94 protein-coding genes, 11 tRNA genes, 3 rRNA genes, 2 other RNA genes and 1 pseudogene (2 of these 111 running past the window's edge) are annotated in these 115,343 nt (G+C 35.4%); 60 read left to right on the top strand and 51 right to left on the bottom strand.

The features are described 5' to 3' along the window. The 8 genes from tamL to NPX36_RS09690 all read left to right on the top strand — a co-directional run. Positions 1 to 176 carry the end of a translocation and assembly module lipoprotein TamL gene (gene tamL, locus NPX36_RS09725; RefSeq protein WP_450091404.1) on the top strand. The gene continues 2,383 nt to the left of window position 1, outside the view, so only the last 176 of its 2,559 coding nucleotides appear in the window; the start codon falls outside the window, past its left edge; it ends in the stop codon at positions 174 to 176. 60 nt (positions 177 to 236) lie between these two features. Beyond that, positions 237 to 1,304 (top strand): class II fructose-bisphosphate aldolase, encoded by a 1,068-nt coding sequence (gene fbaA / locus NPX36_RS09720; RefSeq protein WP_257498524.1) that lies wholly within the window; start codon positions 237 to 239, stop codon positions 1,302 to 1,304. A gap of 67 nt (positions 1,305 to 1,371) precedes the next feature. Next, positions 1,372 to 2,226 (top strand): acetyl-CoA carboxylase, carboxyltransferase subunit beta, encoded by an 855-nt coding sequence (accD, locus tag NPX36_RS09715; protein ID WP_257498523.1) that lies wholly within the window; start codon positions 1,372 to 1,374, stop codon positions 2,224 to 2,226. Positions 2,227 to 2,449: 223 nt separating this feature from the next. Then, positions 2,450 to 2,535, top strand: a tRNA-Leu gene (locus tag NPX36_RS09710). 71 nt (positions 2,536 to 2,606) lie between these two features. Beyond that, positions 2,607 to 2,679 (top strand) — tRNA-Gly (locus NPX36_RS09705). A 16-nt stretch (positions 2,680 to 2,695) separates the two neighbouring features. Beyond that, a tRNA-Leu gene (locus NPX36_RS09700) sits at positions 2,696 to 2,781 on the top strand. 20 nt (positions 2,782 to 2,801) lie between these two features. Then, a tRNA-Gly gene (locus tag NPX36_RS09695) sits at positions 2,802 to 2,874 on the top strand. A gap of 16 nt (positions 2,875 to 2,890) precedes the next feature. Further along, positions 2,891 to 2,976: transfer RNA gene (locus NPX36_RS09690), tRNA-Leu, on the top strand. A 90-nt stretch (positions 2,977 to 3,066) separates the two neighbouring features. Here the strand turns inward: NPX36_RS09690 and rnpB are convergent. Further along, positions 3,067 to 3,369: RNase P RNA component class A (rnpB, locus tag NPX36_RS09685), an RNA gene on the bottom strand. Between the two features lie 88 nt (positions 3,370 to 3,457). Between rnpB and murQ the strand changes: the two genes are divergently transcribed. The 4 genes from murQ to NPX36_RS09665 all read left to right on the top strand — a co-directional run bounded on the left by murQ (position 3,458) and on the right by NPX36_RS09665 (position 5,347). Beyond that, on the top strand, positions 3,458 to 4,270 hold the full coding sequence (gene murQ, locus NPX36_RS09680; RefSeq protein ID WP_257498522.1) for an N-acetylmuramic acid 6-phosphate etherase: 813 nt from the start codon (positions 3,458 to 3,460) through the stop codon (positions 4,268 to 4,270). Continuing rightward, the gene (locus NPX36_RS09675; protein ID WP_257498521.1) at positions 4,270 to 4,500 is read left to right on the top strand and encodes a DUF6095 family protein; all 231 of its coding nucleotides are present in this window, start codon (positions 4,270 to 4,272) and stop codon (positions 4,498 to 4,500) included. Before murQ ends, NPX36_RS09675 begins: the two co-directional genes overlap by 1 nt. Before the next feature lie 2 nt (positions 4,501 to 4,502). After that, positions 4,503 to 4,877, top strand: a complete 375-nt coding sequence (locus NPX36_RS09670; protein ID WP_257498520.1) for a DNA topoisomerase IV — start codon at positions 4,503 to 4,505, stop codon at positions 4,875 to 4,877. Between the two features lie 86 nt (positions 4,878 to 4,963). After that, positions 4,964 to 5,347: a hypothetical protein gene (locus NPX36_RS09665; RefSeq protein WP_257498519.1), complete on the top strand. Its 384-nt coding sequence runs from the start codon at positions 4,964 to 4,966 to the stop codon at positions 5,345 to 5,347. Between the two features lie 66 nt (positions 5,348 to 5,413). On the opposite strand, the gene NPX36_RS09660 is transcribed toward NPX36_RS09665, so the two are convergent. After that, on the bottom strand, positions 5,414 to 5,848 hold the full coding sequence (locus NPX36_RS09660) for an FKBP-type peptidyl-prolyl cis-trans isomerase (RefSeq protein WP_257498518.1): 435 nt from the start codon (positions 5,846 to 5,848) through the stop codon (positions 5,414 to 5,416). Positions 5,849 to 5,851: 3 nt separating this feature from the next. After that, positions 5,852 to 6,142, bottom strand: a complete 291-nt coding sequence (locus NPX36_RS09655; protein ID WP_257498517.1) for a DUF202 domain-containing protein — start codon at positions 6,140 to 6,142, stop codon at positions 5,852 to 5,854. A gap of 118 nt (positions 6,143 to 6,260) precedes the next feature. Between NPX36_RS09655 and NPX36_RS09650 the strand changes: the two genes are divergently transcribed. Continuing rightward, positions 6,261 to 6,797: a lipocalin family protein gene (locus NPX36_RS09650; protein WP_257498516.1), complete on the top strand. Its 537-nt coding sequence runs from the start codon at positions 6,261 to 6,263 to the stop codon at positions 6,795 to 6,797. A gap of 34 nt (positions 6,798 to 6,831) precedes the next feature. Here the strand turns inward: NPX36_RS09650 and NPX36_RS09645 are convergent, their stop codons facing one another. The 5 genes from NPX36_RS09645 to NPX36_RS09625 all read right to left on the bottom strand — a co-directional run bounded on the left by NPX36_RS09645 (position 6,832) and on the right by NPX36_RS09625 (position 12,939). Continuing rightward, on the bottom strand, positions 6,832 to 7,635 hold the full coding sequence (locus NPX36_RS09645) for an ABC transporter substrate-binding protein (RefSeq protein ID WP_257498515.1): 804 nt from the start codon (positions 7,633 to 7,635) through the stop codon (positions 6,832 to 6,834). A 1-nt stretch (position 7,636) separates the two neighbouring features. Then, positions 7,637 to 8,455: an orotidine-5'-phosphate decarboxylase gene (gene pyrF, locus NPX36_RS09640; RefSeq protein ID WP_257498514.1), complete on the bottom strand. Its 819-nt coding sequence runs from the start codon at positions 8,453 to 8,455 to the stop codon at positions 7,637 to 7,639. 174 nt (positions 8,456 to 8,629) lie between these two features. Continuing rightward, entirely contained in the window at positions 8,630 to 9,703 is a 1,074-nt protein-coding gene (gene prfA / locus NPX36_RS09635) for a peptide chain release factor 1 (RefSeq protein WP_257500739.1), read from the bottom strand. 88 nt (positions 9,704 to 9,791) lie between these two features. Then, the gene (locus tag NPX36_RS09630) at positions 9,792 to 10,310 is read right to left on the bottom strand and encodes a transposase (protein ID WP_257498513.1); all 519 of its coding nucleotides are present in this window, start codon (positions 10,308 to 10,310) and stop codon (positions 9,792 to 9,794) included. A 61-nt stretch (positions 10,311 to 10,371) separates the two neighbouring features. Beyond that, positions 10,372 to 12,939: an adenosylcobalamin-dependent ribonucleoside-diphosphate reductase gene (locus NPX36_RS09625; RefSeq protein WP_257498512.1), complete on the bottom strand. Its 2,568-nt coding sequence runs from the start codon at positions 12,937 to 12,939 to the stop codon at positions 10,372 to 10,374. Positions 12,940 to 13,540: 601 nt separating this feature from the next. Here NPX36_RS09625 and NPX36_RS09620 point away from each other — a divergent pair. Genes NPX36_RS09620 through NPX36_RS09610 form a run of 3 tightly spaced genes read left to right on the top strand, consistent with a single transcriptional unit; the run spans position 13,541 to position 16,663 of the window. Then, positions 13,541 to 14,515: a ribonucleotide-diphosphate reductase subunit beta gene (locus NPX36_RS09620; protein WP_257498511.1), complete on the top strand. Its 975-nt coding sequence runs from the start codon at positions 13,541 to 13,543 to the stop codon at positions 14,513 to 14,515. A gap of 51 nt (positions 14,516 to 14,566) precedes the next feature. Then, entirely contained in the window at positions 14,567 to 16,258 is a 1,692-nt protein-coding gene (locus tag NPX36_RS09615) for a ribonucleoside-diphosphate reductase subunit alpha (protein ID WP_257498510.1), read from the top strand. A gap of 15 nt (positions 16,259 to 16,273) precedes the next feature. After that, a complete protein-coding gene (locus tag NPX36_RS09610; protein WP_257498509.1) occupies positions 16,274 to 16,663 on the top strand; it encodes an acyl-CoA thioesterase in 390 nt (129 codons plus the stop codon). Positions 16,664 to 16,735: 72 nt separating this feature from the next. On the opposite strand, the gene NPX36_RS09605 is transcribed toward NPX36_RS09610, so the two are convergent. Beyond that, on the bottom strand, positions 16,736 to 17,806 hold the full coding sequence (locus tag NPX36_RS09605) for a glutaminyl-peptide cyclotransferase (RefSeq protein ID WP_257498508.1): 1,071 nt from the start codon (positions 17,804 to 17,806) through the stop codon (positions 16,736 to 16,738). Positions 17,807 to 17,895: 89 nt separating this feature from the next. Between NPX36_RS09605 and ffs the strand changes: the two genes are divergently transcribed. Further along, positions 17,896 to 17,994: signal recognition particle sRNA small type (ffs, locus tag NPX36_RS09600), an RNA gene on the top strand. Positions 17,995 to 18,042: 48 nt separating this feature from the next. After that, positions 18,043 to 18,456 (top strand): hypothetical protein, encoded by a 414-nt coding sequence (locus NPX36_RS09595; protein WP_257498507.1) that lies wholly within the window; start codon positions 18,043 to 18,045, stop codon positions 18,454 to 18,456. Positions 18,457 to 18,493: 37 nt separating this feature from the next. Here NPX36_RS09595 and NPX36_RS09590 read toward each other — a convergent pair whose 3' ends face one another. Next, positions 18,494 to 20,869: a heavy metal translocating P-type ATPase metal-binding domain-containing protein gene (locus NPX36_RS09590; RefSeq protein WP_257498506.1), complete on the bottom strand. Its 2,376-nt coding sequence runs from the start codon at positions 20,867 to 20,869 to the stop codon at positions 18,494 to 18,496. Between the two features lie 97 nt (positions 20,870 to 20,966). Here NPX36_RS09590 and NPX36_RS09585 point away from each other — a divergent pair, with 97 nt between their 5' ends. From NPX36_RS09585 to NPX36_RS09545, 8 genes are all read left to right on the top strand, one after another. After that, positions 20,967 to 21,647 carry a Crp/Fnr family transcriptional regulator gene (locus NPX36_RS09585; RefSeq protein WP_257498505.1) on the top strand — a complete coding sequence of 227 codons (681 nt, stop codon included), beginning with the start codon at positions 20,967 to 20,969 and terminating at the stop codon, positions 21,645 to 21,647. Between the two features lie 48 nt (positions 21,648 to 21,695). Next, a complete protein-coding gene (locus tag NPX36_RS09580) occupies positions 21,696 to 22,709 on the top strand; it encodes a DHH family phosphoesterase (protein ID WP_257498504.1) in 1,014 nt (337 codons plus the stop codon). 1 nt (position 22,710) lies between these two features. Next, on the top strand, positions 22,711 to 23,247 hold the full coding sequence (gene gldI / locus NPX36_RS09575) for a gliding motility-associated peptidyl-prolyl isomerase GldI (RefSeq protein WP_257498503.1): 537 nt from the start codon (positions 22,711 to 22,713) through the stop codon (positions 23,245 to 23,247). Positions 23,248 to 23,249: 2 nt separating this feature from the next. After that, the gene (locus NPX36_RS14345; RefSeq protein ID WP_317618256.1) at positions 23,250 to 24,311 is read left to right on the top strand and encodes a peptidylprolyl isomerase; all 1,062 of its coding nucleotides are present in this window, start codon (positions 23,250 to 23,252) and stop codon (positions 24,309 to 24,311) included. 10 nt (positions 24,312 to 24,321) lie between these two features. After that, complete coding sequence (locus NPX36_RS09560) at positions 24,322 to 25,422, top strand: peptidylprolyl isomerase (RefSeq protein WP_257498502.1); 1,101 nt, start codon at positions 24,322 to 24,324, stop codon at positions 25,420 to 25,422. Positions 25,423 to 25,484: 62 nt separating this feature from the next. Then, positions 25,485 to 27,038 carry a M28 family peptidase gene (locus tag NPX36_RS09555; RefSeq protein ID WP_257498501.1) on the top strand — a complete coding sequence of 518 codons (1,554 nt, stop codon included), beginning with the start codon at positions 25,485 to 25,487 and terminating at the stop codon, positions 27,036 to 27,038. Positions 27,039 to 27,131: 93 nt separating this feature from the next. After that, positions 27,132 to 28,754 (top strand): T9SS type A sorting domain-containing protein, encoded by a 1,623-nt coding sequence (locus NPX36_RS09550; protein WP_257498500.1) that lies wholly within the window; start codon positions 27,132 to 27,134, stop codon positions 28,752 to 28,754. A gap of 14 nt (positions 28,755 to 28,768) precedes the next feature. Next, positions 28,769 to 30,334, top strand: coding sequence for a T9SS type A sorting domain-containing protein (locus tag NPX36_RS09545; protein ID WP_257498499.1), 1,566 nt, complete (start codon positions 28,769 to 28,771; stop codon positions 30,332 to 30,334). A gap of 30 nt (positions 30,335 to 30,364) precedes the next feature. Here the strand turns inward: NPX36_RS09545 and bshA are convergent, their stop codons facing one another. Together bshA and NPX36_RS09535 are read right to left on the bottom strand one after the other, a co-directional pair. Next, positions 30,365 to 31,498, bottom strand: a complete 1,134-nt coding sequence (gene bshA, locus NPX36_RS09540; RefSeq protein ID WP_257498498.1) for an N-acetyl-alpha-D-glucosaminyl L-malate synthase BshA — start codon at positions 31,496 to 31,498, stop codon at positions 30,365 to 30,367. 21 nt (positions 31,499 to 31,519) lie between these two features. Continuing rightward, positions 31,520 to 34,399 (bottom strand): glycoside hydrolase family 3 N-terminal domain-containing protein, encoded by a 2,880-nt coding sequence (locus tag NPX36_RS09535; RefSeq protein WP_257498497.1) that lies wholly within the window; start codon positions 34,397 to 34,399, stop codon positions 31,520 to 31,522. Positions 34,400 to 34,664: 265 nt separating this feature from the next. Here NPX36_RS09535 and NPX36_RS09530 point away from each other — a divergent pair, with 265 nt between their 5' ends. From NPX36_RS09530 to NPX36_RS09515, 4 genes are all read left to right on the top strand, one after another. Continuing rightward, positions 34,665 to 36,005, top strand: a complete 1,341-nt coding sequence (locus NPX36_RS09530; protein ID WP_257498496.1) for a serine hydrolase domain-containing protein — start codon at positions 34,665 to 34,667, stop codon at positions 36,003 to 36,005. Positions 36,006 to 36,086: 81 nt separating this feature from the next. Beyond that, positions 36,087 to 36,308: a hypothetical protein gene (locus NPX36_RS09525; RefSeq protein WP_257498495.1), complete on the top strand. Its 222-nt coding sequence runs from the start codon at positions 36,087 to 36,089 to the stop codon at positions 36,306 to 36,308. Positions 36,309 to 36,414: 106 nt separating this feature from the next. Beyond that, positions 36,415 to 36,978 (top strand): ATP-binding cassette domain-containing protein, encoded by a 564-nt coding sequence (locus NPX36_RS09520; RefSeq protein WP_317618274.1) that lies wholly within the window; start codon positions 36,415 to 36,417, stop codon positions 36,976 to 36,978. A 194-nt stretch (positions 36,979 to 37,172) separates the two neighbouring features. Then, complete coding sequence (locus tag NPX36_RS09515) at positions 37,173 to 38,237, top strand: hypothetical protein (RefSeq protein ID WP_257498494.1); 1,065 nt, start codon at positions 37,173 to 37,175, stop codon at positions 38,235 to 38,237. An 83-nt stretch (positions 38,238 to 38,320) separates the two neighbouring features. Here NPX36_RS09515 and NPX36_RS09510 read toward each other — a convergent pair whose 3' ends face one another. The 7 genes from NPX36_RS09510 to NPX36_RS09480 form a co-directional block, all read right to left on the bottom strand. Continuing rightward, entirely contained in the window at positions 38,321 to 38,803 is a 483-nt protein-coding gene (locus NPX36_RS09510) for an ABC transporter ATPase (RefSeq protein WP_257498493.1), read from the bottom strand. Between the two features lies 1 nt (position 38,804). Next, the gene (locus NPX36_RS09505) at positions 38,805 to 39,401 is read right to left on the bottom strand and encodes a hypothetical protein (protein ID WP_257498491.1); all 597 of its coding nucleotides are present in this window, start codon (positions 39,399 to 39,401) and stop codon (positions 38,805 to 38,807) included. Positions 39,402 to 39,403: 2 nt separating this feature from the next. Continuing rightward, positions 39,404 to 40,195 carry a (Fe-S)-binding protein gene (locus NPX36_RS09500; protein WP_257498490.1) on the bottom strand — a complete coding sequence of 264 codons (792 nt, stop codon included), beginning with the start codon at positions 40,193 to 40,195 and terminating at the stop codon, positions 39,404 to 39,406. A 35-nt stretch (positions 40,196 to 40,230) separates the two neighbouring features. Beyond that, positions 40,231 to 41,571 carry a (Fe-S)-binding protein gene (locus NPX36_RS09495; RefSeq protein WP_257498489.1) on the bottom strand — a complete coding sequence of 447 codons (1,341 nt, stop codon included), beginning with the start codon at positions 41,569 to 41,571 and terminating at the stop codon, positions 40,231 to 40,233. Positions 41,572 to 41,615: 44 nt separating this feature from the next. Beyond that, complete coding sequence (locus NPX36_RS09490; RefSeq protein ID WP_257498488.1) at positions 41,616 to 42,569, bottom strand: MlaD family protein; 954 nt, start codon at positions 42,567 to 42,569, stop codon at positions 41,616 to 41,618. Positions 42,570 to 42,587: 18 nt separating this feature from the next. Next, on the bottom strand, positions 42,588 to 43,757 hold the full coding sequence (locus tag NPX36_RS09485) for an N-acetylmuramoyl-L-alanine amidase family protein (protein WP_257498487.1): 1,170 nt from the start codon (positions 43,755 to 43,757) through the stop codon (positions 42,588 to 42,590). A gap of 213 nt (positions 43,758 to 43,970) precedes the next feature. Further along, positions 43,971 to 44,732: an N-acetylmuramoyl-L-alanine amidase family protein gene (locus NPX36_RS09480; protein WP_257498486.1), complete on the bottom strand. Its 762-nt coding sequence runs from the start codon at positions 44,730 to 44,732 to the stop codon at positions 43,971 to 43,973. Between the two features lie 114 nt (positions 44,733 to 44,846). Between NPX36_RS09480 and NPX36_RS09475 the strand changes: the two genes are divergently transcribed. From NPX36_RS09475 to NPX36_RS09465, 3 genes are all read left to right on the top strand, one after another. Beyond that, entirely contained in the window at positions 44,847 to 47,534 is a 2,688-nt protein-coding gene (locus NPX36_RS09475; RefSeq protein ID WP_257498485.1) for a putative LPS assembly protein LptD, read from the top strand. 23 nt (positions 47,535 to 47,557) lie between these two features. Continuing rightward, the gene (locus tag NPX36_RS09470; RefSeq protein ID WP_257498484.1) at positions 47,558 to 47,938 is read left to right on the top strand and encodes a Rid family detoxifying hydrolase; all 381 of its coding nucleotides are present in this window, start codon (positions 47,558 to 47,560) and stop codon (positions 47,936 to 47,938) included. A 135-nt stretch (positions 47,939 to 48,073) separates the two neighbouring features. Further along, positions 48,074 to 49,057: a DNA topoisomerase IB gene (locus NPX36_RS09465; RefSeq protein WP_257498483.1), complete on the top strand. Its 984-nt coding sequence runs from the start codon at positions 48,074 to 48,076 to the stop codon at positions 49,055 to 49,057. Between the two features lie 115 nt (positions 49,058 to 49,172). Here the strand turns inward: NPX36_RS09465 and NPX36_RS09460 are convergent, their stop codons facing one another. The 3 genes from NPX36_RS09460 to NPX36_RS09450 all read right to left on the bottom strand — a co-directional run bounded on the left by NPX36_RS09460 (position 49,173) and on the right by NPX36_RS09450 (position 53,651). Further along, positions 49,173 to 50,204 carry a threonine aldolase family protein gene (locus tag NPX36_RS09460; RefSeq protein WP_257498482.1) on the bottom strand — a complete coding sequence of 344 codons (1,032 nt, stop codon included), beginning with the start codon at positions 50,202 to 50,204 and terminating at the stop codon, positions 49,173 to 49,175. Positions 50,205 to 50,319: 115 nt separating this feature from the next. Beyond that, positions 50,320 to 51,084, bottom strand: a complete 765-nt coding sequence (locus tag NPX36_RS09455) for a zinc-dependent peptidase (RefSeq protein WP_257498481.1) — start codon at positions 51,082 to 51,084, stop codon at positions 50,320 to 50,322. Positions 51,085 to 51,737: 653 nt separating this feature from the next. Further along, complete coding sequence (locus NPX36_RS09450; protein WP_257498480.1) at positions 51,738 to 53,651, bottom strand: amino acid permease; 1,914 nt, start codon at positions 53,649 to 53,651, stop codon at positions 51,738 to 51,740. A gap of 222 nt (positions 53,652 to 53,873) precedes the next feature. Here NPX36_RS09450 and NPX36_RS09445 point away from each other — a divergent pair, with 222 nt between their 5' ends. From NPX36_RS09445 to NPX36_RS09405, 9 genes are all read left to right on the top strand, one after another. Next, entirely contained in the window at positions 53,874 to 54,512 is a 639-nt protein-coding gene (locus NPX36_RS09445; RefSeq protein WP_257498479.1) for a peroxiredoxin, read from the top strand. A gap of 75 nt (positions 54,513 to 54,587) precedes the next feature. After that, positions 54,588 to 54,896 (top strand): thioredoxin family protein, encoded by a 309-nt coding sequence (locus NPX36_RS09440; protein ID WP_257498478.1) that lies wholly within the window; start codon positions 54,588 to 54,590, stop codon positions 54,894 to 54,896. Positions 54,897 to 54,900: 4 nt separating this feature from the next. After that, positions 54,901 to 55,158: a DUF6952 family protein gene (locus tag NPX36_RS09435; protein ID WP_257498477.1), complete on the top strand. Its 258-nt coding sequence runs from the start codon at positions 54,901 to 54,903 to the stop codon at positions 55,156 to 55,158. Positions 55,159 to 55,309: 151 nt separating this feature from the next. Beyond that, on the top strand, positions 55,310 to 55,681 hold the full coding sequence (locus NPX36_RS09430) for a diacylglycerol kinase family protein (RefSeq protein WP_257498476.1): 372 nt from the start codon (positions 55,310 to 55,312) through the stop codon (positions 55,679 to 55,681). 1 nt (position 55,682) lies between these two features. Then, positions 55,683 to 58,121, top strand: coding sequence for a DNA translocase FtsK (locus NPX36_RS09425; protein WP_257498475.1), 2,439 nt, complete (start codon positions 55,683 to 55,685; stop codon positions 58,119 to 58,121). Between the two features lie 8 nt (positions 58,122 to 58,129). Next, entirely contained in the window at positions 58,130 to 58,753 is a 624-nt protein-coding gene (locus NPX36_RS09420; RefSeq protein ID WP_257498474.1) for a LolA family protein, read from the top strand. An 8-nt stretch (positions 58,754 to 58,761) separates the two neighbouring features. Beyond that, positions 58,762 to 60,213, top strand: coding sequence for an LptF/LptG family permease (locus NPX36_RS09415; protein ID WP_257498473.1), 1,452 nt, complete (start codon positions 58,762 to 58,764; stop codon positions 60,211 to 60,213). Then, a complete protein-coding gene (gene ribB, locus NPX36_RS09410) occupies positions 60,206 to 61,339 on the top strand; it encodes a 3,4-dihydroxy-2-butanone-4-phosphate synthase (protein WP_257498472.1) in 1,134 nt (377 codons plus the stop codon). Before NPX36_RS09415 ends, ribB begins: the two co-directional genes overlap by 8 nt. Positions 61,340 to 61,416: 77 nt before the next feature. After that, positions 61,417 to 61,501 (top strand) — tRNA-Ser (locus NPX36_RS09405). Positions 61,502 to 61,553: 52 nt separating this feature from the next. On the opposite strand, the gene dgt is transcribed toward NPX36_RS09405, so the two are convergent. From dgt to NPX36_RS09390, 3 genes are read right to left on the bottom strand one after another with little or no spacing between them, the layout of a single operon-like run. Further along, on the bottom strand, positions 61,554 to 62,885 hold the full coding sequence (gene dgt, locus NPX36_RS09400) for a dGTP triphosphohydrolase (protein WP_257500736.1): 1,332 nt from the start codon (positions 62,883 to 62,885) through the stop codon (positions 61,554 to 61,556). A gap of 19 nt (positions 62,886 to 62,904) precedes the next feature. Further along, entirely contained in the window at positions 62,905 to 63,600 is a 696-nt protein-coding gene (locus tag NPX36_RS09395) for an AAA family ATPase (protein WP_257498471.1), read from the bottom strand. Continuing rightward, a complete protein-coding gene (locus tag NPX36_RS09390; protein ID WP_257498470.1) occupies positions 63,601 to 64,818 on the bottom strand; it encodes a TCR/Tet family MFS transporter in 1,218 nt (405 codons plus the stop codon). It abuts the gene before it with no gap. A gap of 80 nt (positions 64,819 to 64,898) precedes the next feature. Here NPX36_RS09390 and NPX36_RS09385 point away from each other — a divergent pair, with 80 nt between their 5' ends. Next, positions 64,899 to 65,258 (top strand): ExbD/TolR family protein, encoded by a 360-nt coding sequence (locus tag NPX36_RS09385; RefSeq protein ID WP_257498469.1) that lies wholly within the window; start codon positions 64,899 to 64,901, stop codon positions 65,256 to 65,258. A 48-nt stretch (positions 65,259 to 65,306) separates the two neighbouring features. Here NPX36_RS09385 and NPX36_RS09380 read toward each other — a convergent pair whose 3' ends face one another. The 4 genes from NPX36_RS09380 to NPX36_RS09365 form a co-directional block, all read right to left on the bottom strand. Further along, entirely contained in the window at positions 65,307 to 66,290 is a 984-nt protein-coding gene (locus NPX36_RS09380; RefSeq protein WP_257498468.1) for a hypothetical protein, read from the bottom strand. 92 nt (positions 66,291 to 66,382) lie between these two features. Continuing rightward, positions 66,383 to 67,258, bottom strand: a complete 876-nt coding sequence (locus NPX36_RS09375; RefSeq protein ID WP_257498467.1) for an energy transducer TonB — start codon at positions 67,256 to 67,258, stop codon at positions 66,383 to 66,385. Between the two features lie 123 nt (positions 67,259 to 67,381). Next, the gene (locus NPX36_RS09370) at positions 67,382 to 68,608 is read right to left on the bottom strand and encodes a Glu/Leu/Phe/Val dehydrogenase dimerization domain-containing protein (RefSeq protein WP_257498466.1); all 1,227 of its coding nucleotides are present in this window, start codon (positions 68,606 to 68,608) and stop codon (positions 67,382 to 67,384) included. 52 nt (positions 68,609 to 68,660) lie between these two features. Next, positions 68,661 to 69,749 carry an anhydro-N-acetylmuramic acid kinase gene (locus NPX36_RS09365; protein WP_257498465.1) on the bottom strand — a complete coding sequence of 363 codons (1,089 nt, stop codon included), beginning with the start codon at positions 69,747 to 69,749 and terminating at the stop codon, positions 68,661 to 68,663. A gap of 92 nt (positions 69,750 to 69,841) precedes the next feature. On the opposite strand from NPX36_RS09365, the gene NPX36_RS09360 reads away from it, so the two are divergent. Together NPX36_RS09360 and NPX36_RS09355 are read left to right on the top strand one after the other, a co-directional pair. Next, positions 69,842 to 70,981, top strand: a complete 1,140-nt coding sequence (locus tag NPX36_RS09360; protein ID WP_257498464.1) for an acyl-CoA dehydrogenase — start codon at positions 69,842 to 69,844, stop codon at positions 70,979 to 70,981. Between the two features lie 72 nt (positions 70,982 to 71,053). Next, entirely contained in the window at positions 71,054 to 73,516 is a 2,463-nt protein-coding gene (locus NPX36_RS09355) for a hybrid sensor histidine kinase/response regulator (protein ID WP_257498463.1), read from the top strand. A gap of 458 nt (positions 73,517 to 73,974) precedes the next feature. On the opposite strand, the gene NPX36_RS09350 is transcribed toward NPX36_RS09355, so the two are convergent. From NPX36_RS09350 to NPX36_RS09340, 3 genes are all read right to left on the bottom strand, one after another. Beyond that, the gene (locus tag NPX36_RS09350; protein ID WP_257498462.1) at positions 73,975 to 74,592 is read right to left on the bottom strand and encodes a porin family protein; all 618 of its coding nucleotides are present in this window, start codon (positions 74,590 to 74,592) and stop codon (positions 73,975 to 73,977) included. Positions 74,593 to 74,762: 170 nt separating this feature from the next. Next, the gene (locus NPX36_RS09345; protein WP_257498461.1) at positions 74,763 to 77,042 is read right to left on the bottom strand and encodes a M56 family metallopeptidase; all 2,280 of its coding nucleotides are present in this window, start codon (positions 77,040 to 77,042) and stop codon (positions 74,763 to 74,765) included. A 3-nt stretch (positions 77,043 to 77,045) separates the two neighbouring features. Then, positions 77,046 to 77,411 carry a BlaI/MecI/CopY family transcriptional regulator gene (locus NPX36_RS09340; protein WP_257498460.1) on the bottom strand — a complete coding sequence of 122 codons (366 nt, stop codon included), beginning with the start codon at positions 77,409 to 77,411 and terminating at the stop codon, positions 77,046 to 77,048. A gap of 132 nt (positions 77,412 to 77,543) precedes the next feature. On the opposite strand from NPX36_RS09340, the gene NPX36_RS09335 reads away from it, so the two are divergent. Next, entirely contained in the window at positions 77,544 to 79,934 is a 2,391-nt protein-coding gene (locus NPX36_RS09335) for a GAF domain-containing protein (RefSeq protein ID WP_257498459.1), read from the top strand. Here NPX36_RS09335 and NPX36_RS09330 read toward each other — a convergent pair. After that, entirely contained in the window at positions 79,921 to 81,102 is a 1,182-nt protein-coding gene (locus NPX36_RS09330; RefSeq protein WP_257498458.1) for a Pycsar system effector family protein, read from the bottom strand. The two genes, NPX36_RS09335 and NPX36_RS09330, sit on opposite strands and share 14 nt — an antisense overlap. Before the next feature lie 26 nt (positions 81,103 to 81,128). Here NPX36_RS09330 and NPX36_RS09325 point away from each other — a divergent pair, with 26 nt between their 5' ends. After that, the gene (locus NPX36_RS09325) at positions 81,129 to 84,821 is read left to right on the top strand and encodes a metallophosphoesterase (RefSeq protein WP_257498457.1); all 3,693 of its coding nucleotides are present in this window, start codon (positions 81,129 to 81,131) and stop codon (positions 84,819 to 84,821) included. Here the strand turns inward: NPX36_RS09325 and NPX36_RS09320 are convergent. The 3 genes from NPX36_RS09320 to NPX36_RS09310 are packed head-to-tail and all read right to left on the bottom strand — an operon-like array spanning position 84,818 to position 86,854. Continuing rightward, complete coding sequence (locus tag NPX36_RS09320) at positions 84,818 to 85,684, bottom strand: hypothetical protein (protein ID WP_257498456.1); 867 nt, start codon at positions 85,682 to 85,684, stop codon at positions 84,818 to 84,820. The genes NPX36_RS09325 and NPX36_RS09320 overlap by 4 nt on opposite strands. Before the next feature lie 44 nt (positions 85,685 to 85,728). After that, complete coding sequence (locus NPX36_RS09315; protein WP_257498455.1) at positions 85,729 to 86,190, bottom strand: hypothetical protein; 462 nt, start codon at positions 86,188 to 86,190, stop codon at positions 85,729 to 85,731. Positions 86,191 to 86,230: 40 nt separating this feature from the next. Then, entirely contained in the window at positions 86,231 to 86,854 is a 624-nt protein-coding gene (locus NPX36_RS09310; RefSeq protein WP_257498454.1) for a hypothetical protein, read from the bottom strand. 59 nt (positions 86,855 to 86,913) lie between these two features. Between NPX36_RS09310 and NPX36_RS09305 the strand changes: the two genes are divergently transcribed. The 3 genes from NPX36_RS09305 to NPX36_RS09295 are packed head-to-tail and all read left to right on the top strand — an operon-like array spanning position 86,914 to position 88,915. Next, a complete protein-coding gene (locus NPX36_RS09305) occupies positions 86,914 to 87,498 on the top strand; it encodes a DUF1684 domain-containing protein (RefSeq protein WP_257498453.1) in 585 nt (194 codons plus the stop codon). Between the two features lie 3 nt (positions 87,499 to 87,501). Further along, positions 87,502 to 88,137 carry a TatD family hydrolase gene (locus NPX36_RS09300; protein WP_257498452.1) on the top strand — a complete coding sequence of 212 codons (636 nt, stop codon included), beginning with the start codon at positions 87,502 to 87,504 and terminating at the stop codon, positions 88,135 to 88,137. A 49-nt stretch (positions 88,138 to 88,186) separates the two neighbouring features. Further along, complete coding sequence (locus tag NPX36_RS09295; RefSeq protein WP_257498451.1) at positions 88,187 to 88,915, top strand: tRNA threonylcarbamoyladenosine dehydratase; 729 nt, start codon at positions 88,187 to 88,189, stop codon at positions 88,913 to 88,915. Between the two features lie 64 nt (positions 88,916 to 88,979). Here the strand turns inward: NPX36_RS09295 and NPX36_RS09290 are convergent, their stop codons facing one another. After that, the gene (locus NPX36_RS09290) at positions 88,980 to 89,888 is read right to left on the bottom strand and encodes a pseudouridine synthase (RefSeq protein ID WP_257498450.1); all 909 of its coding nucleotides are present in this window, start codon (positions 89,886 to 89,888) and stop codon (positions 88,980 to 88,982) included. Between the two features lie 70 nt (positions 89,889 to 89,958). On the opposite strand from NPX36_RS09290, the gene NPX36_RS09285 reads away from it, so the two are divergent. Further along, on the top strand, positions 89,959 to 90,429 hold the full coding sequence (locus NPX36_RS09285) for a hypothetical protein (protein ID WP_257498449.1): 471 nt from the start codon (positions 89,959 to 89,961) through the stop codon (positions 90,427 to 90,429). Between the two features lie 52 nt (positions 90,430 to 90,481). Further along, entirely contained in the window at positions 90,482 to 90,853 is a 372-nt protein-coding gene (locus NPX36_RS09280) for a hypothetical protein (RefSeq protein WP_257498448.1), read from the top strand. Here NPX36_RS09280 and NPX36_RS09275 read toward each other — a convergent pair. The 5 genes from NPX36_RS09275 to NPX36_RS09255 all read right to left on the bottom strand — a co-directional run bounded on the left by NPX36_RS09275 (position 90,844) and on the right by NPX36_RS09255 (position 95,557). Next, positions 90,844 to 91,767 (bottom strand): geranylgeranylglycerol-phosphate geranylgeranyltransferase, encoded by a 924-nt coding sequence (locus NPX36_RS09275; protein ID WP_397376469.1) that lies wholly within the window; start codon positions 91,765 to 91,767, stop codon positions 90,844 to 90,846. The genes NPX36_RS09280 and NPX36_RS09275 overlap by 10 nt on opposite strands. Positions 91,768 to 91,772: 5 nt before the next feature. Beyond that, entirely contained in the window at positions 91,773 to 92,711 is a 939-nt protein-coding gene (locus NPX36_RS09270; protein ID WP_257498446.1) for a mevalonate kinase family protein, read from the bottom strand. Positions 92,712 to 92,764: 53 nt separating this feature from the next. After that, the gene (locus NPX36_RS09265; RefSeq protein WP_257498445.1) at positions 92,765 to 93,109 is read right to left on the bottom strand and encodes a cysteine-rich CWC family protein; all 345 of its coding nucleotides are present in this window, start codon (positions 93,107 to 93,109) and stop codon (positions 92,765 to 92,767) included. Positions 93,110 to 93,181: 72 nt separating this feature from the next. Next, positions 93,182 to 94,261, bottom strand: a complete 1,080-nt coding sequence (locus tag NPX36_RS09260; RefSeq protein ID WP_257498444.1) for a diphosphomevalonate/mevalonate 3,5-bisphosphate decarboxylase family protein — start codon at positions 94,259 to 94,261, stop codon at positions 93,182 to 93,184. Between the two features lie 75 nt (positions 94,262 to 94,336). After that, positions 94,337 to 95,557 (bottom strand): BaiN/RdsA family NAD(P)/FAD-dependent oxidoreductase, encoded by a 1,221-nt coding sequence (locus NPX36_RS09255; protein ID WP_257498443.1) that lies wholly within the window; start codon positions 95,555 to 95,557, stop codon positions 94,337 to 94,339. A 161-nt stretch (positions 95,558 to 95,718) separates the two neighbouring features. Here NPX36_RS09255 and NPX36_RS09250 point away from each other — a divergent pair, with 161 nt between their 5' ends. Then, entirely contained in the window at positions 95,719 to 96,243 is a 525-nt protein-coding gene (locus tag NPX36_RS09250; protein WP_257498442.1) for a hypothetical protein, read from the top strand. A 55-nt stretch (positions 96,244 to 96,298) separates the two neighbouring features. Here NPX36_RS09250 and NPX36_RS09245 read toward each other — a convergent pair whose 3' ends face one another. Then, on the bottom strand, positions 96,299 to 96,703 hold the full coding sequence (locus tag NPX36_RS09245; RefSeq protein WP_257498441.1) for a hypothetical protein: 405 nt from the start codon (positions 96,701 to 96,703) through the stop codon (positions 96,299 to 96,301). Positions 96,704 to 96,742: 39 nt separating this feature from the next. Beyond that, the gene (locus NPX36_RS09240; protein ID WP_257498440.1) at positions 96,743 to 97,567 is read right to left on the bottom strand and encodes an IS5 family transposase; all 825 of its coding nucleotides are present in this window, start codon (positions 97,565 to 97,567) and stop codon (positions 96,743 to 96,745) included. A gap of 162 nt (positions 97,568 to 97,729) precedes the next feature. On the opposite strand from NPX36_RS09240, the gene NPX36_RS09235 reads away from it, so the two are divergent. The 6 genes from NPX36_RS09235 (at position 97,730) to NPX36_RS09210 (ending at position 107,187) form a co-directional block, all read left to right on the top strand. Continuing rightward, complete coding sequence (locus NPX36_RS09235; protein ID WP_257498439.1) at positions 97,730 to 104,419, top strand: alpha-2-macroglobulin family protein; 6,690 nt, start codon at positions 97,730 to 97,732, stop codon at positions 104,417 to 104,419. Between the two features lie 27 nt (positions 104,420 to 104,446). Further along, positions 104,447 to 105,049 (top strand): hypothetical protein, encoded by a 603-nt coding sequence (locus tag NPX36_RS09230; RefSeq protein WP_257498438.1) that lies wholly within the window; start codon positions 104,447 to 104,449, stop codon positions 105,047 to 105,049. 79 nt (positions 105,050 to 105,128) lie between these two features. Beyond that, entirely contained in the window at positions 105,129 to 106,181 is a 1,053-nt protein-coding gene (locus tag NPX36_RS09225; protein WP_257498437.1) for a chorismate-binding protein, read from the top strand. Positions 106,182 to 106,214: 33 nt separating this feature from the next. Continuing rightward, positions 106,215 to 106,931, top strand: coding sequence for a bacillithiol biosynthesis deacetylase BshB1 (gene bshB1, locus NPX36_RS09220; RefSeq protein ID WP_257498436.1), 717 nt, complete (start codon positions 106,215 to 106,217; stop codon positions 106,929 to 106,931). A 65-nt stretch (positions 106,932 to 106,996) separates the two neighbouring features. After that, positions 106,997 to 107,072: transfer RNA gene (locus tag NPX36_RS09215), tRNA-His, on the top strand. Positions 107,073 to 107,111: 39 nt separating this feature from the next. Further along, positions 107,112 to 107,187 (top strand) — tRNA-His (locus NPX36_RS09210). 123 nt (positions 107,188 to 107,310) lie between these two features. Here the strand turns inward: NPX36_RS09210 and NPX36_RS09205 are convergent. From NPX36_RS09205 to NPX36_RS09170, 7 genes and pseudogenes are all read right to left on the bottom strand, one after another. After that, a pseudogene (locus NPX36_RS09205) lies at positions 107,311 to 108,617 on the bottom strand (ISAon1 family transposase). A 302-nt stretch (positions 108,618 to 108,919) separates the two neighbouring features. Continuing rightward, positions 108,920 to 109,031, bottom strand: a 5S ribosomal RNA gene (gene rrf, locus NPX36_RS09195). A gap of 200 nt (positions 109,032 to 109,231) precedes the next feature. Further along, positions 109,232 to 112,099: ribosomal RNA gene (locus NPX36_RS09190) — 23S ribosomal RNA — on the bottom strand. A 215-nt stretch (positions 112,100 to 112,314) separates the two neighbouring features. Further along, positions 112,315 to 112,388: transfer RNA gene (locus tag NPX36_RS09185), tRNA-Tyr, on the bottom strand. Positions 112,389 to 112,391: 3 nt separating this feature from the next. Continuing rightward, a tRNA-Ala gene (locus NPX36_RS09180) sits at positions 112,392 to 112,468 on the bottom strand. An 88-nt stretch (positions 112,469 to 112,556) separates the two neighbouring features. Continuing rightward, positions 112,557 to 112,630: transfer RNA gene (locus tag NPX36_RS09175), tRNA-Ile, on the bottom strand. A 70-nt stretch (positions 112,631 to 112,700) separates the two neighbouring features. Then, a 16S ribosomal RNA gene (locus tag NPX36_RS09170) occupies positions 112,701 to 114,218 on the bottom strand. Together the 16S, 23S and 5S rRNA genes with 3 tRNA genes alongside form the textbook arrangement of a ribosomal RNA operon. A 447-nt stretch (positions 114,219 to 114,665) precedes the next feature. On the opposite strand from NPX36_RS09170, the gene NPX36_RS09165 reads away from it, so the two are divergent. Continuing rightward, a protein-coding gene (locus NPX36_RS09165) for an SDR family oxidoreductase (protein WP_257498435.1) crosses the window boundary here: on the top strand, positions 114,666 to 115,343 show its 5' portion. The gene runs 204 nt beyond the window's last position; the window shows 678 of its 882 coding nt (coding positions 1-678); the start codon lies at positions 114,666 to 114,668; its stop codon lies off the right edge, out of view.

Raw genomic sequence — 115,343 nt, 5'->3', positions numbered from 1 at the left:
AAGACATTGCCTTGGGAACAGGGTTGGGAATTCGCTATGATTTTTCTTTTTTTGTGGTTCGATGCGATTTGGGTTTCAAAACCTACAACCCCGCAAACGAGCCTGGAAACAAATGGTTTAAAGAATGGAATTTAAGTAAAACCGTTTTAAATGTAGGAATTAATTATCCGTTTTAATAAAATTACTATTTTTGTAAGCTAATACACACAAATTTTAAAAACACACAACCTATAAATATGGCACACAATATTAAGCCAGGCGTAGCAACCGGCGATCAAGTACAAGAAATATTCAATTATGCAAAGGAAAAAGGGTTTGCATTACCCGCAGTAAACGTAACATCGTCTAGCACAATAAACGGTGTATTAGAAACTGCTGCAAAATTAAAAGCACCCGTAATCATTCAGTTTTCAAATGGGGGTGGTTTGTATATGGCAGGAAAAGGATTAAGCAATGAAAACGAACGTGCTGCCATAGCTGGATCTATTGCCGGAGCAAAACAAATTCACGAATTAGCAGAATTATACGGTGCAACGGTAATTATACACACAGACCATTGTGCAAAGAAATTATTGCCTTGGATTGATGGATTGCTAGAAGCCAGCGAAGCATTTTATGCCGAAAAAGGAAAACCTTTATTTTCATCGCACATGATTGATTTATCGGAAGAACCAATCGAAGAAAATATTGAAATATCTAAAAAATACCTAGAGCGCATGAGCAAAATTGGTATGACTTTAGAAATTGAATTAGGCATAACAGGCGGTGAAGAAGACGGCGTTGACAACACTAATGTGGATTCATCAAAACTATACACGCAACCAGAAGAAGTGGCTTATGCCTACGAAGAATTAATGAAAATATCGCCACGTTTCACCATCGCTGCAGCATTTGGTAATGTGCACGGTGTTTACAAACCAGGAAACGTGAAATTGACCCCGAAAATTTTAGATAATTCACAAAAATTCGTTCAAGAAAAATTCAACACCAAAAACAATCCGGTTGACTTTGTATTCCACGGTGGTTCTGGATCAACTTTAGAAGAAATTCGCGAAGCAATATCATACGGAGTTATTAAAATGAATATCGATACCGATTTGCAATTTGCATTCACCGAAGGAGCGCGTGATTATATCCTTTCTAAAAAAGAATATTTAATGACACAAATTGGAAATCCTGAAGGCGACGACGTTCCCAACAAAAAATATTACGATCCACGCAAATGGATGCGCGAAGCAGAGTTAACATTCAATAAACGTTTAGAACAAGCTTTTGCCGATCTAAACAATGTAAACACATTATAATTAATTGCGAATTGCGAATTACAATAAAGTTCACAATTCATAATTTATAATTCATAATTTATAGACTATGGCTTGGTTTAAAAGAAAAGAAAAAGGAATTACAACACCTACCGAAGATAAAAAAGACACACCCAAAGGCTTGTGGTATAAATCACCTACGGGAAAAATCATAGAATCAGACGAATTAGCACGAAACTTGTGGATTTCGCCAGAAGATGATTACCATGTGCGAATTGGTAGCAAAGAATATTTCGAAATTTTATTTGATGACAATCAATACAAAGAATTGTTTGGATCAATTACTGCAAAAGACCCTTTAAAGTTTGTTGATACAAAAAAATACAGCGACCGTCTAAAAGAAGCAAAAGACAAAACCAAATTGAAAGATGCTGTTCGGGTAGCCGTAGGAAAATCAAAAGGCGCAGATTTAGTTGTAGCCTGTATGGATTTTGCTTTTATCGGTGGCTCAATGGGTTCGGTGGTAGGAGAAAAAATTGCACGCGGAATTGATCATTCCATCAAACACAATATTCCTTTTATGATGATTTCAAAATCAGGAGGTGCACGTATGATGGAAGCTGCATATTCGTTGATGCAAATGGCAAAAACATCGGCAAAATTGGCACTTTTGGCAGATGCTAAAATTCCATATATTTCTTTATGTACCGATCCAACAACCGGCGGAACCACTGCTTCCTATGCCATGTTGGGCGATATAAACATTGCCGAACCAGGTGCATTGATTGGTTTCGCAGGACCAAGAATCGTTAAAGACACTACTGGAAAAGACCTTCCTGATGGCTTTCAAACATCTGAATTTTTATTAGAACACGGTTTCTTAGACTTTGTAGTGCACAGAAAACAATTAAAAGACAAAGTGAATCAATACATCGATTTGGTTTTAAATCAACCTTTGCGATAAATAACAAAGCATTGCCTAAACGCAATGCTTTTTTTTAAATTCATTACTATATTATATCTAGCAACCTCTTTCGAATCAAAAAAAAGCAAAAGTTAGATTAAAGAGTATCAAACCATTAAAAAATAATTACAAATAAGTTATTTAAAAGCCTTGCAAAATAAAATAAACCTATTATATTTGCACTCGCAATACAGCACATAAAAATGCTCTTTGTAAGTTCTTTGCTCGAGTGGTGGAATTGGTAGACACGCTGGACTTAAAATCCAGTGAACAGTAATGTTCGTGCGGGTTCAAGTCCCGCCTTGAGTACTTTTTTTTGCAGATAATAAAATTATTTATAAATTTGCAATCCAAGTTCTTTATAAACTAAAAATACAGACGCGAAAATAGCTCAGTTGGTAGAGCGCAACCTTGCCAAGGTTGAGGTCGCGGGTTCGAACCCCGTTTTTCGCTCAACGTTGATACAATTGCTCGAGTGGTGGAATTGGTAGACACGCTGGACTTAAAATCCAGTGAACAGTAATGTTCGTGCGGGTTCAAGTCCCGCCTTGAGTACTAACGTTTTTTTAATGTATGCGAAAATAGCTCAGTTGGTAGAGCGCAACCTTGCCAAGGTTGAGGTCGCGGGTTCGAACCCCGTTTTTCGCTCAAAATCTATTTATCTGCTCGAGTGGTGGAATTGGTAGACACGCTGGACTTAAAATCCAGTGAACAGTAATGTTCGTGCGGGTTCAAGTCCCGCCTTGAGTACAAAACGAAAATTACGGCAATAAATAGATAAACAAAAAATCTGAAGTGTTCGCTTCAGATTTTTTGTTTATATAAAATAGTAAATATCTAAAATAAAGTAGACCTATAAGCCGGGTTCTGTACATCGCTCAAAGCATGTCCTTATCATTTATCTACACTTTCAATTACTCAAAAGTTCTATCTGCCTACCCTCCAACTTGCGCGAGCAGCACTTAATGTTGGTTTACATGGCATTTCACCGAATAGAGTTTACCTGGTTTCACTACAGCCGAACTGTACATACTTTCTGTTGCACTTGTCCTCACCTCACGGCGGACGGGCGTTACCCGCTATTCTGCTCTATGGTGCCCAGACTTTCCTCTGACCAAAGCCAGCGATAAGGTGGTCTACTTGTTTGCAAAAATACTACGAATATTTGTTTTATCCTTATAAATACCCACGCTTATTAAATTTTTGTAAATTTGTATAAAATACGTGCATTATGCTTTTTGAAAAAATCACCGAATCCGAATCGAATTACAACCATTTAGAGCAAATGAGTGTTGCAGATTTGCTTTCAAACATCAATAAAGAAGACCAAACCGTTCCGCTTGCTGTTCAAAAAGCTATTCCCCAAATCGAAAAAACGGTTCATGCCATTGTTTCGCAATTAAAAAAAGGCGGTCGTTTGTTTTATATTGGTGCAGGAACATCGGGCAGATTGGGTGTAGTTGATGCATCAGAATGTCCGCCTACTTTTGGAGTGGCTTACGACAAAGTGATCGGTTTAATTGCCGGAGGCGATGATGCGATAAGAAAAGCAGTTGAAAACGCAGAAGACAATATCCACCAAGCCGAAATCGACCTAAAATCATACCAAATCAATAGCAACGATTTTGTTATTGGTATTGCGGCATCAGGAACAACTCCGTATGTGTTAGGTGGTTTAAAATTTTGTATCGAAAATAAAATTCCTACAGGAGGCATCACATGCAATGAAGGCAGTCCGTTGGCTTTATTAGCTCATTTTCCGATTGTGGTAACAGTAGGACCGGAATTTGTAACCGGAAGTTCCCGCATGAAAGCCGGTACTGCTCAAAAGTTGGTGTTGAACATGATTTCTACTGCAACAATGATCCAACTAGGGCATGTGAAAGGCAACAAAATGGTTGATATGAAATTATCAAACGATAAACTAGTAAACAGAGCCATACAAATGGTAATGAATGAGCTGCATGTTTCAAAAGAACAAGCAACAGAGCTTATTTCTTTGCACGGAAATGTGCGCAATGCAATTGTTAATTATACAAAATAATGGAAACACCAAAAGCTGATAAAACGCGTATTTACAAAGGTCTGCAAAAAGTTTTTATTGCCATTCCACTCATGTTTGTTGGTCCAATTATTATCTATTCGTCTTTCAAAAATAAAGAACACCTGCTTTACTATCCTGTATTAATCTTGGGGTGTTTGATTTGTTTATATGCGATGTATTTATTTTTTAAAGGATTAAGAACTATTGTTAACGGTCTATTCAACGATTAGTTATGAAGAAATTATGTATATTAATATGTTCGGTTTTTCTGGCAAGTTGCTACAATCAAGAAAGAAAGTGCACCGACTTTAAAACCGGAACTTTTTTGTTTGAACAAGAAATCAATGGTGAAAAACACACTTCTACTTTTGTTCGCACAGATATGTATGAAATTGAAACATATAACGGAAGAACCGATACGGCAAGTATTCGTTGGGTTAATGATTGCGAATATGTATTGCAAAAAATCAATCCAAGAAATATGTCTGAACAAAAAGCTGTTCAAATGAAAATTTTGACGACAACTGTTAACGGCTATACCTTTGAATATAGTATTGTGGGCGATGTTAACAAACAAAAAGGAACAATTACAAAGATTCAACAATAAATTTTGTTATTGGATTATTAACACTAGCATATTTATGCGGTTTTTTCATCTTTTTTTTATACCTTTAATAAAAAAAGAATTGAATCATGAAAAAATTAATAGTATTGGCACTTTTTTTAGCAGGAATTCCTGCTGTTCATGCACAAGAGGTTAAAACCGAAATTGAGATTGTTGACAAAGTAAAAACGGTTTTTATGACCATAAATGCGGATCGCTTTCAAGATTTAAAGGGTTTTGATTGGCGAACCAATTTAACCAATGTTTTCAAAGATGTTCCCGAAGATGCAATTGTGGGTATTAGAGTAAATATCATGGCAAAACAACTTACGAATGACATTGCCACCTTACCAAATAAACTGTCTATTCAGGAAATTGGAACAGCAAACAAACGAGAAGAAATCCTGCGCAGCATTGTTAGCAAAGTGCAACTTTTTATAGAAGATGAACAACAAGGTAGCAATGTGGATTGATCGTTTTTTGTACAAGCCTTTAGTATCAGTTATACCAACAAAGGTCAGATTATTCTGACCTCTGTTTTACAAAACTCCTATTAATTCTACTTGAAAAACCAGCGTACTATTTGGTCCTATTTCTTTTGAAATTTGTTCTTCGCCGTATGCACTCTCGGCCGGTATTACTATTTCAGCTTTAGAGCCTACTTTAAGTAATGGCATTACTTCCTGCCAACCTTTTATTAATTTATTAATTTGAAAATCGGCGGGTTTTGCTCTTTCAACAGAACTATCAAATACTTCGCCCTGGACATTGGTTCCGTGATAGTGGCAACGCACTTTGCTTTCAAGAGTGGGGCAAATTCCCGTTCCTTCTTCAGTTATTCGATACATAACACCACTTGGAAGTACGGTGACTCCTTCTAGCTGGGTAAAAGTTTCCCGATAAACATTGCCTTCGCGTTTATTTTTTTCTGCTAATTCTTGTTTACGCTTTAATAATAATGCTGCTACACTCATAATTTATTCCTTTTCGTATGCTAATTTATAATCGCCAATGTGAATTTCATGCTCCGAAATCCATTTGCGCTGCTTCACAAAACTAATTCCTCCATAAAAAAGAATGAGTAACGAAAATATATACATACCCATTGCAACCAAATGATTTTTATCAAAAATTAAAAATTCATTGATCGATAAGCCCGCTACAAAGAAATACATTGCGGTTCGCAAAAATGCAAGTAATGTGGTTTGATTGGCTAAATGCGTGCGTTTAATGGCTAATTTTTCTCGTAAAATTAAATCTTTTTTCATGTTTCGATTTTGTACAAATTTATGTTTTTTTGAAGGAAAAAGCCGTAACCTATCAGCTCAATTTCAAAACAATATTTTGATTTGGCGTTTTTTATTTGTACTTTTAAAAGAAAAAGTTATGCAAAAAAAGAATGTTTTACTCACAGCAGGTGCCTTAGGCATTGGATCTATTGCTTATTTGGCGCTCAAAAATAAAAAGAAAAAAAGTGATATTACGGTGGTGACCCCGTTTGACTTGAATCGATATTTGGGTAGATGGTACGAAATTGCCCGACTAGATTTTCGTCATGAAAAAAACTTGAACAATACCACTGCCCACTACAGTTTAAATAAAGATCATTCCATCAAAGTGGTAAACCAAGGGTGGAATTACATTAAAGAGGAATGGGAAGTTGCTGAAGGAAAAGCAAAACCTGCAAAAAAGAATACAGGTGCTTTAAAAGTATCATTCTGGGGACCATTCTATGATGAATACAACGTGGTTGAAATTACAAGCGATTATCAGTATGCGTTGGTTTTTGGACGCAATACCGATTATATGTGGATTTTGTCTCGCGAAAAAACAATTCCAGATGTTATCAGGCAATATTTTGTTTTAAAAGCGCAAAGTTTTGGATACAATACCGATAAATTAGTTTGGCCGGAACATGATTAAGCATATACTGAATCCATTTCGGATTCAGTTTCTTTTATTCTGCGATACGGTTTTGTAAGGCTTTAAAATATTGAAAAGCTTTAAACAAACGTGTGCCATACCAAGAAAACATTTCACCATCAACGAATATGGTTTTTGCGTGATGTGTGGCTCTTCCAATTTCAAATGCATGCTCTTCTTTAAAAGGATAAGGCTCTGAGGAAAGCAAAACCAATTCTGGATCGCCTTGAATACGCATTTTTCTTATTTCTACTTCAGGGTATCGCCCCTCAAATTGTTCGTAAATATTTTCAAATTTGTTCAGTTTCAGCATTTCGTTTATAAATGTTTCGCTTCCTGCCGCCATATAAGGTTCGCGCCAAATTAAATACGCTGCTTTTTGCCATTGCTTCGTTTCCATAAAACGTTCAAAATCGGCATGGGCAAACTGTATTTTTTCCATCCACTTTTTGGCATCGGTAGTTCGTTTAAAAAGCTGTCCAAAATCGGTAATTGTTTTCAATGTATCATCAACTGTTACAATATCGGTTACAAAAACAGGGCAAATTTCTTTTAAGCTATTCACTATTTCCAATGTATTTTCTTCTTTATTGGCAATGATTACATCAGGATTTAGTGCTTTTATTTTTTCGATATGTACTTTTTTTGTTCCGCCCACATTTATTTTTACCGATTTTAAATGATATGGATGCACACAGAACTTCGTTATTCCAATAATTTGGTCTTCTAATCCCAATTCATACAAGGTTTCGGTGAGTGATGGCACTAATGAAATGATTCGTTTGGGAGTTACTTCAAAGTGGTGTATGGTTCCTAAATCGTCGGTTATTGTAATCATTTTAGTTTTGTTCTAAAATTATTTCCATGGCTTTTTGCAATTTCAATGCTTCGGTTCGGGCTGCTTCGGCAAAATCTTGTTGATTTGATGCATAGATAATTCCGCGCGATGAATTGATTAACAAGCCAACTTGCTTGTTCATTCCAAATTTGCACACATCTACTAAACTACCTCCTTGTGCACCTACGCCGGGAACTAATAAAAATGCATCGGGAACAATGGCTCTGATTTCTTTGAAATAATCGGCTTTTGTTGCACCAACTACATACATTAAATTTTGGCTGTTTTTATAGTTCTTTGATGTTTCTAATATGGTTTGATACAATGGTTTCTCGTTTATTTCTTTGGTTTGGAAATCAAATGCACCTTCGTTTGATGTAAGAGCCAGCAAAATGGTATGCTTGTTTTCAAATGCCAAAAAAGGCTCTACGGAATCTTTGCCCATGTAGGGGGCAACGGTTACTGAATCAAAGTTTAAATCTTCTAGAAAAGCTTTGGCATACATGGTGGAAGTGTTGCCAATATCGCCACGTTTTGCATCGGCAATGGTGAAAATATCGGGATAGTTTTCGTTGATGTAGTTGATTGTTTTTTCTAACGATTGCCAACCTTTTAATCCGTAGGCTTCATAGAAAGCGGTGTTGGGTTTATAGGATACACATAAATCGTGTGTGGCATCGATGATGGCTTTGTTGAATTCGAAAATGGGATCGTCGGTGGCTAATAAATGATGTGGAATTTTGGTTAAATCTACATCTAAACCAATACAAAGGAATGACTTTTTTTGCTGAATTTGCTCGTAAAGTTGTTTTGTTGTCATTTTATTGAAACTTTAAAAATAGGCAAAATGTTTGGTTTTAGCCCCGATTGAGTGGATTAGCCTTTGTGGAACAAAGCTATGAACGAAAGCGGGACGATGTGAAAAAATTGCCTAATGTTTATGCTTTATAATAGAAAAAAAGCCTCTTTGATAGAGGCTTACAAATATAGTAAATTAAAATACTTCTGATTCTTTTAACTTTTCGGTGTTTGCTACAAGTTGCAGTTCATCGATAACTTTTTGAATGTTTCCGTTCATCACACCGTCTAAATCGTAGATGGTTAAACCGATACGGTGGTCGGTAACACGCCCTTGCGGATAGTTGTAGGTGCGAATTTTAGCGGAACGGTCGCCTGATGATACTTGGGAATTACGTTTTTTCGCGTCTTCTTCTTGCTTTTTGGCTAATTCCATTTCGTATAAACGGGAGCGCAAAACGGTTAAAGCTTTGTCTTTGTTTTTGTGTTGCGATTTCTCGTCTTGGCATTGCGCTACCAAACCTGTAGGAATGTGGGTCATACGAACAGCTGATTTTGTGGTATTTACCGACTGACCTCCGGGGCCTGATGAACAAAAGAAATCGATACGCACATCGTTCATATCAATTTGCACGTCGAACTCTTCGGCTTCGGGTAGAACCATAACCGTTGCTGCCGATGTGTGCACGCGGCCTTGGGTTTCGGTTTGCGGTACACGTTGCACACGGTGAACGCCTGCTTCGAACTTTAAGGTTCCGTAAACGTCTTCGCCGGTTACTTCGAAAATAACCTCTTTGAAACCGCCCGATGTTCCTTCGTTTAAATCTACAACCGATGTTCTCCAGCCTTTGTTTTCGCAATATTTGGTGTACATACGGAATAAATCGCCGGCAAAGATAGATGCTTCATCACCACCTGTTCCTGCACGGATTTCAACCATCACGTTTTTAGCGTCTTCCGGATCTTTTGGAATCAGCATAAACTTGATTTCTTCTTCTAGTTCGGGTAAGCGTGTTTGGGCTTCGTCTAACTGCATTTTTGCCATTTCAACCATTTCGGCATCGCTGCCATCGGCAATGATTTCTTTGGCTTCGTCGATATTTCCTACTACGTTTATATATTCCTCGCGTTTTTCAACCAAGGCTTTTAAGTCTTTGTATTCTTTGTTTAATTGTACATAACGTTTTTGATCGGCGATAACATCTGGTTGAATAATCAAGTCAGAAACCTCATCATAACGTTGTTTTACATATTGTAAACGATCTAACATCATAAATTGAACATTTTCAGTTTGCAAATTTACGAAAAAAGCGAATGCAAAAGGCATTGACTTTATGAAATATTATGCGAAATTTCTGTTAATTCCATCTAACTTTTAAATCGCGAAATTCAAAATTTGAATTAAAGCCGTTTACTGCATATTTCTTTGTTTTAGAAACTACTTTAAATTTTAGAAGTTTTAAGAAAAGAGGTTGGTTTTTTATATCATTGAACAAAAATGTTAGTTTCAATGGTACATTTTGTGACAATTCTGTATTGGCACTGCTTGATTTTATGAAATCTACTTTGTATTCATTTCCTTCTAAATCAATTATTGAAAAATCTTTTAAATATAAGCTTAAATATTCGGTTTTAGTTGCTACTAAAAACGTGATTTGTATGTTTTTATCTTTAGAATTTCCTTTAATATCTGTAATTTGAAAAAGCAAATTGTCTTTTTCAACTTCTACGATTGGCTTATTGATATCGAGTATCTTCTTTAAATATTGGTTTTCGGTTGTTAAAGTTGCATTTTCTAATTTGAAAGCATCACATTCTTTTTGTGCATAAATATTTAAGCCTAAAAAGAGGGTACTAAGAAGTAAACATTTTTTCATGGTTTTTGTTTAAATATACAAAAAAAGGAACTATAAAGCTCCTTTTTTTATTATTGAATGATTACCCACATTTAGAAGATCCGCAGTCTTTACATGTTAAGCAACCTTCTTGATACATTAAGTTGGTGGAATTACAGTTGCTGCATTTCTGTCCGTTGGCTTCGGTTCCGTCTGGCACAAAGCGTTTTAATGCGCGTGCCACTCCGTTTTTCCATGTGTTGATTGATTCGTTATCTAACTGTAATGAGTTGATTAAATCTACTACGTTTTCAATTTTCATTCCGTGGCGTAAGGTACCCGAAATTAATTTTGCATAGTTCCAGAAAACAGGGTCAAATCGATAAGATAATCCTTCAATTGTTGTTTTATAACCACGTTGGTTTACATATTGAAAATCATATCGAGAGTTTCCGTTTTCATCGCGGTTTTTAATAATAAACCCATTGTTTACCCAACGCGGAATTAAGATTCCATCTTCATCATCGGCTAAACCTGTGAAAATTTCGTAGGGATGGTTGTCTATTTTACCAATAAATGCAATCCATTTTTCTTTGTTGTTTTGAAAACGAACTACATCTGCTTCTAAAATTTGTGGACGTTTTGTTGGGAACGAAACTTCGTTTTCTGCTGCCGTTTCGGTTTTCTTTTCTTCTTTTTTGTCGTTTGAAATCAATACACCTGAACGAGAACCGTCGCGATATACTGTTACCCCTTTACAACCTACTTCCCAAGCTTTCATATACAATTGACCTACCAATTCTTCGGTTACATCATTTGGTACATTAATGGTTACAGAAATAGAGTGATCTACCCATTTTTGAATAGCACCTTGCATTTCTACTTTACTAATATAATCTACATCGTTTGAAGTGGCTTTGTAATAAGGTGATTTTTCAATTAAAACGTTGATTTCTTCTTGTGTGTAATTTTTATCGGTATCTATACCGTTTACTTCCATCCACATTTTAAATTTATGGTGAAACACCACATATTCTTCCCAAGAATCTCCTACTTCATCTACAAAATCAACACGAACATCTTTATCGTTTGGATTTACTTTTCTACGGCGTTTATAAACTGGTAAGAAAACTGGCTCTATACCCGATGTGGTTTGCGACAAGATCGATGTGGAACCTGTTGGCGCAATGGTTAATAAGGCAATATTTCTACGTCCATATTCTTGCATATCGTTATACAATTCTGGGTCGTTTTCTTTAATACGCAGCGCAAATGGGTTGTTTAATTCGCGTTTTGCATCGTAAATTGCAAAAGCACCACGCTCTTTCGCCATTTCTACTGATGAACGATATGCTGCTAAAGCCAATGTTTTATGTAGGTTTACAGAGAATTCGTTTCCTTCTTTAGAGCCATAGCGAATACCTAATGCAGCCAACATATCGCCTTCTGCGGTAATTCCCACTCCTGTTCTGCGGCCTTCTTCTGCTTTTTTGCGAATTTCAATCCACAAATTTCTTTCAATGCGTTTTACTTCTGCTTCTTCTGGATCTTCGTCGATTTTTTCAATGATAGCATCGATTTTTTCTAATTCTAAATCAATAATATCATCCATCATTCGCTGTGCAATTGCTACGTGTTTTTTGAACAATTCAAAATCGAAATACGCTTCTGCAGTAAAAGGATTCACTACATACGAGAACAAATTGATTGCCAACAAACGACACGAATCGTAAGCACACAAAGGAATTTCACCACATGGATTTGTTGATAATGTCTTGTAACCTAAATCGGCATAACAATCTGGCAATGATTCGTTGATGATGGTGTCCCAGAACAGAATCCCTGGTTCGGCAGATTTCCATGCGTTGTGTACGATTTTTTTCCACAATTCTGCAGCATTCAATTCTTTAGAAAACTTTGGATTTTGTGAGAAAATCGGATATTTTTGGGTATAAACTTCATTGTTTTGAACAGCTTTCATAAATGCATCGTCAATTCGAACAGAAACATTTGCACCGGTTACTTTTCCCTGTTCTAGTTTCGCATCAATAAAACCTTCTGCATCGGGATGATTCACCGATACCGAAAGCATTAATGCTCCACGACGACCATCTTGGGCTACTTCGCGGGTTGAGTTGGAAAAACGCTCCATAAAAGGAACCAAACCTGTAGATGTTAAAGCAGAATTTTTCACTGGAGAACCTTTTGGACGAATGTGTGACAAATCATGCCCTACTCCACCGCGACGCTTCATTAGTTGTACTTGCTCTTGATCAATTTTCATAATACCGCCATACGAATCGCTTTGCCCATTGTTTCCGATCACGAAACAGTTTGATAAGGAAGCAATTTGAAACGGATTTCCAATACCCGTCATTGGACTTCCTTGCGGAATGATATAGGTAAAATTCTTAATTAAGTCAAAAACTTGTTCTTCGCTCATTGGGTTGGCATATTTTGCCTCTACACGAGCAATTTCTGATGCAATACGGCGATGCATATCATCAGGTGTTTTTTCATAGATATTCCCCTGCGAATCTTTCAATGCATATTTATTCACAAAAACAGTTGCTGCCAATACATCGCCCTTAAAGTATGCTGTTGAAGCTTTTACTGCTTCTTCATTAGTGTACGTTTTTTTTGCCTCTAAAACGTCTGGTGCTAATTCCATAGTATATTTTTTAAATTTTTCTCTCTGTTTAATCTCTTCAAAAACAAGGAAGTAAATTCTATTTTTACATCAATTGTTCGAACCATAAAAATACAAACTTTTATATTACAAAATTAAAATATTTAAAAAAAAGATGAAAAGTTATCAACAAGTGTTTATAATTCAAAAAATATAAAAGTTGACAAAAAAAACACTTCAACAAATTATATATCAATATACTAACAAAAATAAAAATTAAAAAAGTTTACAAATTTTGAAAACAAAAATTAAGTATTAATTTTCATAATTGAAAACCATTGCTAATCAAACAACTAACAATATTAACAAAAATTGTTCATAACTTAATGGTTAAAAAACATACAAAATAGCATTTAATAAAGTATTTTTGGCATAACTATTTTTACAATTTATAGAGAATCAAGTGAAAACCTTGAACTGTTGCGCAACTGTAAATAAGTAGTAATACTTGTGAGTCAGACCTCTCGTAAAAATACAGCGTTGCTTTTCGCACCTAAAAGTAAATGGCTAGAACTCTTTCTTTTTATATGGACGTTTTCTATAAAATTTACTTCTTTATTGTTCCATATAAAAATTAAAAGTTATGAGTATTTTTTCTAAACGTGTTAATTACAAACCATTTGAATATCCAGAGATTTTAGAGTTTACCAATGCGATTAACAAATCGTTTTGGGTGCATTCCGAAGTAGATTTTACTGCCGATGTTCAAGATTTCCACTCACATTTATCGCCTATCGAGCAAGAAATTGTTAAGCGCAGTTTGCTGGCAATTGCACAGATCGAAGTAAATGTAAAAACGTTTTGGGGTAATTTATACACCCATTTACCAAAGCCAGAATTTAATGGTTTGGGGAGCACGTTTGCCGAGTGCGAATTTCGTCATTCTGAAGCTTATTCGCGTTTGTTAGAGGTTTTGGGTTACAACAATGCTTTTGAAAACGTGGTACAGATTCCAGTGATTAAAAAACGCATCGATTATTTATCAAATGCTTTAAAACACTCCAAAGCAGAAGATAAGAAAGATTACTTAAAATCACTGATTTTATTTACTATTTTAATTGAAAATGTATCGCTTTTTAGTCAATTTGCCATTATTTTATCGTTTACGCGCTTCAAAGGTGCCATGAAAAATGTAAGTAATATTATTGCATGGACATCTGTTGACGAGCAAATTCATGCCAATGCCGGGATTTATATCATCAATAAAATAAAAGAAGAGTTTCCCGATTATTTTGATGATGCCACGGTAGAAGAAATCAATCAAATTGTAAAAGAATCAATCGAAATTGAAAGTGAAATTCTGGATTGGATTTTTGAATTTGGCGAATTGGAAACCATTTCTAAGAACAATTTATTGAATTTTATGAAGTTTCGTTTAGATGAAAGCATGGTAAAAATTGGTTTAAAGAAATTGTTTTTTGTGAGCGATGACGCTTACCAGCCCATGATTTGGTTTGAAGAAGAAATTTTTGCAAACAGTTTAGACGATTTCTTTGCAAAACGTCCGGTTGATTATACCAAACACGACAAAAGCATTACTGCCGACGATTTATTTTAAAGCAACATCAAACAATTATATTACACATATCAATTGATTCACCGATTAAGAATGTTAAATCTTGGATCGATCGAACATTTAAAAATAAAATCAACTATGGAAAGACTATGGTGGCTTAACGAAGAAAGCGAACAAATATTAAACCGCGGATATCTTTTAAAAGGCGAAACTCCACAAAAAGCCATTGAGCGCGTTGCCAATGCCGCAGCAAAACAATTATACAAACCCGAATTGGCCGAAGCTTTCATTGAAATGATTGAAAAAGGTTGGATGAGTTTATCCTCACCTATCTGGGCAAATATGGGAACTGAGCGTGGCTTACCCATTTCGTGTTTCAATGTGTATGTTCCTGATAATATCGAAGGAATTACCCACAAATTGGGCGAAGTGATTATGCAAACTAAAATTGGTGGCGGTACCAGTGGCTATTTTGGTGAATTGCGCGAACGCGGAAGTGCCGTCACCGATAACGGCAAAAGTAGTGGTGCGGTAAGCTTTATGAAATTGTTCGATACGGCGATGGATACCATTTCGCAAGGCGGTGTGCGCCGTGGTGCTTTTGCTGCTTATTTGGATATTGATCACGACGATATTAAGGAATTTTTAGATATAAAAAACATCGGAAATCCCATCCAGAATCTATTTACAGGTGTTTGCGTACCCGATTATTGGATGCAAGATATGATTGATGGCGACAAAGAAAAACGAGAAGTTTGGGCGAAAGTTCTAGAAAGCCGCCAGCAAAAAGGATTGCCATATATTTTCTTTACAGACAACGTGAACCGCAACAAACCAGAGGTGTATAAAGACAAAGAAATGCCAATTTACGCAAGTAACCTTTGTTCTGAAATTGCATTGCCTTCATCAAAAGAAGAATCGTTTGTTTGCTGTTTATCGTCGATGAATTTAGAATTATATGATGAATGGAAAGATACCGAAGCTGTAAAATTGGCAACTTATTTTTTAGATGCCGTAATCAGTGAATTTACAGCAAAAACCGAAGGAAATTATTACTTAAAATCGGCACATGATTTTGCAAAAAACCACCGCGCACTGGGTTTAGGTGTTATGGGATGGCATTCGTATCTACAAAAAAACAGGATTTCGTTTGAAAGTTTAGAAGCTAAAATGCTTACCAATCAAATTTTCAAAGAGATAGAAGACAAAGCCTTAAAAGCGTCTCAAGATTTAGCTCGAATTTACGGCGAACCAGCAGTTTTAAAAGGATACGGGCGCAGAAACACCACCTTATTGGCAATTGCACCTACAACATCTTCATCTGCTATTTTAGGACAAACATCTCCTGGAATTGAACCTTTTAGCAGCAATTATTACAAAGCTGGTTTGGCAAAAGGAAACTTTATGCGCAAAAACAAATATTTGAAAGCACTCTTAGAAGAAAAAGGTCTTGACACCGAAGAAACCTGGAGAAGCATTATGCTGAATCACGGAAGCGTGCAACATCTACCAGAGCTGAATCAAGAGGAGAAAGATGTTTTTAAAACGTTTAAAGAAATCAGTCAGTACGAAATTATTTTGCAGGCATCTATCCGCCAAAAATACATTGATCAAGCACAAAGCTTAAACATTAACATACCGTCAAACCTTCCTGTAAAAGAAGTAAATCGCTTATTAATAGAAGCTTGGAAATTGGGTGTTAAAACATTGTATTATCAACGCAGCCAGAGTGTATCAAAAGAATTTGTAAATAATTTAGTTACTTGTACAAGTTGCGAAGCATAAAAACAATCCTTAAAAATGACAATAGAACAACGAATAAAAAACAGCGAAACCCGTATTTTTAAAGCGGTTTTCCCAAATACAACCAATCATTACGACACGCTGTTTGGCGGAACCGCCATGCACATGATGGACGAAGTGGCTTTTATTACAGCAACACGTTTTTCAAGACAAATGATGGTAACCGTTTCATCGGACAAAATCGATTTTACCAAACCCATTCCAGCAGGAACCATCGTTGAATTGATTGGAAAAGTTACCAAAGTTGGCAATAAAAGCTTAAAGGTTTCGGTTGAAATTTATATCGAAGAAATGTACACCGATATACGCTATTTAGCAATAACCGGCGAATTTACATTTGTTGCTTTGGATAAAGACAAAAACCCAACGAAAGTTATTAAGGAGTAAACTTTTTATTAAAAAAAAACCGCTTAAATTATAGAATTTAGGCGGTTTTTGATTTAAGTACTAATGTTTTGTTTACCTATTAATTCTAATCTCAAACATTTTATCCCAATTTTTTCCCGTTACAAAGAAAGTTCCAGTCTTTTTATTGTAGGCGATACCGTTTAAAACATCTAAATCTGGATGGTGTGAAACTTTATTTTTTAAATCGCTTAAATCAACCACTCCGGTTACACTTCCGTTTGTGGGGTTAAAAATTCCAATAGCATCTTGAGTGTAAAAATTGGCATAAATTTCACCGTTTACCCATTCCAGTTCGTTTACACTTGCAACGGTGCCATTGGGGATCGAAACTACAAAATAATCTACCAAAGAAAAATCATCTGGATTTACTTTATAAACCCGATCACTACCATCTGTCATATACAAGTATGTACCATCATTTGTTAAACCCCAGCCATCGGTATTTTTAAAATAGGGTAAGGTTTTTTCTTTTTGAAGCGATTCTACGTTATACACATATGCTTCCATATTTTTATACGTTAGTTGATAAATTTTGTTGTTAAGCACAGTTGCTCCTTCACCAAAAATCGCATCATCTAATTCATTAATTTTCAAAACCTCTCCGGTTTTAGGATTCACTTTGCGAATACTTGATTTTCCTTTAGTTCGCGTGCCAATTCCTTCACCATTTCCGGTACTTTCAATTAAAACATCGCCATAAAACTCTAATCCTTGCGTATATGCTTTTATATCATGCGGATAGGTATTCACGATGGTGTATGATAAAACAGTAGGTTGCACATCAGAAAAAAGAGCAATAGAAGCCATTGCTTCAGCAGGCACTCCTTTAGTATAGGCAATTGCCTTAATATGTTGCATACCATATTTTTCATTTGCCAAATTATAGTTCAACGCATTATTTCCCTTCACTGAACCAATTTGCTTATCATTTAAAAAATATTGCACAGAATCAATAGTTGAACCATCTGTAAGCTGTAAAGCCAAGCTTTCATTCAAGGAATAGGTTTGTTTTAATTTGGTTGTATCAATGGTAACGGCTTTTTTTTCATCATTTTTTTCTTTATCACAAGCCAAAACAAGTAATGATAACGATAAGAATGCTAAGTATTTACACTTTTTCATGATTAATTTTAATTAGTAATACAATTATACGACCCTTTTTTTATTAAACAAAAGACTTGCTAAAATATAATTTGTTTGTATATTTGCAACGGCAAGTCCTACACGACCAGCTCCTGCAGACTCCTCCAGGGTGGGAACACAGCAAAGGTATGCGGTTGTAGCGGTGCGATGTAGGTCGCTTGCCTTTTTTATATCAATCTCTTTGGTTGATTTTTTTTTGGAATGAAGTTTGATATGTGGTTTTAAAAAACGATTTAGTATCAGACTTTATGAACCTCATGTACCCTCTATTCTTTATTTTAATTGGATGCAAACTTCAGGCACAAGAAGTAAACAATTTGCCTCTGAAAGAAATTCCCGCCAAGTATATCACCTTTTATTATCAAGCAAAGTCTATTTTCAGAAAATCATTTGTGGTGATTGATTATGGGCAAATTCCAAGTAATGTCAGAACAAAAAACCAATTAAATTCTTTTGCAATATTAAAAGAAAACAATGTAGATATGGAATTTAATTCTGAAATAGATGTGCTGAATTTTTTGGCAAAAAATGGCTTTAAATTTATTGAATCTTATCAACCTATAGAGACTGAGGCTGATAATGAACTAAATGCATATAACAGAAAATTTCTACTGGAAAATATGAATTGAGAAAGCAAACTTATTACCCTATGAAAAAATCACAAAATCACCCCTCCCCTTTTCTTGCAAAGTAATTACTCATTATGGTTACAAAACTTATTATTGTGGCAGTGCTTACGGGCATTATTATTGCTGCAACTAAAGGCGATAAATTATTGGAAAGTGCAAAACTTAAGCCCACAGTATTATAGGTAAGTGCCAAGGCATAGCTCATTTTTATGGTTTTCATGGCGTTTTTGGCAAACTGTAAAAAATAAGGCAATTTAGTAAACGATTCCGCATCGAGTATGGCGTCGCTTGCGGGTGTAAAAACATTTACGTTTTCGGAAATCGATATACCAATATTGCTTTGTGCCAAGGCGCCAGCGTCATTCAAACCATCGCCAATCATTAATACATTATGATTATTTTCTTGCAATTTTTTAATAAATCGCAATTTATCATCGGGTTTTTGATTAAAAACAAGCTGTGTGCTTTTAGGCATTAAGCGCTCTAGCATGCGTTGTTCCCCATCATTATCGCCCGACAGCACAAAAAGTTGGTAGTTTTTGTTTTGCAATGATTGAAAAAGTGCCTCTAACCCTACTCTGTATTCATTTTCAAACACATAAAATCCTTTTATTTTATCATTTATACTGATATAAACTTTTGTTTGATTGATGTCTAAAACATCGGCTGCTCCTACCCAACTTGCCGAACCTATTTTTATGGTGTCCTTTCTAAAAGTTCCTTCAATCCCTTTTCCGGGAGCTTCCTTATAATTTTCAGGTTTTTCGATAGGTGTATCAGGCAAAATCATGTATAACCTTCTACTCAATGGGTGGTTAGATCCCCTAACAATATTTTTTATGGCCATTACATCATTTGTTGATAAATGTTCACCAATAAACTGAATGTGTTGGTTACTGTTTGATGTTAATGTGCCAGTTTTATCAAACACAATGGTATCAACCTTGGAAAGTTGTTCAATAACAGTCGTATTTTTTAGATACAATTTGCGCTTGCCCATCAACCGAATCACGTTTCCCCAAGTGTATGGAGCGGTTAATGCCAAGGCACATGGACAAGCAACTATTAATACGGCGGTGAGTACGTTGAATGCGAAGTTTAAACTAGTGAAGCTCCATACAAAAAAACCAATCAAAGCAATGGTAAGCAATGTGGGCGTGAAGATTCGACTGGCTTTATCGGTAATGGTTTGTATTTTTTGGGATACTTTTTTCTGAAATATATCATTGCTCCACAATTGGGTCAAATAGCTTTGCGAAACAGTATTAATTGCTTCAACAATCACGGCGTTTCCTACCTGCTTTCCGCCTGCATAAATTTTATCGCCCGACTTTTTTTCTAATGGAACGGCCTCGCCCGTAACAAAACTGTAATCAATAAAAGCGGTTTCAGACAATAAAATAGCATCTACCGGAATTAATTCTTCATTGCGAATCAACAATTGGTTTCCTTTTTCTATTTCATAAACCTGAATAGGACTTTCTTTTTCATTTTGTATTTTGGTTACTGCAATGGGGAAATACGATTTATAATCACGCTCAAACGATAAAAAGTTATAAGTGGTTTGCTGAATCAATTTGCCCGAGAGCATAAAAAACACCAATCCGCACATACTGTCTAAAAATCCGGCACCGTCTTGAAAAAAAATATCCACCAAACTGCGCACAAACATTACAATAATTCCCAATGCCATAGGAATATCAATGTTGTATGCCTTGGTTTTAATGCTGTGGTATGCCGATTTATAATAAGGTGTGGCCGAATACAAAAAAACAGGTAATGCCAATAAAATATTAATGTATCTAAAAAAGCCTCGATATTGCTGCATCCATAAGTCATCTACATTAAAATATTCAGGAAATGAAAGCAACATAATATTTCCAAACCCAAAGAATGCAACCCCTATTTTATAAAGCAAACTGCGGTCGATTAATTTTGGTTGGGCATCAAATTGTTCCAAACTTATATAGGGCTCATAACCAATCGAAGCCAACAACAACACCAAATTTTTCAAAGAAATATTGTCGCTATTAAACGTGATGCTGACTTTTTTTTGTGAAAAAACCACTTGCGAATGGGTAATTGCCGGGTTTAAAGTATGCAGGTTTTCTAATATCCAAATGCACGAGCTGCAGTGAATATGCGGAATATAGAGCCGAACAATGGTGGTTGTTCCTTCCTTAAAATCAATCAATTTATCGGCAATATCGGTATTGTCTAAATAATTGTATTTTGATGCAACATCTTTTGGAACCGCACCCGGATTTTGTTCAAAATCATAGTAATCAGTAAGTCCGTTGCTTTCAAACAAGTCATAAACCGTTTGGCAACCTTTGCAGCAGAAATTTTTGTCGTTAAAAACAATCACCTCATTTTCAACCACATCATTTCCACAATGATAACAATTCAACATTTTTTTTTGCTTTATACCTGTCACAAAATTGCAAAACCTGCTAGCCAAAAAAAATGATATTTATCATAATAATTGTATCTTTGCAAAAACAACTTTCATGAGCAAATGTGAGCAATGTATCGTACGTGAATTAAGTTCTTTAAAAGCTTTATCAAAGAACGAATTGATTCATTTGGCGCAATGTAAAGACACCATCGAGATTAAAAAAGGCGATGTTATTTTTCAGGAAGGCGATACCGTGAATGGCGTGTATTGCATTAAAGAAGGAACTTGTAAATTGGTGCGTATGGCATCAAACGGAAAAGATGCAATTTTAAAATTAATCACAAAAGGGGATTTATTGGGACAAACTGCTATACTTACCCAAGAAAAAACCTCTTTAAGTGCTATTGCTGTTGAAGATATGCGCGTTTGTTTTATTCCCAAATCAGAAATACTAGGATTTATTGATACCAACAAAAACTTTTCAAGGGAAGTTACCAAAGATGTGTGTCAAAATTTAAACTATGCCACCGATTTTGCATTAAACCACAACAGTAAAACCGTGAAAGAACGATTAGCTTTGGCTTTGTTGAGTATATTAGACTCAAGCGGTACCGATACAGAAGGCTTTTTAAACCTGCAACTAAGTCGCGATGAAATTGCAAGTATGGTGGGCACTGCCACTGAAAGTTGCATTCGCTTGTTGGCTGAACTAAAAAAAGAAGGCATTTTAGAGTTAAAGGGTAAAAAAATAAAAATAATAAAACCTTCTTCTCTGAAAAGTTTAGCAGAATAATTTTTGAAAGCTATTTAAAGTAAATGCTAATTTGTGTATTTTCGCAGTATGATGAATACAAATGACAAGGCATTTTTAACGCAGTTTTTAGAAACGCCCAAACAAATAGCAATTATACCACACCGCAATCCCGATGGCGATGCCTTGGGTTCGTGTTTAGGACTTTATCATGTTTTAAAACAGCTAAACCACACGGTGAAAGTACTTGCTCCAAACGAATTTCCCGAGTTTATATCGTGGCTGCCGGCTACAAACGAAATACTTATTTTTGAAAAGAATTTTGATACTTGTGCCGCTTTTTTGCAGGGCAGTGATTTGGTTTTTACGCTCGATTTTAATGCACTGCACCGAGCGGGTGACCAAATGGGATCTTATCTAGAAAAATTACGAAAACCTTTTGTAATGATTGATCACCACCAAATGCCCGACAATTATGCGAAAGTTACGATTTCTGATACCTCTTTTGGTTCTACCTGCGAATTATTGTATCGTTTTCTTCAAGAATTAAATCTGCAAAAATACATTAATGTGGAAGTTGCTACTTGTATTTATACAGGAATTGTAACCGATTCAGGCTCTTTTAAATTTGTAAAAACCACGGGAGATACGCACCGTGTGGTTGCAGAATTGATTGATTTAGGGGTTGATAACCCTAAAATACACAGTATGTTGTTTAACACTTCATCATACAATCAATTGCAATTGGTGGGCAGAGCGTTGCAACAACTAAAAGTTTTGCCTAATCACAGCACGGCTTACACCTATTTAACCCAAGACGATTTAAACCAATTCCACTATCAAAAAGGAGATACCGAAGGCATCGTAAATTATGGTTTATCAATAAAAGGTATAGATTTTGCAGCTATTTTCATCGAAAATAAAGAAGAAGGAATGATTAAAATTTCATTTCGTTCGGAAGGAGAATTTGATGTGAACGAATTTGCAAGAACTTTTTTTAACGGCGGAGGACACATCAATGCTGCAGGCGGAAAATCGTTTATTTCACTACAAGAAACCATTTTAAAGTTTGAAACCATTATCAATGAAATCAACAAACAATAATATGAAAAAAGTACTATTTTGCTTTGCAGTAACCAGCTTATTGTTTGCATGTAAACAGCCCGAACCTCGCAAACCGGTTAGCTACCGCTCAGGTACTTTCATAAAAGAATCGGTGCAGCGAAATAAAAATATCGTTCAAGACGAAGAAAAACTCATACAGAATTTAATAAAAAACGACTCTGCACATCATTACTATCAATCCGATTTAGGTTTTTGGTACAAATACGATGTGGCTGTCACCACAGATAGTTTGCTTCCCAAAAAAGGAGATATCGTAAAATTAGATTTTGAAATTTACGATATTAATAAACAATTGATTTACTCTAAAGAAGAAACTGCTCCAAAATTGTATGCGGTTGATAAACAAGAAATTATGGTAGGTTTGCGCCATGCCGTGAAATTAATGCACAAAGGCGAAACGGTTTCGTTTATCTTTCCATCGCACATGGCTTATGGCTATTTGGGCGATAAAGAAAAAATTGGAACCAATGTGCCGCTGATTTGCAAAGTAACCCTTAATGATATAAAACCAGAATAAAAATGAAAAAACTGTTATTCGTTTTTGCGTTAATCTCTACGCAAGTTTTTGCTCAAACCAAGTTAACCGATGGTTTATACGCAAATTTTGTTACCAAAAAAGGAACCATCACCACACAATTGTTTTATAACGAAACCCCACTCACTGTAGCCAATTTTGTGGCGTTGGCAGAAGGTACACACCCGCAAGTAAAAGCGGAGTATAAAGGCAAACCTTTTTATAACGGATTAAAATTTCATAGAGTAATTGCAAACTTTATGATTCAAGGTGGCGATCCAAAAGGCGATGGCTCTGGAGAACCAGGATATTTATTTGCCGATGAAATCGTTCCAACATTAAAACATGACGCACCTGGAGTTTTATCAATGGCCAATAGAGGCCCGGCTACTAATGGCTCGCAATTTTTTATCACACACGTTGCCACACCGCATTTAGACGGACGCCATACGGTTTTCGGAAAAGTAGTAAACGGAATAGAAATTGTGAATGCCATTGAACAAAATGATGTGATTGACAAAGTGGAAATTGTTCGTGTGGGCAAAGACGCAAAAAAATTCAACGCGGCAAAAACATTTACTTTATCTTTAGAAAAAATTAAAAAAGAAGAAGAGCTTAAGAAACAAAAAGCAGCAATTTTAAGAAAAGAAAATAAAACGCTTTTAGACAATTATCTTTCAAAAGCAACCGATTATCCTTCTGGAATTAAAATTTATGTAGCAGAAAAAGGTGCAGGCATCAAACCAACCGAAGGAGAAAAAATTTCGTTTGATTATGCAGGATATTTAGCAGATGGAACATTGTTTGACACCGGAATCGAAGAGTTGGCAATAAAACAAGACATTTTCAATCCGCAAAGAAAAGCAGCAAATGCTTACAAACCCTTAGACTACACTTTTGGAAACAAAGGCGGTTTTATTGAAGGAATGACCGAAGGTTTGCTGCAGCTAAACAAAGGCGATAAAGCATATATCTTTATTCCCTCAAATTTAGGATATGGAGAACGTGCCATGGGGCCAATTCCCGCAAACTCCAATTTAGTTTTTTACGTTGATATCAAACCTTAATTCATAAATAATGAAAAAACTTTTTGCTTTGGCTGCTCTTGCAGCTACTCTATTTGTTTCGTGTAAAAAAGAAAACGAAACCAATCTACCAGAAGGATTGTATGCCGAAATTTATACCAATAAAGGAAAAATTGTGGCGCAATTAGAATATGAAAAAACCCCCTTAACAGTTGCAAACTTTGTAAGTTTAGCAGAAGGAAATAATCTATCTGTTGAAACTAAATTTAAAGGCAAACCATTTTACGATGGCTTAACGTTTCACCGCGTAATTGCCGATTTCATGATTCAAGGCGGCGATCCAAACGGAACGGGCGAAGGTGGTCCTGGTTATGTATTTGCCGATGAGTTTCACCCCGATTTAAAACATGATAAAGCGGGTATTTTATCAATGGCAAATGCCGGACCAACTACAAACGGTTCACAGTTTTTTATCACCCATGGTCCTACACCGCACTTAGATGGCATGCACAGTGTTTTTGGTCATGTAATTGAAGGTCAAAATATTGTAAACACTATTGCCCAAGGCGACAAAATAGAGCATATTGATATTGTTCGTTCAGGCGATAAGGCTAAAGCGTTTGATGCTCCAAAAGTTTTTAAAGAAAAACAAGCCGAAAATGAAAAAAAGCAGGAAGAGGCACGCAAAGCTAAAGAAGAAGCTATAAAAGCAACCGAAGGGGTTGCCAAAGAAATGGAAACCACGCTAAATACGGCGAAAGCTAAAGCAAAAACAACAGCTTCGGGCATATCGTATTATATATTTGAAAAAGGAAACGGCGGAAAACCAAAACAAGGCGACAAAATTAATGTAGGCTATGCGGGTTATTTTGAAAATGGCCGTTTGTTTGATACTAGTTTTGAAACTACCGCTGCAAAATATAATATGTTAGATGCACAACGAAAAGCTGCCAACCAATACATTCCAATTCCATTTGTTGCCGGACAAAAAGACGGTTTAATTCCTGGATTTATCGAAGGTATTGAACAATTGAGTATTGGTGACAAAGCTTATATCTTTATTCCATCGCACTTAGCATACGGTGCCACAGGTGCTGGCGATGTAATCCCACCTAACACCAATTTAATTTTTGAACTGCATATCACAAAATAATAAAAAGAGGCTTTTCGCCTCTTTTCCTTTTTATCTATTCCCTAATCTAACCAACTAATAAAATGAGCAAAAATTATTTAAAAATGTATTTTTCAGTTTGTTTTGCTGTAATAAGTCTATCAGTTTCAGCCCAATCAACTTTTCAACAAAACAAACAATCCATCTATAAGGAAATCAGTAACGAAGTAGCAAAAAATCATCAGTTAGAACAATTAGCTTTTGAATTATTAGATGTAATTGGGCCGCGTTTAGTGGGATCTCCCGAAATGGAACAAGCACACAATTGGGTGATCAACACCTACAAAAAATGGAATATTGAAGCAGAAAATGTGCCGTATGGAGAATGGAAATCATGGCAACGTGGCACAACCGAAATTACAATGACTGCTCCAAGAATAAAATCAATCGAAGGAATGCAACTAGCATGGAACGCCGCTACCAAGAAACCGGTGGAAGCTGAAGTAGTTGCAATGCCCATCTTTCCTTCGAAACGAGATTTTGAAAAATGGGCACATTCGATTAACGGAAAAATCGTTTTAATTTCTCCCTACCAAAAATCTGGCAGACCTGAAAATCAGTGGAAAGAACATGCTACTGAAGACGATTTTGCATCATACAAAAAAGAAAAAGAACATCAAAACACGCTTTGGAACAATAGCTTAAAAGCAACCGAAAAATCGATTCGGGAAATAGTAGAATATTTAGAAACAAAAGGAGCAGTTGGTTTTGTGCAATCTTATTTCACGGGCACTATGGGAAGCAATCGAATATTTTATAGTTTTTCTAAAAACACGCCAATGGTAGATGTTAGTTTAGAAGATTATGGTTTGTTGCATCGTTTGGCTGTGAATGAGAAAAGTCCGCTATTAAAAATCAACACCCAATCAAAAAAATTGGGAACAGCAAAAACATACAACACCATTGCTACTATTCCCGGTAAAACCAAACCAGATGAATATGTGATGCTATCGGCACATTTAGATTCGTGGGACGGGGCTCAAGGTGCGACCGATAATGGAACAGGAACTATTTTAATGATGGAAGTGGCACGTTTAATTAAAAAATATGCTCCAAATAACGACCGAACCATTGTAATTGGGCATTGGGGAAGCGAAGAACAAGGTTTAAATGGATCGCGCGCCTATGTGATGGACCACCCAAGCGAAGTGCAAAAAATAAAAGTACTTTTTAACCAAGACAGTGGCACGGGCAGAATAACTTATATCGGTGGTCAAGGTTTTACACAAGCTTATAATTATCTGGGAACTTGGTTGCAAAATGTACCCGAAGAAAACAGAAAACATATTAAAACCGATTTTCCGGGAATGCCCCAAACCGGTGGAACAGATAACGCATCTTTTGTAGCAGCAGGTATTCCAGCGTTTAATCTAGGTACACAAAATTGGGATTACGGACAATACACTTGGCACACCAACCGCGATACCTACGATAAAATTGTTTTTGAAGAATTAGAGCGAAACGTAATTACAACCACTATTCTAACTTTAGAAGCGGCAAACGATCCAAACGAAATATCCAACGAAAAAAGAGTTTTACCAGCAAATACCGAATGGCCAACGGTAAAAGAGCCAAAACGAAATTCTAATGATTATTAAAAAAATCATGTAAATAGATATTTTTTTGATTGCTTTTATTTTAATTCATCAAAAGAATTATATATTTGAAAAATTATAATTAAAAATTCATTTATGAAACTAAAACTACTTTTCGCGTTGCTGATTGTTACAATAAGTAATGCACAAACACAAGTTGGACAGGATATTGTAGGCGATATGGCAGATGACAAATTTGGACATGGTGTTGCCTTATCAGCCGATGGAAGTGTTATGGCAGTATCTGCCCCAGGGAACGATAACAACGGAGCAAACGCTGGACATATTAGAGTTTACTCAAAAGCATCAGGTACTTGGACACAAATTGGGCAGGATATTGAAGGAACGAATGCCGATGACCAGATTGGATATAAAATAGCGATATCTGATGATGGTAGTACTTTAGCATTCTCAACCATTACTAAAAAAGAAATAACTCCTTCAACTTATTATGGTAACATAATTAAAGTTGGTAGCATTAGTATATACAAAAATGTAAATGGCTCTTGGGTACAAATAGGACAAGAATTGAGAGAGGATGATCCTAGTCCAATTTTTGGACAAACTTCTGGATTTGGATTATCATTTTCATTATCTTCAGACGGTACTACAATCGCTATTGGACAGAATAGTGCCCAAAATTATAATAATAAAGTTATTATTTATAAGTTTATATTTGGGAATTGGGCTAAAATAAAAGAAATCATTTCGAATGATTATAATGTAACTCCTAATGCGGAAGATTTTTTTACCTCACATAGTGAGTTTGCATGGAATGTATATTTATCAGGAGATGGCAATACTCTAGCTTTTAGCGACATTACTGGTAATACCTTATCTAGTGTTAATGAAAGTGGTATTGTGATAGTTTATAAATATCAGTCAGGAGCATGGATAAAAGTAGGAAATACACTATCTGGAAAAAGTAAAAATATAAATTTTGGTCACAGAGTACAGCTTTCTGCAGATGGAAGTATTTTAGCAATTAGTGTAAGAGGTTCTTCTGTAGGTGGCGCAGGTTCTGGTCATGTAGAAGTTTATAAAATTATGGGTAATAACTGGGTACAAATAGGAAATGATATTGTAGGCGATGCAGCAATGGATTTTTGTGGTCAAGGTTTAGCTATGTCAGCAAATGGAAATGCCTTAGCTATAGGCTGTACAGGATGTGACACAGTAAACGGAACAGATACTGGCAAAGTTCGCATCTTTGAAAACATTCAAAACAATTGGATTGAAAAAGGCAGCGTAATTGGTGCTAATGCAGGCGATAAAATAGGTTGGTCTATTGCATTATCGAAAGACGGATACAATTTAGCCGTTGGAAATTCCGGCAGTAGCAGCGTGGGTGGTAAACCATATACTACAAATTTTGAAGAACAAACTGTTAGCGATAATTTATTGCAGGCAAATAATTATCAAGCAAAAGGAACTTTTCCAGGTTCTGTCCAAGTTTTCAATTTATCTGGCATTTTATCATCTGATACTTTCGTTTTACAAAACTTCAACATCTATCCTAACCCTACAACCGATATTCTAAACATTGAATTGAAAGAAAACTTATCGTTGGAAAAAGTATTTATTTACAACACAAACGGTCAATTGGTAAAAGAAACATCTGAAAAAACAATTAATGTAAATGGTTTTGCAAAAGGTATTTACAATGTACAGGTTTTAACCAATCAAGGTAATGCTACTAAAAAAATAATCGTAAAATAATAATCAAACTAAACATGAAACTAAAACTACTATTTGCATTCTTAATTGCTACAATAAGTAATGCACAAACACAAATTGGGCAGGATATTGTAGGCGATATGTCTGACGACAGGTTTGGGCACGGTGTTGCCTTATCTGCAGATGGGAGTGTTATGGCAGTATCAGCCCCAGGAAATGATAACAACGGAACAGACACTGGACATATTAGAGTTTACTCAAAAGCATCAGGTACTTGGACACAAATTGGACAGGATATTGAAGGAGCAATAGCAGATGATCAAATAGGATATAAAATAGCACTCTCTGATGATGGGAGTACAGTAGCATTTTCTGCTTTTTCAGCTAAGCGTACTACAAATAATATTTCTCACAGAGGTTATGTAAGTGTTTACAAAAATGTAAATAGTATATGGACAAAGGTTGGTCAGGATATAGTTGATACTACTGCTGATTTACTTTTTGGATTAGCAATCTCCTTATCAAGCGACGGTTCTACTGTTGCGATTGGCAGTCCTACTAATTTTGCTATATTTTTTGAACAAGTACAAGTTTATAAAAATATAGCTGGGACGTGGCAAAAAATTGGTGGATTTAGTATATATAATAATTCAACTAACGATATTTTATCCTTACGTTACGGGCATAATGTTTCCTTATCTGGAGATGGTACGATATTAGCTTTTAGTGATATAGATGGTAAACCAACTGGAGGGAATTTTGATAGCGGACTTGTATATGTATATAAATATCAGCTTGGCACCTGGGCTAAAGTAGGAAATACTTTATACGGAAATAATCAAAATGAAAGTTACGGGTATAGATTGGTTCTATCTTCGGATGGTGGCACTTTAGCTATTGCTGGTGGTCCAAATATTAAGGGATTAAACTCTGGACATGTTGAAGTTTATAAAAATCAAGCTAATAACTGGTTAAAGGTAGGAAACAATATTACGGGTGAAGCTGCAGGTGATTACTGCGGTTCAGGCTTAGCAATTTCAGCTAATGGAAATGCCATAACTATTGGTAGCACTGGTGCTGATACAACAAATGGAACAGACAGCGGTAAAGTTCGCATCTTTGAGAATATTCAAAATAATTGGGTTGAAAAAGGAAGTGTAATTGGAGCTAATACTGGTGACAGGGTAGGATCATCTATTGCACTCTCTAAAGACGGATATAGTTTAGCTGTTGGAAATCCCGGAGCTAACAGTGTAGGAGGCAAATCATTGATTATTGATAAACAAAATGTTAGCGAGAACTTATTGCAGGCTAATAATTACCAAGCAAAGGGAACATCTCCTGGTTCTGTACAAGTTTTCAATTTATCAGGCATTTTATCATCAGATACTTTTGTATTAGAAAACTTCAATATTCACCCTAATCCTACAACCGATATTATAAATATTGAATTGAAAGAAAACTTATCGTTGGAAAAAGTGTTGATCTACAATACTAACGGGCAATTAGTGAAAGAAACTTCTGAAAAAACAATTAATGTAAGTGGTTTTGCTAAAGGAATTTATAATGTACAGGTTTATACTAATCAAGGTAAAGCAACTAAAAAAATAATCGTACAGTAATTATAAGCCAAATAATAACCTAAAACACGCCTAAACAGGCGTGTTTTTTAATGCTTTATTGTAAATTGTTTCATAAAGCGGAACAATTTTTTCTACGCTGAAATTTTTTGAATGTGCAAATGCTTGTTCTTTAAAAGTAGCAAGAGATCGATCGTCTTTTAAAATGTGTAAGGCATTGCTTACCATTCCGTCTATATCGCCTATATTGTTTAAAAAGCCCGAAACACCTTCTACATTTACTTCTGGTAGTCCTCCGGTGTTTGATGATATTACCGGCACTTTATTGGCCATGGCTTCTAATGCGGCTAAGCCAAAACTCTCGGTTTCAGAAGGTAATAAAAATAAATCTGAATACTTCAGAATACTGTCGATTTCAGACGAATTTCCAAAGAATATCACTTTGTTTTCGATACCCAATTCTTTGGCTAGTTCTTCTGCTCCTAATCGTTCGGGACCATCGCCCACCATCATTAATTTTGCTGGAATTTGTTGTTGTATTCCATGAAAAACTTTTACTACATCCAATATGCGTTTCACTTTTCTAAAGTTACTCACATGGGTAACAATACGTTCACCTTCATGGGCAAATAGGCTTCGTTTGCACTGAAAATTGGCATCAAAGGTGTTTTTTTCTTCTATGAAATTGGGAATTACATGAATATCTTTCGTGGTATCGAATAATTCATAGGTAGATTTTTTTAAATCCTCAGAAACCGAAGTTACATAATCGGACTGGTTGATACTAAAACTCACCGCGGTTTTATAAAACGGGTGATTGCCCACCAATGTGATATCCGTACCATGCAATGTGGTTACCATTGGCAATGAAATTCCTTGATCTGCCAACATTTGTTTTGCCATATAACCCGCAAAAGCATGTGGAATGGCATAATGTACATGTAAAAGATCGATACCAAATTCTTTAACTGTATCTACAATTTTGCTAGAAAGCGCCAATTCATAAGGCTGGTAATGAAACAATGGATATTCTGGCACGACCACTTCATGGTAATGAATATTTTTATTTAAAAGTGCCAAACGCACCGGCTGGCTATAAGTTATAAAATGAACTTCGTGGTTGCGCTTGGCAAGTTCAATACCTAATTCGGTAGCAACTACACCACTTCCACCAAAGGTTGGATAGCAAACTATGGCTATTTTCATATTGTAAATTTCAAAAATTAATTATTTAAGTGCATCGTATATCACTTGCTGAATATCTTCTCGGGTATTGGCTTTTGAAAGCTTATTTTCATCGGCATTTGGATAGGTTCGGTTCGATAAAAAAACATAAATTAAATCGTTTTCTGGATCTGCCCAAGCCATTGTTCCTGTGAAACCTGTATGCCCAAAACTGTTCATGGAAGCACAACCGCAGGTAGGTCCGCTTTTGCCTAATTGGGGTTTATCGAAACCGGCTCCTCTCCTATTTCCTTCCTTGCAATAATAACAGGTATTAAAATCGTTAATGGTTTTTTCAGAGAGCAATTGTTCGCCATTAAATCTGCCTTTGTCTAAAAAAAGCTGCATCATTTTTGCAACATCCAATGCATTGCCAAACAATCCTGCATGACCTGCAACTCCGCCAAACATCGCAGCACCCATATCGTGCACATATCCTTGAACGGTGGTGTATCGGTAATAGGTATCTTCTTCGGTTGGTGCGATTTGCGATACATCAAATTTTGTTAACGGAAGATAGGTTAAATTGTTTGCTGATATTTTATCAAAAAAATACTGGTTCACCAATTCATTCAACGGTTTTTTGTAGGTTCGTTCTACAATTTCAGCCAAAAGAATAAAATTAAGATCGCTGTATTTGTATTCCTTTCTGCCCAATTTTGATGCAGCAATGGTTTGCAAAACAACTTTTTTATAATCTGATTTTAAAAATAAATTATCATTAATCTGTAAATTATAATCATTTGAAAAAGTAGGTTTGTATAAAGTTGCATTAGGCTTGCCGTTTTCCAAGGTTTCTTTGTAGAACGGAATCCAAGCAACTAAACCAGAATTGTGTGTTAGTAATTCTTTTATAGTGATATGTGCTTTATCTGTATTTTTAAATTCGGGCAATAAATCTCCTAATTTTTGGTCGAAACGCAACTTTCCGTCGTCATACATTTTCATCACCATGGGCAAGGTTCCCAACATTTTAGAAAGCGAAGCCAAATCGTAAATGGTTTGATTATTCACAGTTAAATGATCGTTATAGGTCATGGTTCCAAACGATTTATTATACACAATATTTCCGTTTTTAGCTACTAAAACTTGTGCACCAGGTGTATATTTGTTTCTAATCGCTGTTTGAACAAACGCATCGATTTCTTTTAATTTTTCTTCGTTAAAACCTTGTTCGCTGGCACGGCCGTAACGCAAATTTTTATTGGCCTTGGTTGTTATTCCATCACCATATTTAAAATGAGAACCAATAGAAACAGGTAATTTTCCTTTTGCAGCCTGCATTCCAAACAAAACATCGGTTACTTTTCTATGGGCAATCACATTGTTTTGATAGCCTAAAACTACGGCTTCAAAATTTGAAAAATCTTTCACATCACTTATTGCGTATGGCTTTGCAAAAGACACAAAAATGGTTTTATTGTTTTTGGCGATATTGTCTAGCAAGTTGATTTCATTGCGTGCCATATCATGTTTTTTCCACACTCCGTCTGCTTTGTGATAGCCCACAATTATTAGATCGAATGCTTTTAAATCGTTCAAATGATCTTCGATTTGATAATGATTAAAAACCGTTACAGGTTGGTTTGCCTGCAAAGCTTCGATAAATGTATCGTTCACATCGTCGCCCAATTTCACATAGGCAATATTTTGAGGTTTAGCACTTTTAAAAGGTACTATGTTTTTATTGTTTTTAACAACAGTAACCATATCTTCGTACAACTTGTAGCTTAAGTTGGTATATTCTTCTTTGTTTAAATCTTTATACAGATTTTTTGTAAGGATTGGTTGGTATTTATTTAAACCTGCTTTGTACTTGTAAAGCAATATTTTTTTTACCGAATGTGCCAATCGCTCTTCTGTAAATTCGCCTTTTTCAAATGCTTGATTGAATTTTTCAACTGCCAAGGGCACATTTTCTGCAAAAAGCAACACATCGTTTCCGGCTAAAAAGGCTGCTAAATCAACTTCACCCGGCGATTTGTGGTTGGCAACACCTTTCATATTTAAAGCATCTGTAAAAATCAATCCTTTAAAATTTAATTCTTCTTTTAAAAGCTTGGTAATAGTGTTGTATGACAAGGAGGTAGGAACACCCGATTTTGGCTCTAGTGCAGGTACTGATAAATGCGCCACCATAACCGATGCCAAACCTTCTTTGATCAATTTTTTATATGGATACAATTCAATATTGTCTAATCTTTTTCTATCAAAACCGATATTGGGTAACGCATGATGCGAATCGGTTGCTGTATCGCCATGTCCCGGAAAATGCTTGGCTGTTGCAAACACATTATTTTTTTGCATGCCGCGCATTAAAGCAGTTGCTTTATCGGCTACGTTCTCTTTTGATTCTCCAAATGAGCGGTTACCAATAATAGGGTTCAATGGATTGATATTGATGTCAACCACAGGTGCAAACATAAAATGAACTCCCAAGCGTTTTGCTTGTTCGCCCATTTGCGTGCCCATTTGTTCTATTAAATCGTTGTTTTGAATGGCTCCAAGGTTCATATTCCAAGGATAAACATAAGTAGAATCTAAACGCATGCCCAATCCCCATTCGGCATCAATACCAACAAATAAAGGCAATTTTGAAGCCGCTTGTAATTTATTAGTCATGTGTGCTTGCCTGCCCGGTCCGCCTTGAAAAAAAATCACACCGCCAATATTTTTAGATCGTACCAAATCTAAGAGTTCTTGAAGGTGCTTTTCATCGCGGTTGGAGTATGCGGCTACCATAAAAAGTTGCCCCACTTTTTCATTGAACGACATTTGATTGTAAACGCTATCAACCCATTTATCAGGTGCTTGAAACTTTTGTTTTGGTTGTGCAACTAGTAATATAGGAGCTAATAAAAACGTTACCCAGATTTTTTTCATAACAAATTTTAAATAAAACATTTTCAAAAATAATGTTTTAGCTACGATTTTAATAATTATAATTCGGAATTTTGCGTTAAAAAACAAACCACCTACCACTTTATACAAGAAAATATTCTTTTGAAGCAGGGATAATGGTTTACCAAAAACGATACCTTAATATTCAACAGAAAGATACATTTCATATTTTTTTCTTCTAATTTGTTTTTTCCTAAAAAAAAGTAACTTTACTACCGTTTAGTATAGTTGAAATTATTTTGAAAAAATGACAAAAAAAGCAATTATCTTATTAAGTTTTTTGATAACAACAAACTGTTTTTCACAAACGGATAGCAATAAAATTGCAGTAAATAACTTCCTAAATTACCTTTCAAAAGAAAATTCTTTTTTGGGAACGGTAGAAATGAAAAAGGGGAATGAAACGGTGTATTCCTATAAATCGAATCCATTAAAAGCAGAAAATGGTCAATACAGGGTTGGTTCTGTCACTAAGATTTTTACAGCTATTGCTGTTTTTCAATTGATTGAAGAAAAAAAACTAACACTTCAAACACCTTTGAGCAAATTTTATCCTCAGATTAAATATGCTGACCAAATAACAATTGAAAATTTACTTTCACATACAAGCGGCATCTTCAATATTACTTTTTGGGATAATTATTACTCCACAAGAAATCAAAACTTTTCAAAAGAGCAGATTTTAAATATCATCACGAAAGAAAAACCCGACTTTAAACCCAACAAAGATTGTTCATACAGTAATTCAAATTACGTGTTATTGGGATACATTATTGAAGACCTTACGGGGAAAAGTTATGCAACAAACATAGATGAACGTATTGTGAAAAAAGCAGGATTGCAAAAGACTTTCGTTGCAGAAAATGAACAAGACATTAAGCAGTATAAATCGTATTTATTTAACGGAAAAGATTGGTTTGAAGATGTGAGTTCGCATCCCAGCCTTCCTTTTGCAGCAGGTGCCATCATTTCAAACGTAAGTGATTTGAACAAATTAATGTATCACTTATTCCACGGAGATTTAGTTTCAAACGAATCACTTGCCGTAATGCAAAAACTAAAAAGCAAAGCAATTGGACACGGATTATTTAAAGCACCATTTTACGATAAAATTGGTTGGGGGCATACGGGTGGAATTGATGAGTTTAAAAGTGCTGCATTGTATTTTCCGAGTGAGGATTTGTATCTATCAATCACTTGCAATGGTTCGCGATTAAACATCAACGATATAATGGTGGGTATTCTTTCTGCTTATTTCGACAAAAAATATGAATATCCTGTATTTTATCATTCGGAAGTTACCAAGCCTGAATTAGCTATTTTCACAGGGACATATAAAGCAAAAATTGCCGGTTTAGTAACGATTGCAAAGTTTGAAATCACCGAAGCCGAAAACAATTATTTGTTTATGAACGAACTTGAAAACGGAAAAATAGGCGAAAGAGCTTTGTTGGAACGAATGGATGCAAACACATTCTTTTTACGAAATGCAAAAGGCAAATTGATTTTTACAATGGAAAACAACAAAGTAAAAAATCTGGTGTTGGAACAAGGAAAAATGGCTATTAAGTGTGTAAAAGTAAAGTAGCTTTTTATAAAAAAAGAACGCTAAAAAAAATCATCTTTAAATAACTAAAGATGATTTTCTGTTTTTTTAAAAAAAGCGGCTGTGCCAGCTTTCACCAGCAAGGAAAAAGCATTGAAGAAAGCATGCGAAAAGGAACGCGAAACCATTGAACGACAGCAAAAATTAGATAGCAGAGGAAAAGGCAAACAAGAAAAATCAGGCGTTACTAAAATAATGATGAATACACTGCGAAACAATGCCGAAAACAGCACGGCGAAGCTTAAAAGTATTCACACAGAAAAAGCTGGAAGTATTAGAGACTAACTGCAAGATTTAAGATCAACTCTAGTATAAACCGAACAAATGAAATTCGGCTTTAACAATTCTTCGCTTCATAAAGGTAAAGTGCTTTTTAATGCAGAAAACATAAATTAATAAGTATGAAAACGGCGATTTTATATGGAAGAACAATTTAAATATACAAATTTTAAGTGGATCACGTATTGCTGTAAAAGGTAATAACGGATCGGGCAAAACCACATTTATAAAAATATTATTAGATAATTTACAACCGCAACAAGGAACTGTTTTTCACAAAGAAAGTAAATCGGTTTACATAGATCAGGATTATTCTTTAATTAATAACAACTTGAAAGTGTACGAACAAGCACAACAGTTCAACGCTTTTAACTTGGAGGAACATGAAGTGAAAATCAGATTGAATCGTTTTCTTTTTCCTCAAAATACTTGGGACAAATCTTGTAATGCTTTAAGTGGTGGCGAACGTATGCGGTTAATGTTATGTTGTTTGACTATTAGAAGTGAATCGCCGGATATTATTATTTTAGCTGAGCTTACCAACAATCTCGACATTCAAAACAAAGAAATTCTTACTAATGCAATTAACGATTATCAAGGTACTTTAGTAGTAATTTCTCACGATGAAACTTTTTTAAATCAAAGAAATGTAAATCAAACAATAAATTTGCAATGATTTCATTTTAAATTTTATATAAAATTAAATAAAATTTAAAAAGCGCTGACTAAAAACTAGGATTTTTTTTTTGATTTTAAAAAATAAATTTGTTCTTTTGTTAAAGTATTATTATAAACTAAAACTAGATATTATAAAACTAAAAAAACAAAACATTTATGAACCTTTTTTCAAATTTTCTATCTCTCTATTTCATGAAAAATTTCATAACAAAGATCTTAGGTATTTCCTTATTATCTATATTATATCTAAACGCAGTATCGTGTACTGATGTCGAAGTTCTTAATATTGAAGATGATCCAACACCTCCGCCAACAGTATATATAGTTGGTACAAGTGGAGGTCTTGACGGAGTAACGGCTGTTGTAACTTACTGGAAAGACAGTATAGCGTTTCCAATTAACAATGGTAATAAAGGTGCGTTTGCGAATTCAATATTTGTCGAAGGAAATGATGTGTATGTAGCAGGTTTAGAACATGATGGCCAAACAACTATAGCAAAATACTGGAAAAATGGAATAGGAGTTTCGCTTACCACTAAAGAAAATAGCGCAAATGCAACATCTATTTTTGTATCAGGAAATGATATATATGTTGCAGGCTGGAAACAAGAACATCACAACGCACCTCCGGTAGCTACTTATTGGAAAAACGGTGTAGAATTTCCACTACCAAGCAATAAGTTCAGTTCTTATGCAGAATCTATTTTTATTTCTGGAAACGATATTTACGTTGCAGGATACGAAAATGATCCAAACGGTAATGAAATAGCAAAATATTGGAAAAATGGTATTGGTATAAACCTTAGTGATGGTTCGATACATACTATTGCTAAATCTATTTTCGTTTCTGGTAATGATATTTATATAGCTGGAAACGAAAATAACGGTTACACAAGTGTAGTTAAATATTGGAAAAACGGCGTAGTCGTCTCTATTACAGACGGTACATTAAATGCCTTCGCGAATTCAATATTTGTATCAGGTAATGATGTTTATATTGCTGGTGGAGAAGGTATCCCTAATACAGGACCTTCAATTGCTAAATACTGGAAAAATGGCGAGCCAACAGCACTAACTAATGGTCAGCGAGATGCTGCAGCTGTGTCGATATTTGTTTTAGAAAATGATGTATATGTTGCAGGAGACATATATAATTCAAGTGGACATCCTGTTGGTACATACTGGAAAAATGGTGTACCTACTAGCCTTACAGATGGTAACAATATTGGTTCTGCAATGGGTATTTTTGTAAAATAAAAAGATTTAAATTTATAAAGTAAAAGACAGATTATAATCTGTCTTTTACTTTATAAATTTAAAAAATAAACTGAGATTCTAAATTAAAAAAAGCGGCTGTGCCAGCTTTCACCAGCAGGAACTTCCCAAAATTCTTCGAATTCTTCAATGGTATTCACCAAATTGTTAAAAACAATGGTATTGGCGTTAACAGCTTTTTCTTTTGCCATTTTCTTAAAATCGATTAATGATTTATGAGCGATGAATGCACCTGTTTTGTAGGTTACATTCATTTTATCTAATAAATCGATTCCGAATTTTTGTTCTAAATCTTGAATGATTTTTACCGAAGCATCAATGGAACAGCCCGAAGCTGCATGGTACTCTTGATCTACCGCCAAAATAATAAAACGATTATATTTTATTTGATACGATGCTTTTAGTGGAGTGCTGTGTGCTGCCCAATTTTCTACAAAACTAGTCAACACTTCATTTGCTGTTGCCAGCTCTTCGTCGGTCATTTTTCTATTTGATTGGTAAATCCAAACCCGAGCCGATTTCGGCATTTCTTCAAAAGGTATCAACATGTTATTTTGCTTGTATATAAGATACTATATTATAATTTACAAATTTTCCTACTTTGGCATCATATAGTTCGCCAACATAATAAGATATTTCTACTTTATCTTTAACTTTCACTAATTTATCGGTTAACAAATAAGCCGTTTCAAAATCATACAACAAAATGAATTCGTGTTTTTTTCCCGATTCTTCTTGTACAACAAAAGTTATAAACCTTTCATCGTTTATATTATGAATGGATCCTGTAACCGTTTTTGTTTCTATGCTTTCAAAAATTTCTGCTTCTTCTTCATAAACAAAATGTTCAAAAATTTCTGGACATTTCAAAGCTAAATACACACCAATATCTTCACCCATTGTTTGCATTACACCTTCATCTCCAAAATAATCATTTCCGTAATAATGCGTTATATCTTCTCTGTGTTTATTTACTGATTTCAACATATAGACACCCATTGTGAATTCAGACTTTATTTCCACTTTGTCATTATTCACTTCGTTGCAAATATCGTCTGCAATAGTGCTTAACAAGTCTATCTTAGAAAGCTTTTGCGCCGATGCAAGATTAGAAATAAGAAAAGATATTATCAAAAATTTATTCATTATTACAAATCTTGGGCGTTAGCAATTAATTCGGCTACGTCTAAAACTTGTACTTCGCCTTCTTTGTGGTTAAATTTCACACCGTCTGTTAACATGGTATTGCAAAACGGACAACCTGCTGCAATAATATTTGGTTTCACTTCCAAAGCGTCATCAGTACGCTCCATGTTCACGTCTTTATTACCTTTTTCAGGTTCTTTGAACATTTGCGCACCACCAGCACCGCAACATAATCCATTGGCTTTAGAGCGTTTCATTTCCACCAATTCGGCGTCTAATTTTTGGATCAAATCGCGTGGAGCTTCATAAATTTTGTTAGCACGACCTAAATAGCAAGGGTCATGAAAAGTGATACGTTTGCCTTTAAACTGTCCGCCTTCAATGGTTAATCGGCCTTCTTCTAAAAGCGACTTTAGAAATTCGGTATGATGCACCACTTCATATGTTCCGCCCAAACCAGGATATTCGTTTTTAATGGTATTAAAGCAGTGCGGACACGCCGTTACTATTTTCTTCACTTCGTAACCATCAAACACTTGAATGTTCATCATGGCTTGCATTTGGAACAAAAATTCGTTTCCTGCGCGCTTTGCCGGATCTCCGGTACAACCTTCTTCTGTGCCTAAAACGGCAAATTTCACATTGGCTCTATTTAAAATGCGTACAAACGCTTTGGTAATCTTTTTTGCTCTGTCGTCAAAACTTCCCGAACAACCTACCCAGAATAATACTTCGGGTTGTTCGCCTTTCGCCATCATTTCTGCCATTGTTGGCACTACTAAATTTTCTGACATGATTTCTTTTTTTTAATTGATACTTCGTGTGCTGGTTAATTCTCGTCTTTCCAGTTTAAACGATCCATTTGGCTGTATTGCCAAGGTGCGGCATTGTTCTCGATATTGGTCATCATGGCGTTTAGTTCCATTGGTGCGGCACTTTGCTCCATAACCAAAAATCTTCTCATATCCATAATGATTGACAATGGACTAATGTCTATCGGACACTCTTGAACACAGGCATTACAAGTGGTACACGCCCATAATTCTTCTGGGGTTATGTAATCATTCAAAAGCGTTTTGCCATCATCTACAAAGGTTCCTTTGTTGGCATCGATATTCTTCCCAACTTCTTCCAAACGATCACGCGTTTTCATCATGATTAAGCGCGGCGATAATTTTTTTCCTGTAATATTTGCCGGACACGCAGAAGTGCATCGACCACATTCGGTACAAGAATAAGCATTTAATAACTGAACCCAATTCAAATCTTGAACATCTTGTGCACCAAATTTTGCGGGTACTGCATTTTCATCAGGTGCTGGTGCTGCAAACGGATCGGCGTTGGGATCCATCATTAATTTCACCTCGTTTGTAACTGCTTCTAAGTTATCAAACTCACCAAGCGGTTCTATATGTGCATAATAGGTATTTGGAAAAGCCAACAAAATGTGTAAGTGCTTTGAATAGTACAAATAATTTAAGAAAGAAAGCACCATTATAAAGTGTCCCCACCAACCTATTCGCTCTAAAACGTGTAAAGTTCCTTCGCTAAGAGCGCCAAAAACAGCAGGACCTACATACTGCGAAATAGCAAAATTAAACGAGCCTTGACCTGCAAAATGCGATTTGCCCATGTTGTATAAAACCTCATCGGTTCCGTTCATGGTAAAAATACACAACACCAAAATAATTTCCATTATTAAAATTAAGTTGGCGTCTTTTTTAGGCCAGCCCAAAAGTTCTATCATGTTTAAGCGCGGCAACTTTAGCAGGTTTCTTCTCGATAAAAAGATAATTGTTGCCAGCAACGCAGCAACCGAAACAATTTCGATTAAACTAATCATAAACGTATAAAAACCACCTAATGATTCTTTGAAGATGCGGTGTTTCCCAAAAATTCCATCGATAAAAATTTCAATTAATTCAATTTGGGTAATCATAAAAGCTGCATAAATCGCAAAATGCAAAATTGCCGGAATGGGTCTTGCAAACATTTTTTTCTGCCCAAAGGCTACCAAAAGCATATTTCGCCAACGTTCTGCGGGCTTGTCTGTGCGATCTATTGGTTGACCCAACTTTATATTGCGGTAGATTTTTTTGGCATTTTTTGCAAAAAAACCAAATCCTACTGCGGTTAAAGCTATAAATAATATACTGCTAAGAATATGCATATTAAATAAGATTAATTATTGTTTGTATTTTGATGTATGCTTTATTATTTTTCTGATTCTTGATAAGGCTGTGCTTTTTTACCAAAGACCGAAATATTGATGTATCTGCTTGGGTTTAGCTTCACATCTTCCAACAATTGGTTCAACTCTTTTGTAGCCGATTCTAAATTATTGTACAATTGTTCTTCTTTCATTAATTTACCAATATTTCCTTTGCCACTATTTGCATCTGCCATCATTTGGTTGAGGCTTGATGCTGCACTATCGAACTTATTTAAGATGTCCTGCAGTTTTTGTAACTGAATTTTATCTAAATCGTTTGAAAAAGCCGAAAGGTTTTTAGAAGTGGTATTGAAATCACTTACAATATTGTTGATTTTTGCTTCGTTGGTGGATACAATTCTATCAAACTTCCCCGTAATAGCATTTGCATTGCCCATTGTAGCGTTTAACTGTGCCAAAGATTCCTGCAAATTCTTCTGAGCTGCCGGGTCTAAAGTTTTGTTGATTGATTGTACTAAAATATTTACATTATAAAGAACAGAATCTAACTTTTTTGCAATAGGATCTACTTTTTGAGTAAAATCATCGATCATCCCCGTCATTTTACCCGATTGTAAATAATCGCCACTTTTTGCCAAGGTTGCATCATTGTAATTAATTTGTAAAGCAATTTGCTTACCACCAATTAAATCGGGTGAATACATAACCGCTTTTGACGAAATAGGAATATCCACATCATCTGTCATGACTAATTCTACCAATATTTTTCCTTGACCTTTAAGCGAAATATGATGCACCTTTCCTACCACCATTCCGTTGATAGTTACCGATGAAGCGGTTGAAAGTCCTTCAACATTATCGTATTCCACAAAAAAGGTACGTGAGCTGTTAAACAAGTTTTTACCGTTTAAAAAGGTATAACCCCAAATTAACATTCCTATCGATAACAACACTAATACTGCGGTTTTTATCTCTCTTGATATAGCTATTTTCAATTTTTATTTTTTTAATTACTAGTTATTTATGGCTTGTTGTATGCTGATTTTTTTTCCGTTTTTATATGCCACCAAAAAAGCAGAGTTGTATCCTTTGTTTTTGGCAACTTCTAAAGCTTTGCGCGCGTGTTCATAATCAGTGGTTTCGTTATAAAAATATTTGTACAAGGTACCTTCTTTCATAACCGATATCTTATCTAAACCTTTAAAATTACTTGGTTGCAAACCTATATTATTTCCGCTAGCAGCAATCTGCACTTTAAAGGTAACGCCTGCTGCTGTGACCTTTTCTGGCTTTGAAGCATCAACCGATGACGTTTGAGCTACCGGAACAACTTTCTCTTGAACAGTATCTACTTTTTTAGGTTCTACTTTTGCCACAACGGGTTCTTGCTTTTTAGGTTTTGATTCGATTTCATCGCTTGCCGAATGATGCTGGCGTTTGTAGTCTAATATCGCTTTGGCAATACAAAGTGCCAATTCATTTTTTCCTTCTTCACTGTTCAAATACGCACCTTCTTCGCTGTTAGATAAAAAACCTAGCTCAATTAAGATACTTGGCATAAAAGCACCGTGCAATACCAAAAACAAATCTTGTTTTACCCCGCGATTTCTTCTTTCGGCATCATTTGTAAAGCGCGTTTGCACTTTAGAAGCCAAATCAATACTTTGCAATACATATTGTTCTTGCATTAAGGTCAAGCCTATTAATGATTCTGGTCTGCTTGGGTCGTATCCTGCATATTTTGTTTGGTAATCATCTTCTAATGTAATAACTGCATTTTCCTTTTTTGCAACTTCTAAGTTCGAAGCATTTTTGCTTCTTCCCATAACATAGGTTTCAGTACCCGAAGCACTTGGCGCATTGGCAACTGCGTTGGCATGAATTGAAACAAAAATGTCAGCTTTTTCACGATTGGCAATATCTGTTCGCTCTCTTAATTCTAAAAAAACATCCGTTTTTCGGGTGTAAACCACATCAATGGTTTTATCTTTTTTAAGCAGCTCGCCTACTTTTAGTGCCACATCTAGAACAATTCTTTTTTCTACATAATTTCCTCTTGTTGCGCCAAAGTCATGTGCCCCATGACCGGCATCTAAAACCACCTTAAAATTTTGTGCATAAACCGTTGAGCCAATGCACCATATAAAAACGCCCAAAGCAGTTTTAAACTTGTTTTTAAACATAGCTTTTTTTTATATTTTGTTTTTTATTTAAAAGACTAAAATTAATGAAATATCCATTTGTTATTTATAAAATACAAATAAACAATTTTACAAAAATAGTATTTAAAAATTGCATACAAAAGTAATATATATCGTTTTTAATTGATTTTATGTATCAACTTGTAATTAAGAATTAAAACGAATAAGCTAACTAACCTGTAAATATGGCTTTTTTTACACTGGATTGGTCTTTTTATAATCGATAATAGCTTTTGCAATCGCCTTTGCCAATGCACTTTTTCCTGTTTCAGATCGAAGATATGTGCCTTCTTCTTTATTGGATACAAAACCTAACTCAATTAAAATACTAGGCATTAAGGCACTGTGTAAAACCCAAAAAGGTCCTTGACGAACACCCCGGTCAACTCTTTTCACATCATTTTTAAAGCCTACTTGGATTTTTGATGCCAAATCGATACTTTGTTTTATAAATTGTTCTTGCAACAAGGTTAAACCAATGAGCGATTCCGGACGATTAGGGTCGTATCCTTCGTACTTTTTCTGATAATTATCCTCTAAGGTAATTACAGCATTTTCGCGTTTAGCAACCTCTAAGTTGGCTTCGTTTTTACTAATACCCATAATATAGGTTTCGGTACCGGTAGCCAATCTGTTTTTTGCTGCATTGGCATGTATCGATATAAAAACATTTGCTTTTTCGCGATTTGCAATTTTTGTTCGTTCTGCCACTTCTATAAAAACATCTGATTTTCGAGTAAAAATCACTTCGATATCTTTTTCGGCCTTGAGCAATTCGCCCACCTTTAAAGCTACATCTAAAACAATTTCTTTCTCAATAAAATTTCCATAAGCAGCTCCGGGGTCTTTCCCACCATGTCCGGGATCTAAAACCACTTTGAATTTTTGAGCATAACCCATTGAACAAAAGCATATTAAAAGCATTATTAAAACTCTTGAAAGCCTATTTACAATCATAGTATATTTTATATGTTCGTTTCTTATTTAAAAGTCTAAAATTAAAAAAAAATATTAGTAAGTTTGAAGTCGAAAAAAAAGCACCTATCTGTTTTACAAAATAGCATAATCAAATTGCAAAGAAAAGTTTTATATATCGTTTTTAGTTTACTAGTGATTCCGACAGCTACATCAACTGCTTTAGCTCAGGATTTCCCACACACCAACAAGCGATTAAACATTGAAAACAAGAAAGATACACTTACCAAAACCACATCACCAATCACTGTTTTAGATACGGTAAGAAAAAGCAGTGCCCCACCAAAACAAGGTCAAAAATTAGAAGCACCTATGTTTAGAACGGCAAAAGATTATGAAAAATTAGATCAAAAAAACAAGAAAGTTACTTTATATAATCAAGCGGTTTTTAAATATCAAGATTACGAACTTACTGCCGGAATCATTATTTATGATTATGATAAAGAAGAAGTGTATGCAGGTAGAATTAAAGATTCATTAGGAAATTTGGTGCAACATCCGGTTTTTAAGCAAGGTAATCAAGTAGTTGAACCCGATTCCATTCGCTTCAATACCAAAACCAAAAGAGCCATTGTTTGGAACACCCGTACCAAGTACAATGATTTTAATGTAAAAGCTGCGAAAACGAAAAAAGTAAGCGATTCTGTTTACTTTATGAAAGATGTAATTTTTACAACTGCCGAAGACATTGATAATCCGGAGTATTATTTTCAAACACGCCAGGCAAAATTTGTGCCCAATAAAAAAATTGTAACCGGTTTGACCAATTTGGTTATTGAAGATGTACCTACTCCAATAGGGTTGCCTTTTGCCTTTTTTCCATTGTCGCAAAAAGCATCATCGGGCTTCATAATTCCTTCGTTTGGCGACACCAATTTACGAGGTTATTTCTTGCAAAATGGTGGATATTACTTTGCTTTCAACGATTATGTGGATCTAACTTTGTTGGGTGATTATTACACAAAAGGTACCTTTGCAATCAATGCCCAATCACAATATCGCAAACGTTATCAATATAATGGTAACTTTAACATTCGCTATGAAAACATCGTGGAAAGTGAACGCGGATTGCCCGATTATTTGAATGCAAAAATATACAATATTCAATGGAGCCATTCACAAGATGCAAAAGCAAACCCCACATCGCGTTTCTCGGCATCGGTAAACTTGGGTAGCAGCAGTTATTTTCGAAACTCATTAAATACACAAAACATTGGTTCCAATATGAATAATACCTTATCATCATCGATAAGTTATTCCAAAACGTTTCAATCAACACCGCAGATCAACTATACTATTTCGGCAAATCACACCCAAAACACCAACACACAAGCAATAACCATGTCGCTTCCCAATGTGCAGGCAAGTATGGATCGGGTGTATCCTTTCGCGCCAAAAAGCGGCTCTAAAAAAGGATTTATTCAAAACATTAATTTGCAATACAATCTAAGCGGTAGAAACCAAATTCAAACCACCGATTCTCTGTTTTTTAAATCGGAAATGTTTAACGAAATGGATGCAGGCCTTCAACACACCATTCCATTGGCCACCAACTTCAAGGTGTTAAAATATTTATCTGTTTCATTAACAGGTAATTATACCGAAACATGGGTATTGAATACTTTTAATAGATTTTACAGTTTAGAAACCAATCAGCGCGAAACCGCACGCGTGAATGGTTTTGATAGTTATAGAACGTATAACTTTAGCACCAATATTGGAACCACCGTTTATGGTACTTTTAACTTCAATAAAAACGCTAAAATCCAAGCGATTCGCCATGTAATGCGTCCGGCTGTTTCCTATTCGTACACGCCTGCGTTTAAACAATATTATGATACCTATGCGATTGATGCTTTGGGAACAACCATGGAAGAATATTCCCGTTTCCAAGGTACTTTGTTTGGTACTCCCAATCAAACCATGTCAAACATCATGAGTTTTTCATTGGGAAATAATTTTGAAGCAAAAGTGCGCGATGAGGAATCTGCAACTGGCGAACCAAAAAAGGTAATGCTATTGAATTCATTGAACTTTGGCACATCGTATAACTTTACGGCAGATTCATTAAAATTGCAACCAATTCGGATGAACGCCAATACCAATTTACTGAAAGACAAATTGCGTTTAAACTTTGGTGCCAATTTAGATCCATTGGCTATTGATAATGCCGGAAACCGAATTGATAAATTCAACATCGCAAACGGCGGAAGTTTGTTGCGATTAACCAGTGCAAATATAACCGTGAATTATTCCTTGGCAAGTACCGACCCCATTTTTGGTGGTGCTCCCAAACCAAATGACGAAGAGATTGACCAAAATGTGCAAAACGGTGGTCGCGGGGATGATTTATTTGGGCAATCGATTGATTTGGCAGACCGACAAAAATCAATGTTTGATGAGAACAAGCGAAAAGAAACAAAAACTTCGTTTTACAATACCGACATTCCTTGGGATTTAACCTTAGCTTGGAGTTTAACCTATAACAATGCCCGCCGAACATCCGAAATTAGTAACAACTCGTTGATGGTTTCTGGAAACGTTACCTTATCTCCGGGATGGGTTGCAGGATTTTCTACGGGATACGATTTTAAAAACAAAGGGGTGACCTACACGCAATTGCGATTTGAACGTGATTTGAAATCATGGCGAATGGATTTTTCATGGATTCCAAACGGATACTATAAACAATGGAACTTCTTTATCGGAATTAAATCATCGATACTACAAGACATTAAGTATGAAAAACGAAATGCTGCAGAACGCCGATTCAGAAACAGATAATCAACAATTTATTCTATAAAACAATGAAAAAAATTATTAATTCATCAAAAGCTCCTGCACCAATTGGTCCATACAACCATTCGGTAATGGTAGGCGATTTATTGTTTATTTCCGGACAAATACCTTTTAACCAAGCAACAGAAACATTGGTTACAAGTGGTATTCAAGACGAAACAGAACAAGTGATGCAAAACCTGCAATACATTATCGAAGAAGCTGGTTTAACCTTTGAAAACGTAGTAAAAGCAACCATTTTTATTAGAAATATGGACCACTTTAGTTTGATAAACGAAGTGTATGCGCATTATTTCAAAACCGAAACAGCACCCGCACGCGAATGTGTGCAAGTTGAAAAATTACCTAGAAATGTAAACATTGAAATATCAATGATTTTGCATAGATAATTAAAAAACGCCTCGATATTCCGGGGCGTTTTTCATTCTAAATCTTCTAAAACAAAACAGATCGGTTAAATTCTTTAATTAAGTATGCGTGAATTTTCGTAAATTTGATACAGCTATGAATCAATCTACCAAACTATGTATCTTCGAAAAAAACATGGAAAGGGTTTTCGTTACCTTAATTCAAAGGGAGAAACCGTTACCGATACCGCACTGAAAAACTACTTTAAATCATTGGTTATCCCACCGGCGTGGACTGAAGTAGAAATTGCAGAAAAGAAAAAAAGCAAAATTTTAGTTACTGGGCGTGATCTTCAAGGCCGAAAACAATACATCTACAACCCGCAATTCCGACAAAAACAAGAACAGAAAAAATTTGACCGAATTATTGATTTTGCCGAGCAACTGGAGCACATGCGCCGGGTTACCGGACAACATCTTCGCAAAAGAAAACCCACACGCGAAAAGGTGCTTGCCACTATGGTGCGTTTGCTAGAATCTGCTTTTTTCCGACCTGGAAGCGATACCTATACCAAACAAAATCAATCGTATGGATTAACCACGTTACGCAGTAAACATTTGACAATTAATGGCAACGAGCTGGTTTTTACTTATCGGGGCAAATCGGGCAAAGACCAAGAGAAGCATATTGTGGACGCTAAGTTGGCCAAAATAGTGCAGGAAGTAGATGACTTGCCCGGCTATGAAATTTTTAAATTTATCGATGAAAACGGTGCTGTTCAAGATGTGAAAAGCGAGCATTTAAACCAATACATTCACGAAGTAATGGGCGATGCTTTTTCTGCAAAGGATTTCAGAACGTGGTCAGGTACCATGATTGCTGCTATTGCATTGGACGAACTGAATGCCGAAGAACCTTTGGATCAAAAAACGATGGATAAAAACATTCGGAAGGCAGTGATTCAAGTGAGTGAAAAATTAGGAAATACACCAGCAGTAGCACGAAGTTCGTATATCGACCCAAGAGTAATCGATAAATACCTTGATGGGAAAACACTGCGGTATTTTCAGAAAGAAATAAACAAAATGCTTCAAACAAGCGAAAATTTATCAAATAGCGAATTGGGCGTTTTATGCCTTTTGCGTGAACGTTTAAAGTAAATTGATGCAAAAACAAGCTATCTATCAACAAGTTAAACCACCAATAATCTTTTGGATTTCAGAAGGTTATTGGTGGTTTAATCATATGAAATTATGCGAAAATTGTTCTTTCTATTCAATTCACTGCTTGTTGCAAATCGGCAATAAATTCATTTACCACTTGCTCATCCGTAGCCCATGAAGTAATGAGTCGTATTATGGCTGTTTCGGCATCTATCTCTTTCCACTGATAAAAAAGATATTTATTTGCTAATGATTCGATTACTTTTTTGGGAAGAATTGGAAAAATTTGGTTGGTAACTGGTTCCGATAAAAAACCGAATCCTAATGCGCTTATTGCTGTAGCCATTTTCATTGCCATTTGGTTGGCATGTGTTGCCAATTGAAAGTATAAATCGTTTGTAAATAATTCTAAAAATTGAATCCCTAATAGCCTGCCTTTTGCCAATAATGCACCCTTTTGTTTCAACACATAATCAAATTCAGGTGCTAAAGATTGATTATTAAAAACGATGGCTTCGCCTAACAATGCACCATTTTTTGTTCCTCCTATGTAAAAAACATCAGTATATTTTGAAAGGTCGGCCAATGTCACATCCGATTTTGGGGTCATTAAAGCATTTCCCAAACGAGCGCCATCCATAAAAAGCAACAAATTATTTGTTTGGCAAAATTCCCACAAGGCAATCAACTCGGCTTTGGTGTAAATGCTGCCCACTTCGGTGGCGTTTGAAATATAAACCATTTTTGGTTTAACTATGTGGGGGCGTAATTGATAATTTTTTAGAGCAGCCTCGATGCATTGCTGTTGCAACTTACCATTTGTCGTTTCAATTGTAATAATGCGATGCCCCACAGCTTCAATGGCACCTGTTTCGTGTGAAAAGATATGTCCGGTATGTGCACTGATCACCGCTTCATGCACTTTTAGTAAAGCAGCAATCACGAGTAAATTGGTTTGTGTGCCGCCCGAAACAAAATGTATAGCTGCATTGAAATTTTCCAAATGCTTTTTTAGCAATATTTTTGCTTGTTCTGAATAAACATCATCACCATACCCAGGCTGTTGCTGCAAATTGGTTGTAATAAGTTTTTGAAGAATATTTGGGTGAGCGCCTTCGGAATAATCGTTTCTAAAGTTATACATACAAGAATTTAATTGTGGATTGGTTGAGCAGTTCAAAAATACGATTTTTCAACACGTACTTACAATAATTAATAGGGTGTATTATTCAAAAACATACTTTTGCAAGAATTTCTATTTATCTGGTTTTTGGGTGCTTAATCATATTGCCCACGTGTAGGTACAAATCGGGAAAATGTTGTTTAAAAGCGGTTTCTTTTTCAAAAAACAATTCAATTAAAACCGAAACCAACTCTAATCGATCCGTAAAAGCATAGGCACGCACAAAATCAACTTGATTTATTCTCGATTGATTTTCAGCAACTTGAATCCATTCCACAATTAAGCGAAATCCCTTTTTAAAACGTTCTGCATCGGGATGTTTTGCGGCAGTTTGCAACATTTCAAAACACAAGGCATGTGTAAATTCGTGCAATGCTACATCTTTTCCGTCTTCGTTATAAAGAATATCATTCTCAAAAACATCTAAGGCCAACATAATGGTTTTCAATTTAGGGTTAAAATGTCCGGTATGGGTTTCATCTAATTGTGGAAAATAGTAAGCCGTTGGATAGACAATAACCTTATTAAAGGTATTGATTAAAAAGTACTTATATCCCAAAGTAAGCTTTACATAAGTTGCTGCAATTGCCACTTTGTGGGCGTTGGTTAGCGGTGCATTTTCTTTTGGTATGATTGCATACTGTTTTAAAAACTCTAGAATCCGCATGCTAAAGTTCAGCTTAAACTTATGCGGCAATTGATTAAAAATTGGAAAAACTTTTGTAATGGCATCCGCAAATTGAAAAACAACTTGTTCAGGTGCTAACTTTAAAGGAAAATTTCCGTTGGGATTTTCTAAACGATAGCGGTCATAAAAATGGGAAGAGCCAAAGAAAAGCATACTTTTTTTTTTGGAAGATACTAAAAAAGATTATAAATATACGTGCGATTCCGCCGTAATGATTGAAAAATTTAATTCTATTTTAAACTATTGATGCATACAATCAACCGAAACCTGTTTTAAAGAGGGAGTTTTGTGTAATAATGCTATTTCAGTTTTACATGATACAGCAATACAATATACATTTAAAAAATACATCCCTCTTAGTCCCCCCTTCAAAGGGGGAGTTTTGTGGAGTGATGTTATCTCTGTTTTACGATAAACATTATACATTAATAAATTATACAGCATTACAATATACATTAATACGCTATACAGCAAACAAAACCTTAAACTTTAAACAAATCAACCACAGATTAAAAGTTTTTCTCAAATTGCTTTATGAATTGCATTATTGCAGAAATACAAAACACAACATTACAATATACATTTAAAAAACACATCCCCCTTAGTCCCCCTTCAAAGGGGGAGTTTTGTGGAGTGATGTTATCTCTGTTTTACAAAATACAGAAATACAATATACATTTAAAAACTACATCCCCCTTAGTCCCCCTTCAAAGGGGGAATTTTGCGGAGTGATGTTATCTCTGTTTTACAAAATACATTATATAGTAATACATTTTACAGAAATACAAGTTTTGCTTAGAAAAAATTTACTTCCCATTCAATTTACTGTGAAAACGCGAATAGCTAAAGTAAATCAGCAACCCAATAATTAACCAAACGGTAAAATACAACCAATTCCAAATAGTGAGCTCTGCCATCATGTACATGCAGCAAATAAGTCCTAGCATAGGAATTAAAGATAAATTCTTTTTAAAACTCCAAATACATAGAAAAACCATAGAAAACAAAAACAACCACATAGGTATTTTATGTTTGAAAAGGTTAAAACCGGTTTCAAATTTTAGATGCTTTTGTACAGGCGCTTTTTCAATCAAAACGGTATATGCATCTGCCGATTTTTCATGAACCGAAGTGAGTATTGCCTCTAAATCATTGGTGAATTGGTCGGGGTTGATTGCATCATTAATTTGTATATAATAAATCATTTGATCTGCTTCTTGTTTGGAAAGTTGTGTTACAAAAGGGGTAGGTTCATAAACCTGAGGAGTATTATACACAAAAGCTTCTACCCCATTCTTGTTCCAGATAAAAACCGAAAGCAATCCTAAAATAAAACCCACAGGCAAAATATACTTTCCGTTTACATAAGGAATTCGAAACTTGCCTCTTGGAATGTCTTTATCTTGCAGCACCAAAACACCTGCGCAAACCAAAGAAAAGGCGAAAAGCGTACCAATGCTGCATAAATCGGTCACCATGGTTAAATTCATAAACAAAGCAGGAATTGCCACTACGAAACCTGTAACAATGGTTGCAAATGACGGTGTTTTATATTTTGGATGTATTTTTGAAAACTTTGGTGGCAACAATCCATCACGGCTCATACTCATCCAAATACGCGGCTGCCCCATTTGAAAAACCAGCAAAACACTTGCCATGGCAACTACGGCACTTACTGCTACAATTCCGGCAAACCATTTTAGATTTACCTGATCAAAAACGTAAGCCAATGGATCGCCTACCCGCAATTCTTTGTAATTTACCATTCCTGTTAAAACCAAAGCAATCGCAATGTATAATAAAGTACAAATCACGATAGACCAAATCATGCTTCGAGGCAAATCGCGCTGCGGATTTTTGCATTCTTCGGCTGTGGTAGAAATGGCATCAAAACCTATATAAGCAAAGAAAACAGCCGAAACACCCTTTAGAACACCTGAAAATCCATTAGGTGCAAATGGGTCAAAGTTATCCATATCTACATAGAAAACACCTACAACTAAGACCAAAGCAATCACAGCCAGTTTCACAAAAACCATGATATTGCTTGCGTTTCGCGATTCTTTCATACCCCGATACACCAACCACGTGATTAAAAATATAATGCCTAAAGCCGGTATATCTGCCACAAAATGAAAAGTGCCTATTTGAGGCGCAGTCGTCCATGCGGTGTGTGCTAGTTGAATGTTTGTTGGTAAATTTTCAAACGATTTTCCACTTGCCATTAATGCCATTGCATCGTTAAAGCCTTTGTTTGCAGAAAGATAATCCATCTGTATCCACTGAGGTAAATGAATGCCCATATTGCTTAAAAGACCTGTGAAATAATCACTCCAAGAAATTGCAAGTGTGATATTTCCAACCGCATATTCCATAATGAGTGACCAACCAATGATCCAAGCAATCATTTCGCCAAAAGCTACATAACTATACGTGTAAGCACTACCCGAAACCGGAACCATCGACGCAAATTCGGCATAGGCCATTGCTGCAAATCCACAAGCCAAAGCTGTAAACATAAACAAGAAAATCACAGCTGGACCACCATCATAACTTGCTTGACCAATGGTACTAAAAACACCAGCACCCACAATAGCAGCTATACCAAAAAAGATGAGATCTTTTTGAGTTAAAAACTTTCCTAAACTTTCGTTTTTGTTTTCATTTGCCTCTAACTCGGCAAGAATATCGGTCACATTTTTTTTACGGAATATATTCATTTACGTTAAAAAGTATGATAATTGTTATTTTTTGTTTTGGTAAATCTAATTAATTTTACAGAAAGATACACAACAAAATGAAAAATGGTTGGTATAAACAAAAACTATCAAATAATAAATTTAAACAATAAATTATTTATGGTAATGCTTCAAATTGAACGTATCTTTGTAGTAGAAAATTAATAATAAACCGAATTTACTAACTTAAAAATAAAAATTATTATGGCATTAGTAGGAAAACAATTCCCAAACATTACAGTTGACGCAATTTCAGAAATGGGCGATGATTTACGAATCAACGTTTTAGAAGAAGCAACAAAAAACAATAAAAAAGTATTATTATTCTGGTATCCAAAAGATTTTACTTTTGTGTGTCCTACAGAGCTTCACGCATTTCAAGCTGCTTTGCCTGAGTTTGAAAAAAGAAACACAATGGTAATTGGTGCATCATGCGATACAAATGAAGTGCATTTTGCATGGTTGAACACAGCGAAAGATAATGGTGGAATTGAAGGTGTAACTTATCCGTTATTAGCAGATACTACAAGAAACCTTTCAAGCGTTTTAGGAATTTTAGATGTTACATCTGAAACGTATAACGAAGAATTGGATTCTGTTCAAATCGAAGGCTCAAATGTTACTTTCCGCGCCACTTATTTAATTGATGAAACAGGAAAAATTTTCCACGAATCGGTAAACGATATGCCGTTAGGACGTAACGTAAACGAGTATTTACGTTTAATTGATGCGTATTCACACGTGCAAACACATGGCGAAGTTTGTCCGGCAAACTGGGAATCAGGTAAAGAAGCAATGAATGCAAACCGCAATTCTACTGCTGAATATTTAGCAAAACTTTAATTTGTTCAAAGTTTAAGGTTTAAAGTTCAAAGTGTTGAGCAAAACCTTAAACTTTAAACCTTAAACAAAAAAATTATGGTATTAGAACTAGAACAAGATAATTTACAAGAGGTTATTACTCAAAATGAAAAAGTAGCTGTTCAATTTTCGGCTTCATGGTGCGGAAACTGCCGTATTATGAAACCTAAATTCAAAAAAATGGCTAGCGAAAAAGAAGATATCGCTTTTGTAATTGTTGATGCAGAGAAATTTCCTGAATCAAGAAAATTAGCAAATGTATCCAACCTACCAACTTTTGCGATTTTTAACAATGGGGCATTAGTTGATGAAACCCAAACCAACAAAGCAGAGGTTTTAGCAGAATTAGTGAATAAATTAACCTAACGACATGAAACTACCTGTAATAAAACATCTTACGCAATTCATAGAAGAGAACGATCAAGATTATATCAATGAAACGATTGAAGTTTTAGAAGCTTTAACCGAAGTTCCCTCTTTAAAAGATGAAGAATTAGATGTAATTGGCGAATTAATCTCTAATATGTATGGTGCGCTTGAAGTTGATAAACTTATTAAATCAGGCACTCCGAAAAAAGAAGCTTTAAACACTTTTATGCAACGTGTATTAGGGTCAATTGATAAATAAGAAGCTTTAAACACTTTTATGCAACGTGTATTAGGGTCAATTGATAAATAAGAAGCTACAAAAACCACAAAAAAACCACGAGCCAAACTCGTGGTTTTTTTATTACCCCAATGCCAAATATTTTCAGTAATTTTGCCAAAATTGTTTGTTGATGAAGCACAAAAAAACATCTTTCCTTTCGGGTAGAATTAAAAGCGTAACCTATGCCCTTAAAGGGTTTTACCTTTTAATTTCAACAGAACACAGCATTATTACCCAATTGCTCATTAGTGGGTTTATGTGCGGTGTTGGTTTCTATTTCGAAATCAGCCTTGTGGAATGGATGTTTCAAATTCTTGCTATAGGTTTAGTGTTAACAGCCGAAAGTCTTAACACTGCTATCGAAGCCGTGTGCGATTACATACAACCCAATTTCGACAAAAAAATAGGATTTATTAAAGATATAGCCGCCGGTGCCGTAACTTTTGCTGCATTAACAGCCATTGTTATTGGTGCTATTATTTATCTACCAAAAATATTATAGAATGCCAGCAAAGAAAAAACCTGATACAAAAAGTACAAAACAAAATCCGCCAAAGGCTAAACAAACAGCCACAAACGGTGCACGCATAAGTTTTATTTTCGGAACATTGTTTTTAATGTTTTCGGTGATTTTGCTGTGCAGTTTTATCTCCTATTTCACCTCAGGAGCTTTTGACCAAAGCATCGTAAACCAATTAGATAACCGCGAGCTAGAACCTCAAAATTGGATTGGTAAGTTTGGTGCCTGGTTGGCTCACAATTTCATTTTTAATGGCTTTGGAATTGCATCCTTTTTATTCGTAAAAATCTTTGCTGAAATTGCACTTTGGTTTGGCATTCGGTTCAGTGCTGCCAAGTTGCGCCGAATGATTTTTTGGGATTTGTTTGCGGTATTAGTGCTTTCCATTGCATTGGGACATTTTGGTGCAAATCATCCGTTTTTGGGTGGTGTGGTTGGTTTTGAAATGAACGATTATTTGCAAGATTATATTGGGCAAATAGGCGCTTTGTTAGTAGTGGTTTTCTTAATAATTTTCTACTTGATTTTCAGAGTAAAAATGACTCCGAAGGCATTTACAAACGTAGTTTCGAACACGCATGCCAAAATAAAGGATAATTTAGAAAAAGCAGAAGATATTATTAAAACGCAACCTGCACAACCTATAAACATCAACCAGCCTGTAAAAGAAGATGCAAAAGTAAGTGTGCCTGCTCCCACAGCTAAAAAAGAAGTGGCTGAACCTGCGGTTTCAAACCAAATTGATTTTAGTTTAAACAAAGAAGAGGAAACAGAAAACGATGACTATTTAACCAATTTCTCAGTTACAGACAACAGTAAAAAAGAAACAACGCATCACGAAGAATTCATCATTGAAACCACAAAAGAAGAAGCGATATCTGATGAAGATTTAGCTACTAAAATTGTGGAAGACTTTGGATTGTTTGACCCCACATTGGAATTATCGAAATACCAATTTCCAACCAGCGAATTACTTTTTGAACACACAACAGGCGGTATCACTATTAATCAAGCAGAATTAGAAGAAAATAAAAACCGCATTGTTGAAACATTAAACAACTATAAAATTGGTATTGCACAAATCAAAGCAACCGTTGGACCAACTGTAACGCTTTATGAAATTGTGCCTGATGCCGGTATTCGTATTTCAAAAATTAAAAGTTTGGAAGACGATATTGCATTGTCATTATCTGCTTTAGGAATTCGTATTATTGCACCTATTCCGGGAAAAGGAACTATTGGTATCGAAGTTCCGAATACAAAACCCACAACGGTTTCAATGAAATCGTTGATTTTATCGCCCAAATTTCAAAATGCCGAAATGGAATTGCCTATTGCAATTGGTAAAACTATTTCAAATGAAACATTTGTTTTCGATTTGGCTAAAATGCCCCATTTACTAATGGCGGGTGCTACCGGACAAGGAAAATCGGTTGGATTAAATGCCGTATTAACATCATTGCTATACAAGAAACATCCTGCCGAAGTGAAATTCGTTTTGGTGGATCCAAAGAAGGTAGAATTAACGTTGTTCAACAAAATTGAGCGTCATTTCTTAGCGAAATTACCCGATACTGAAGATGCAATTATCACCGATAACACCAAAGTAATTCACACATTGAACTCTATGTGTATTGAAATGGACAATCGCTATTCACTGTTGAAAGATGCCATGGTACGCAACATTAAAGAGTATAATGAAAAATTTAAGCAACGCAAGTTAAATCCTGAATTAGGGCATCGTTTTCTACCTTATATTGTTTTGGTGGTTGATGAGTTTGCCGATTTAATTATGACCGCCGGTAAAGAAGTAGAAACCCCCATTGCTCGTTTAGCACAGCTGGCGCGTGCCATTGGTATTCACTTAATTATTGCCACTCAACGCCCGTCGGTAAACGTAATTACAGGTATTATTAAAGCCAATTTCCCTGCCCGAATTGCTTTCCGTGTGAGTTCAAAAATCGATTCAAGAACTATTTTAGATGGTCCCGGAGCAGATCAATTAATAGGTCGCGGAGATTTACTTTTTACCCAAGGAAACGATACCGTTCGTGTGCAATGTGGTTTTGTTGACACACCAGAGGTTGAAAAAATCACAGAATTTATTGGTGCTCAGAAAGGTTATGGCGATGCGTATTTATTGCCAGAATATGTAGGTGAAGAAAGTGGCACAAGTCTTGATATTGATATTGCAGACCGCGATGTAATGTTCCGCGAAGCTGCTGAAATTATTGTTACGGCACAGCAAGGATCGGCATCGTTGTTACAAAGAAAACTAAAATTGGGGTATAACCGTGCCGGCCGATTAATCGATCAGTTAGAAGCTGCAGGAATTGTAGGGCCTTTTGAAGGTAGCAAAGCACGCTCTGTGAACATTCCCGATTTGGTTTCTTTAGATGAATTTTTAAACAACGAAAAATAAAAAATGTAATGAAAAAATTAGCAACAATACTTTCTGTTTTATTTATAGGAATAGCAACTCATGCTCAAAACGCAACTGCTGCAAAGAAGCTTTTAGATGAAGTTTCGGCAAAAACAAAATCTTATAAAAATATGGTTATTGATTTTAGTTTTAACAACGGAAAGCAAGAAACCAACGGAAAAGCTACTATTCAAGGCGAAAAATATACGGTAGATTTCATGGGAATTACTCAAATTTTTGATGGTTCTAAAATGTACATCATCAATCCAAACGATGAAGAAGTAACAATTGCAAGTGCCCAATCAGCAGATTCGCAAGCCGTGAGCATTGCAAGTTTATTATCTTTTTACAAAAAAGGTTACACCTATGTGTGGGATAAAAAACAAACGATCAACGGAAAACCGATCCAATTCATTAAACTGATTCCTACCTCAAAAAAAGATGTTAAAGAAATCTATTTAGGCATCGACACCAAAAATAAAAATATTTACAACCGCACCGATGTGTACAAAAGCGGCAGTAAATCAATCATAACGTTAAAATCTTTCAAAACAAATCAAGCATTGTCAAAAAACCTTTTTACCTTTGCAAAGTCAAAATATCCAAATTATTACATCAACAATTTAGATTAAGGTAGCACGTGAAAATACTTGATCGTTATATATTAACAAGCTTTGTAAAAACATTTTTCTCGGTATTTGCAATCTTGTTTTTCATATTTGTTTTACAAGGAATTTGGGTCTTTATTGGTGATTTAGCCGGTAAAGACCTTGATTTTATTACAATATTTAAGTTTCTGTTTTTCTATTCGCCAAAAATGATTCCGATGGTTTTGCCTTTATCGGTTTTGTTGGCTTCTATTATGACGTTTGGCGATTTTTCAGAAAACTATGAGTTTGCTGCCATGAAATCATCGGGAATTTCATTGCAAAGAGCCATGCGTTCCTTAATCATCTTTATTTTTATTTTATCGGGTCTATCGTTTTGGTTCATTAACAATGTGGCGCCAAAATCAGAATTTAAGTTTGTGAATATGCGTAGAGATATCATTCATACCAAACCAGCTATGGCAATCTCTGCAGGACAATTTAACAGTTTAGGCGCTTTAAATATTAAGGTAGAAGAAAAATATGGCGAGAAAGATGAGCAGCTTCGCAATGTAACCATGCATGTTATCAACCAACAAAACAGTCAAAACAAAACCGTTATAAAAGCTAAAACCGGAAAAATTGAAACCAACGAAAACAGTCCGATTTTGAAACTGCATTTGTTCGATGGCAATTATTATGAAGATGTAACTACCCGCAGGTCTTCATCAAACGAACCTTTTATTAAATCAGATTTCAAACATTATATAATGAGTATTGATGTTTCAGAATTTGATAAATCGGAAGAAGAATTGCAAGAAATATCCAATACAGCAAACATGATGAATATTTCGCAGCTTGCTTACACCATAGATTCATTAGATAACAATCTTAAGAACGAAATAAAAATTCAGGCAGATGCCGACAAAGAAAACACACGTTTGTTTTTATCGAACACACCAAAAGAACCAGAAATCACTTATAAAACTATTCGTTTAGATTCGTTATTAAAGCAAAAAAAATATGCGCAAAAAATAAGTTTATATTCCAATGCTGTCGCTGTTGCTGAAAATATAAAATTCAATATCACCAACAATAAAAATGCAGTAAACGAAAAAGAAAAACACATAAACCGCCACTGGGTTGCCCTTTACGAAAAATTTGTAATTGCTTTCTCGTGTTTACTAATGTTTTTTATTGGTGCGCCTTTGGGTGCAATTATCAGAAAAGGCGGTTTAGGATTGCCTATGGTTTTTGCCGTTTTAATTTTTATTACCTATCATTTCATTAATACATTTGGAAAAAAATTAGCTCAAGAAAACGGAATTACACCTTTTTTTGGTGCATGGTTATCTACCCTAATTTTACTTCCCATGGCTATTACATTTACATACAAAGCCACTCGTGACCGGGGTATCAATAGCATAGACAACCTGCTGTATCCACTTACGAATTATTTAAAAACAAAGTTTAAAAAGAAACAAAACAATATCGAAAATGTCTGATATAAAACTAAATACGATTGAAGAAGCTATAGAAGATATTCGCCAAGGAAAAATTATTATTGTGGTTGACGATGAAGACCGCGAAAACGAAGGCGATTTTATAGCAGCTGCCGAAAAAGTTACCCCAGAAATGATCAATTTTATGGCAACACACGGTAGAGGATTAATTTGTGCACCGCTTACCCAAAAGCGCTGTAAAGAATTAGACCTGCACCCAATGGTAATCAACAACACCGTTTTGCACCAAACAGCGTTCACGGTTTCTGTTGATTTAATTGGTCATGGTTGCACAACCGGAATTTCTACCCACGACCGATCAAAAACTATTGAGTTTTTAGTGAAAGATGAAACCAAGCCAGAAGATTTAGGCCGCCCAGGACACATTTTTCCATTAATTGCAAAGGAAGGCGGCGTTTTAAGAAGAACCGGACACACAGAAGCTGCAGTAGATTTAGCTCGATTAGCCGGATTTAAACCCGCAGGAATTTTAGTAGAAATTTTGAACGAAGACGGATCCATGGCACGCTTACCAGAACTAATGGAAGTTGCCAAAAAATTTGATATGAAACTTATTTCTATTGAAGATTTAGTGGCCTATCGCATGAAGCACGACAGTTTGATTCAGAAAAAAGAAGATTTTGACATACAAACAAAATTTGGCACATTTCGTTTACGAGCTTACTTGCAAGTAACCAATAAACAAGTACACATTGCACTAACAAAAGGCATTTGGAATACAGGCGATGCCGTTTTAACACGCATTAATTCTTCGCAAGTAAACAATGATATTTTGGGCAACTTAACCAATAACCCAGAAGAAAAGTTAGAATTGATGTTTCAGGCTATTGATAAAGAAGGCAAAGGGGCTATTTTGTTTATCAATCAAGAATACAACACCTTAGATTTATTGAAACGTTTAAACGAATTAAAAGAGCTGCAAGCCGAAACCAAGGGAATTGTTAAAGCACCTAAAATTCAAATGGACACCAAAGATTTTGGAATTGGCGCCCAAATTTTGCACGATTTAAACATCACTAAAATTAAATTAATGAGTAATTCAGAACACAGCAAACGTGTTGGAATGGTGGGCTACGGTTTAGAAATTGTAGATTATATTAATTTTTAGATTTTTTAGAGAATTGTTTTTGCAGAATTAAAAAATCATTTTATATTTGCACCACTGAAAATGAGCAATCATTTTATGGAGAAATGGCAGAGTGGTCGAATGCGGCAGTCTTGAAAACTGTTGACTGTAACAGGTCCGGGGGTTCGAATCCCTCTTTCTCCGCAAAAAAAGGGTTTTCTTAATGAAAACCCTTTTTTAATTATATATCTACACCTCATCTACCCACGATAGAATGATACAATTCTAACGCTTTGCCATCTGTTAACAAGGAAATAAAACGGCATACGTTCAGCAAACGAAGATATAAACTTTCATTTTCGGTTTGATATTGTTCGGGTAGCAATTTCAAAATAAGCTCATCAAAATGAGTGGTTGTGCCATTATATTTATTATTGGTGGCTGCGATGAATTTTTCTAACAATGTATGTAATACTTTGTATCCCACCACTTCTTTTTCTACCACTTCTTTGCTTTCATATACATTGGAAATACTTATGGTGATGATGTCTTTCATTTGGGCTACATAGGCACATTTATCGGTTAATGCAAACGGGAAATTTCCTTTTAAGATTTCATCTTCGTTTTCCATAAACACACGCACCACATCGTTTATTAAACTGCCAATAGCCAACGCACGCAAATAACTTACACGCTCTGCTTTGGTTTTTAACTGTGCATATTTTACCGAATTAATATTGTCTTTTACAATCTTTATTAAAAATTCCAACGCGTGCTCTTCAGGAATCCAGCCTAAGTTTATTCCGTCTTCAAAATCAATAATGGTATAGCAAATATCATCTGCGGCTTCTACTAAATAAGTCAATGGATGGCGAAAATAGCGCAACCGCTCCCCTTCTCTTTTCAACAAACCAAGCGTATTGGCAATGTCTAAAAAGCTTGATTTATCGGCTTGAAAAAACCCGTATTTTTTATCAGAAATTTCGTTGGTTGGCTTTTTTGGAAGACTTTCTTTTGGATATTTCATAAACGCACCCAAAGTGGCATACGAAATGCGCAAACCGCCTTCAGCTCCCGGACGTGAATCGGTTAAAATATGAAAACCGTTGGCATTTCCTTCAAAATCAATTAAATCTTGCCATTGGGCAGGTTCTAAATCTAATCGAAATTGTTCACCAGCTCCGTGTTTAAAAAAGTCGCCAATAGCCTTTTCACCTGAATGACCAAACGGAGGATTTCCAATGTCATGACACAAACAAGCTGCGGCAACAATGGCTCCGAAATCGTTAATCGTGTACCCCAAATCTATCAATTCAGGATATTTTTTAATGATTTGGTCGCCTGCAAGTCTACCAATTGATCGACCAACAACCGAAACTTCCAAGCTATGCGTTAATCGGGTGTGTACAAAATCGGTTTTTGATAGCGGGATTACTTGTGTTTTATCTTGCAAACTCCGAAAAGCGTTCGAGAAAATAATGCGGTCGTAATCTACTTCAAAACCAATACGTGAAGGATTCTCGTTTTTGCGTTCGCGAACGTTTGTATCGCCAAATTTTTTTAATGAAAGTAACTGCTTCCAGTTCATTATCGTATTTGTCATTTTGTTAAGACAATTGTTCGTTTATAATATTTTGCTTCACTTGTTTGTAAAAATCGTCTTTTGCCTGCGCATACGATACTTGATACAAACGTTTTTTGGGATGATATTTTTCAGGTATTGATACTTTTAGCGTATCGTACAAATCATCTAATAATTTGTTTGATGGTTTTTCGTAGGAAATTTGCCATTCAAATCTACGTTTTAACGCTTCATCAATCATCTGTACCTGATTGGTTGCTGCAATCAGGATCGATTTCTGTGGAAAATAATCCATTAATTGAATAATGGCATTTACCACGCGTTTCATTTCGGAATTGTCTTTGTTATCATAATCGCGAATTTGTCCTAACGAATCAAATTCATCTAACAACAAAACCATACTTTCATACTGCGATTCTTTGAACAACGCATCTAAATTTTTAGCTGTTTCGCCCAACTTTGATGAAATGATAGTAGCTAAATTTACAATCATTAATTTTTTGTTTAAATGGTTGGCAATCACTTTTGCAGTCATGGTTTTTCCTGTACCACTGTCGCCATATAGCAACAATTTGTTCGATATAGGTATTTTGTATTGATCAAACAAATGTTTAAACTGCTGCTCGTGCAAAAACGCCATTAAATGACTTTTAATTTCGGGCGATGCAATGAAATCTTCAAATGAAACATTGCTTCTATCAATATAATAAAAAGTACTCATTTATATAGATTGTGTTTTCTTTAAACCTTTAAAAGCCATTCTAAAAGCGAATAGCATTAAAATAGATGCCAAAACAAAGGGTGCACCCGGAAAGATAAACGGAGCCGAATCGTGCGTAAAATAATAAAAAATACTGGTCATTACCAACGGACCAAACGTAGCTGTGGCACTGTTTAAGCTTGCCAACGTTCCTTGAATTTGTCCTTGTTCGTTTGGTGGCACGTGGTTGGTAATTTCTGATTGAATGGCTGGACCGGCTAATCCACCCAAACAATAAGGTATTAAAAACACAAAAACCATCCATTCTTTTGATGCAAATGCAATTAAAATTAAACCCAAACAGTTTATCGAATAGCCTAATAAAATACTTTTACCGTTGCCAATACGTGGGTTAATGTATCGCACCAAACCACCTTGCACAATAGCAACCAACAAACCAATAACGCCCAAAGAAATACCCACCATTCGCTCGTCCCAGTTGTATCGATACATGGTATAAAAACTCCAATTTCCGTGAACGGCATGCGATGCAAAATACATAAAAAACATGGCGGCTACTAAGCCAATAATATTCGGGAATTTTTTTAGGCGCAATAAAGAGCCAATTGGGTTGGCAGCTTTCCATTCAAAACTTCTACGCTTATCGGGTTGTAATGATTCAGGTAGCACAAAATATCCATACACAAAATTCACAAAACACAAAGCCGCAGCAGCGTAAAACGGCACGCGTGAACCAAACTGCCCTAGCAAACCACCAATTACAGGACCAATAATAAAACCAATTCCGAAAGCAGCCCCAACCAAACCAAAATTTTTGGCTTTATTTTCGGGTGTACTTACATCGGATATGTAAGCCATTGCGGTAGAGATGCTTGCTCCGGTTATTCCGGCTACAATTCTTCCTACAAAAAGCCATGGAACGCTAGGCGCTAACGCCAAAACTAAGTAATCTACTGCAAATGCCATTAAAGAGATTAACAAAACAGGGCGTCTTCCATATCGATCGGATAAACTGCCCATGAGTGGAGCACACAAAAACTGTGTGAAAGCGTACGCAAATGCCAACCAGCCACCTAATTGTGCGGCTTCGCTAATATCGGAATGATTTAATTCTTGTAATAATTTAGGAATTACCGGAATAATGATACCAATGCCAATAATATCAATTAACATGGTAATAAATATAAAACCTATTGCAGCTGACTTTTTAGAGCCCATACTTTTTTTATTAAGAAAACAAATCTACGAAATAGCTTCGGTTTTTTTATAAATTAGTGTTTTAAAAGTATGTATAATTTATGGCGAAACTTGTGACATTTTTATGGTTGTTTTTATGCTTTATCTCTTGTAACAAAAAACCGATATCGGTTGTTAATTTTGACGAATTAATTCATTATAAGGTTGATTCTTCGACTGCTAATAAAAAGGAACTGACTGCTATTTTATCTGTAAATGAAAACAAAGAATTTTTTATTGATAAAGAACCCGTTAATCCGCAAGATTTAGAAGCGCATTTGCTAGCTAAGCTAGGCGAAGATAAAACCCAGACTGTGGTGGTAAGAATTCCTTATAACTTACAGGTACAAGATTTGGTAAATGTTTTACAAATTGGTGTTAAGAACAATCTTAAATTTGTAATTGCAACTAACAAGAACTAAAAAACTCCCGATCAGTTGGTTGGGAGTTTTTTTTTAATTTAATGTTTGCTATATTTTTATGTACTTTTTAAGACTTAAATTAGACTTACCATAACTGACTATTTTAAGATCTAAAGGAACATTTTTAAATTTAGTAAGTGCCTTTTGTAGCGATTCTAATATCCAACATTCTTCATTGCCAAAAGCTCCGCCTCCCACTAAAGTTAAGTATACTAAATTTGAATTATTATTTTGCATATTTAAAAGTCCAGCATAGAGTGTTGATTCATACAATGACTCTAAAATAATTCTTGCAAAAGATTCCCAATAGAAAGATTCTATATAACTGTAAGACACAGGAAGTGCTGAACAATAAATTTGTGAAACCCTATGTTTTGTTTCAGATGCAGTTACTTCTGTTTTCCATTGTATTCCCGTCTTCAGTTTGCCTTTTAACTTTTCTCTTTCATCATCATTTAGTTGAGCTATTTTTTTATTGATTGATAAAAGTCCATTTTGATTTACCAAAGCATAGCCATTCTTCATTGACCAAAGATTCAACTTTTCGTTTTCTAATTCTTTTCCAATTAAATCTAAACAATCAATTTGATTATTTTCGGTTTGACCAATTTGCCCTTTCACTTCAACAAAATAATTTCTGTAAATTGTTCCAGCACCACATGCTATTGCACAAATAGGACCTTGTGTATAATCAAACTCGTATCGATCAATTCCTAATTCAGGTGTTATATCAGGATTAATCATTTCTAATAAATTAAATTGAGAAGCCACTTGAAATAAAGCATCTTTATTAGAGATATCACAGTGCAATTCTTTTATATCAGCAACTACTTCACTAATTTGAATTTTATCATTGAAATGATCAATAACATTTTCCTTTCTTAATTGCTCTAAAGTTGGAATCTCTAAATTTCCAAATGTGAATTTTCGAGAATTTACCAATGAAACTATTTTATCATCCTCAATTATGATATTTTTTTTCACATTCTCAAAAGATCCTTCTGAAAAACCTGTTAACTGTTGGAACCACATTTTTTTATGATTAGATATAAATACCTCTTAGTTGGAGTAAAATATAAATATAACAAAAAAACTCAAACATAACATTTGAGGTTTTATACTTTTTACCTCAATTTAAAATTATAAACAATGCTCCCTATCTGATTGTCAGGGGCAGATGATTTAGGTTCCCATTTGGTGCGCATTGCGGCATCTTTTGCTATATTTTTTAAACAGCTTGAACTGTTTGTAGATCCTTTTACTCCGGGCAATGCACTGATCACATTTCCATTTCTGTCAACCGTAACCCGAACAACAATTGTTCCTGCTTCGTTGCAATTGTTTTGTGGGGCTGGTCTTGAGGTTGCTTTTCTACCTGATAAGGAATAGCCGTGTCCGCCGCCTGTTCCGCTTCCCGAACCTGCTCCTACTCCAGTTCCGTTTCCTGTTCCGTGACCACCGCCTGTTCCGCCGCCAGAACCGCCATCGCCATAGTAGTTATTAGAATTTAACGACCCATCTCTTTTTCCTTTGTTTCCTGCAACGCCATCATTACCATCTCCACCCGATTTGTTTCCGTTTAAGCTTGAAGCTGCATTTTTAACAAAGTCAGACACCTCTCGTTTTTTAGGTTGTTCTTTTACGGGAGTTGTTGTTGTTTTGGCTTTTTCTTTGGTAGTTGTTTTTTTTGCTACGGTAAAATCGCGCACGTCTTTTGTGTTTTCCTGAGCTAAAATATCTTCTTCAACTTCAGGTTCACGAGCTGCTGCCGATTTTTTATTAGCATCGTTTACATTTAAAATTTCACTAGTAAAATCAGGTCCCATACCCAATTCGCTATCACCAAAGTTTATTTCAACTCCGCCACCGCCACCGCCAGCTAATTCAGGTATAGCAACAGAATCGGCAAACCGAATGAATAGTAAAATCAACAGTAAAATACCAGCAACTGCTGTTGTGAATACCATTGATTTTTTTTCCTCTGTGGTAAAATGCATCATAATTACTTTTAAAAGCTAAAATTTCAGGTAAATATACATTATATTGTTTTTATTTTTAAACATTTATGCATAAAAAAAGCAAGTATTGCTACTTGCTTCCTTATAAATTATTTTTTTTGCTGCTTATACCAATTGTTTTAAAGCGGTTTCAAAAGCTGCTGCTGATATTCCGGTTGTAGATGGATTCAACGCATGTGCTTTTTCTAAAGCCTTTTTAATGATGTTTGATGTATCTTCGAAAACCTTTGTATCGTTCATTTCAACTCTGCTTTCCATGAAATATGCAAATACGCGTGCCATTCCGCAGTTTGAAATAAAATCTGGAATTAAACTAATTTTTGAATCAACATATTCCATAATTGGCCCAAAGAAAATTTCTTTATCTGCAAATGGTACGTTGGCTCCGCATGTAATCACTTCTAATCCGGCATTGATCATTGCATCAACTTGTTCTTTTGTAATTAAACGCGATGCTGCACAAGGTGCAAATACTTCAGCACCCATACTCCAGATTTTCTCATTAATTTCAGAAAAAGGAATCATGTGGTCTGCTATCAAAGTATTTCCGTTTTTGTTTAAGAATAAGGTTTTTATTTCTTCAAACGAATAGCCGTTCGGATTCATAATTCCGCCATCACGGTCAATGATACCTACAACTTTTGCACCCATTTGTGCAAAATAGTAAGCAGCTGCTGCACCTACATTTCCAAAACCTTGAACAATTACTCTTTTTCCGGCCACATTTCCACCGTAAATATTATAGTAATGATTTACAGCTTCTGCAACACCATATCCAGTAATCAAATCGGCTACTTTTATTTTTTTCGATGCATCTGGAGTGTAATTTGTGTCTACCACTTCCATCAAAACACCATGGCGCAATTGCCCAATTCTATTGATTTTTTCTGCTTCGGTGGGTTTAAAATGTCCGTTAAAAACACCTTCTTGCGGATGCCACAAACCGCAATCTTCCGTCATTGGGATTACTTCATGAATTTCATCTACATTCAAATCGCCACCTGTTCCGTAATAATTTTTCAACAAAGGAAAAACCGCTTTGTACCAACGTTTTAAAACGCCTTCTTTACGTGGATCTGCAGGATCGAAATTAATACCCGATTTTGCACCACCGATAGCCGGACCGGCAACTGTAAATTTCACTTCCATAGTTTTTGCCAATGACAAAACCTCATTCATATCTAAACCTTTACGCATGCGTGTACCACCACCGGCAGCACCTCCGCGCAATGAATTAATTACTGTCCATCCTTCTGCTTCGGTTTCGGCATCAGACCAATGAAAAACTACCTCTGGTTTTTTATCTTCGAATTTCTTTAATAAATCCTTCATTATTTTGATTACTTTTTATTTTCTCTACAAATATAATTCATTACAAATCAATTTAGCAATTAGTTGGCAATAATTCCTGATTAAAAACCACACCTGCACAATGATCATGCGTTGCTCCGGTTACGCTGCTCAGCACATTTGGAACGTTTGTAATGCGCAATACACCCAAAAAGGCAAAAATAATAGCTTCTTTAAATTCTATCAGCTCTTTTGAACCTAAAACAATGGTTGTATGGGGTGAATAGATTTTTAATCTATTAATAAGGTGTTCGTTAAAAGCACCGCCACCAGTTACCAATAACTTTGCATTTTCTTTTGTAAGGATTGATGCGATTTGATACGCAATATGCTCTGTTACAGTCGATAAAGAATCTTGTGCAGTTAACTGGTATTTTTCAATTAAAGGCAGGTATATCGCATGTACTTGTTCTATTCCTAATGATTTGGGGCCTTGTTGATTATAAAACGATAAATTGTTCAATTCATTAAATAAACCGTTATTTATAGTTCCAGATGCTGCAAAATTTCCGCTTTCATCAAACTCTTTCCCTATTTTTTTTGCAAAATGATTCAACAAGGTGTTCACCGGACAAATATCGAATGCCGTGCGTTTTCCATCTTGTTCAAAAGATATATTTGAAAATCCGCCTAAATTCAAGCAATAATCATATTCCGAGAAAAGCAACCGATCGCCCATAGGAACCAGCGGCGCTCCTTGCCCGCCCAACTGCACATCTTGTACCCGAAAATCGCACACAAAAGGCAACGAAATCATATCGGTAACGGTAGGTAAATTTCCAATTTGTAGCGTGATTCCATTTTCGGGTTGATGCAAAACCGTGTGCCCGTGCGATGAAATAAAATCCAGATCATTCAAATTATTATCCCTAATAAAATCGGCTAAAAATCCACCTAAAAAATGCGTATATTCTATATTTAAAAGATGTAAATCGGCTTCAGAAAGATGAAGGGCGTTTTGCAGCTTGTCTTGCCAAACCTTTGCATATGCTATGGTTTCAGCAGATATTAAACGGAAACTCCAATCGGCATTTTGCTTTGTGAATTCCACAACAGCACAGTCAATCCCGTCTAGCGATGTACCCGACATCACACCAAGCACCTTAAATTTTTCTATATTCATGAATTAAAAATAGCTATAATTTTTGAAAAATTGGCAATATTCAATTATATTTGATGCGGAAATTAAATATGTTTACAAAAACAATAAAATAGATGGATTTTAAATTAACTGAAGAGCAATTAATGATTCAACAAGCTGCTCGTGATTTCGCTCAAACTGAATTATTACCTGGAGTTATTGAACGTGACGAGCACTCAAAATTTCCTGCTGAAGCAGTAAAAAAAATGGGTGAGCTTGGTTTTTTAGGAATGATGGTTGATCCAAAATATGGCGGTGCTGGTTTAGACAGTGTTTCGTATGTTTTGGCAATGGAAGAAATTGCTAAAGTTGATGCATCGGCAGCAGTGGTTATGTCTGTTAACAACTCGTTGGTTTGTGCAGGTATGGAAAAATACTGTTCTGAAGAGCAAAAACAAAAATATTTGGTGCCATTAGCATCTGGTGAAGTAATTGGTGCTTTTTGTTTATCAGAGCCAGAAGCTGGATCTGATGCTACCTCACAAAAAACAACAGCTGTTGACATGGGCGACCATTATTTGCTGAACGGTACAAAAAACTGGATCACAAACGGCGGAACAGCTTCTACTTATTTAGTGATTGCACACACACATCCTGAAAAAGGACATAAAGGAATCAACGCTTTTATTGTTGAAAAAGGATGGCCAGGTTTTGAAATTGGTCCAAAAGAAAAGAAAATGGGTATTCGTGGAAGCGACACTCATTCTTTAATGTTTACTGATGTGAAAGTTCCGAAAGAAAACAGAATTGGCGAAGACGGTTTTGGTTTTGCTTTTGCAATGAACGTTTTAAACGGCGGACGTATTGGTATTGCATCGCAAGCTTTAGGTATTGCGCAAGGTGCTTACGAATTGTCTTTAAAATATGCGAAAGAGCGCAAAGCGTTTAAAACCGAAATTATTAACCACCAAGCAATTGCTTTTAAATTGGCAGATATGGCGGTAAACATCACAGCTGCACGTATGTTGTGTATGAAAGCTGCTGCTGAAAAAGACAATGGCGAAGATATTTCTATTTCTGGTGCTATGGCAAAATTGTTTGCATCACAAACAGCGATGGATACAACGGTAGAAGCAGTTCAAATTCACGGTGGTAACGGTTATGTAAGCGAATACCATGTAGAACGTATGATGCGCGATGCAAAAATCACCCAGATTTACGAAGGAACTTCAGAAATCCAAAAAATTGTAATTTCAAGAGGAATTGCTAAATAAGCAACCTTAAATATATTGTAAAAAAGGCTATCGTTTCGATAGTCTTTTTTATTTTTATAAAAAATTTGCCCAATGACCACCGAACAAACCCTAAAAATCAAGTTGACGCTTGGATATATTTTGTTGATTTCGATATTTTCTGTCTCGATTCTTTATATTCTTAACGAGGTTAAAAACCTGAATGTTTCTAAAGACGATATTCTTTCAGAGAATACAAAAGTGATCCAATTAGGAACCATTGTAAGTGATTTATACGCTACGGAAAACACCGGCAGATTGGCATTGCTTTCCTACAGCAAAACAGATGCTGCCAAATACCACACGCAATTAGATTCGCTTATTCAAAACATTGAAATTTTTAAACAAAACAACGTTCAGGATGAAAGCTTGCATCAAAAGCTAGATACAATTATTGATTTAATCAACCTTAAAAGTTTAACTTTTGATCAGGTTTTAGATGTGCAGTCGAAATATGCCCAATTTAATGTATATGAAAATGCAAAGTCTGAAATTAAGCAAATTCAAAAGCTAAAAGAAGAACAAACCATTAAAATTGACACCACTGTTGAACGACCTAATTTTTGGTCGCGCTTAAAAAACCGCTTTAAAGACAATGAAAAAGTGATTAAAGAAGTGCTTGTTGAAGAAAACGACAAACTGGCACAACAACAAATAGAGCATCAAAGAAAAATAAACGCAGCCACAGAATCGGTACTTGACAAGGCAAAAAAAGAAGAGAACAAACTGCTGAAACAGTATTATTTAAAAGAAGAATTGCTCATAAAACGCAACAAAAAACTCACCGAAGAGTTGCGTGAAATTTTGAACCAGGTAGAAAAAATCATTATTCAAAATTCGTCGATAAATTATGAATCTTCGAAGGAAAAAATAGACGCTGTTAGCAACAATATTGCAAAAATTGGGATTGTAATTTCGATAGTGGCCTTGGTTTTTGGATTTATTATCTTGATTGATTTGAACAAATCGGCACGCAACAAGCAAAAATTAGAAAAGCTGAATGGCGATATGCAAGATTTAATCAAACAAAAAAGTTTTTTTATGGCCACTATTTCACACGATATGGTGTCGCCCATTAATTCGCTATTGGGATTTTCGGCTTTATTGCAAAATTCATTAAAAACCCCTAAACAAAAAGAATTTCTTAAAAACATTATTCATTCCACTAAATACATCAAAAAAATGGTGGACGATTTATCGCTTTTTTCCAATTTGGAATTCAACAAAATAAAGTTAAAGAAAGGGAAATTTAATTTCAATGAATTGCTTCAAAACATTTATAACAACCTAAAAAACAGTGCCGAACGCAAAAAAATAGATTTAATTTTTAATATCGATGAGCAATTGAACACGGCTTTCTATTCCGATTCTTTTAGAATACAACAAATTCTCACCAATGTTATTTCGAATGCTATAAAATTCACGCACCACGGCAGTGTAACTGTTGATGCCACCTTGGAAAACAATAGTGCTAAATTTAAAATTACCGATACCGGAATTGGTATAAAAACCGAAAATAAAGACGATTTGTTTGTAGAATTTATGCAGGCTCATGACAATTCAGAGAACAATTACGGCGGTTCTGGCTTGGGGTTAAACATCACCAAACGCTTGGTGAACTTGCTAAAAGGGGCTATTTCGTTTGAAAGCGAGTACAATAAAGGAACTGTTTTTTATATTGATATTCCTTTGGAATTGTTTGAAGAAAGCAAAGAAGTGAAAACCGTTAACGAGTTTGAATACGACAATGCCAAAAAATTAGAAAATAAAAAGATTTTAGTGATTGATGACGATCCGCTGCAGTTAAAATTAATCGAAGAGATTTTCAGCAATAAAGTGAAAAAACTCACTACGATTGAAAACGGAAAATTAGCTAAAAAAATATTACAAGAAGAACAATATCAGTTGATAATAACCGATATGCAAATGCCTTTTTACAGCGGCATTAAAGTGATTGAAGACATTCGCTCGTTAGAAAATTATAAAGATATTCCTGTGATTGCGCTTACCGGAAAAATTGATTTTGACGAACATGAATATCAAAAACTGGGTTTTAATTTTTACATGAAAAAACCTTTAAATATCAATACGCTTTATAATGTGATTTATAAAATGTTGCGTATTAAAAATAAACATTCGCAGACTGTTCCCAACGAAAATTCTTCTACTATGTCCTTAAAAAACGAGTTGTTTGATTTAACGGATTTATTTACGCTGTTAGAAAACGACAAAAACGCTGCCCAACAAATTTTAAATGCCTTTTTTGAAAGTTATAAAACCGATATAGAGAAGATTCAACGTGCTTTTGAAGCAAATGATTTGGAAACGGTGAAACAAACTGCTCACAAAATGCTGCCTATGTTTAGGCAATTAAAAATAGCGCAAATTGCAAACCGCCTTCTTCTTTTAGAACAAAAAACGGAGGAATTATCGACTGATGAAATGGCCAATCAAATTGAAGCGATTCGGACTGAAACGCCTGCTATTTTAAATGAAATTGCAGCGATTATTGCTTAATGATGTTGGTTTTAAAAGATTTTTATGTGGGTTAAATTTTAACAGTTTATTGTTCTAAAAATAAGTTACATTTGTTTTTTAAATTTGAAATTATGCAATACGTATATTTAGCAATGGCGGCGATTGTGCTGGTTTTATTTGGCTACAAAAAACTTACTGCTGCTAAAAAAACAGATGAGTATCTTCCGAAGAACGAGAAGAAATAAATATTTTTTAGCAAATATTGGCATAACCTTGAAATGTTTAATCTATTTCAAGGTTTTTTTTTTGCTGAATTTTTTCTTTGTTCCGGGGATTTGCAATAGGGATTGAGCGATTGTTGGAGCTCTTTGTTTTTGCAAAAAAACAAAAGCGACTCGCGAAAGCCCGGCCCTGCAACGGAGTGGAAGGGATTGCCCTAATTTTTATCATAAAAAAAAAATCCATCGGTGTTAAGGATGGATTTCTGAAGGTTTTTGTTATTGTTTTTTAAAGCGGTATTGTACGCCTAGACCAACGTTTAGGTAGCTTCCTGATCCTTGATTTATAGCTGAACCATCAAAACCGTAATCTTGGCTGAATTGGTTTACGAAAGTGGCATCGATAAATACGGCAAATTGTGAATTGAAGTTGTATTTTGGCATGATTCCGATTTGTGCAACTCCTACCATGTCTTTTCCGCTTCCTTGCTCGCTTTTTCCTGATGCGGCACCAAAACCGGCGTGTGCGGTTACGTCAAAGGGTTGCATCATTCCGTTTACAGCTGTAAAAATGTTGTAGGTAGCTTCTAAGGTTAATTTGCTGTAGCTTACACCTAAATTGTCGAAATCTTTGTGCTTAAAGTTGGAGTTTGCAAAAGTTCCGCGAACGCCCCACACCTCGTCTATATGGTAAGTTAGACCTGCTTGGAAAAAGTTGAACCCGCTGTAGTCGCTGGTTGTTATTCCTTCGTTTGGACTTAAAGCGTTGTTTAATCCATACTGAGCTTCGATGCTTAGGTTGTCAAAAACGCTAACAGGTGCATTTGACTGTGCATTGACCTGACTTACAGCCAAAAGGCATGTGGCTATTAAAACACTTTTAAATGTCTTTTTCATAAAATTTTGTTTTGTTTTGTTTTAAAAACGTGCAATTTACGGTTTTAGTATAAACAATTATAATTTTTTTGATGGATATTTGTTGTTTTTTTAGCGAATATGTAATTGGGGTTTTTCTAAACTTCCCAACTTTTGTGATGGTTTATGGTTAATAAAAACTATTTAGTGTGTTAATAATCTTCAGACAACTCCACTTTTGTACCATCTTCACGAGTTATAGATGCTGATATTTTAGTGATTTTGAATTGTTCATCTTCGATTTTCTTAATTTCTTTTACGTCGTTGAAGATAGATGTCACTGTTTCTAAATCTTTTTTAATTTGTTTTAACTTTTCTATTTCTTTTTTTCGCTCTTTTAGCTTCTGTTTACGTTCGGCAAGCAATTCCTTTTTTTTGTTAACTAGTGCTTCCCTTTTTTGTTGTGCTTGTTTATTTTGATTGAGCGAAACTTTCTTCTTAGCTTTTGTTGTTACTACAATCACACCGTCTTTTTTAGTAGCAGCGTATTTTTCTTTAGATTTTTGATCTTTTAGAATTGTTATTTGATCTATATCTTCAGGGTTGATTTTATGAAAACTATCTTCTAATACAATCTGATCATCAACAACATACACTATATTATTTGTTACAACCCTATTATAACTAGAACCAAATAGTGATTCTTTATCGTTTGAATCTTCAACTTTTACAATTTTTCCATTCGCATCTTTGTAAACAGTTCTTTTAGTATTTGGTTTGTCTCCATCTTTATACAAAGTATAAATTTCTTCAACTGTTCTATATTGTGACGGATTATAAGGTCTGGTTACATTAACTGTTGAATAATCATATATACTGTTTGATAAACGTAAAGGTTCGCTAGACAACTCGTTGTTCGCAATAATTTTTACTTTGGTTGGTTCCCCTTTAATAATTACTGTTTTATCTTGTTTTAATAAGTTATTCACTTTTTCAGAGTCCTTAGTAGGCAATTGAATTTTTTTCTTTATTGGTTTGCTTGACAACACATGGGAAGCATCACTACTTGTTGACAATAATAGCGATAAACCTTTTTTAGAATTGGTATCAAGATTTAAACTCATTGACTGGATTTTGCTGTTATCAAAATTTTTAAGTTGTTTTTTACTAAAAGCAACGCCATCAATAATTACAGGGAATTTTGACACAACTTCATCAAAAACTTGTCTGTTGGTTTTTAGAGTTTCTGCATTAAATGAAACCTCTTCTTCTTTCAAAATGATTTCATTATATTCTACTTTATCTGAAACTACATCTAAGGTATATCCACTACCCTTTTTATAAATATGAAGTTTAAAAGGTTCAAAAGGTTTACCATTTTCAGCTGAATATCTTCCGAATATAATTGGATGCTCCTTAACATAAGATATTTTAATATCTGTTAAATCACCATCTTTATTTCGTTTTAAATCGTAGAAATTAACTTCGAAGTCGATTTCTTTTCGTAATTTTTTTGTCACACTTTCATAGTATTCATCGTCATATTTACTATGAATCTGAATATAAAAAGAATCTTCTAACGTGTCACCTTCAGAAATTTCCTGCACTTCGATATGCTCTCTAATTTGTGCTACTGTTTCTGTTTGAAACATAACAAAGAAAGCTACTAAAACCGGGGCTGCTAATAATAATTTTAATCTGTTCATACGAGTTGATTTTTTAGAGTTTAATTGTAAAATGCGACTTTTTATATCGCTTGTGTGGTACGCATTTGCAAATTGGATGTTTTTTTGTACCTGAAACTGCAACAAACTTTTTTGATACAAAACAGGTTCGGTTTTTTGCACCATTTGCTCGTCAACAATATATTCTAGGTTGTTGTTTATCTGTCTTTGCATTACTTTTACCAACGGATTGAACCAGAAAACCGCAGCAATCACTTCAATTAACATAAGATCAAAGGTGTGTTTTTGGTTTAGGTGGATGCGCTCATGGTCTAAAATCAATTGATGATTTTTCCACTGAAAAAAGTCTTCTGGTACCACAATCCATCGATAAAAAGAGTAAACTACTTTTTGTTCTAACGTTATTTTGATGTTGGATGCACCGCTATTGGGCATTTTTTTTATAGAATAATATAGTTTTGCTAATACATATATTTTTTTGATGAGCAATACCAAGCTTATAAATAGCATTAAATAAACAGCAATTTGTTGAATATCAATTGTTTTTAAAAAACTTGTTTCTGCGGCAACTTCATTAATAATTTCATTTTCGCCATTATTTATAGAATATTCAACAGGAATTGGATCTACCCAAACCGTTTTTGTGAATGATATAAAAGGAGCGATTGCCGAAACAACAATTGATCCAATTAGATACCAACGGTTTAGCTGATAAAATGTTTCTTTTTTCAAGAATATACTATAGAATAAAACGAAAAAAACAAGCAGCAGATTTGCTTTTAATAAGTATTCAAGAAACGGATGCATAGGCTAACTTTTTTGATTGTCTTCAATAATCTTCATTAGTTCATCGATTTCTGTTGGTGTTAATTTCTCTTCTTTAACGAAATAGTTTACCATATTTGAAACCGAATTGCCAAAATATTTTTTAATAGAATCTTTCACAAAAACCCCACGATAAGCTTCTAAACTAACCAGTGGATAATATTGATGCGATTTTCCATAACTTTTATGTGCTAAAAAGCCCTTTTCTTCTAACAACCGTACAATGGTTGAAAGAGTGTTATAATGAGGTTTGGGTTCAGGCATCTCGTCTAAAATATCGTTTACAAATACTTTTTTTAGTTGCCATATAATTTGCATGATTTCCTCTTCTTTATTGGTCAGTTTTTCCATAATTCCAATTTTGATAATACAAATTTAAACTAAAATTTTAGTTACACAACTATTTTTTTAGTTTTTAAACTATTTTTTTAGTTACTAGCAAACAAATCATCCAAAATTGTACCTTTGTGAAAAGTTTTTTCTATGAGCGAAGAGTTGAATTTAGGTCTTGATTATTTCAACGAAAGTCCGTTGTATTCTGTTATTTCTTTTCATAAAGTGATTGATGCTTTGCAGGAAATTGCAAAAGAAACCGAAACGCCTTATCGCGCTATTTATGCTCAATCATTACTGGAAGATGTTGCAAAAGTACCTCAACTATACACCGGAATTACCTCTAAAAAAGAGATTTACGATAATTTACCTTTAATTCACAACTTATTAGCAGACCTTTTTCCTACTGCTTTAACGCACAATGAAATAAAGGCGGTGAGTTTACCGTTGCAAAATTTCAATTTTAATTTCACACAGCGTTTTCAAAAAATAATCAACGAAGCGGGGGAAGCTTTTGAAATTAATTTTCGCGAATTTAATAGCGATGAATACTATATTTTTAGCTGTTGTATTATTCTAAACAGTTGGTATGGCGAAAATTTCGATGTTTCAAGACCAATGTTTTACGATATACCTGATAAAAACGGCGTTATTAAGCATTACAGAATCACGTTGAATGTAGATTTTACCGAATTAATTCCAACAGAAAAGGCGCAGGAAATTACCCCAGAAGATATTAAAACACTGAAACGCAATTACAATAATATTGCCATTTGGAAAGAAAAATTTCCAATTAATAGTTGGATTTTGAAAGGATTTGGTATCATCACGCTAACCGATGTAACCACCGAAAACACTATATCAAACATTAAAACAAATCTTTTAAAACCCGGTCAGGAAGGTATGAGTATTACCGCGGGTAAAGAAATTTTTCAATCTATTTTTAAACAAAAAGATATTGATTATGGGATTTTCTTTGTAAACGATATCCATTTTGACTTTATCGATTTGCCGCTGGCAGCCGATTTTAAAAGTGTTTTTAAACTTCCTAAAAATACCCCAAAAGACATTGTTGCTGCTGCAAAAAAGTTTTTTAAACAATTTAACAATGCGATTAATTATTACTGTGTAACCGACATTTTAGAACTGTATCACCAAAAAGATTGGTTGCCTTATTTAAAATATTTGGAATCAAAAAATATTCGCAGTTTTATTCTGGCTCCCATTAAAAAAACCGATGCTTATCAGGCATATATAGAACTCACAAGCGGCACTCCTTTTGCCTTGCACACAGTAAACGCAAATAAGCTAAACGATGTAATGCCACTTATCAACGACACGTTTGTTAAATATCAAATCGATGTAAAAAACGAACTTGATGCGATCATTCAGCGCGAATATACCAATTTTCACCCAAGCGTAAACTGGAAGTTTGAAGAGCAAGCAAAAAACTATTATTTTGCAAAAACACACAACAAAGAAGCCGTTTTAAAAGAAATTGTCTTTGATGCAATTTATCCGTTGTATGGTGAAACCGATATTCAATCATCAACCAAACTACGAAACAAAGCCATGCTTGCAGATTTGCGCAAGCAATTAAAAGAAATTTTGAAAGTGCTTGAAGCCATTAAACCCATTGAAAATTCCATATTATTTCAGCAACGAATCAATGAAATTGCTTATTTTCAAAATCAATTAAAAACGCATCATTTTGTAGCAGAAAGCCAAATTTATCGCTACATAACCGATACCATTCACCCTCTTTTTAAACAATTAAGCGAAAAAGACGAATTTAGCGCAATTATTGAAAAATATAAGGAGCATTTAGATGAAAAACATGAGCTTTTTTGGCATCAACGCAAAAAATATGAAATGGCTTTACAAACTGTAAACAAGCAACTTACCGACATTTTAGATAGTGAACAAATTGCTGCACAAAAATTGTATCCCCATTATTTTGAACGTTTTAGAACAGATGGTGTGGAACACAATTTGTTTATTGGCAACAGCATCACACCTACACAAATTTATGACATTATGTACCTGCACAATTTGCGCTTATGGCAATTGCAAGTCATGTGCAAAGCTGTGGTGATGCATCAGTATTTAAAGCCTCAGTTACATTTTGATATGCAATTAACGAGTTTAATTTTAGCATACAACGAACCTATTTCGATTAAGTTTAGAATGGATGAAAAAAGGTTTGATGTGGAAAGCAATGACGATGTTCGGTTTGAACTTATTAAAAAACGCTTGGCAAAGGCTTTGATTAAAAACACCCAAGAGCGCTTGGTACAAGCAAATCAACTAACCATTGTTTATCTAAGCGATGCAGACAAAATTGATTATCTAAGTTATATCGATTTTTTAAAAAACAAACAATACCTTATTGGCGAAACCGAATTTATTACTGTTGAAGATCTGCAAGGCATCACCGATTTGAAAGCCTTGCGGGTGCGCATCAATAAAGATTTTAACACAGCTGATTTTAAAGTGTTCACTTATACCGATTATGTTGATTATTTAACTAAATCCGTATAAAAGCAAAACAAAATGCGGCTACCGAAATTATAATTCCATACATAAAAACCGTGTAGGCTATACTCAATCTTTTGTATTTTTTATTTAAAACCAAACCTAAAAAATACAAATCTTTGATGAGTGTATCATATAAATAATCGCGATCTTTCATTAAATCGTTCATCGCCTCGTTAAAATCGGTCAATTGCAATTGATGAAAATTTCCAAAGAACAAAATATTCGCTTTGCGCTGTTCAATATCTGCTTTGCTAATGGTATTTGAACTCACTTTTGGTTTTGTTGCCAAAATGGTATAAACAATTGTTACCACGCTAAAAATCAACAATATAAAAGTAGGTATTATTAAATGTGCATTACTTGGACTGTCTAATTTTGGTATAATTACCGTTAGCGATATGGTGATTAGTATAGAATTTACGGACAACAAAATATTGGCTTTGCTGTCTGCAATGGCACTTAATTGGGTGTGGTTGTTCAAAGTTACACGAAACAAGGTATCTATACCACGTTCTGGCCGCTCTAATTTTTCTAACTTCTTTGCTTTTAACTCTTTGCTTTTGCCTTTTTTATTGTTCTTTAACTTTTCTAGATTTTCACGGATTTTTGAAAGATTTTTTTCTTTTTTAGGCTGCCAGTTTTGTTTGGCATAATCGGTGAAAAAATAATGTTTTTGGGTTAGAAAAATTAAATTTTCGTTGCACCAATCCACTTCTGCAATTTGCTTGTCGCAGGTTTTTTCAATTTCAACTTTTAGCAATTCTGCCAATTCACTGTAATTATCTAGCGTAAAATGATAAAAATCGGCATCTTTCATGCACATTTCTAATAAATTCTCAGGAAAATGAGCACATTTTGTAGCTAAAATAAGGCTACACACTTTCTCTGTATCTACTGTTTCAAATTGGTATTCCGCAAGAAAATCTTTAAAAATTGCACAACTTTTTTCTTCGTGATTTTCGCATCCATCCACATAGCCCGAATCGTGAAACCAAGCAGCAAGTCTCAATGCAGTGGCATCGGGCTCTAAAATAGACATGCCGCTGATCAACTCATTTACAGCTGTCACCACTCGCAAAGTATGCAAATAATCATGATACATATATTCAGAAGATAGTTTATCTTTGAACAGCTTAAAAATATATGATTCGGCTTTTAATAAAAGTTCCATTGACGGTTTTTTTACAAATTAAAATTATGAAATTTAACTTACATATTGCAAAGATATCTGCTTTTGCTTTAATTCTTTTTTTGATGAATGCTTGTGCATCTTTTCATGAACAAGTGGGTAAGGAATTTTCGCGCGATATGATTACTAACGATGGCAAAGGTAATTTATTGCATGAAATTGTTGTTGTGGGCGATGCAGGAAATGCCGATGAACCAAAAGCACAGCAATTATTGCAAACAGTTGAAGGTTATCTAAAACAAGAAAACAACCCGAAGACTTTGCTTTTCATGGGTGATAATATTTATCCTTTGGGGATGCCTAAACCGAAAGATAAAAACCGGGAAACGGCCGAAGAAAAATTAGACGCACAAATCAATTTGGCGGAATTTGTAAAGGGTCAAACAATTTTTTTGGCTGGAAACCACGATTGGTACCACGGACTTGATGGCTTAATGGAACAAAAAGAATATGTTGAAAAAAAATTGGGTAAAAACGCTTTTCTTCCAAAAAAATATGAAGCAATTGATGTGGTTGAAATCAATGATCAACTTATTATTATCACCATTGACAGCGAATGGTTTATTCAAAATTGGGACAAATATCCCAATATAAACGAAGAAAGTGCCGTTAAAACGCGTGAGGATTTTTTTGAAGAATTTCGAAGTTTAATCAATAAAAATCAAAACAAAGTTACCGTAGTAGCCATCCACCACCCTATTTTGACAAATGGAACACACGGAGGCTTTTTTTCTGCCCGAAATCATCTTTTTCCTTATAAAAAAATGCCTTTGCCGGTTTTGGGAAGTATTGCAAACTACCTTCGAAAAACATCGGGTGCAAGTCCGGCAGATACGCAACACACCTACTACAGAATGATGATTGATCGCTTAAAAACGCTTACAAAAGACAAAGAGCAAGTGGTTTTTGTTTCGGGGCATGAACACAATTTGCAGTATATCGAAAATGATGGTATTAAACAACTCATTAGCGGTGCCGGATCAAAAATCGAAGAAGCACGAAGCGTGCAACCAACAAGTTATTCCATCGGAAGTTTGGGATTTGCCACTTTAAAAATTTACAAAGACAATCACGTAGATGTGTTTCTTCATAAAATGACCGAATTGGGTGAGGAAGTTGTTTTCAAGAAAACCATTATGTGTCCGGATGATTACGAGGCAAATTTTCCGGAAGTCACCGAAAAAACAATCATGGCATCGGTTTATCCATTAGAAGCTACAAAGAAATCAAATACTTACAGATTTCTTTTCGGCAATCATTACCGAAGCATTTACGGAACCAAAGTAAACGCAAATGTGGCCAATTTGGAAACACTATACGGCGGTTTAAAACCTGTAATTTCAGGTGGTGGCAATCAATCAATGTCGTTATGGTTAGAAGATAAAAACGGAAAACAATTTGTAATGCGGGGCCTGCGTAAAAGTTCCAAACAGTTTTTGCAATCGGCCATTTTTAAAGACACTTATATTGAAGATCAATTAGAAGACACCTATGTTTTAGATTTTATCGATGATTATTACACCACTTCTCACCCCTACACGGCATTTATCTTAGGTCAATTGTCTGATGCGGTGCAATTGTATCACACCAATCCAAAGCTTTATTTCGTTCCCAAACAAAATGCACTGGGCAAATACAATGCTACTTATGGAAACGAATTGTATATGATTGAAGAACGCCCACACAAATCGCAGGCAGATGTTCCTTCTTTGGGAAAAGGAGCGGATATCATCAGCACCCAAGAATTACTTGTGAATTTGGAAAAAGATGCAAAATATAAAGTTGATACTAAAATGTATCTACGTGCCCGAATGTTTGATTTTTTAATTGGCGATTGGGACAGACATGCCGATCAGTGGCGTTGGGTGGAGCAAAAAACCGACCACAAAGTGATTTATCAGCCTATTCCAAGAGACCGCGACCAAGCTTTTGCAAAAATCGATGGAAAATTGCTCATGCTTGCAAATAAATTGAATCCGTTGCGCCACATGCAACATTTTAAAGGCAATTATGGCAAACCACGATGGATTACCAAGTCGGCTTTTCCGCTGGATAAAGTTTTTCTTCAAAACACCACTTTACAAGATTGGCAACAAAGCGCCGAAGAAGTGGTAAAAGGCATGAACGATCAAGTGATTGAAGATGCTTTTAACAACTTACCTAAGGAAATCCGCAACCAATACAGCGATGATATCATTGAAATTTTAAAAGAACGCCGATCAAAATTAGTTGCTTTTTCGGGTAAATATTACAAAGAATTGTTTAAATACGGCGTTGTTACTGGAACCAATAAAAAGGATTCATTGGTTATAAACACTTCAAAAGACAAAGTAGCAATTGAGCATTACCGCACAAAAAAATCTACCGATACATTGATGCATTCTTATACTTATTATCCAAAAACTACAAAAGAAATCTGGGTGTATGGTTTAGACGATGATGATGCCATTAAAGTGACGGGAGAAAAATCATCAATTCGCTTAAAATTAGTCGGCGGAAAAAACCATGATGTGTATCAAATCAATTCAAAAACAAACACTAAAATATTCGATTATGCATCAAAACCAATTACAATCGAAGAAAAAGGAAATGCACGTGTGGTGTTGCGCGATCAATACAATTTAAATCAATATGATTACCGCAAAGCACCTTTAAATATTTTAGCCATTTTGCCGGATGCTGGTTACAATCGCGACAACGGAGTGATGTTGGGCTTAAACGGAACTTACACTATTAGAAAATTCAACCAAAACCCATATTCGCAAAAGCATCAACTACGCATTAAATTTAATTTTGCCACATCAGGAATTTTTGCAGCTTACAAAGGCAGTTTTAAAGATTATTCCAACACAGGCTATTGGAATATAGAGGCATTGGCTACTTCATCAAACTTTACCAGAAACTTTTTTGGATTTGATAATTTAGCAACCTATAATAAAGATGCTTTTAGAGATAATTATTACCGAGTTCGAACTTCGCAAATGGAACTAAAACCGGCTTACGAATGGAAAGGCCGCAACGGAAGTTCGTTTTTAATTGGTGCAACGTATGAATCTGTTAAAATCGAAGAAACCAATAACCGCTTAATTGATGAGCAACTGCTTATTAATTTATTCGATACCTACACCCGAACCGATTTTGTGGGAACACGCATTAAATACCAATTCGAGAATTACGATAACACACAAGAACCTACGGTTGGATTAGGATTTATGCTGCTGTTTGGAAACCGTTTCTTTGTAGATGATTTTAGTAAAACACACCAGTATTTAAACACCAAATTAAATTTTGTAACGCCAATTTCGAACAATAAAAAACTTACATGGTCTTCTACTTATTCCTTAGAGAAAGTTTTTGGCAATGATTATAAATTTTACCAAGCTGCTACTTTGGGTGCGAATAATGGTTTACGAGGTTACCGCCAACAGCGTTTTATGGGCGATACATCGTTTGTAACCAGCCAAGATATTCGTTATAAAATGAAACATATTACCAATGGCATATTGCCTTTGAGTTATGGATTATATGCCGGATACGACCTGGGCAAGGTATGGAATAAATGGAACCCAAACAATAAATGGTACCACAGTTATGGCGGCGGTTTATGGTTAAATGCCTTAGATTCTTTTACGGCTTACGGAGGTATATTCACCAGCAAAGAAAACAGTTTAGTGAGTTTTGGTATTGGTTTTACTTTTTAGTTTACTTGCAATGCAAAAACTTTTCCTCCGTCTTTGCCTTTTTCCTTTTCATCTGCCACAAAAAGCTCTTGGTTATTTTTAAAAGTTATCGCTTCTTTTTGCGAATAATGTCCCAATTCTTTTATCGTAATATTTTCTTGATTGAAAGAAGCATCGTTTTCAAATGGAATCAACAGCACTTTATCATGCGTTAACAATGCTATTTGGTTGCCGTCTTTGTTCATTGCCGCACCTGTGATAGCACAGCTTTTAAAATTTCTGCAGGTTTTTAAAACAGCTATTTTCTGAGCTTTGAAATTCCCTGCTTTATTCGGAATTTTATAAACAAAAAAAGACCCATCAAATCCTTTTGCTCTGTTTTTGGTAAACAGATAAAATGCGTCGGTAGTGGTTACAAAGGCTTCACAATCGTACCACAAATTACTTTTTTTCGGTGGAAAATCAGTTTGATCTTCATAAAAAAAAGTAGTTTCTTGTACCACATCAACCGTTTTTAAATGTAGCTGTGAGGCATCAATCTTTAGAATACGCAAATCTTTACGCTTGTTTTCGTTATTTCCAAAGTTGCCAATATAAATATTTCCAAAACTGTCTTGCGATAAATCTTCCCAATCCGTATTCTTTTGATTATTCACAAAAACCGAATGTTTAAAAGCACCATCAACCGAATATACATACAATTCCGGTGGATTGCCTTTATCTTGCAACATCCACAATTGCTGAGTTGGCTCTTGATAAATCATTCCTGATATTTCTGTATGTTTTTTATCCAACGAAAAAAACTCTTTCAATTGATGCTCGTGCGATTTGGAGGAACACGCATACAGTAACGAAATACCAAAAAACAGGATATATTTTTTCATTTTGTGGTTTATAAAAAAAGGCTTTAAAAGCCTTTCTTGTTCAATTATATAATTTCATAATCAATATTCTCGGAAAATGCTGCTCTACTATTTTTATTATTTTTAATAGAAAAACGCTTCGATTCTTTTCCTTGTCTTTTATCTTGAAAAAAAGAAATGCCAAATGGCAAAAGCTTTAAATCGTCGGTTCCAAAAGTTAAAGTTTCCCATTTTCCGTTACTCAAATACATAAGCTCTATGTACTCTAATCGATTGCGGTTGAATTTTTGGTTTACAAACGAAATTTTAATTCCATGGTTTTCTGCTAGCTGCTCAATCTCTTTTAAATCGTTTAGTGACGAGCTTCCCGAAACTTTTATCAAACCTGTACTACTGCCAATAAATTCATATGTAACCGCATAATTATTAGGTAGTTGCTTTTCTGTTTCTTCTAATTTCGCATAAGATTCTTGTGCACTTGCAAAGAAACCCATTAACCCAATAATACTACAAACAATTTTTTTCATTTTTATATTTTCTAATTGTAACGAAAAAAGTGACTGTTTATTATAATTCCTTTTTAATTTGTTTTTCATTTTGCTCTGCAGGCACTTCTAAGAATTGCTTAGCTTCGTCTCTAAAATCTTTAAAAAATTCTTGAAACCTTTGTTGCGAAGCCTGCATTTGCTGATACACTTCTTCTAATTCTTCACTGAAATTTGAAAATTCGGATTGGAAATTAAATGTTTTTTCTGATAAAGAATCAAATGCTGAAAATGGATTTTTAGAAATACTATTTACACCCATTTTTGCTGAATTAGTAGCGAGTTGCACATCGTATTTATCACCTTCGATTTTGGTAATGCGTATAGCAAATGGGTCAATAGCTCGATCCGAATTTTTAATTGATCTCATAAACGATTGATTTCCGTTTATGAGTTGCATGCGTATGGCAACGATTTTATTATCAATTGTCTTTACATTTTCAAATGTTACATGTATGTTGTAATTTTTTTGCAACATTTCTTCAATTTCTTTAAGATCTTTTAGCGTGGTATCTGCATTAATCTCTACAGAAAATGTTGTTTGAACACTGTCAACAGTATGTGCAGATTGCGCTTCTTGAGCAAAACCAATGCCACTAAGCATAAAAAATGCTACGAACAACCAAGTAATTTTAAAATTTTTCATTTCAATTCTTATTTAAAGAGTTAAACAAAATAAATAGTAAATTTGAATAAAAAAATAACATGCGAAAATTACTGATTTTTTTTCTTTTATACAGCAATTTAACTTTTTCTCAACAATCTGAAAAGGAAGTGCTTGCTTATCAAAAGGCACTCAACGAATCATATCTTAATCAAGAAACTACTCCTTTAAAAACAGATGAGTTGAAGGATTTTAAAGGATTAAATTTCTATCCATATAATAAAAAATTTGTAGTTAAGGCCCGATTAGAACGTTTAAAAAAGCAAGCTGTTTTTAAAATGCCAACTTCTGGAAAACACACTCCAAATTACAAACGTTTCGGAATTTTACATTTCACGATTGATGATGTAAATTATCAATTAGAAGTGTATCAAAATATAGAACTTATAAAGCGAAAAGGCTTCAAAAAACACTTGTTTCTGCCTTTTATCGATGAAACCAGCGGAAATGAAACCTACGGAGCCGGACGTTATTTAGATATTGAAATTCCTGATGGAAACGAAATTGTACTTGATTTTAACAAAGCCTATCATCCATATTGTGCTTATACAATTGGTTATTCATGCCCAATAACGCCCGATGTGAACTTTTTGAATACCGCAATTACGGCTGGTGTAAAATTCTAGCTCATGTATTACAATATTCACACCCACCATTTTTCAAACAATAATGAAATTGTAGAATTAGTAAATCAATATCCAAACGAAATAAATACAGAATTACCGCATTTCACAGTAGGCATTCATCCATGGTATATCAATGAAGAAAACTTTTTGAATGACATGGCAGCAATTGAGCATGCGATACATCTTCCCAATTTTAAAGCAGTTGGCGAATGCGGTTTAGACAAAAGGATTACAACTTCGATTGAAATTCAGAAAAAAATAGTGATTCCGCAATTGCTTTTGGCCGAAAAACATAAAAAACCAGTAATTTTGCACTGCGTTGCTGCCTATCAAGAAATCATTGAGATTAAAAAAGATCTAAAACTAACTATTCCTATGATTATTCATGGCTTTTCAAAAAACAGTCAGGTAGCTGAGAGTTTAGTTAACAATGGGTTTTATTTATCGTTTGGAAAATATTTGTTGCAAAACCCCGACTTGGAAATGGTGCTGAAAACCATTCCGCTCAATCGGCTTTTTTTTGAAACAGATATGATTGATCAAACAATTTTTGAAGTGTATAGCAAAGCAAAAAGTGTTTTAAATATCAATTTAGAACCTATAATTGCAGAAAATTATAACCGAGTTTTTAACCAGTAAAACGGAATCGATTTTTCGATCGAAGAAGTTTTACACAATTTATTTTTAGATGGCTGTTTGGCAAGAAAGAGCAGAATTATTATTTAAACCAGAGGGAATTGAAGCTTTGCAAAAGGCAAATGTATTAATTGTTGGCTTAGGAGGTGTTGGATCGTTTGCAGCAGAATTTATAGTGCGTGCAGGTGTTGGAAATGTAACTATTGTGGATGGCGACACGGTAGATATCACCAATATAAACCGACAATTACCAGCGTTGCACAGCACGGTTGGTCAACCAAAGGTAGAGATTGTGGGCAACCGCTTAATGGATATAAATCCGAAATTAAATTTAACACGTATTCAAGAATTTGTATCTCCCGAACGTGCCCATGAAATTGTAACTTCCGAATACGATTACGTTTTAGATTGTATTGACAGTATCACGCCAAAATTGCACTTAATAGTAGCCGCGAAAAAAGCACGTGTAAAAGTAATTTCAAACATGGGAGCCGGTGGAAAAATGCTTGCCAGCAAAGTGGTTGTTAAAGATATTAGCAAAACCGATGTATGTCCTTTAGCAAAAGTAGTGCGTAAACGCTTGCGAAAAATGGGCGTAAAAAGTGGGGTAAAAGCCGTTTTTTCTTTAGAAAAACCAGATGAAAGCAGTTTAAAAATGACCGACGGAACCAACTTTAAAAAATCATTTTTTGGAACCAATAGTTGGATGCCGGGCTTATTTGGACTTCACAGCGCCGAAACCGTGATTAGACATTTATTGGCAACAAAAACGGAGTGGTAAAAAAATACTCTTCCAGCATTATAAAAAAAGCCGTTTCAATCTTTTGTTTGAAACGGCTTTTCATTTATTTTATATTTTTAAGATTTATGACTTCTTGTTCGGTAAGAAAACGCCATTGTCCGCGGGCAATACCCCATTTGGTTAATCCAGCATACATCACACGGTCTAATTTTATCACGTTGTAGCCCAATTTTTCAAAAACGGCACGAACCACTTTTACGTTTGATGTTTTTACTTTTATGCCTACTTCGCTTTTTGGTTGATTTTCTACATACGAAATTTCTTCCACCCAAACTTTATGTTCGTTGATATAAACACCTGTTTGAATTTTCTCTAAATCGTCGAATTTTAAGTTTTTATCTAACGAAACCTGATAAAGTTTTGAAGAATGCTGTGCGGCATTTGTAAATTTCTGAATCATTTCGTTGTCGTTTGTAAACAACAATAGCCCCACTGTGCTTTTATCCATTCTACCCACTGGTTTTAAGATCGATGTGGAAGCATTGCGAACCAAATCATACACGCTAGAAACATTTTCATCGTCTGAGGTAGAAAAACCTTTCGGCTTGTTCAATAAAACATATACTTTTTTTTCTGGGTTTAATAAAACTCCATCAAAAACCACTTTATCGTTTGGTTTTACTTTGTAGCCCATTTCGGTGATAACCTCTCCATTTACAGTGACATTTCCCGATTGAATGTACAAGTCTGCATCTCGACGTGAACACACACCTGAATTGGACACATATTTGTTTAAACGGATGGTATCATCTTTAACCGTTGTAGTTTTTAAGGCTTTTGAGGGCTTGTCGTTGGTCCATTTTTTAAACGGTTTGTCGTCTTTTTTAAATGGTTTACCAAATTTTGAGCCCGATGCCGATCCACCTTGTTTGCTTTTATCGTAAGATCCCTTTTTAGAAAAAGAAGATTTTTTATTATTTTTATTGCCGTTATTTCCGCCTTGCGTATTCATTAAAAAAATTTTTACAAAGATACGAGAATATTTAGCATCTTTACCATAAGTTTTAAATTGTAAAAACGTTATGAAAAATAAATGGGTTATCCTTATTTTAATTCAGGCAATTATTAGTTTGGTTGCCGGAATTTTATTGTCGAAAATGTCAATTATTGGCCGCATTGGCGTGTCAACTGTTTATACCGAATATGCTTTTATGAAACATTGGTATAAAGGTTTTGCCGCGGTTTTTGTGATTCAACTGCTTTTAATCGCTATTCTGTGGATTGTGAAACGCACCACCACTTTTAAAAACTTTAGCATTGTAAATTTAGTTTTTATCATTTTGGGGTTAATCGGTCTTATCTATACTTTTTACGATTTCACATCAACCAGCCATCAGTATATGAACAGTCAGTTTCATGCAGGCGGCTATTTGTTTTGGGCGGGATGGTTTGTAACGTGTATTTTTTTCTTTTTTGCCCGTGTGAAGCCAAAGCCTGCGGTTACACCTATAAATACATCAGAAGTTACCAATAGTGATGACTTAAATTTATAGTAGCACATACTATTTTTCTTAAATATTGCGTTGATAATTAAAACCCTAGTTTATGAAAAATAGTATTTCGTTTCTTTCAAATTTTGTAGAATATCTATTGATAATTGCTGTGCTTATTTATTGGCATGGAACATCAAACCTATTAAATCCTTTTGCGATTGGGTTATTGGCTGTTCTCATTTTTCAACTTATTTTTAAAAACAATGTTGTAGGTGTATTGATAGCTTGTACACTGATTTTGTTGTCTATGTATATGCTTTTGGCTCTTTTTTCAGAAGTAAATGAATTTGAAAGTTTTAACAGCAATGCACAAAGATTGCTGTTTATTGGACTTGCTTATTTTTTAGGAACAATCATTGTTGCAACTTTAATGATATGGAAATATCTCGTTAAATCAAATCCTAAAACAATTGTTTATAAATAAGGCACTACGAGGTTTTTCCCATTGATGATTACATTTGGATCGATCAAAACAATGGAAAGCACTCCTAAAATGATAATCAGTTTTAATAAAATATGCAACTTTTTGTATTCAATTTGCGAGGATGCTTGATATAAAAAAATTAAAAAGGCCAATAGCAACCCACTGCTTACATAAAAATAGTATTGCATATAACCTATTTTATAGTAAGCAATTAACGCAAATGCAGGTACTAAAGTAAGCAACACCAAAAAAGTAATTAAACTTTTTGAGACTTTGCTTCCAAAACGTACCGGTATGGTTTGATAATTATTGGCGAAATCGCCTTTTAAATTTTCTAAATCTTTTACCGATTCTTTAATAAAAAGGATTAAATAGAGATAAAAGCCATGAGCGAAAATGCCCCAACTAAAATTTTGAAAGTGCATTAAAATTCCAAAAAATGGAATTAAAACCAAGAGCGATGCCGTGATATTTCCCACAATTGGAAACTTTTTCAACTTGTGTGAATAAAACCATAACAAGAAAATATAAACAGCATAAAAAAATGCAGCCCGCCACGAAACCAACCAAGCAATAGCAACACTTAAAAAATTTAAGAAAAAATAAACCCGAAGCTGAGTGGTTTTACTAATTTTTTTATCGAGTATTGATTTATAAGGTCGGTTGATAAGATCTTTTTCGGTATCGTAAAAATTATTGATGATGTATCCAGATGCAATTGCAAGCGAACTACTGAAAATGATTAAAAACAAACCACCGTCTGTTAAAACAGTAATGGCTCTCGATTGAGAGCCAAAAATAAAGATTGCCGATAAGTATTGTGCCAACACTACAACAGCTATATTGTATCCACGAACAACCGAAAAGAAACTAAGAAATTTTAATAATGTTCTTTTGAGTTTTCGTTTTTGTATCATTTTTAAAACTTGTAAACCAATTCTAATTTATAATCTTTTAACGCTTCCTTAGCTTTATCATAATCAGGTGCAAAACCTAAAATGTAGCCTCCTCCACCCGATCCGCACAATTTCAAATAATAATCATTGCTATCAATTCCTTGTTGCCAAACGTGGTGAAATTTTTCAGGAATCATTGGTTTAAAGTGGCTCAATGCAATCTTAGAAAGCTCTTTAGTGTTTTGGTACAAGGTCTTAAAATCGCCTTTCAAAAAGTTTTCAACAGCTGCATCGGTATATTTGGCAAACTGTGATTTCATCATATTTCTAAAACCTTCATTTTTAAGGTTATCCATAAAAATAGTGACCATTGGTGCGGTTTCGCCAACCATTTCAGAATCAATTAAAAACACAGCACCCTTTCCTTCTTCTTTTTGCGATGGAATGCCAGTTGGTTCGATATGATCTTTTGAATTGATTAAAATAGGTAAACTTAAATAACTATTTAAAGGATCTAATCCAGAAGATGTGCCGTGAAAAAACGATTCCATTCTACCGAAAATTTTCTTCAAAACAAGTAATTTTTCTCGGTTTAAATTTTCTAAAACAGTGATTTTATCAGTTGCATATTTATCGTAAATCGCAGCCACTAAAGCACCGCTGCTTCCTACACCGTATCCTTGTGGAATACTGGAATCGAAATACATACCAGCTTCTACATCTTTGTTTAAAGCTTCCATATCAAACTGAACCAACTCTGGCTCGTTTGCCATTAACTGGTTCAAATAGGTTGCAAATGCTTTTAAACTTTTGTTCGATTTTTGCGTAATCTCGGTTTGATTTTCATCAATCTTCAACGCTCCGTTATAAAAATTATACGGAATTGCTAAGCCTTTAGAATCTTTAATAATTCCGTATTCGCCAAACAATAAGATCTTTGAGTAAAACAACGGACCTTTCATAATCATTCTATTTTGTAAAACAAATGTACAAATTTAATTAATAAGTTGGTTAATTATTTATGAATTCCATACACACAATGTCGGCAGCCGTTTTGGCAACACCTTCCTTTTAAATAATGATAGGTTTCTGTAAACACAAACAAGCCATTTTCTATGTAAAAATGCAAACCTTCCACCAACTCTGTTGGACGTTTTGGAAATTTATTGGTCAATGAAAACTTTGTGAGTTCATCGAACTTTTTTAGGCAGTCGTTACATAAACAATCGTGCCGTGTTTTTTCATATAAAAACGCAACAGTTTCATCTAAAAGCTCCACTTTTTGGCAATCGCAGTTTGCAATATCATCCACGTTGCAGGTGATGGTTTTGTGGCAATGGGTGCAGTTTTCGGTTTTCAATAGATTAATTTTTAAAAGCTGTAATTGTTTAATACCTATGAGGTTTTGATAGCTTGCAGAAAATTCATCCGATTATAATTCTATCGCTCCAAAGCCCATTTCATCATGTATAAATTGATTGTTTTGGCAGTATTTTGCTAATTCATTTGCAATAAATTTCTGAACTTCTTCTTTATAATCATTCGGGTACAACACATGTACGTTTGCACCTGCATCTAACGTAAAACAAACCGGAACATGGGTTGTTTCTCTGAATTTCCAGATTTGATTGATGATTTCCAAGGTATTTGGTTTCATTAAAATAAAATACGGCATCGAGGTCATCATCATGGCATGCAGCGTTAATGCTTCGCTTTCTACCAATGCAATAAATTCTGTTAAGTTGCCCGATTTTAAAATTTCTTTCAGCTTTGCAATATGTTCATGAGCTTGTTGAAAGCGACGTGCTGCAAATGGATGATTGTGCATTAATTCATGGCCCACGGTGCTAGAAACCTGCTTTTCGCCTTTATCAACCAATAAAATCGTATCTTGATAATTCTGGAAAACCGCATTTATTTCATACGGAAAATCAACTCCGAACAAATCAGAACTGTTTTCAATACTTTCGGTTGCTCCCCAAACTACAATGTTTCCTTTAATGCTTCGGCATGCACTCCCCGATCCTAAACGAGCCAATAAGGATGCTTTTTGCAAATAATATGCTTCGGTTTGGTTGGGGTGTATCAACTTTTCCAACGCCATGATATTTGCCGACAATGCCGCCATTCCCGACGCCGATGATGCAATACCAGAACTGTGTGGAAACGTATTTTTGGTATCAATCGTAAAATGATAATCTAAGATATACGGACACAAATCCTGAATGCGTTCGAAATACTTTTGAATTTTTGGTCGGAATGATTCTTTAGGTTGACCTTCAAATAGCAAATCAAACGAAATGTTTTTCTCTGTTTTTGGTTCGTATTGCAATGTGGTGACTGTTTTGCAGTTGTTCAAGGTGAAACTCAACGACGGATTTGCAGGAATTTGATGTTCTTTTTTGCCCCAATATTTTACCAAAGCAATATTGCTGGGTGCTGAAAAAGTAAACGAACCTTTGGTGGTTGGTTTTGTGTAGTTTGTAGTTTTGAATGTATCTAAAGTTGTCATTATATCTATTTAATTTTTTTTAGCTTTTGGTAAAATTGAAATGGCGTCACAGTAACTTTATTTCAAATAAATTTTTTAATATTTTGCTGCAATGGCATTCGCTGCTAAAAAACCTGTTGTCCAGGCATTTTGAAAATTAAAACCGCCAGTGATGGCATCAATATTTAAAATTTCGCCTGTAAAATACAAATTATCTTGCAATTTACTTTCCATTGTTTTAAAATTTACTTCTTTGAGGTCAATTCCGCCGGCCGTTACAAATTCGTCTTTAAACGTGCTTTTTCCGTTTACATTAAATGTGGCTTTGGTGAGTTGCTCTGCTAATTTTACCAACTGTTTTTTAGGTACATCTGCCCAAATCATTGCTTCTGTAATGCCTGATGCCTGAACCAATTGATGCCACAAACGCATGGTTAAGCCATAATGCGCATGTTTGTAAATTGTTTTTTTAGGATTATTTTGTTTCAATTGCATTAATTCATCTAAAACCTCATCAAAGACCAAATCATTGGTAAAATTAACGATTAGTTGAAACTGATAGTTTTTCTGGAACAATTCGCGTGCACCCCAAGCCGAAAGTCTTAAAATTGCAGGACCACTCATTCCCCAATGGGTAATAAGCAAAGGACCGCTTGCCTTTAAAGGAGCATCTTTTACTTTTAAAGAAACCATTTCGGTTGAAACACCCATTAAATCTTTAATGCGATCGTCTTTAATATTGAAAGTAAATAACGAAGGAACCGGATTTACAATTGTATGATTTACCGTTTTAAGCAAATCCCAAATTTTAACGTTGCTGCCCGTTGCCATAACCACTTGTTTTGCCTGGTAGGTTTCTTTAGATGTTTCGATTTTCCAAAGATTTTCCTCCTTAGAAAGTTGCTGCACAATGGTTTGTTTGATAACTTTAATATGGAGATTTTCAGCTTCGTTCAAAAAGCAATCGATAATGGTTTGAGAATTATCCGATTCTGGAAAAACCCTTCCATCTTCTTCTATTTTTAGCGACACACCGCGTTCACTGAACCATTCCATTACATCGCCTGTACAAAATGTATGAAAAGGCCCTTTTAACTCTTTCTCGCCCCGCGGGTAATACTTTGTTAGCATATTTGGAATAAAACACGCATGGGTTACATTGCAACGTCCGCCACCCGAAATTTTGACTTTAGAAAGCACTTCGTTGCTTCTTTCTAAAATTGCTATGCGAACATCTGGATTTTGCATTGCCAAGTTAATTGCCGTGAAAAAGCCCGAAGCACCACCGCCAATAATAATAACATCGAAATTGTGCATAATATTCTACAATATGTTCCACAAATTGTGGATTTAAAAAGATGAAACCTTCCTAAAGAGCCTAAAAAATAATTTGTATAGGTTTTTTTGAATGGTTTATGCTTTGAAATTTGTATCTTGCAAAGATAGTGAATCAAGCTACCTTGCGATAAAATTTTATTATGAAATACAGCAAATTAATTTTTATTACATGCGTTTTGGGTATGGTATCGTGCAAAACTGCTAAGAAAAAAAACATCGATACCGCTACGACCAACGAAAAACCCGAATTGATTAAAAAGGAAAAAGAAGCCATTTTTTATACCGAACAAATAAGAAATGATTTTAGAGCAGTGAGTGCAAGCACCCAACAAAAGTTCTTGGAAATGTATGACGCTACTGCAAAAGAATATTCTATTTTGTTCTTTACACAAGGATTTACAGGCGAAGAAATGGTGGTAAAAAACAACAATAGTACGTTGTATAAAGGAATGGTTTTCACCGAAAAAAGTACTGGTTTAGCAAAAAACATGCGCATTGTGAATACCGAAATTACCAGTATTTACGACAAAGCAACTCAGAAAACCATTTATATAAATACCGATAAAGCAACAAAACACAAGTTTATTTATGTGATGAAAGGCGATATAAACACCGAAAAACCTTATAAAATTACATTTAGCAATAAATTGCGTCCGGAAAAATAAATAACTAATTAGTTTATTAACTGAAAAGGCATCGAGAAATTCGATGCCTTTCTTACTATTTTAAAAGTTCTTTAAAACTTGTTTGTCCACTATTTAATTCAGTAGATGATAAAGTCATTATCTTATATTTTTCTGTATCACTAACTAATGAATCTTTAAAATTAACTTTCTGTAAAAGAACTCTCATTTCATAAGCACTACTTTTAAAATTGAAGTTAGGATTTTGAATAAAAATACTGTCTAAGTTAAGATTTATCTTACTTTCGTTTCTGAATTCTATAGAAACTTCCTTTTTTTCAATTTCTTTTTTTGATGTATTTAATACATCAAAAGCTAAAATAACGTAATCCTTATCTGTGAGCTCAATATTATTTGTTGCTTGATTGTATTTTAAAATACTATCATCTTTCTTACAGCTTAATAGTAAGCTTAGAAAAATAAACAAAAAAAAATTCTTCATATTTTATTTTATGTTTTAAAAATTAAATTTAGAAGTGATTTAAACTTTTATTTTATTAAATTTTCTTAGAGCAATTACGATGAATGCTAAATAATTAAAGCCTAGCCAACTTGTAACTGTTGTGTCGAATCTATTTAATATGGATCTAAAACTATCCATCCAAGCATTTGTTCTTTCTATTTTATATCTCTCATTATAAAGTTCTTGGTCAAAATATTCATCTCTATCTGTATCGCCATTTCTTTTATTGAAACAAATATTTGCATGTATTTCTTTTTTCTCACAACACAACCTAAATTCTTTAGAATCAAAGCCCGCATCAGCATTTAAAAAAAGTCCTTCAACTGGAATTTTTGCTTGCTCTAAAGTTCCCGTTATCACTTCAAACTGAACTTCTATGTTAAAAAGATCGTTATGGTTACCAGCTACAGGTTCTGAAATGGCTAATGGAATTCCTTGTTTATCACTTAAATACAATGAGTTAGTGGTTTTACGTTTCTTTCTACCTTGATATTCTACTTCTTCACCACCCCTAATTGCAGAGGTATGACTACCATCAAAATCTACATTCGAAAGGTCTAATTTTGATTTGTTTTTTTCTAAAATGCTTGTCCAGATTTTTTTTAAAATATCTGCCTTACACCATTTTCGATAATGATAATAAACCGATTCCCAACTTAATACATTTTCTTCAAATAATGCCTTAACTGGAAGTTGATGCCATTGAACTCCTGTTTTAAGTTTGTAAAGTACAGCATTTACTATTTCTTCCAAAGGAACTGTTGCCTGAAAACCTCGTTTTGCTAATGGCAAATAAGGTACTATTTCTTTTTTTATTATATCTTTGTTCAGTACACTGTACATAAGGGTTGATTTTGAAATGAATATGTTTTGCAACACAAATTTCGTCAACCCTTTATTATTTACAAAATAAGTTTAAATCACTTCTTATAATACATAAAAGAATTGTACAAATATTTTGACAAAAAAACGTATTTTAACAGCCTATTTTTATACAACACATTTATGAAATATTTTTTCACACTTCTGTCTTTTTTGTTCAGCACGTTTTTGTTTGCACAAGATTTTTCTAAAGATTGGCAAAAAGTTTATGAATTAGAGAAAAAAGGAAGTTACAAAACTGCCTATGAAGCGGTTCAGCATCTTTACAAAAAAGCGCATCGCAAAAAAAACGAAGCCGAAAAAACAAAAGCGTTTATTTATACTTTAAAGTTTAAAACCCAACTTGCAGAGGTTTCCACTCAAGATATTTTAAACGACATTACCGTAGAAATGAACACCAGCAAGGGTATTTATAAAGAAATAAATCGCTGGTATTATATTAAGACAATTGCTAATGAACTTAATAGTTCCTACAACTATTATCTAAATTCACACATAAAAAACACCACCGAAATACTTCCTGATGACATTGAAAAATGGTCTGCAGAACATTATAAACAAGTGTTGAACGAACAAATTGACTTATTGTTTCAAAATGAAAAATTGTTGAAAGAAACCAAGGTGCATCAAATAAAACCTTTGATTGATTATGATTTTATCGATGCCAATTTAAACCAAACTGTTTTTGAGTTTTTTGCGCTAAATTTTATAACGGAATATGAAACTGCTTATTATAATTTGCGTTTTGATGATGTAATGAAAATCAGTGATTTCTCGGATCAATTTAAATCAGCGAAAATCATTATAGAACCATCGAGTGATATTCGCGAATTATTTTCTAAAAAAAGCATCGAACTTTTTCAACAATTAGAAGATTTCTACACCAAAACAAACGACGATTTTAATTTAGATAAAGTTAAATTTCTACGATTTACAAAGAATGCACAATACATTGAAAGCTTTGATCAAATGAATGATTTGGGTAAAAACCTGAAAACCGAATTCTATAAAAATCGATTCAAATTAGAACAAGCAACATTTTTTGTACGCAGAGCGAATAAAAACGACCATAAAGATTATTATGAAAAAGCATTACAGTTAACAAACGAAATTAGAAAACAAACAACCAAAAACGACGTTTTAGATAAAGCGGTTGCTTTAGAAAACACCGTAAAACAAACGGCTTTTACTATTTCGTTGCTTAATGAGGTGTATGAAAACGAACCGGTAAAGTATCTCATAAATTATAAAAATCTGCCAAAGCTACACCTTGCTTATTACGATATTAAAAAATTTCCCAAACAAATAAACGATAGCATTTATAAGGTTATTACTACCACGCATCAACCTGTGGCAACAATGACTATTGATTTGCCAGAAGGTGTACAATATTTTAGTACATCAACCGAAATTTTAGGTAAACAACTTCCGTTAGGCAATTATTTATTGGTAGCTTATCAAAATGAAAACGATTTAACCATTCCTCAAAACGTGCAATACAACACGTTCAAAGTTTCCAACGTAATGGTTTTTAATAAAAGTATTAGCCAAGAAAGCTTATACGATAAAGATTATGGGCACATTTTGTTTTACTTTGTGCATCCTAAAACTGGTAAACCGTATCCAAACGCTGCAGTAACCATAAATGCACAACGTTTCACAACTAATGAAAACGGAACGGTTTTGTTTACAAAAACTGAAAATACCACGAGAGTTTTCCATGTTCAGGTTTTTCTTGCTAACGAAACCTATCAAACAACGGTTTATGAAGATTGGAATAAGCAATATGTTTCTCACTACACCAATCGAAGCCGTGAATATGTTGAAGCATTGTTTTATACCGATCGATCTATTTATCGCCCAGGGCAAGAGGTGCAATTCAAAGGGATTTTGTATCAAACCAAAGAAAGTGGTAACGAAGTGGTTAAAAACAAATCGGTTCAATTGATAATAAGTGATGACAATAGCGATGAGCTGGAAACCAGAACCGTTACCACAAACGATATGGGCTCGTTTAGCGGAACTTTTAGATTGCCTAAAAATATTTTGACTGGCGATTTTGAGATTGATATAGAAGAATTAGACGACTATTCAGGTACTGATGAAGAAAGTTTTTGGGACGATAATAATTTAAACAGTAAAAATTTATATTTCAAAGTAGAAGAATACAAACGCCCCACATTTGATGTGCAGGTTGATGAAATCAAGAAAAACATTTATTTTAATGAAGAAATAGAATTGGTTGGTCGGGCAAAAAGTTTGGCGGGTGGCTCGGTTGCCAATGCGCAAGTCATTGTATCAATTAATGCAGGTGGCTATGAGTACCGCGATTATTTTGTAAAGAAAGATACTATACAAACCGATGCTTCGGGTGCTTTTAATTACAAATTTGTTATTCCATCGCAATCGAAAACCGATACGATTAAAAAAGAACACATAAAATTTTCGGTAGATTATCATTTTGAAGTTACCGACAACGCAGGCGAAGTTCGCGGAAATCGTGGGAACTTTTTTGTAGCTAACTATGCAACACGCATTGCCGTTTACGGAAAAAATAATTTAGCGACCAACGAAAAAATTAATTTGAATGTAACTTCATTCACTCAAAACGGTGATGATGTATCGGTAAACGGAACCGTTAAAATCTTTAAAACCTTACCTCCAAATCGTTTTTATATGCAGCGTTCGTGGCAAGTACCCGAAATGAATTCCATAGATGAAGAAACATTTCGTGCACTATTCCCTTATGAAGCCTATAATGAAGCAGATCAAAAATTTACCAACGAAGAATTGGTTTATGAAGGAAATTACACCACACAAAAAGATAAAAAATTCATCCACGATATCACGAATTGGCAAACAGGCTCCTATAAAGTTGTTTTTGAAATCATTGATGAAAAATCGAAGTTGCCTTTAACCACTTCCACTACTATCGAAATAATAAATGCCAACGAAAAATTAGCATCCAACGAAGCTTTTAAGGTAACAACACATCAAACATCATCGGCTAAAGAGCTAGTTTTGCAAGTACACACGGCTTATGAACATACCACGCTTTATTTAGAAATTCTTGATACCGATGCAAAGCTAAAAACCAAAGTATTCCCGATTGCAAAAGGCACACAAATACTGAAAATTCCGTTGGCAAATAGTAACGAAAACACTAAGATAGCTTATCAATGGTATTTTGCAAAAGAGCATTTAATGTTTAATGGTGAAGAAAGTTATCTCCTTCCGCAACAACAAAAAACTTCCGAAAATTTTGTTGCTCAATGGGAAGTTTGGAACAACAAGTTAATTCCTGGTAGTGAATATCAGTGGAAATTAAAATTACTTTCTGAACAAAGCAAAAAACCACTACAAGGCGAGTTTTTAGCCAGTATGTATGATGCTTCTTTGGATATGTTGCACAATAGAAATTGGGACACATATGTGGAGCTTTTTGAAAAATCAATTTCTGTAGATTTTGGTAAAATCAACACAAAACGGTTGGTTACGAACAATTTTTATGGCTTGCAAACCAATTTTTATTACACGCAATCTTTCTATAATAACCAATTCAATTATTTTGGCTACAGCTTTAGCGATTGGATGGATACGAACTATTTAGAAGAGTTGCCTACTGATTATTTTAACGAAAAAAGCAGTTATTATCAAATCGAAGTGCGCCATGCAGTTACCCAGCAAACCATAAGCAATGCCCTTATTTACAATATAATAAACGCCAACGAATTCCATACCAACGCGGAAGGTTTTGGAAGAGTGTGGGGCGAAAAATCCCAACCAATAGCCATTACTGCCTTAGGTTTTAAACAAGCACGACTACAACTAAAAGAGCATTTTACAGTTGTTTATTTGGAACCAACCAACGAACCAATTACACAAGCGGTGATCGATGATTTTTCAAACCAAATCTATCAATTATACCGTTTAAACCGAATTTATAGCCATTTGAAAGTTGATGATTCCTATTCAAAAGAAAAAGAAATTAAATTTGTGGAAGAAGTATTAAAAAATCTTCCAGGAGTTTATTCTAATAATGAACTTTCAATAAATGTTTCTTTAGAAGAAAGTATTGATGGTGACTTTAAAGATTCGGGTAGTTTAATTGGTGGTGCTTTAAAAAGTAATAAGGGTTCAGGAAGTGGTGAAAGATTTACTGTCACATCAAAAACAATTGAAGGTCGTCCAAATGCTAGTTTCATACAAACATTGCAAGGACAAGTCCCCGGTTTAAATATTTCTACTGGTACAGGACAACCAGGAGCAACAGATAAAGTAACATTACGCGGCATTGGCTCTATTAATGATAATTCCAATAAGCCTTTGGTTATTTTAGACGGCGTTCCTGTAAGTACTGAGCAATTAAGTTTAATGCAAAGCGATATTTATGATGTAACTGTTCTAAAAGATGCGGGAGCAACGGCTATTTACGGCAATCGGGGTGCAAACGGTGTAATTATCATTACCACCAAAAAAGCACAAGAAGCCGCAGCTCACTTAGAAGTTCCACTACGAAAAAATTTAAGCGAAACGGCCTTTTTCTATCCTCATTTAAAAACCGATAAAAACGGCAGTGTGGAGATTACTTTCAAAGCCCCAGAAGCTTTAACCGAATGGAAATTTAGAGGTGTAGCACACAACAATAAAGCAGAAACAATTTATACAGAACTGCTTACCCGCACTCAAAAAGATGTAATGATACAACCCAATATGCCTCGTTTTGTACGTGAAACCGATGTGGTTGTTCTAAAAGCTCGTGTAAGCAACACCACCAGTTTGCCCTTACAAGCAACCGCTTATTTGCGTTTGTTCAACACCATTACGGGGGAAGATTTAACAGATAAAATCATTAAAACCGATCAGTTGGTTCCCACAACCATCAACGGACTAAGTGCCAATACGGTAAGTTGGTCGGTTGAAATTCCTAAAGAAATAGAAGGTTTGCAATACCGTATATCTGTAAAAGCGGGAAGTTTTACCGATGGGGAAGAAAGCGTTATTCCGGTATTAAGCAACCGTACATTGATTACCGAAACTGCACCTATTTGGCAACTGGGCATGCAAAATAAAGATTATAAACTATATAATTTGCTAGGAAATGATTCAAAGACCTTAAAAAATCATCAATTTGTTGTGGAAGTTTCGCATAATGCTACTTGGTTAGCTATGCAGTCATTGCCTTATTTGTTTGATTATCAACACAATTGCAACGAGCAAATTTTTTCGAAATACTTTGCAGATGTTTTAGCCACAAAAGTTTTAAACGAAAACGAATCGATGGTTCAATTGATTGCGGAATGGAGGAAAAATCCTAAATCAAAATTGGAAGAAAATGAAGATTTGAAAAACGTATTGCTTCAAGAAACTCCGTGGATGAAAGATTTAATTTCAAACGAAGAGAAAAAAGCACAATGGGCAGCCTATTTTGATAGTAATCGATTGGAAAAAGAAGCCACCGAAATTGTAAGAATCTTAGGCGAGCGTCAAAATCCTTCGGGTGGTTTTGGATGGTTTTCGGGTGGATCTGAAAATGATTATATCACCCAGCACATCTTAGTTACAACAGCACAATTAGATAAATTGGGTGTAAAACATTTCCTTGCAACTGATGTGAAAAATATCGTGAACAAAGCCCACCGATTCATCGATGTGAAAATGCAAGATCAACTTAAAAAACAGAAAGAATTTTCAAACCAAACTGCAATTGATTATGCTTTTGTGAAAAGTTATTATACAAAAGATTTCGCAATTCCTTCCGATGTATCCAAACAATTAGATCAAAACCTTAACAATCTAAAGAAAAATTGGGTGCATGAATCGCTTCAAAACAAAGCAAAAATAGCCTTAATTGCGCACAGAAAAGGCGATACAAATTGGGCTAAAGAAATTTTAAATCAACTGAACGAAAGTGCGGTGATCGATGAAACCTATGGCATGTATTGGAAAGAAAACAGCAGTCAAAATTATTACTATTACAACGCAGCCGAAGTTCAGGCACTAATCATTGAGGCTTTTAAAGAGATTGAACAAAACGAAACAACTATTCAAAAGTTAAATGCGTGGTTGCTCAGTCAAAAATTAAACAAAGATTGGGGCACCACCAAAGCAACCACAGCTGCCATTTATGCCTTGTTGTTATCAAATTCAAGTGAAGTAGCAAAAACAGACAAAGCAATTATCACTTTAGGAAATCAAACCATAAAAACCAACGAAACCGCTGCAAATCAGTCGGATGATTTGTTGGGCTACCAAAATTATCAATGGAAATCCGAAGAAATAACGAATGATTTTGGAGCTGTATCCATCAAAAACAAAAGCGAAAAACCAGTTTTTGGAGGCATCTATTGGCAATATTTTGAAGATTTGAGTGCCGTAAAAGAAGCAAACAATGGAATTTTAAAAATTTCTAGAAAATTTTATATAGAAAATTCGGACAACAAATTACAGGAAATTTCAAACGAAACCAAACTGCATTTAGGCCAAAAAGTAATTATTCGATTAGAAATTGCTGCCGAAAAAGACATGGAATTTGTACACATTAAAGATGTACGCGCAGCAACTTTTGAACCGATTGATGTGCTGTCTGGCTACAAATATGAAAACAATTTGCGCTTTTATCAATCCACACGCGATGCTGCCACGCATTTCTTTATTGATTATTTAAGAAAAGGCAAATATGTGGTTGATTATGAAGTGCGATTGAACAACGAAGGAAATTTTACCAGCGGTATTTCAACTATTCAAAGCATGTATGCACCCGAACACACAGCTCACACAGCAGGGCAAACTATAAAAGTTGATGAAATGTAGCGCATGTAAAGCCAAGATTAACTATCTTTGAAACATTATTCTAAAAATACATTTGAACATTATTTAATGACAATAACAGGTACTATTAACCAGGTTTCACCTAGGTTTTACTATAAAGAAGGTAAAAAAATCAACTATTATGAATTATTGGTTTCCTATAATTTTTATAATGGTGTGAACGAAATTTTATTGCTTGCAAAAGATTTTGACAAACGCGATTTAATTAATAAAGAACAGTTGTTTGTTTTTGAATTTGACATAGCAAGCAAATACGTGAACGAAAAATTAATGACCGATTTTTACTTGCAATCGTATAAAAAAGTAAATAACCAAACCGAAAACCCTTTAATTGTGATTCGTACCTATTTTGAAAAATCGGGATTCGAAGTTCTAAAAAAGCAAGAAGTTAAAAAACGCGTAAAAGTGTTTGGTAAGTTCACATCCATCCACAGAAATCAGCCGCCTTTGTTTTGCTATTTTTGGGAAGACAATCATTTTTTGGTAGATATAAACAAAGTATCTAAAATACAATTAAATTGCCGCAGCTTACCCTACAAAGACAAATTCATAAGCAATGTAGAAGTTTGGCGCACCATGGAAAACGATAATTTCATAGGAAGTATTTTATAACGAAAGCCAGCTAATAAGCTGGTTTTTTGTTGATAACTCCAATTGCATCTGTATCAATCAATAAAAACCTATATGTAATATGAATAATTTGTTTCAAAAAGCACTTGCCGCAAGTACCCCTTTTGTACTTTACCGAAAACCAAATAATTCACAGATAGTTGGCTGGTTTCAAAAAAACAAAATGCTCCATACAACAACCAAACTCACAAAAAGCTGTTTTGTATTTGCACCTTTTCATGAAAATGAAAAAATAGTTTTTTATCCAGAAGATTGCGATATCACTCATGAATTTATCGATTTTTCTGTGGAATTTTCACAAGATATCCCTGCCCAAACCAATAGCTTTGAAAGAGAAAAACATCTACTTTTGGTAAATAAAGGCATTCAAGCTATTCACGATGGCTTAATGGAAAAAGTGGTTCTTTCGCGAAAAGAAACCGTTACAATTGAACAAGATAAATATCCGATTTATTTTCAAAGACTTATAAAAAAATATCCCACAGCTTTTGTATATTGGTTTTACCACCCCAATGTGGGCATGTGGATGGGAGCAACACCCGAGCAATTAGTAAAAATAAACAACAATGTAGTACAAACAGTTTCGCTGGCAGGTACTATTAACCAGCCAAATGCGGATTTAAAAAACATTATTTGGGGGGAAAAAGAACAAAACGAACAGCAAGTTGTCACCGATTTTATAATGAATGCTTTAAAACCGTTAAGTAATGACTTACAGGCAACCAAACCCTACTCTTACCAAGCTGGTTCATTAGTGCATATCAAAACCGATATCGCAGCGGTTTTGAAAAACACTCAAGATGCGTATAAAGCAATAGAAGCATTGCATCCAACTCCAGCATTGTGCGGGTTTCCTAAACAAGAAGCACAAAAATTTATCATCGAAAACGAAGGTTATAACCGAGAATTCTATGGTGGATATTTAGGTGAATGGAAATTTAATAATCTAGATTATTCCACAAAAAGCGATCTCTTTGTAAATTTGCGATGCATGAAACTAGATAAAAACCAAGCATATTTATTTTTGGGTGGCGGTATCAACAAAGACAGCATACCCGAGAACGAGTATGAAGAAACAGTAAATAAAAGCAAAACCATAAAAAGTGTTTTGTAGATAAGGTTTTATAATTTTACAGAAAGAAAAAGAATGAAATTAGATATATTGGCTTTTGGTGCACATCCTGACGATGTGGAATTGGGTTGCGGCGGAACCATTGCAAAAGAAGTATCCTTAGGAAAAAAAGTAGGTATTATTGATCTAACCCAAGGGGAATTAGGAACGCGCGGTTCGGCAGCAATCAGAGCAGAAGAAGCGGCAAAAGCATCAACTATTTTAGGAGTAGCATTTCGCGAAAATCTAAAGTTTAGAGATGGTTTTTTTGTAAACGATGAGGCACATCAATTAGAAATCATAAAAAAAATACGTCAATACCAACCCGAAATTGTTATTTGCAATGCAATTGATGACCGCCATATTGACCACGGAAAAGGAAGTAAATTGGTTTCAGATGCCTGTTTTTTATCGGGATTAAGACGCATTGAAACTTCATTGAACGGAGTTATTCAAACCGAATGGCGACCAAAATTGGTGTATCACTACATACAATGGAAAAATATTGAACCAAATTTTGTAGTAGATATTTCCCAATTTATGCAACACAAAATAGATGCAGTAATGGCATATAGTACGCAGTTTTATGATCCCGATTCTAAAGAACCGCTTTCGCCTATTGCTACAAAAAACTTTACAGAAAGCATCGAATACCGCGCAAAAGACTTAGGAAGATTGGTTTTTGTTGATTATGCAGAAGGTTTTACAGTAGAGAGATATGTGGCTGTCAACGCCTTAACAGATTTGAAATAAAAAAACAAAAAAAATGTTTGCGAAGCATTGAAATATCTGTATATTTGCAGTCGTAAAATAAACACGGTGATTGTAGCTCAGTTGGTTAGAGCGTTGGATTGTGGTTCCAAAGGTCGCGGGTTCGAGACCCGTCTTTCACCCAAAAGTTCAGAGTTGACTTTTAAAATAAAACTCCTACACGGTGATTGTAGCTCAGTTGGTTAGAGCGTTGGATTGTGGTTCCAAAGGTCGCGGGTTCGAGACCCGTCTTTCACCCTTAACGAGACATTTTTGAAATGGCTCGTTTTTTTATTTCTTAGATTCAACTAAAAAATGCAACTGCATAAAATGTTCCCCCTGTTGGTGAAAAAATACCGTATCAAGTTCAAAACCTGGGGGATTAGGCAAATAATCTAGTCAATCGATACAGAAAGAATTCTGTATTTCTAACCCCTCTGAAGTGGTTTCTAAAGTTTTTTATTTTGGCATTGAAAGATTCAGCCCAAGCACTAGTACTTCTTTTATCAAAGTAATTCAAAATCCCATGGTAGTTTATCGTTATTGTGTTTACAACGATATTAAAACTTTTAAACCCTGATTTTTAACATCATCATACCAATGCGCGAGCTTTGTTATAGCGACATTCTTATCGTTATTATTGTTGTAAATACTGCGAAGCTGTTGATTTAAACCGTAAGCTTTTTTAATATCTGGATATAGCTCAAAAAGTAAAGATGTGCTCTCTTGTTGTAATCTTGTCCATTTGCTTTTGCACTTATACAACAAGTATCGACTTCTTGCTAATAACTGCTTTTTCGTATCTCCATTGCTCAATATTTCAGGAATGAATTTGTATAGGTTTTCTTTTGCCTTTTTTAATTGGATGTTTTCATTATCCATTTCAGTCCAACGGTGAGTGATGCGTAGCTCCTGAAATGCCTCCAATGCTAATTTCTGCACATGAAACCTATCAATTACCTGAGTTGCATTTGAAAAACATTTTTTAGCAATAAGTTTCATAGAATTAGCCATGTCCAAGGTGATTTCCGTTACGGTTTTTCTTAGTTTTTCGTCAATTTTTCGAATGTGTTCTATAACGGTTTCGACTTTAGTTCCGGCAGTTAAAGCCACAATACTTCCTTTTTTGCCTTTTGCTTTTTTACTGGTTAGCACAGTGTATAATTCGCCATTGGTAAGAGCAACTTCGTCTAAGGAAAGAGATGAAGAGATATTTTCTGGAAATATCAGACACTCTTTTGCATGTGGTTTTTCGTTCCATTGCTTAAAATCGCTGAGTTTATTTTTGTATTGACGAAGAAGTTTTTTGCCACTAACGCCAAAGAATCCACCAATAGTGGTACAGTTGGTTGCTTTAGTATCGATTAATTTCTTTAAAAAAAAAGCAAAATCAGAAGTCAAACGAGTTCCTTTTGCCACTAAATTCCAATCTCGTTGAACAATATCTCCCGATACCTTATCAGTCCATCTGCGTCTCTTTACGGGAAGATATTCATGTTTCACACAAAGGGGGAAATCCTGAATGGTTATCTCATTTAAAAAACCTTTGGAAACCAATTCAAGATTATTGAATTCTTTGGGAATACCAGCTTTTTCTTCAAAATAAATATGAAGGGTTTCTTCTAATGTTTGTGTTCTGACTAATTCGAAATACTCGATTAGAAATTCTGGGAGAACTAATTTTAACAACTCTATATAACTACCCAACTTCTTTAATTTTGAATGCAAATATCTGTTTTATTCCATTTCCTCCCCCAACTTTTGAGATTGATCCTTGAAAAAGACAGGCTTTATTAAAAAAAGGCAGCGACCCGAGCTTGCGAATTGCGCCGCACCACCCGAGCGAAGCGAACGGTACGTAGTAAATAACAAAAGAAAGCCCGTCTTGAAAAAGACAGGCTTTATTAAAAAAAGGCGGCGGATCGACCGAAGGGACACGCCGCACCTATAAAAAAAGAAAGCCCGTCTTGAAAAAGACAGGCTTTACTAAAAAGAGGCGGCGACATACTCTCCCACATGAAGATGCAGTACCATCTGCGCTATCGGGCTTAACTTCTCTGTTCGGAATGGGAAGAGGTGAGCCCCGATGCTATAACCACCTTAAATCTCTGTTTAAGGTTTAAAGTTTCTTTTGTTTCAGGTTTTAACCTTGAACGCGTTAAACTTTCAACTTTAAACGCAGCTTTGCTGCAATATTGTTAACATATTTTCGATACTTTTATTTTTTTGTAGATATGCTAGTCTTAATACTTAATACTTTCGTCTTAATACTAATACTATTCTTTACAAAGCAACTTCCAGAGCACATAAGCATACGGGCTATTAGTACTACTCGACTATGACATTACTGCCTTTACATCTATAGCCTATCAACGTTGTCATCTCCAACGACCCTTTAAAGAAATCTCATCTTGTGGTGGGTTTCGCGCTTATATGCTTTCAGCGCTTATCCCTTCCCAACGTAGCTACTCAGCGATGCACCTGGCGGCACAACTGATACACCAGAGGTTGGTCCAATTCGGTCCTCTCGTACTAGAATCAGATCCACTCAAATTTCTAACGCCCACAGTAGATAGAGACCGAACTGTCTCACGACGTTCTGAACCCAGCTCGCGTGCCACTTTAATGGGCGAACAGCCCAACCCTTGGGACCTTCTCCAGCCCCAGGATGTGACGAGCCGACATCGAGGTGCCAAACCCCCCCGTCGATATGAGCTCTTGGGGGAGATCAGCCTGTTATCCCCGTACCTTTTATCCTTTGAGCGATGGCCCTTCCATGCGGAACCACCGGATCACTATGCTCTACTTTCGTACCTGATCGACTTGTAGGTCTCTCAGTCAAGCTCCCTTTTGCCATTGCACTCTACGCACGGTTACCAAGCGTGCTGAGGGAACCTTTAGAAGCCTCCGTTACTCTTTTGGAGGCGACCACCCCAGTCAAACTACCCACCAAGCAATGTCCCCCGAAACGCGGGGTTAGATCTCAGATAAGCAAAGGGTGGTATTTCAACAATGACTCCACAACGCCTAGCGACGCCGCTTCATAGTCTCCCACCTATCCTACACATCACTTATCCAAGAACAATACTAAGCTATAGTAAAGGTGCACAGGGTCTTTTCGTCCCACTGCGGGTAATCGGCATCTTCACCGATACTACAATTTCACCGAGCTCATGGCTGAGACAGTGTCCAGATCGTTACACCATTCGTGCAGGTCGGAACTTACCCGACAAGGAATTTCGCTACCTTAGGACCGTTATAGTTACGGCCGCCGTTTACTGGGGCTTCAATTCAATGCTTCTCCGAAGATAACATCTCCTCTTAACCTTCCAGCACCGGGCAGGTGTCAGGCCCTATACGTCATCTTACGATTTAGCAGAGCCCTGTGTTTTTGATAAACAGTCGCCTGGACCTTTTCACTGCGGCCACGCCTGAGCGTGGCGACCTTTCTCCCGAAGTTACAGGTCTATTTTGCCTAATTCCTTAGCCATGAATCTCTCGAGCACCTGAGGATACTCTCCTCGACCACCTGTGTCGGTTTGCGGTACGGGTTCTAATAATCTAGGTTAGAAGCTTTTCTTGACAGCCTTTAGGTAACACTATCTCTTGCCGAAGCTCCGAGTACTATCGCATTTCTCCATCTCTAACGCATTTTACTATTAAAGATATAGGTACGTGCTTTAACGAACTATTCCGTCAGTTCGCGGTACTTTCACCACTGCGTCACTCCATCACAATTATTACAAGTACGGGAATATTAACCCGTTGGCCATCGACGTCCCCCTTCGGGTGTGCCTTAGGTCCCGACTAACCCACAGCTGATTAGCATAGCTGTGGAAACCTTGGTCTTACGGTGTGCGGGTTTCTCGCCCGCATTATCGTTACTTATGCCTACATTTTCTTTTCTAAACAGTCCAGCAATTCTCACAAATCACCTTCTACCCAGTTTAGAATGCTCCCCTACCACTGTACCTTGTACAATCCATAGCTTCGGTAGTATGCTTATGCCCGATTATTATCCATGCTCGATCGCTCGACTAGTGAGCTGTTACGCACTCTTTAAATGAATGGCTGCTTCCAAGCCAACATCCTAGCTGTCGGGGCAATCAAACCGCGTTTTTTCAACTTAGCATACATTTGGGGACCTTAGCTGATGGTCTGGGTTCTTTCCCTCTCGGACATGGACCTTAGCACCCATGCCCTCACTGATGAAAATCATTTAATAGCATTCGGAGTTTGTCAGGAATTGGTAGGCGGTGAAGCCCCCGCATCCAATCAGTAGCTCTACCTCTATTAAACTTTTTCAGCGCTGCACCTAAATGCATTTCGGGGAGTACGAGCTATTTCCGAGTTTGATTGGCCTTTCCCCTACCCACAGGTCATCCGAAGACTTTTCAACGTCAACCGGTTCGGTCCTCCATTTGGTGTTACCCAAACTTCAACCTGCCCATGGGTAGATCACACGGTTTCGCGTCTACCATTACTGACTCATGCGCCCTATTCAGACTCGCTTTCGCTTCGGCTGCGTAACTTAATTACTTAACCTTGCCAGCAACGGTAACTCGTAGGCTCATTATGCAAAAGGCACGCCGTCACCCAACGAATGGGCTCCGACCGCTTGTAGGCGTATGGTTTCAGGTTCTTTTTCACTCCGTTATTCACGGTTCTTTTCACCTTTCCCTCACGGTACTGGTTCACTATCGGTCTCTCAGGAGTATTTAGCCTTGGCGGATGGTCCCGCCGGTTTCAATCAAGGTTTCACGTGCCCCGACCTACTCAGGATACCACTATCTATTACATCTCTTACCAATACGGGACTATCACCCTCTGCGGTTCATCTTTCCAAATGATTCTTATTCGATTTGCATAAAATTCTGTGGTCCTACAACCCCAAAATTGCCGTAACAACTTTGGTTTGGGCTTTTCCGCGTTCGCTCGCCACTACTTACGGAATCACTTTTGTTTTCTTCTCCTCCGCCTACTTAGATGTTTCAGTTCAGCGGGTTTGCTTCCTTATCAGGATACTAGATCTTCAATCTAGTGGGTTGCCCCATTCGGATATCTACGGATCGTCTCGTGTGTGCCAATCCCCGTAGCTTTTCGCAGCTTATCACGTCCTTCTTCGCCTCTGAGAGCCTAGGCATTCCCCATACGCCCTTATTTTGCTTATTGTGCTCTACTTTTTTAGTTCTATGTTGTAAGCTATAGGTTATAGGTTCGAAAACCTAAAACGTATTTCTTATAACGTACTACCAAAAAATGTGCTTTATATTATTTCTAATATCTTTTCTACTTTTTAAATGTATCTCAATATGTCAATGAACTTTTTGCTTCGCGCTTTACGCACTAGGCTTTTAGCTTTAAGCTTACAGCTTATTGCTTCTTGTGGAGAATAAGGGAGTCGAACCCTTGACCTTCCCGCCTATAGCGGGACGCTCCAGCCCCTTTTGGCTGAATCTCTTGTGGTGGAGAATAAGGGAGTCGAACCCTTGACCTCCTGCGTGCAAGGCAGGCGCTCTAGCCAGCTGAGCTAATCCCCCGTATCGTAGTTGTTAGTTAACAGTTTATAGTTAACAGTAACTGTACGGTTAGCTAACCTCTAGAATTTCCTTTGAATAAAATACTTTGTAGTCCCGGGCAGACTCGAACTGCCGACCCCTACATTATCAGTGTAGTACTCTAACCAGCTGAGCTACGAGACTCTGTATTTTTTATTCTGCTTTTTTTTTGAACCAACAGTTAAAGAGTAAAAGATGTTTAAACCATCTCTAGAAAGGAGGTGTTCCAGCCGCACCTTCCGGTACGGCTACCTTGTTACGACTTAGCCCTAGTTACCGGTTTTACCCTAGGCAGCTCCTTGCGGTCACCGACTTCAGGTACCCCCAGCTTCCATGGCTTGACGGGCGGTGTGTACAAGGCCCGGGAACGTATTCACCGGATCATGGCTGATATCCGATTACTAGCGATTCCAGCTTCACGGAGTCGAGTTGCAGACTCCGATCCGAACTGTGACCGGTTTTATAGATTCGCTCCTTGTCGCCAAGTGGCTGCTCTCTGTACCGGCCATTGTAGCACGTGTGTGGCCCAGGACGTAAGGGCCGTGATGATTTGACGTCATCCCCACCTTCCTCGCAGTTTACACTGGCAGTCTTGCTAGAGTTCCCGACATTACTCGCTGGCAACTAACAACAGGGGTTGCGCTCGTTATAGGACTTAACCTGACACCTCACGGCACGAGCTGACGACAACCATGCAGCACCTTGTAATTTGTCCGAAGAAATATCTGTTTCCAAATACGTCAAACTACATTTAAGCCCTGGTAAGGTTCCTCGCGTATCATCGAATTAAACCACATGCTCCACCGCTTGTGCGGGCCCCCGTCAATTCCTTTGAGTTTCAGGCTTGCGCCCGTACTCCCCAGGTGGGATACTTATCACTTTCGCTTAGCCACTCAAACCGAAGCTCGAACAGCTAGTATCCATCGTTTACGGCGTGGACTACCAGGGTATCTAATCCTGTTCGCTACCCACGCTTTCGTCCATCAGCGTCAATCATTTGTTAGTAACCTGCCTTCGCAATTGGTATTCCATGTAATATCTAAGCATTTCACCGCTACACTACATATTCTAGTTACTTCACAAATATTCAAGCCCTACAGTATCAATGGCATTTTTTTGGTTAAGCCAAAAACTTTCACCACTGACTTATAAAGCCGCCTACGGACCCTTTAAACCCAATGATTCCGGATAACGCTTGGATCCTCCGTATTACCGCGGCTGCTGGCACGGAGTTAGCCGATCCTTATTCTTACAGTACCGTCAAATTCCCACGCATGGAAGTGTTTCTTCCTGTACAAAAGCAGTTTACAATCCATAGGACCGTCATCCTGCACGCGGCATGGCTGGTTCAGGCTTGCGCCCATTGACCAATATTCCTCACTGCTGCCTCCCGTAGGAGTCTGGTCCGTGTCTCAGTACCAGTGTGGGGGATCTCCCTCTCAGGACCCCTACCCATCATCGTCTTGGTATGCCGTTACCACACCAACTAACTAATGGGACGCATGCTCATCTTATACCAATAAATCTTTATAATAATATTGATGCCAATGCTATTAACTATAAGGTATTAATCCAAATTTCTCTGGGCTATCCCTTAGTATAAGGTAGATTGCATACGCGTTACGCACCCGTGCGCCGGTCTCAAAACAGCAAGCTGCTTCTACCCCTCGACTTGCATGTGTTAGGCCTGCCGCTAGCGTTCATCCTGAGCCAGGATCAAACTCTTCATCGTATAATTTTTTATATTGTTGATGTGTCGTTTAAAACCTCTTGGTTGACCAAGAGCTTTTACTCTTTAATTCTCTGTTAATCCAATATGTCTATGAACTTATTCTTCTTATCTTCGCCTCTCTCTCAAAGCGGTTGCAAAAGTAAAACTTATTTTTTAATCAGCAAATTTATTTTTGCTTTTTTTGAAAAAGTTTTTTTTGTGGGCGATAACTTTCATTTCGTTATTGCGATTGCAAAGTACTTGAGATTTTATGAAACACGCAAATTATTTTCGTTGTTTTTTTAAGGTTAATTTTTAGTTAACTTAGCATAAACATGTTAACTCCATTTTTTAACATTTAAACACTTGTAATAAAATTTCGAGCGTTGAATATTTTGATTTTGACGAAAAAATACTATGCATGCATACTTTTTTTGTATATTTACCAAACCAACTAAATTATAATATATGGATTTTTCACAAAAAATGTTACGCGACGATGCGTTAAAAGGTAAAGTTATTATTGTAACAGGTGGTGGCAGCGGTTTGGGTAAAGCCATGACCACCTATTTTTTAGAGTTGGGTGCAAAAGTTGCCATTACTTCTCGCGATATTGAAAAACTACAAAATACGGCAAAAGAATTAGAAGAAAAAACAGGCGGAACATGTTTGCCAATAGCTTGCGATGTGCGTCATTACGATCAGGTAGAAAATATGTTGCAACAGGTTTTATCTGCGTTTGGAAAAGTGGATGTTTTGCTGAACAACGCTGCGGGTAACTTCATCTCTCCTACCGAACGTTTATCGGCAAATGCTTTTGATACTATTATCGACATTGTTTTAAAAGGAAGCAAAAACTGTACACTTGCTTTGGGAAAACATTGGATTGACAAAGGCGAAAAGAACAAAACCGTTTTAAATATTGTTACAACTTATGCTTGGACAGGTTCGGGCTATGTAGTACCAAGTGCAACTGCAAAAGCAGGGGTGTTGACAATGACACGCAGTTTGGCAGTGGAATGGGCTAAATACGGAATTCGCATGAATGCCATTGCTCCAGGACCTTTTCCTACCAAAGGTGCTTGGGATCGTTTATTGCCGGGTAATTTAAAAGATCAGTTTGATATTACTAAACAAGTGCCATTA

It is taken from the genome of Paenimyroides aestuarii (assembly GCF_024628805.1).
GTDB classification, from domain to species: domain Bacteria; phylum Bacteroidota; class Bacteroidia; order Flavobacteriales; family Flavobacteriaceae; genus Flavobacterium; species Flavobacterium aestuarii_A.
This window is presented reverse-complemented; position numbering and strand designations above follow the sequence as displayed.

Bases quoted from the DNA above. Each gene is read 5' to 3' on its own strand.
- fbaA (WP_257498524.1), top strand. From the start codon at position 237: ATGGCACACAATATTAAGCCAGGCGTAGCAACCGGCGATCAAGTACAA.
- accD (WP_257498523.1), top strand. From the start codon at position 1,372: ATGGCTTGGTTTAAAAGAAAAGAAAAAGGAATTACAACACCTACCGAA.
- murQ (WP_257498522.1), top strand. From the start codon at position 3,458: ATGCTTTTTGAAAAAATCACCGAATCCGAATCGAATTACAACCATTTA.
- NPX36_RS09675 (WP_257498521.1), top strand. From the start codon at position 4,270: ATGGAAACACCAAAAGCTGATAAAACGCGTATTTACAAAGGTCTGCAA.
- NPX36_RS09670 (WP_257498520.1), top strand. From the start codon at position 4,503: ATGAAGAAATTATGTATATTAATATGTTCGGTTTTTCTGGCAAGTTGC.
- NPX36_RS09665 (WP_257498519.1), top strand. From the start codon at position 4,964: ATGAAAAAATTAATAGTATTGGCACTTTTTTTAGCAGGAATTCCTGCT.
- NPX36_RS09660 (WP_257498518.1), bottom strand. From the start codon at position 5,848: ATGAGTGTAGCAGCATTATTATTAAAGCGTAAACAAGAATTAGCAGAA.
- NPX36_RS09655 (WP_257498517.1), bottom strand. From the start codon at position 6,142: ATGAAAAAAGATTTAATTTTACGAGAAAAATTAGCCATTAAACGCACG.
- NPX36_RS09650 (WP_257498516.1), top strand. From the start codon at position 6,261: ATGCAAAAAAAGAATGTTTTACTCACAGCAGGTGCCTTAGGCATTGGA.
- NPX36_RS09645 (WP_257498515.1), bottom strand. From the start codon at position 7,635: ATGATTACAATAACCGACGATTTAGGAACCATACACCACTTTGAAGTA.
- pyrF (WP_257498514.1), bottom strand. From the start codon at position 8,455: ATGACAACAAAACAACTTTACGAGCAAATTCAGCAAAAAAAGTCATTC.
- prfA (WP_257500739.1), bottom strand. From the start codon at position 9,703: ATGTTAGATCGTTTACAATATGTAAAACAACGTTATGATGAGGTTTCT.
- NPX36_RS09630 (WP_257498513.1), bottom strand. From the start codon at position 10,310: ATGAAAAAATGTTTACTTCTTAGTACCCTCTTTTTAGGCTTAAATATT.
- NPX36_RS09625 (WP_257498512.1), bottom strand. From the start codon at position 12,939: ATGGAATTAGCACCAGACGTTTTAGAGGCAAAAAAAACGTACACTAAT.
- NPX36_RS09620 (WP_257498511.1), top strand. From the start codon at position 13,541: ATGAGTATTTTTTCTAAACGTGTTAATTACAAACCATTTGAATATCCA.
- NPX36_RS09615 (WP_257498510.1), top strand. From the start codon at position 14,567: ATGTTAAATCTTGGATCGATCGAACATTTAAAAATAAAATCAACTATG.
- NPX36_RS09610 (WP_257498509.1), top strand. From the start codon at position 16,274: ATGACAATAGAACAACGAATAAAAAACAGCGAAACCCGTATTTTTAAA.
- NPX36_RS09605 (WP_257498508.1), bottom strand. From the start codon at position 17,806: ATGAAAAAGTGTAAATACTTAGCATTCTTATCGTTATCATTACTTGTT.
- NPX36_RS09590 (WP_257498506.1), bottom strand. From the start codon at position 20,869: ATGTTGAATTGTTATCATTGTGGAAATGATGTGGTTGAAAATGAGGTG.
- NPX36_RS09585 (WP_257498505.1), top strand. From the start codon at position 20,967: ATGAGCAAATGTGAGCAATGTATCGTACGTGAATTAAGTTCTTTAAAA.
- NPX36_RS09580 (WP_257498504.1), top strand. From the start codon at position 21,696: ATGATGAATACAAATGACAAGGCATTTTTAACGCAGTTTTTAGAAACG.
- gldI (WP_257498503.1), top strand. From the start codon at position 22,711: ATGAAAAAAGTACTATTTTGCTTTGCAGTAACCAGCTTATTGTTTGCA.
- NPX36_RS14345 (WP_317618256.1), top strand. From the start codon at position 23,250: ATGAAAAAACTGTTATTCGTTTTTGCGTTAATCTCTACGCAAGTTTTT.
- NPX36_RS09560 (WP_257498502.1), top strand. From the start codon at position 24,322: ATGAAAAAACTTTTTGCTTTGGCTGCTCTTGCAGCTACTCTATTTGTT.
- NPX36_RS09555 (WP_257498501.1), top strand. From the start codon at position 25,485: ATGAGCAAAAATTATTTAAAAATGTATTTTTCAGTTTGTTTTGCTGTA.
- NPX36_RS09550 (WP_257498500.1), top strand. From the start codon at position 27,132: ATGAAACTAAAACTACTTTTCGCGTTGCTGATTGTTACAATAAGTAAT.
- NPX36_RS09545 (WP_257498499.1), top strand. From the start codon at position 28,769: ATGAAACTAAAACTACTATTTGCATTCTTAATTGCTACAATAAGTAAT.
- bshA (WP_257498498.1), bottom strand. From the start codon at position 31,498: ATGAAAATAGCCATAGTTTGCTATCCAACCTTTGGTGGAAGTGGTGTA.
- NPX36_RS09535 (WP_257498497.1), bottom strand. From the start codon at position 34,399: ATGAAAAAAATCTGGGTAACGTTTTTATTAGCTCCTATATTACTAGTT.
- NPX36_RS09530 (WP_257498496.1), top strand. From the start codon at position 34,665: ATGACAAAAAAAGCAATTATCTTATTAAGTTTTTTGATAACAACAAAC.
- NPX36_RS09515 (WP_257498494.1), top strand. From the start codon at position 37,173: ATGAAAAATTTCATAACAAAGATCTTAGGTATTTCCTTATTATCTATA.
- NPX36_RS09510 (WP_257498493.1), bottom strand. From the start codon at position 38,803: ATGTTGATACCTTTTGAAGAAATGCCGAAATCGGCTCGGGTTTGGATT.
- NPX36_RS09505 (WP_257498491.1), bottom strand. From the start codon at position 39,401: ATGAATAAATTTTTGATAATATCTTTTCTTATTTCTAATCTTGCATCG.
- NPX36_RS09500 (WP_257498490.1), bottom strand. From the start codon at position 40,195: ATGTCAGAAAATTTAGTAGTGCCAACAATGGCAGAAATGATGGCGAAA.
- NPX36_RS09495 (WP_257498489.1), bottom strand. From the start codon at position 41,571: ATGCATATTCTTAGCAGTATATTATTTATAGCTTTAACCGCAGTAGGA.
- NPX36_RS09485 (WP_257498487.1), bottom strand. From the start codon at position 43,757: ATGTTTAAAAACAAGTTTAAAACTGCTTTGGGCGTTTTTATATGGTGC.
- NPX36_RS09480 (WP_257498486.1), bottom strand. From the start codon at position 44,732: ATGATTGTAAATAGGCTTTCAAGAGTTTTAATAATGCTTTTAATATGC.
- NPX36_RS09470 (WP_257498484.1), top strand. From the start codon at position 47,558: ATGAAAAAAATTATTAATTCATCAAAAGCTCCTGCACCAATTGGTCCA.
- NPX36_RS09465 (WP_257498483.1), top strand. From the start codon at position 48,074: ATGTATCTTCGAAAAAAACATGGAAAGGGTTTTCGTTACCTTAATTCA.
- NPX36_RS09460 (WP_257498482.1), bottom strand. From the start codon at position 50,204: ATGTATAACTTTAGAAACGATTATTCCGAAGGCGCTCACCCAAATATT.
- NPX36_RS09455 (WP_257498481.1), bottom strand. From the start codon at position 51,084: ATGCTTTTCTTTGGCTCTTCCCATTTTTATGACCGCTATCGTTTAGAA.
- NPX36_RS09450 (WP_257498480.1), bottom strand. From the start codon at position 53,651: ATGAATATATTCCGTAAAAAAAATGTGACCGATATTCTTGCCGAGTTA.
- NPX36_RS09445 (WP_257498479.1), top strand. From the start codon at position 53,874: ATGGCATTAGTAGGAAAACAATTCCCAAACATTACAGTTGACGCAATT.
- NPX36_RS09440 (WP_257498478.1), top strand. From the start codon at position 54,588: ATGGTATTAGAACTAGAACAAGATAATTTACAAGAGGTTATTACTCAA.
- NPX36_RS09435 (WP_257498477.1), top strand. From the start codon at position 54,901: ATGAAACTACCTGTAATAAAACATCTTACGCAATTCATAGAAGAGAAC.
- NPX36_RS09430 (WP_257498476.1), top strand. From the start codon at position 55,310: ATGAAGCACAAAAAAACATCTTTCCTTTCGGGTAGAATTAAAAGCGTA.
- NPX36_RS09425 (WP_257498475.1), top strand. From the start codon at position 55,683: ATGCCAGCAAAGAAAAAACCTGATACAAAAAGTACAAAACAAAATCCG.
- NPX36_RS09420 (WP_257498474.1), top strand. From the start codon at position 58,130: ATGAAAAAATTAGCAACAATACTTTCTGTTTTATTTATAGGAATAGCA.
- ribB (WP_257498472.1), top strand. From the start codon at position 60,206: ATGTCTGATATAAAACTAAATACGATTGAAGAAGCTATAGAAGATATT.
- dgt (WP_257500736.1), bottom strand. From the start codon at position 62,885: ATGAACTGGAAGCAGTTACTTTCATTAAAAAAATTTGGCGATACAAAC.
- NPX36_RS09395 (WP_257498471.1), bottom strand. From the start codon at position 63,600: ATGAGTACTTTTTATTATATTGATAGAAGCAATGTTTCATTTGAAGAT.
- NPX36_RS09390 (WP_257498470.1), bottom strand. From the start codon at position 64,818: ATGGGCTCTAAAAAGTCAGCTGCAATAGGTTTTATATTTATTACCATG.
- NPX36_RS09385 (WP_257498469.1), top strand. From the start codon at position 64,899: ATGGCGAAACTTGTGACATTTTTATGGTTGTTTTTATGCTTTATCTCT.
- NPX36_RS09380 (WP_257498468.1), bottom strand. From the start codon at position 66,290: ATGTGGTTCCAACAGTTAACAGGTTTTTCAGAAGGATCTTTTGAGAAT.
- NPX36_RS09375 (WP_257498467.1), bottom strand. From the start codon at position 67,258: ATGATGCATTTTACCACAGAGGAAAAAAAATCAATGGTATTCACAACA.
- NPX36_RS09370 (WP_257498466.1), bottom strand. From the start codon at position 68,608: ATGAAGGATTTATTAAAGAAATTCGAAGATAAAAAACCAGAGGTAGTT.
- NPX36_RS09365 (WP_257498465.1), bottom strand. From the start codon at position 69,749: ATGAATATAGAAAAATTTAAGGTGCTTGGTGTGATGTCGGGTACATCG.
- NPX36_RS09360 (WP_257498464.1), top strand. From the start codon at position 69,842: ATGGATTTTAAATTAACTGAAGAGCAATTAATGATTCAACAAGCTGCT.
- NPX36_RS09355 (WP_257498463.1), top strand. From the start codon at position 71,054: ATGACCACCGAACAAACCCTAAAAATCAAGTTGACGCTTGGATATATT.
- NPX36_RS09350 (WP_257498462.1), bottom strand. From the start codon at position 74,592: ATGAAAAAGACATTTAAAAGTGTTTTAATAGCCACATGCCTTTTGGCT.
- NPX36_RS09345 (WP_257498461.1), bottom strand. From the start codon at position 77,042: ATGCATCCGTTTCTTGAATACTTATTAAAAGCAAATCTGCTGCTTGTT.
- NPX36_RS09340 (WP_257498460.1), bottom strand. From the start codon at position 77,411: ATGGAAAAACTGACCAATAAAGAAGAGGAAATCATGCAAATTATATGG.
- NPX36_RS09335 (WP_257498459.1), top strand. From the start codon at position 77,544: ATGAGCGAAGAGTTGAATTTAGGTCTTGATTATTTCAACGAAAGTCCG.
- NPX36_RS09330 (WP_257498458.1), bottom strand. From the start codon at position 81,102: ATGGAACTTTTATTAAAAGCCGAATCATATATTTTTAAGCTGTTCAAA.
- NPX36_RS09325 (WP_257498457.1), top strand. From the start codon at position 81,129: ATGAAATTTAACTTACATATTGCAAAGATATCTGCTTTTGCTTTAATT.
- NPX36_RS09320 (WP_257498456.1), bottom strand. From the start codon at position 85,684: ATGAAAAAATATATCCTGTTTTTTGGTATTTCGTTACTGTATGCGTGT.
- NPX36_RS09315 (WP_257498455.1), bottom strand. From the start codon at position 86,190: ATGAAAAAAATTGTTTGTAGTATTATTGGGTTAATGGGTTTCTTTGCA.
- NPX36_RS09310 (WP_257498454.1), bottom strand. From the start codon at position 86,854: ATGAAAAATTTTAAAATTACTTGGTTGTTCGTAGCATTTTTTATGCTT.
- NPX36_RS09305 (WP_257498453.1), top strand. From the start codon at position 86,914: ATGCGAAAATTACTGATTTTTTTTCTTTTATACAGCAATTTAACTTTT.
- NPX36_RS09300 (WP_257498452.1), top strand. From the start codon at position 87,502: ATGTATTACAATATTCACACCCACCATTTTTCAAACAATAATGAAATT.
- NPX36_RS09295 (WP_257498451.1), top strand. From the start codon at position 88,187: ATGGCTGTTTGGCAAGAAAGAGCAGAATTATTATTTAAACCAGAGGGA.
- NPX36_RS09290 (WP_257498450.1), bottom strand. From the start codon at position 89,888: ATGAATACGCAAGGCGGAAATAACGGCAATAAAAATAATAAAAAATCT.
- NPX36_RS09285 (WP_257498449.1), top strand. From the start codon at position 89,959: ATGAAAAATAAATGGGTTATCCTTATTTTAATTCAGGCAATTATTAGT.
- NPX36_RS09280 (WP_257498448.1), top strand. From the start codon at position 90,482: ATGAAAAATAGTATTTCGTTTCTTTCAAATTTTGTAGAATATCTATTG.
- NPX36_RS09270 (WP_257498446.1), bottom strand. From the start codon at position 92,711: ATGAAAGGTCCGTTGTTTTACTCAAAGATCTTATTGTTTGGCGAATAC.
- NPX36_RS09260 (WP_257498444.1), bottom strand. From the start codon at position 94,261: ATGACAACTTTAGATACATTCAAAACTACAAACTACACAAAACCAACC.
- NPX36_RS09255 (WP_257498443.1), bottom strand. From the start codon at position 95,557: ATGCACAATTTCGATGTTATTATTATTGGCGGTGGTGCTTCGGGCTTT.
- NPX36_RS09250 (WP_257498442.1), top strand. From the start codon at position 95,719: ATGAAATACAGCAAATTAATTTTTATTACATGCGTTTTGGGTATGGTA.
- NPX36_RS09245 (WP_257498441.1), bottom strand. From the start codon at position 96,703: ATGAAGAATTTTTTTTTGTTTATTTTTCTAAGCTTACTATTAAGCTGT.
- NPX36_RS09240 (WP_257498440.1), bottom strand. From the start codon at position 97,567: ATGTACAGTGTACTGAACAAAGATATAATAAAAAAAGAAATAGTACCT.
- NPX36_RS09235 (WP_257498439.1), top strand. From the start codon at position 97,730: ATGAAATATTTTTTCACACTTCTGTCTTTTTTGTTCAGCACGTTTTTG.
- NPX36_RS09225 (WP_257498437.1), top strand. From the start codon at position 105,129: ATGAATAATTTGTTTCAAAAAGCACTTGCCGCAAGTACCCCTTTTGTA.
- bshB1 (WP_257498436.1), top strand. From the start codon at position 106,215: ATGAAATTAGATATATTGGCTTTTGGTGCACATCCTGACGATGTGGAA.